Source organism: Acinetobacter chinensis (assembly GCF_002165375.2).
GTDB lineage: Bacteria > Pseudomonadota > Gammaproteobacteria > Pseudomonadales > Moraxellaceae > Acinetobacter > Acinetobacter chinensis.
This window is the reverse complement of the sequence record NZ_CP032134.1, coordinates 230,687-346,029: the sequence shown is the minus strand read 5'-3', so window position 1 is coordinate 346,029 and position 115,343 is coordinate 230,687. Positions and strand designations below refer to the sequence as shown.

105 protein-coding genes, 5 tRNA genes and 1 riboswitch are annotated in these 115,343 nt (G+C 44.5%); of the genes, 36 read left to right on the top strand and 74 right to left on the bottom strand.

Going from position 1 to position 115,343, the window contains the following annotated elements; all coding sequences use genetic code 11:
* The first annotated feature begins 100 nt into the window (after positions 1-100).
* Positions 101-916: an IclR family transcriptional regulator gene (locus CDG60_RS02425; RefSeq protein WP_087512612.1), complete on the top strand. Its 816-nt coding sequence runs from the start codon at positions 101-103 to the stop codon at positions 914-916.
* Between the two features lie 308 nt (positions 917-1,224).
* The gene (locus CDG60_RS02420) at positions 1,225-1,923 is read left to right on the top strand and encodes an NAD(P)H-dependent oxidoreductase (RefSeq protein ID WP_087512611.1); all 699 of its coding nucleotides are present in this window, start codon (positions 1,225-1,227) and stop codon (positions 1,921-1,923) included.
* A gap of 15 nt (positions 1,924-1,938) precedes the next feature.
* Here CDG60_RS02420 and CDG60_RS02415 read toward each other — a convergent pair whose 3' ends face one another.
* A complete protein-coding gene (locus CDG60_RS02415; RefSeq protein ID WP_087512610.1) occupies positions 1,939-2,565 on the bottom strand; it encodes an alpha-ketoglutarate-dependent dioxygenase AlkB family protein in 627 nt (208 codons plus the stop codon).
* A gap of 156 nt (positions 2,566-2,721) precedes the next feature.
* Between CDG60_RS02415 and CDG60_RS02410 the strand changes: the two genes are divergently transcribed.
* Positions 2,722-4,524 carry an ABC transporter ATP-binding protein gene (locus CDG60_RS02410; RefSeq protein WP_087512609.1) on the top strand — a complete coding sequence of 601 codons (1,803 nt, stop codon included), beginning with the start codon at positions 2,722-2,724 and terminating at the stop codon, positions 4,522-4,524.
* A gap of 81 nt (positions 4,525-4,605) precedes the next feature.
* Here the strand turns inward: CDG60_RS02410 and pgsA are convergent, their stop codons facing one another.
* From pgsA to CDG60_RS02390, 4 genes are all read right to left on the bottom strand, one after another.
* A complete protein-coding gene (gene pgsA, locus CDG60_RS02405) occupies positions 4,606-5,193 on the bottom strand; it encodes a CDP-diacylglycerol--glycerol-3-phosphate 3-phosphatidyltransferase (RefSeq protein WP_087512608.1) in 588 nt (195 codons plus the stop codon).
* A gap of 109 nt (positions 5,194-5,302) precedes the next feature.
* Positions 5,303-6,097: a thioesterase family protein gene (locus CDG60_RS02400; protein WP_087512607.1), complete on the bottom strand. Its 795-nt coding sequence runs from the start codon at positions 6,095-6,097 to the stop codon at positions 5,303-5,305.
* Between the two features lie 123 nt (positions 6,098-6,220).
* Complete coding sequence (uvrC, locus tag CDG60_RS02395; RefSeq protein WP_087512606.1) at positions 6,221-8,020, bottom strand: excinuclease ABC subunit UvrC; 1,800 nt, start codon at positions 8,018-8,020, stop codon at positions 6,221-6,223.
* An 82-nt stretch (positions 8,021-8,102) separates the two neighbouring features.
* On the bottom strand, positions 8,103-8,996 hold the full coding sequence (locus CDG60_RS02390; RefSeq protein WP_087512605.1) for a hypothetical protein: 894 nt from the start codon (positions 8,994-8,996) through the stop codon (positions 8,103-8,105).
* A gap of 185 nt (positions 8,997-9,181) precedes the next feature.
* Here CDG60_RS02390 and CDG60_RS02385 point away from each other — a divergent pair, with 185 nt between their 5' ends.
* Positions 9,182-10,234 (top strand): AAA family ATPase, encoded by a 1,053-nt coding sequence (locus CDG60_RS02385; protein WP_087512604.1) that lies wholly within the window; start codon positions 9,182-9,184, stop codon positions 10,232-10,234.
* 19 nt (positions 10,235-10,253) lie between these two features.
* Here CDG60_RS02385 and CDG60_RS02380 read toward each other — a convergent pair whose 3' ends face one another.
* From CDG60_RS02380 to lpxO, 4 genes are all read right to left on the bottom strand, one after another.
* Positions 10,254-10,670, bottom strand: coding sequence for a hypothetical protein (locus tag CDG60_RS02380; RefSeq protein ID WP_160116955.1), 417 nt, complete (start codon positions 10,668-10,670; stop codon positions 10,254-10,256).
* Between the two features lie 193 nt (positions 10,671-10,863).
* Positions 10,864-11,820 (bottom strand): hypothetical protein, encoded by a 957-nt coding sequence (locus tag CDG60_RS02375; protein ID WP_087512602.1) that lies wholly within the window; start codon positions 11,818-11,820, stop codon positions 10,864-10,866.
* 141 nt (positions 11,821-11,961) lie between these two features.
* Complete coding sequence (locus CDG60_RS02370; protein WP_087512601.1) at positions 11,962-12,372, bottom strand: PH domain-containing protein; 411 nt, start codon at positions 12,370-12,372, stop codon at positions 11,962-11,964.
* Between the two features lie 121 nt (positions 12,373-12,493).
* Entirely contained in the window at positions 12,494-13,408 is a 915-nt protein-coding gene (gene lpxO / locus CDG60_RS02365) for a lipid A hydroxylase LpxO (RefSeq protein ID WP_087512600.1), read from the bottom strand.
* 479 nt (positions 13,409-13,887) lie between these two features.
* On the opposite strand from lpxO, the gene fadB reads away from it, so the two are divergent.
* Positions 13,888-16,041 carry a fatty acid oxidation complex subunit alpha FadB gene (gene fadB, locus CDG60_RS02360; RefSeq protein WP_087512599.1) on the top strand — a complete coding sequence of 718 codons (2,154 nt, stop codon included), beginning with the start codon at positions 13,888-13,890 and terminating at the stop codon, positions 16,039-16,041.
* Between the two features lie 12 nt (positions 16,042-16,053).
* Positions 16,054-17,226 (top strand): acetyl-CoA C-acyltransferase FadA, encoded by a 1,173-nt coding sequence (fadA, locus tag CDG60_RS02355; protein WP_087512598.1) that lies wholly within the window; start codon positions 16,054-16,056, stop codon positions 17,224-17,226.
* 343 nt (positions 17,227-17,569) lie between these two features.
* Here fadA and tehB read toward each other — a convergent pair whose 3' ends face one another.
* Positions 17,570-18,439, bottom strand: a complete 870-nt coding sequence (gene tehB, locus CDG60_RS02350; protein WP_087512597.1) for an SAM-dependent methyltransferase TehB — start codon at positions 18,437-18,439, stop codon at positions 17,570-17,572.
* Between the two features lie 380 nt (positions 18,440-18,819).
* Here tehB and CDG60_RS02345 point away from each other — a divergent pair, with 380 nt between their 5' ends.
* Positions 18,820-19,518, top strand: a complete 699-nt coding sequence (locus CDG60_RS02345) for a YidX family protein (RefSeq protein ID WP_087512596.1) — start codon at positions 18,820-18,822, stop codon at positions 19,516-19,518.
* A 24-nt stretch (positions 19,519-19,542) separates the two neighbouring features.
* Here the strand turns inward: CDG60_RS02345 and CDG60_RS02340 are convergent, their stop codons facing one another.
* Both CDG60_RS02340 and CDG60_RS02335 read right to left on the bottom strand, forming a co-directional pair.
* Entirely contained in the window at positions 19,543-19,827 is a 285-nt protein-coding gene (locus CDG60_RS02340; protein WP_087512595.1) for a hypothetical protein, read from the bottom strand.
* 126 nt (positions 19,828-19,953) lie between these two features.
* Positions 19,954-20,703, bottom strand: a complete 750-nt coding sequence (locus tag CDG60_RS02335) for a hypothetical protein (RefSeq protein ID WP_087512594.1) — start codon at positions 20,701-20,703, stop codon at positions 19,954-19,956.
* Between the two features lie 225 nt (positions 20,704-20,928).
* Between CDG60_RS02335 and CDG60_RS02330 the strand changes: the two genes are divergently transcribed.
* The 5 genes from CDG60_RS02330 (at position 20,929) to CDG60_RS02315 (ending at position 25,185) form a co-directional block, all read left to right on the top strand.
* Entirely contained in the window at positions 20,929-21,627 is a 699-nt protein-coding gene (locus CDG60_RS02330; protein WP_087512593.1) for a DsbA family oxidoreductase, read from the top strand.
* A 279-nt stretch (positions 21,628-21,906) separates the two neighbouring features.
* Entirely contained in the window at positions 21,907-22,083 is a 177-nt protein-coding gene (locus tag CDG60_RS18270) for a hypothetical protein (RefSeq protein WP_171405424.1), read from the top strand.
* Between the two features lie 275 nt (positions 22,084-22,358).
* A complete protein-coding gene (locus CDG60_RS02325) occupies positions 22,359-22,538 on the top strand; it encodes a hypothetical protein (RefSeq protein ID WP_087512592.1) in 180 nt (59 codons plus the stop codon).
* 10 nt (positions 22,539-22,548) lie between these two features.
* The gene (locus CDG60_RS02320) at positions 22,549-23,961 is read left to right on the top strand and encodes a hypothetical protein (RefSeq protein WP_087512723.1); all 1,413 of its coding nucleotides are present in this window, start codon (positions 22,549-22,551) and stop codon (positions 23,959-23,961) included.
* A gap of 132 nt (positions 23,962-24,093) precedes the next feature.
* Entirely contained in the window at positions 24,094-25,185 is a 1,092-nt protein-coding gene (locus tag CDG60_RS02315) for a hypothetical protein (protein WP_406565305.1), read from the top strand.
* A 65-nt stretch (positions 25,186-25,250) separates the two neighbouring features.
* Here CDG60_RS02315 and CDG60_RS02310 read toward each other — a convergent pair whose 3' ends face one another.
* The 7 genes from CDG60_RS02310 to CDG60_RS02280 all read right to left on the bottom strand — a co-directional run bounded on the left by CDG60_RS02310 (position 25,251) and on the right by CDG60_RS02280 (position 32,407).
* Positions 25,251-25,676, bottom strand: coding sequence for a hypothetical protein (locus CDG60_RS02310; protein WP_227542911.1), 426 nt, complete (start codon positions 25,674-25,676; stop codon positions 25,251-25,253).
* A 47-nt stretch (positions 25,677-25,723) separates the two neighbouring features.
* Positions 25,724-27,643 (bottom strand): molecular chaperone HtpG, encoded by a 1,920-nt coding sequence (htpG, locus tag CDG60_RS02305; protein ID WP_087512591.1) that lies wholly within the window; start codon positions 27,641-27,643, stop codon positions 25,724-25,726.
* Positions 27,644-27,734: 91 nt separating this feature from the next.
* Positions 27,735-28,079: a lysozyme inhibitor LprI family protein gene (locus tag CDG60_RS02300; RefSeq protein WP_087512590.1), complete on the bottom strand. Its 345-nt coding sequence runs from the start codon at positions 28,077-28,079 to the stop codon at positions 27,735-27,737.
* 150 nt (positions 28,080-28,229) lie between these two features.
* Complete coding sequence (locus tag CDG60_RS02295) at positions 28,230-28,850, bottom strand: OmpW/AlkL family protein (protein WP_087512589.1); 621 nt, start codon at positions 28,848-28,850, stop codon at positions 28,230-28,232.
* A gap of 300 nt (positions 28,851-29,150) precedes the next feature.
* Positions 29,151-29,762, bottom strand: a complete 612-nt coding sequence (locus tag CDG60_RS02290) for an OmpW/AlkL family protein (protein ID WP_087512588.1) — start codon at positions 29,760-29,762, stop codon at positions 29,151-29,153.
* Between the two features lie 240 nt (positions 29,763-30,002).
* Positions 30,003-31,415 carry a Na+/H+ antiporter family protein gene (locus CDG60_RS02285; RefSeq protein ID WP_087512587.1) on the bottom strand — a complete coding sequence of 471 codons (1,413 nt, stop codon included), beginning with the start codon at positions 31,413-31,415 and terminating at the stop codon, positions 30,003-30,005.
* Between the two features lie 119 nt (positions 31,416-31,534).
* Positions 31,535-32,407, bottom strand: coding sequence for an alpha/beta fold hydrolase (locus CDG60_RS02280; protein ID WP_087512720.1), 873 nt, complete (start codon positions 32,405-32,407; stop codon positions 31,535-31,537).
* Between the two features lie 117 nt (positions 32,408-32,524).
* On the opposite strand from CDG60_RS02280, the gene CDG60_RS02275 reads away from it, so the two are divergent.
* Positions 32,525-33,004, top strand: a complete 480-nt coding sequence (locus CDG60_RS02275) for a PaaI family thioesterase (RefSeq protein ID WP_087512586.1) — start codon at positions 32,525-32,527, stop codon at positions 33,002-33,004.
* Positions 33,005-33,058: 54 nt separating this feature from the next.
* Here the strand turns inward: CDG60_RS02275 and CDG60_RS02270 are convergent, their stop codons facing one another.
* From CDG60_RS02270 to CDG60_RS02130, 29 genes are all read right to left on the bottom strand, one after another.
* Positions 33,059-33,421 (bottom strand): DNA transfer protein p32, encoded by a 363-nt coding sequence (locus CDG60_RS02270; protein WP_087512719.1) that lies wholly within the window; start codon positions 33,419-33,421, stop codon positions 33,059-33,061.
* A gap of 410 nt (positions 33,422-33,831) precedes the next feature.
* Entirely contained in the window at positions 33,832-38,034 is a 4,203-nt protein-coding gene (rpoC, locus tag CDG60_RS02265; RefSeq protein ID WP_087512585.1) for a DNA-directed RNA polymerase subunit beta', read from the bottom strand.
* Positions 38,035-38,190: 156 nt separating this feature from the next.
* Positions 38,191-42,279, bottom strand: coding sequence for a DNA-directed RNA polymerase subunit beta (gene rpoB, locus CDG60_RS02260; RefSeq protein WP_087512584.1), 4,089 nt, complete (start codon positions 42,277-42,279; stop codon positions 38,191-38,193).
* A 307-nt stretch (positions 42,280-42,586) separates the two neighbouring features.
* Positions 42,587-42,955 carry a 50S ribosomal protein L7/L12 gene (gene rplL / locus CDG60_RS02255; protein WP_087512583.1) on the bottom strand — a complete coding sequence of 123 codons (369 nt, stop codon included), beginning with the start codon at positions 42,953-42,955 and terminating at the stop codon, positions 42,587-42,589.
* A 51-nt stretch (positions 42,956-43,006) separates the two neighbouring features.
* On the bottom strand, positions 43,007-43,513 hold the full coding sequence (gene rplJ / locus CDG60_RS02250; protein WP_087512582.1) for a 50S ribosomal protein L10: 507 nt from the start codon (positions 43,511-43,513) through the stop codon (positions 43,007-43,009).
* 312 nt (positions 43,514-43,825) lie between these two features.
* The gene (gene rplA, locus CDG60_RS02245; RefSeq protein WP_087512581.1) at positions 43,826-44,521 is read right to left on the bottom strand and encodes a 50S ribosomal protein L1; all 696 of its coding nucleotides are present in this window, start codon (positions 44,519-44,521) and stop codon (positions 43,826-43,828) included.
* Positions 44,522-44,524: 3 nt separating this feature from the next.
* Positions 44,525-44,953, bottom strand: a complete 429-nt coding sequence (rplK, locus tag CDG60_RS02240; protein ID WP_004868049.1) for a 50S ribosomal protein L11 — start codon at positions 44,951-44,953, stop codon at positions 44,525-44,527.
* Positions 44,954-45,071: 118 nt separating this feature from the next.
* A complete protein-coding gene (nusG, locus tag CDG60_RS02235; RefSeq protein ID WP_087512580.1) occupies positions 45,072-45,605 on the bottom strand; it encodes a transcription termination/antitermination protein NusG in 534 nt (177 codons plus the stop codon).
* 7 nt (positions 45,606-45,612) lie between these two features.
* Positions 45,613-46,053 (bottom strand): preprotein translocase subunit SecE, encoded by a 441-nt coding sequence (secE, locus tag CDG60_RS02230; protein WP_087512579.1) that lies wholly within the window; start codon positions 46,051-46,053, stop codon positions 45,613-45,615.
* Between the two features lie 72 nt (positions 46,054-46,125).
* A tRNA-Trp gene (locus CDG60_RS02225) sits at positions 46,126-46,201 on the bottom strand.
* A 52-nt stretch (positions 46,202-46,253) separates the two neighbouring features.
* On the bottom strand, positions 46,254-47,444 hold the full coding sequence (tuf, locus tag CDG60_RS02220; protein ID WP_118998476.1) for an elongation factor Tu: 1,191 nt from the start codon (positions 47,442-47,444) through the stop codon (positions 46,254-46,256).
* Between the two features lie 146 nt (positions 47,445-47,590).
* Positions 47,591-47,665 (bottom strand) — tRNA-Thr (locus CDG60_RS02215).
* Positions 47,666-47,679: 14 nt separating this feature from the next.
* A tRNA-Gly gene (locus tag CDG60_RS02210) sits at positions 47,680-47,755 on the bottom strand.
* 37 nt (positions 47,756-47,792) lie between these two features.
* Positions 47,793-47,876, bottom strand: a tRNA-Tyr gene (locus tag CDG60_RS02205).
* Between the two features lie 53 nt (positions 47,877-47,929).
* Positions 47,930-48,005 (bottom strand) — tRNA-Thr (locus CDG60_RS02200).
* A gap of 98 nt (positions 48,006-48,103) precedes the next feature.
* Positions 48,104-49,597 (bottom strand): anthranilate synthase component I, encoded by a 1,494-nt coding sequence (gene trpE, locus CDG60_RS02195; protein ID WP_087513607.1) that lies wholly within the window; start codon positions 49,595-49,597, stop codon positions 48,104-48,106.
* Positions 49,598-49,737: 140 nt separating this feature from the next.
* Positions 49,738-50,406 carry an HAD-IA family hydrolase gene (locus tag CDG60_RS02190; RefSeq protein WP_087513614.1) on the bottom strand — a complete coding sequence of 223 codons (669 nt, stop codon included), beginning with the start codon at positions 50,404-50,406 and terminating at the stop codon, positions 49,738-49,740.
* A gap of 79 nt (positions 50,407-50,485) precedes the next feature.
* A complete protein-coding gene (locus CDG60_RS02185; protein WP_087513606.1) occupies positions 50,486-51,142 on the bottom strand; it encodes an FHA domain-containing protein in 657 nt (218 codons plus the stop codon).
* Positions 51,143-51,216: 74 nt separating this feature from the next.
* Entirely contained in the window at positions 51,217-53,496 is a 2,280-nt protein-coding gene (gene gspD, locus CDG60_RS02180; RefSeq protein ID WP_087513605.1) for a type II secretion system secretin GspD, read from the bottom strand.
* A 42-nt stretch (positions 53,497-53,538) separates the two neighbouring features.
* Positions 53,539-54,384 (bottom strand): type II secretion system protein N, encoded by an 846-nt coding sequence (locus tag CDG60_RS02175; RefSeq protein ID WP_087513604.1) that lies wholly within the window; start codon positions 54,382-54,384, stop codon positions 53,539-53,541.
* Entirely contained in the window at positions 54,381-55,127 is a 747-nt protein-coding gene (gene gspN, locus CDG60_RS02170; RefSeq protein ID WP_087513603.1) for a type II secretion system protein N, read from the bottom strand. The genes CDG60_RS02175 and gspN overlap by 4 nt, the downstream gene beginning before the upstream one ends.
* Positions 55,128-55,290: 163 nt before the next feature.
* Positions 55,291-55,617, bottom strand: a complete 327-nt coding sequence (locus CDG60_RS02165) for an H-NS histone family protein (protein ID WP_087513602.1) — start codon at positions 55,615-55,617, stop codon at positions 55,291-55,293.
* A gap of 157 nt (positions 55,618-55,774) precedes the next feature.
* Complete coding sequence (locus CDG60_RS02160; RefSeq protein ID WP_087513613.1) at positions 55,775-56,206, bottom strand: acyl-CoA thioesterase; 432 nt, start codon at positions 56,204-56,206, stop codon at positions 55,775-55,777.
* Positions 56,207-56,213: 7 nt separating this feature from the next.
* Positions 56,214-57,407 (bottom strand): hypothetical protein, encoded by a 1,194-nt coding sequence (locus CDG60_RS02155; RefSeq protein WP_087513601.1) that lies wholly within the window; start codon positions 57,405-57,407, stop codon positions 56,214-56,216.
* A 5-nt stretch (positions 57,408-57,412) separates the two neighbouring features.
* The gene (locus CDG60_RS02150; protein WP_087513600.1) at positions 57,413-58,249 is read right to left on the bottom strand and encodes a hypothetical protein; all 837 of its coding nucleotides are present in this window, start codon (positions 58,247-58,249) and stop codon (positions 57,413-57,415) included.
* Positions 58,246-59,034: a uroporphyrinogen-III synthase gene (locus tag CDG60_RS02145; RefSeq protein ID WP_087513599.1), complete on the bottom strand. Its 789-nt coding sequence runs from the start codon at positions 59,032-59,034 to the stop codon at positions 58,246-58,248. Before CDG60_RS02145 ends, CDG60_RS02150 begins: the two co-directional genes overlap by 4 nt.
* Positions 59,035-59,037: 3 nt before the next feature.
* A complete protein-coding gene (gene hemC, locus CDG60_RS02140) occupies positions 59,038-59,955 on the bottom strand; it encodes a hydroxymethylbilane synthase (RefSeq protein WP_087513598.1) in 918 nt (305 codons plus the stop codon).
* 111 nt (positions 59,956-60,066) lie between these two features.
* Entirely contained in the window at positions 60,067-60,807 is a 741-nt protein-coding gene (locus CDG60_RS02135) for a LytR/AlgR family response regulator transcription factor (RefSeq protein ID WP_087513597.1), read from the bottom strand.
* Between the two features lie 48 nt (positions 60,808-60,855).
* Positions 60,856-61,893, bottom strand: coding sequence for a sensor histidine kinase (locus tag CDG60_RS02130; RefSeq protein WP_087513596.1), 1,038 nt, complete (start codon positions 61,891-61,893; stop codon positions 60,856-60,858).
* 107 nt (positions 61,894-62,000) lie between these two features.
* On the opposite strand from CDG60_RS02130, the gene argH reads away from it, so the two are divergent.
* Together argH and CDG60_RS02120 are read left to right on the top strand one after the other, a co-directional pair.
* Entirely contained in the window at positions 62,001-63,431 is a 1,431-nt protein-coding gene (gene argH, locus CDG60_RS02125; RefSeq protein ID WP_171405423.1) for an argininosuccinate lyase, read from the top strand.
* A 41-nt stretch (positions 63,432-63,472) separates the two neighbouring features.
* Positions 63,473-63,742: an oxidative damage protection protein gene (locus CDG60_RS02120; protein ID WP_087513594.1), complete on the top strand. Its 270-nt coding sequence runs from the start codon at positions 63,473-63,475 to the stop codon at positions 63,740-63,742.
* Between the two features lie 504 nt (positions 63,743-64,246).
* Here CDG60_RS02120 and phoU read toward each other — a convergent pair.
* Positions 64,247-64,969 carry a phosphate signaling complex protein PhoU gene (gene phoU / locus CDG60_RS02115; protein WP_087513593.1) on the bottom strand — a complete coding sequence of 241 codons (723 nt, stop codon included), beginning with the start codon at positions 64,967-64,969 and terminating at the stop codon, positions 64,247-64,249.
* Positions 64,970-65,068: 99 nt separating this feature from the next.
* On the bottom strand, positions 65,069-66,406 hold the full coding sequence (gene abuO / locus CDG60_RS02110; RefSeq protein ID WP_455550165.1) for a multidrug efflux outer membrane protein AbuO: 1,338 nt from the start codon (positions 66,404-66,406) through the stop codon (positions 65,069-65,071).
* Between the two features lie 329 nt (positions 66,407-66,735).
* Here abuO and CDG60_RS02105 point away from each other — a divergent pair, with 329 nt between their 5' ends.
* The 6 genes from CDG60_RS02105 to gluQRS all read left to right on the top strand — a co-directional run bounded on the left by CDG60_RS02105 (position 66,736) and on the right by gluQRS (position 73,095).
* Positions 66,736-67,713, top strand: coding sequence for a hypothetical protein (locus CDG60_RS02105; RefSeq protein WP_227542910.1), 978 nt, complete (start codon positions 66,736-66,738; stop codon positions 67,711-67,713).
* A gap of 56 nt (positions 67,714-67,769) precedes the next feature.
* Positions 67,770-67,879: riboswitch (TPP riboswitch) on the top strand.
* 143 nt (positions 67,880-68,022) lie between these two features.
* Positions 68,023-69,918 carry a phosphomethylpyrimidine synthase ThiC gene (gene thiC / locus CDG60_RS02100; RefSeq protein ID WP_087513591.1) on the top strand — a complete coding sequence of 632 codons (1,896 nt, stop codon included), beginning with the start codon at positions 68,023-68,025 and terminating at the stop codon, positions 69,916-69,918.
* A gap of 78 nt (positions 69,919-69,996) precedes the next feature.
* Positions 69,997-70,617, top strand: coding sequence for an NUDIX domain-containing protein (locus tag CDG60_RS02095; protein WP_087513590.1), 621 nt, complete (start codon positions 69,997-69,999; stop codon positions 70,615-70,617).
* 10 nt (positions 70,618-70,627) lie between these two features.
* On the top strand, positions 70,628-71,437 hold the full coding sequence (gene cpdA, locus CDG60_RS02090) for a 3',5'-cyclic-AMP phosphodiesterase (RefSeq protein WP_087513589.1): 810 nt from the start codon (positions 70,628-70,630) through the stop codon (positions 71,435-71,437).
* 209 nt (positions 71,438-71,646) lie between these two features.
* Positions 71,647-72,174 carry an RNA polymerase-binding protein DksA gene (gene dksA, locus CDG60_RS02085; protein ID WP_087513588.1) on the top strand — a complete coding sequence of 176 codons (528 nt, stop codon included), beginning with the start codon at positions 71,647-71,649 and terminating at the stop codon, positions 72,172-72,174.
* A 3-nt stretch (positions 72,175-72,177) separates the two neighbouring features.
* The gene (gene gluQRS / locus CDG60_RS02080) at positions 72,178-73,095 is read left to right on the top strand and encodes a tRNA glutamyl-Q(34) synthetase GluQRS (RefSeq protein WP_087513587.1); all 918 of its coding nucleotides are present in this window, start codon (positions 72,178-72,180) and stop codon (positions 73,093-73,095) included.
* Here the strand turns inward: gluQRS and CDG60_RS02075 are convergent.
* The 6 genes from CDG60_RS02075 to CDG60_RS02050 all read right to left on the bottom strand — a co-directional run bounded on the left by CDG60_RS02075 (position 73,090) and on the right by CDG60_RS02050 (position 79,625).
* Positions 73,090-74,409 (bottom strand): MATE family Na+-driven efflux transporter, encoded by a 1,320-nt coding sequence (locus CDG60_RS02075; RefSeq protein WP_160116953.1) that lies wholly within the window; start codon positions 74,407-74,409, stop codon positions 73,090-73,092. The two genes, gluQRS and CDG60_RS02075, sit on opposite strands and share 6 nt — an antisense overlap.
* 92 nt (positions 74,410-74,501) lie before the next feature.
* The gene (gene ftsW, locus CDG60_RS02070) at positions 74,502-75,698 is read right to left on the bottom strand and encodes a putative lipid II flippase FtsW (protein ID WP_087513585.1); all 1,197 of its coding nucleotides are present in this window, start codon (positions 75,696-75,698) and stop codon (positions 74,502-74,504) included.
* A gap of 24 nt (positions 75,699-75,722) precedes the next feature.
* Complete coding sequence (gene murD, locus CDG60_RS02065) at positions 75,723-77,069, bottom strand: UDP-N-acetylmuramoyl-L-alanine--D-glutamate ligase (RefSeq protein ID WP_087513584.1); 1,347 nt, start codon at positions 77,067-77,069, stop codon at positions 75,723-75,725.
* Between the two features lie 163 nt (positions 77,070-77,232).
* Positions 77,233-77,481 (bottom strand): DUF6587 family protein, encoded by a 249-nt coding sequence (locus tag CDG60_RS02060; protein WP_087513583.1) that lies wholly within the window; start codon positions 77,479-77,481, stop codon positions 77,233-77,235.
* A 15-nt stretch (positions 77,482-77,496) separates the two neighbouring features.
* The gene (gene feoB, locus CDG60_RS02055; RefSeq protein WP_087513582.1) at positions 77,497-79,359 is read right to left on the bottom strand and encodes a ferrous iron transporter B; all 1,863 of its coding nucleotides are present in this window, start codon (positions 79,357-79,359) and stop codon (positions 77,497-77,499) included.
* Positions 79,356-79,625, bottom strand: a complete 270-nt coding sequence (locus CDG60_RS02050) for a FeoA family protein (protein WP_087513581.1) — start codon at positions 79,623-79,625, stop codon at positions 79,356-79,358. Before CDG60_RS02050 ends, feoB begins: the two co-directional genes overlap by 4 nt.
* A 173-nt stretch (positions 79,626-79,798) precedes the next feature.
* On the opposite strand from CDG60_RS02050, the gene xerD reads away from it, so the two are divergent.
* The 4 genes from xerD to thrC all read left to right on the top strand — a co-directional run bounded on the left by xerD (position 79,799) and on the right by thrC (position 84,268).
* The gene (gene xerD, locus CDG60_RS02045) at positions 79,799-80,716 is read left to right on the top strand and encodes a site-specific tyrosine recombinase XerD (protein WP_087513580.1); all 918 of its coding nucleotides are present in this window, start codon (positions 79,799-79,801) and stop codon (positions 80,714-80,716) included.
* Positions 80,717-80,821: 105 nt separating this feature from the next.
* Positions 80,822-81,637 (top strand): DsbC family protein, encoded by an 816-nt coding sequence (locus CDG60_RS02040; RefSeq protein ID WP_087513579.1) that lies wholly within the window; start codon positions 80,822-80,824, stop codon positions 81,635-81,637.
* A gap of 125 nt (positions 81,638-81,762) precedes the next feature.
* Entirely contained in the window at positions 81,763-83,067 is a 1,305-nt protein-coding gene (locus CDG60_RS02035; RefSeq protein ID WP_087513578.1) for a homoserine dehydrogenase, read from the top strand.
* A 61-nt stretch (positions 83,068-83,128) separates the two neighbouring features.
* On the top strand, positions 83,129-84,268 hold the full coding sequence (gene thrC / locus CDG60_RS02030; protein WP_087513577.1) for a threonine synthase: 1,140 nt from the start codon (positions 83,129-83,131) through the stop codon (positions 84,266-84,268).
* A gap of 93 nt (positions 84,269-84,361) precedes the next feature.
* Here the strand turns inward: thrC and pbpG are convergent, their stop codons facing one another.
* Positions 84,362-85,426, bottom strand: coding sequence for a D-alanyl-D-alanine endopeptidase PBP7/8 (gene pbpG, locus CDG60_RS02025; RefSeq protein ID WP_160116952.1), 1,065 nt, complete (start codon positions 85,424-85,426; stop codon positions 84,362-84,364).
* 235 nt (positions 85,427-85,661) lie between these two features.
* Between pbpG and gacA the strand changes: the two genes are divergently transcribed.
* From gacA to CDG60_RS02010, 3 genes are all read left to right on the top strand, one after another.
* Positions 85,662-86,297, top strand: a complete 636-nt coding sequence (gene gacA / locus CDG60_RS02020) for a response regulator transcription factor GacA (protein ID WP_087513575.1) — start codon at positions 85,662-85,664, stop codon at positions 86,295-86,297.
* 24 nt (positions 86,298-86,321) lie between these two features.
* Positions 86,322-87,893: a sensor histidine kinase gene (locus CDG60_RS02015; protein WP_087513574.1), complete on the top strand. Its 1,572-nt coding sequence runs from the start codon at positions 86,322-86,324 to the stop codon at positions 87,891-87,893.
* Positions 87,894-87,968: 75 nt separating this feature from the next.
* Positions 87,969-89,339, top strand: coding sequence for a sigma-54-dependent transcriptional regulator (locus tag CDG60_RS02010; protein ID WP_406565304.1), 1,371 nt, complete (start codon positions 87,969-87,971; stop codon positions 89,337-89,339).
* A 9-nt stretch (positions 89,340-89,348) separates the two neighbouring features.
* Here the strand turns inward: CDG60_RS02010 and CDG60_RS02005 are convergent, their stop codons facing one another.
* The 4 genes from CDG60_RS02005 to lptF form a co-directional block, all read right to left on the bottom strand.
* The gene (locus tag CDG60_RS02005) at positions 89,349-90,518 is read right to left on the bottom strand and encodes a S41 family peptidase (RefSeq protein ID WP_087513572.1); all 1,170 of its coding nucleotides are present in this window, start codon (positions 90,516-90,518) and stop codon (positions 89,349-89,351) included.
* A 21-nt stretch (positions 90,519-90,539) separates the two neighbouring features.
* Positions 90,540-92,087 carry a 2,3-bisphosphoglycerate-independent phosphoglycerate mutase gene (gpmI, locus tag CDG60_RS02000; RefSeq protein ID WP_087513571.1) on the bottom strand — a complete coding sequence of 516 codons (1,548 nt, stop codon included), beginning with the start codon at positions 92,085-92,087 and terminating at the stop codon, positions 90,540-90,542.
* Between the two features lie 114 nt (positions 92,088-92,201).
* The gene (lptG, locus tag CDG60_RS01995; protein ID WP_087513570.1) at positions 92,202-93,272 is read right to left on the bottom strand and encodes an LPS export ABC transporter permease LptG; all 1,071 of its coding nucleotides are present in this window, start codon (positions 93,270-93,272) and stop codon (positions 92,202-92,204) included.
* 2 nt (positions 93,273-93,274) lie between these two features.
* The gene (lptF, locus tag CDG60_RS01990; RefSeq protein ID WP_087513569.1) at positions 93,275-94,375 is read right to left on the bottom strand and encodes an LPS export ABC transporter permease LptF; all 1,101 of its coding nucleotides are present in this window, start codon (positions 94,373-94,375) and stop codon (positions 93,275-93,277) included.
* A gap of 160 nt (positions 94,376-94,535) precedes the next feature.
* On the opposite strand from lptF, the gene CDG60_RS01985 reads away from it, so the two are divergent.
* From CDG60_RS01985 to CDG60_RS01970, 4 genes are all read left to right on the top strand, one after another.
* Positions 94,536-95,984: a leucyl aminopeptidase gene (locus CDG60_RS01985; RefSeq protein WP_087513568.1), complete on the top strand. Its 1,449-nt coding sequence runs from the start codon at positions 94,536-94,538 to the stop codon at positions 95,982-95,984.
* Complete coding sequence (locus CDG60_RS01980; RefSeq protein ID WP_087513567.1) at positions 95,977-96,384, top strand: DNA polymerase III subunit chi; 408 nt, start codon at positions 95,977-95,979, stop codon at positions 96,382-96,384. The genes CDG60_RS01985 and CDG60_RS01980 overlap by 8 nt, the downstream gene beginning before the upstream one ends.
* Before the next feature lie 42 nt (positions 96,385-96,426).
* The gene (gene blhA / locus CDG60_RS01975) at positions 96,427-97,059 is read left to right on the top strand and encodes a cell division protein BlhA (protein WP_087513566.1); all 633 of its coding nucleotides are present in this window, start codon (positions 96,427-96,429) and stop codon (positions 97,057-97,059) included.
* Positions 97,060-97,199: 140 nt separating this feature from the next.
* On the top strand, positions 97,200-97,406 hold the full coding sequence (locus CDG60_RS01970) for a hypothetical protein (RefSeq protein ID WP_087513565.1): 207 nt from the start codon (positions 97,200-97,202) through the stop codon (positions 97,404-97,406).
* Positions 97,407-97,465: 59 nt separating this feature from the next.
* Here the strand turns inward: CDG60_RS01970 and CDG60_RS01965 are convergent, their stop codons facing one another.
* The 7 genes from CDG60_RS01965 to glnK all read right to left on the bottom strand — a co-directional run bounded on the left by CDG60_RS01965 (position 97,466) and on the right by glnK (position 103,721).
* The gene (locus CDG60_RS01965) at positions 97,466-98,011 is read right to left on the bottom strand and encodes a VTT domain-containing protein (RefSeq protein WP_087513564.1); all 546 of its coding nucleotides are present in this window, start codon (positions 98,009-98,011) and stop codon (positions 97,466-97,468) included.
* Between the two features lie 108 nt (positions 98,012-98,119).
* Positions 98,120-98,779, bottom strand: coding sequence for a riboflavin synthase (locus CDG60_RS01960; protein WP_087513611.1), 660 nt, complete (start codon positions 98,777-98,779; stop codon positions 98,120-98,122).
* A 100-nt stretch (positions 98,780-98,879) separates the two neighbouring features.
* A complete protein-coding gene (locus CDG60_RS01955; RefSeq protein ID WP_087513563.1) occupies positions 98,880-100,184 on the bottom strand; it encodes a DNA adenine methylase in 1,305 nt (434 codons plus the stop codon).
* On the bottom strand, positions 100,181-101,269 hold the full coding sequence (gene ribD / locus CDG60_RS01950) for a bifunctional diaminohydroxyphosphoribosylaminopyrimidine deaminase/5-amino-6-(5-phosphoribosylamino)uracil reductase RibD (RefSeq protein ID WP_087513562.1): 1,089 nt from the start codon (positions 101,267-101,269) through the stop codon (positions 100,181-100,183). Before ribD ends, CDG60_RS01955 begins: the two co-directional genes overlap by 4 nt.
* A gap of 60 nt (positions 101,270-101,329) precedes the next feature.
* A complete protein-coding gene (nrdR, locus tag CDG60_RS01945) occupies positions 101,330-101,797 on the bottom strand; it encodes a transcriptional regulator NrdR (RefSeq protein ID WP_087513561.1) in 468 nt (155 codons plus the stop codon).
* Positions 101,798-101,936: 139 nt separating this feature from the next.
* Positions 101,937-103,325 carry an ammonium transporter gene (locus CDG60_RS01940; protein WP_087513560.1) on the bottom strand — a complete coding sequence of 463 codons (1,389 nt, stop codon included), beginning with the start codon at positions 103,323-103,325 and terminating at the stop codon, positions 101,937-101,939.
* 57 nt (positions 103,326-103,382) lie between these two features.
* Complete coding sequence (gene glnK / locus CDG60_RS01935; protein ID WP_004650081.1) at positions 103,383-103,721, bottom strand: P-II family nitrogen regulator; 339 nt, start codon at positions 103,719-103,721, stop codon at positions 103,383-103,385.
* A 277-nt stretch (positions 103,722-103,998) separates the two neighbouring features.
* Here glnK and CDG60_RS01930 point away from each other — a divergent pair, with 277 nt between their 5' ends.
* A complete protein-coding gene (locus CDG60_RS01930; RefSeq protein WP_087513559.1) occupies positions 103,999-104,226 on the top strand; it encodes an accessory factor UbiK family protein in 228 nt (75 codons plus the stop codon).
* Positions 104,227-104,293: 67 nt separating this feature from the next.
* Positions 104,294-105,781, top strand: a complete 1,488-nt coding sequence (locus CDG60_RS01925) for a YifB family Mg chelatase-like AAA ATPase (RefSeq protein WP_087513558.1) — start codon at positions 104,294-104,296, stop codon at positions 105,779-105,781.
* A gap of 70 nt (positions 105,782-105,851) precedes the next feature.
* Here the strand turns inward: CDG60_RS01925 and CDG60_RS01920 are convergent, their stop codons facing one another.
* Both CDG60_RS01920 and CDG60_RS01910 read right to left on the bottom strand, forming a co-directional pair.
* Positions 105,852-106,625 carry a TorF family putative porin gene (locus tag CDG60_RS01920; protein ID WP_087513557.1) on the bottom strand — a complete coding sequence of 258 codons (774 nt, stop codon included), beginning with the start codon at positions 106,623-106,625 and terminating at the stop codon, positions 105,852-105,854.
* 477 nt (positions 106,626-107,102) lie between these two features.
* On the bottom strand, positions 107,103-107,843 hold the full coding sequence (locus CDG60_RS01910; protein ID WP_227542909.1) for a TorF family putative porin: 741 nt from the start codon (positions 107,841-107,843) through the stop codon (positions 107,103-107,105).
* Positions 107,844-108,186: 343 nt separating this feature from the next.
* On the opposite strand from CDG60_RS01910, the gene CDG60_RS01905 reads away from it, so the two are divergent.
* Positions 108,187-109,512: an OprD family outer membrane porin gene (locus CDG60_RS01905; protein WP_087513554.1), complete on the top strand. Its 1,326-nt coding sequence runs from the start codon at positions 108,187-108,189 to the stop codon at positions 109,510-109,512.
* A 96-nt stretch (positions 109,513-109,608) separates the two neighbouring features.
* On the opposite strand, the gene ppa is transcribed toward CDG60_RS01905, so the two are convergent.
* Complete coding sequence (gene ppa / locus CDG60_RS01900) at positions 109,609-110,145, bottom strand: inorganic diphosphatase (RefSeq protein WP_087513553.1); 537 nt, start codon at positions 110,143-110,145, stop codon at positions 109,609-109,611.
* A gap of 118 nt (positions 110,146-110,263) precedes the next feature.
* The gene (locus CDG60_RS01895; RefSeq protein WP_087513610.1) at positions 110,264-110,662 is read right to left on the bottom strand and encodes an MAPEG family protein; all 399 of its coding nucleotides are present in this window, start codon (positions 110,660-110,662) and stop codon (positions 110,264-110,266) included.
* Between the two features lie 102 nt (positions 110,663-110,764).
* Between CDG60_RS01895 and CDG60_RS01890 the strand changes: the two genes are divergently transcribed.
* Positions 110,765-111,151, top strand: coding sequence for a hypothetical protein (locus tag CDG60_RS01890; RefSeq protein ID WP_087513552.1), 387 nt, complete (start codon positions 110,765-110,767; stop codon positions 111,149-111,151).
* 35 nt (positions 111,152-111,186) lie between these two features.
* Here CDG60_RS01890 and CDG60_RS01885 read toward each other — a convergent pair whose 3' ends face one another.
* A complete protein-coding gene (locus CDG60_RS01885) occupies positions 111,187-112,857 on the bottom strand; it encodes an AMP-binding protein (RefSeq protein WP_087513551.1) in 1,671 nt (556 codons plus the stop codon).
* 147 nt (positions 112,858-113,004) lie between these two features.
* Complete coding sequence (gene parC, locus CDG60_RS01880; RefSeq protein ID WP_087513550.1) at positions 113,005-115,224, bottom strand: DNA topoisomerase IV subunit A; 2,220 nt, start codon at positions 115,222-115,224, stop codon at positions 113,005-113,007.
* Positions 115,225-115,343 lie beyond the last annotated feature (119 nt).

Here is a 115,343-nt window from a genome sequence, read left to right as displayed (position 1 = left end):
CAGCGTGATTACAAGAAAAGCTCTGCATGATGTCCCGCATTTTGTTATAAAGTAATTATTCTTTTTTTTATTTTTCTCTTTCAGATCAATCAGGGTTCATATGGCACTTTCGAGTTTTGGAAAAATTCTCACTGTACTGGATTTATTCTCTGTATCCCGTCCGATTATTAATGTGGATACCATCAGTGAGGAACTGGGGTTATCCAAACCGACCAGTTACCGCTATCTGAAAGAACTCGTCTCTGCAGATATTTTACAGCGCCTGAGCGGAACTTCTGGAGACTACACCCTTGGACCCAAGATTGCTGTCATGGACTATATTTCCAGAACGACAGATCCACTGGTTCAGATCAGTATTCCATTTATGCAGGAAATTTCTGAAAAAACAGAGTTATGCTGTTTACTGACCCATCTGAATACTGACTACTGTATTGATATTCATCACGAAGTTTTTAAAGACGTCAGTCTGCTGTCCTATGGACGTGGATGCCCCCGCCCTGTATTTATGGGGTCTTCACCCAAAGTGATTATGGCGCATCTGCCTAAACAGAAAATTCATGACTATTACCAGCGTTTTGCAACTGAACTGAAAAATGTAGGTTTTGCTCAGGATGAAGATGCTTTCGTACAGCACATGAAAAAGATCAAAAAACAGGGATACTACCTTTCCCGCGGGGAACTCGATCCAAATGTTTCCGGTCTGTCTGTCCCTGTAAAATTTTCAAGCAAGGAAGCTCCTCTTGCCCTGACAGTACTTGCCTCCAAAAACCGTTTTGAGTTTATCAATACAGATAAACTGATTGAAATACTCAAAGATAATGCTGCTCAGATTGAAAAACGCTTTATTTCCCTGTCTGAAACACATCAGTTACCGGGACATACCTACAGCATCAGCAAAAGTGATAATGAGCAATAATCTGTTGCAATTTCAACTTGTATAACTCACAAAATTCTCATACTATGATTCTGTTCTTCAGTAGATCCATAGAAGATGATATTGCTTTTGCGAAAACAGTATCCTCAGAGGTAAAAAAGCTCATGTTCAAAATCATGGGCTTTTTTATGCGCTGTCGAAACGCATCAGTTACTCTGATTTACATTTAAGACAGTGCTTTCTCAAACGCTGTACATTGGCAAATACATTCTGTTCATCAATAATCACGGCATAGCGTCCATTATCAATACGCCAGATCAACAAGATCACAGAATAAAAAGGAATCCTGGATGAATATTCTGATTGTACATGCCCACCCCGAGCCACAGTCTTTTACCCACGCCCTGAAAAACACCGCCGTGGAAGAATTACAGCGACTGGGTCACCAGGTTGAAATTTCTGATTTATATGAAATGGGGTTTAACCCTGTCGCATCCAGAGAAGACTTTACAGCACACGGCAACTCTGATTATCTGAACTATGCACTGGAACAGCGCCATGCCTGCAAAAATCATGCATTGACACAGGATATTCAGACCGAGGTTGAAAAGGTTCAGAGAGCGGATCTTGTGATTCTAAATTTTCCTATGTACTGGATGTCTGTCCCTGCCATTTTAAAAGGCTGGATTGACCGTGTTTTTGTTTCCGGGATTTTCTATGGTGGAAAGCGTTTTTACAATCACGGCGGGATGCTTGGTAAAAAAGCCATGCTCTGCTTTACACTGGGTGGACGTGACCATATGTTTGGTGATGGTGCCATTCATGGCTCTATGGATCATATTTTAACTCCTGTACAGCGTGGCACACTGGCTTATGTGGGCTTTGAAGTTCTGCCCCCGTTTATTGCCTATCATGTGCCTTATATTTCAGAGGATGCCCGTAAACAGATGATTATGGACTACCAGCAACACCTGCAGCAGCTGGAACAGTTAGAGCCACTTGTTTTCCCTGAACTGGAACAGTTTGACGAGCGGCTTTATCCACTCTGAACTGGTCTGCCAGGCTTAAATCTGTGAATGAAAACAGCGAAAAGTCAGATTGACCCGTGGTTCAGTCACCCGGGTTGATTTTGCCAGGCAGTGCTTCCAGTAGCGCTGTGTCTGTCCCCGCATCACAATCAGCTGTCCACTTTGCAACTGCATATCCACTTTTTCAGCTTTCCATTTATGCTGAAATCTGAACTTTCGGGTCGCACCCAGGCTGAATGACGCAATCACCACTTCATGGTTGTCAGGTGAAACCAGTGAGGGTTCATCATCACTGTGCCAGCCTACGCCCTGCGTGCCGTTTTCATATAGATTTGCCAGACATGAGTTATAGACATGACCCGTCAGCTTTTCAATATGCTGTTTCAGTCTGTACAGCCCTGGGTTCCATACATGTGCCTGTTTCGCCATGCCTGAATAGTGATACTGATAATGTTCATCGCCATACCATACGACTTTACGCTCTGTCCGATAGTACTGACCATGCAGATATACTTCGTCCTGCTGCCATGCCAGCTGCTGTAAAAAAAAGTTCAGATACTGCTGACTTTGCTGAGCATCCAGAATCAAACCATAGTCCTGCACCTGACCATCACAGGGCAATAAATTTTCCTGAGCTTCGGGAGTGAACAGTTCCAGATTCATGTCGTCACACTCCATTCAAAATTATTCATCTACACAGACATTTTAGTGATTTATACAGCCACTCACCATCTTCACAATTCAAAACATTGTATGCGCTTGTGACACAGGCTGGATGGGCATAGACTGCTGATATCTGAACAATAAAAACAAAGTCTTATGAATCTGTGGCAACTTTTTCAGAAAATCCGTCCCTTTGTCCGCCCCTATCGTGGACTGGTGATTCTGACTCTGACACTGACCCTGATCGGTTCCCTGCTGGCGCAGGTCAACGCACTGACTCTGAAATATGCGGTGGACAGCATCAACAGTCTGTTGCAGCAAGGACAGGGGCTGACACAGGGCTGGCACATCATTATCACCATCACGGTGGTTCTGCTGGCTAAAGAAATACTGAATACCGTGATTAATTTCAGTCAGAGCCTGCTGGGGGGAAAACTGCGCTTAATGGTGTCGCAAAGTCTTGCCCAGAACATGATTGAAAAATTTATCCGGTATCGTCTGAGTTTCTTTGAACAGGAAGACCATCAGTCTGGCAAATTACAGACCCGTATTGATCGGGGTATCAGCCACTTAACCCGCTTAATTCAGATCTTCTTTATTGATATCCTGCCTTTATTCACCAGCGCCATCATTGCTCTGGGACTGATGTATTTCGCCAATGTCTGGGTCGGTCTGATCGCAACCATTATTGTCCCGATCTATTTCTGGATCACGTTTAAAGAATCACAGAAACTGCTGACCAAACGCCGCGCCATCCGTGATGTATTTGAAAAGAAAAATCAGGGCATTCATACCATCATCAACTCCATCACGGTCATTAAATCATTCAACCGTGAAGCAGATGAGTCTGCCCGTCAGCTGGCACTGCAGAAATCGCTGACTCAGAACCAGCTCAGTGCGCAAAAAACCGGTTTTTTCTATGATGGTATTAAAACTTTCCTGGAACAGGCGGGCGTGGTCTTTGTAATTATTCTGACCGCATATTTCGTGCTGGATGGACAGATGAGTATCGGGATGATCATGTATCATGTACTGCTGTTCAACAATGTCTCTGCACCGATCCGTTCCCTGCACCGTATTTATGATGAAGTGAACAATGCCATGATTTACGCTGAAGGCTATTTCAAAATTCTGGAAGCCGATGACGAAATTGAGGTCAGTGGAGCACTGAAACCACCTGTGCATGGGCACTTTGAACTGAAAAATGTCTGTTTCAGCTATCCCAATGGGCATCAGGCGCTGCACAACATCAACATGAGTATTCAGCCCAATAAAATTACCGCCCTGGTGGGTCTGTCCGGTGCAGGAAAATCAACCCTGATCAGTATGCTTGATAAGTTCTATACGCCCTCCTCAGGCAGTATCAGTATGGATGGTGTGGATCTGCAGCAGATTGATACCGCCTATCTGCGTGAACACATTGGACTGGTACTGCAGAAAAATCATATTTTCCAGGGTTCAGTGTTTGAAAATATCCGCTATGGCAAAACAGATGCAAGCATTGAAGATGTCATGACCGCGGCAAAAAAAGCCTCCATTCATGAACAGATCATGAAACTGCCTCAGACTTATGAAGCCGATGCTTTGATGCTTTCAGGCGGTCAACAGCAGCGTATTGCTCTTGCCCGTATGTTCCTGAAAAATCCACCCGTTATTTTCCTGGATGAACCGACTGCCAGCCTGGATGCCATTGCCGCAGAGCAGATCAAGCAGAGCCTGGATGAAATCAAACAGGGGCGGACAGTTATTATTGTGTCGCACAGCCTGTCGCAGATTATTGATGCAGACTATACCTATGTCATGCAGGATGGACATATTGCCGAACATGGTGAGCATCAGCAGCTTTATCATCAGGATGGTGCCTATAAGGAAATTTTTGATGCGATGGCAAAAAGCCTGAACATTGACAAAATTGCACGGACTTTTGGTGAGGAGGCCGAGGAAGAAACGCACAGTTAGATGCTGTTATTCCCTGCTGACTGTAAGTTTCAGCCATAAAACAAGCCTTTCAGATGAAAGGCTTTTAATACTCTTAAACACTCAGGGCTGTTTCAGATACGGCCATGCAGCTTTTAAATAAATAAACATCGACCATAAAGTCAGTATGACGGCGGTATAGAGTAAACCATACGCCAGCATTTCCAGGGGTTTCCAGTTGAGCAGGAAAACCGTAATCGCAATCATCTGAAAAGCGGTTTTGTATTTTCCGACCGTAGACACAGCCACATTGGTTCTGGCGCCCAGTTCTGCCATCCACTCACGCAAAGCTGAAACTGTAATTTCACGTGAAATAATCACAATCGCGGCAAAAGCCATGGAAATTGAAGGCTGCCACTGTACCAGTACAATCAAAGCCGCTGCCACCATCAGTTTATCGGCAACAGGATCTAAAAAACGTCCGAATGCTGAAGTCTGATTCAGTGTTCTGGCAAGATAACCATCAAACCAGTCTGTGACTGCTGCCACAACAAAAATAGCGGTCAGAATAATATGACGGGACATACTGCCATCATGACCGTGAATCCCGATTGCAGGCGGCCAGTACGCCACCAGCAGAAACACAGGAATCAGTACGATCCGCGCCAGAGTCAGGATATTGGGAATATTCAGGATTTGACCTGTTGTCATAGACACCGCCAGCGTTCCTTTAAATGCACGAATTTGAATGCATACTGATTTTTGAAGATTTATCCACCGTTTACAGGCTTCACTTTATACGAAATGACCTACAGTGTCACTAGGCAAACACCGTAACCGTCTGTCTTGAAATCGCAATCAGTCTGTTTTCAGCATCCCAGAGATGGGCATATTCGGTTGCATAACCATCAGATGCAAAGTCTGTAAATACTTTATATTTAAACCAGTCCAGCAACTGATGCTGAACAGGATGAACGCAGGTCACATGCCAGGTCAGTGAACTGGCGGGAGACAATGTTTTAAACATCGGCAGTACACCAGGCGGCCAGATATCCATCAGTGCCAGCAGGTCAGCTTCGGTAAACACCCTGTTTTCATGTTTTTCAGGATTGAAGCGGAACCAGCCACCAAAGTCAGGTTTTTCACTGCCTGTACAGGGAAAACGTCCCTCAGCCCAGCCCACATCGAACTGTTCATAACACTGAGGCATTGCGGCATGTCGGGGTAACATGCTCAGTGTTTCAGGCGCAGCATAATCTGGAGCCGCCCGTTCCTGATGTACCTGTATCGCAGATTCACGCTGTGCTCCAAAACTGGCGATCAGAATACTCTGAACGGCATCATCCTGCCATAACCGTACTTCTATGGTGGTTACTGACTTTCCCTGCCTCAAAATTTCAGCCGTGACACGTGCCTGGCTTTCCTGCACAGGTCCAACAAAAGTCACACTGGTACTGAGTAAACGTTTTCCAGGATCGGCAATGGTGACAACCGCCTTATGCATCATCATGCTGGCAACCAGTCCACCATAAATGGTTCGTCCCTGTAACCATCCTTTGGGTATATCAATCCATTCATTCTGCTCAAGCGCTTTAAAGACCTGACTGAGTGACATGTGGGGCATCCTTCATTTTGACTGTTGCTATCCTTGCCTGTTTTTGCGCTGATGTGAATGATCAATGACTCATGCGTCAGTGAGCATTTATGCAAATGCGTTGCCCCAGAAACCCATCTCGCCTCACTCGTGCAGTACTTTATAAATGGTTCTCGCCATAACATCTCCCAGCCCAGGAACCAGTTTCAGATCATTTTCGGATGCTTTCAGCACCCCCTGAATTCCACCGAAATGCGTCAGCAAATCACGACGGCGTTTAGGACCCAGTCCTGGAATTGCTTCAAGCACAGAACCACCTCGGCGTTTGTCACGCTTTGCACGATGTCGGGTAATGGCAAAACGGTGTGCTTCATCCCGCACCTGCTGAATCAGATGCAGGGCTTTATGATCTTCAGGCAACTGAATTTTTGTGCCATCGGTAAAATGCAGGGTTTCCAGTCCAGGCTTCCGCCCCTCACCTTTCGATACACCGACCATATATGCATCCAGTCCAAGTTCCTGCATGACTTCCATTGCCATATGCAACTGCCCCTTACCCCCATCAATCAGCAACAGATCCGGCAACATGGCTTTTTTATAACGTCGGGTCAGTGCCTGACGCATGGCTGCATAGTCATCACCACCGGTAATATCTTCGATGGCAAACTGTCGGTAATCACGCTTACGCGCTCCCCCTGCATCAAACACTACGCAGGAAGCAATGGTCGCCTCACCCATGGTATGGGAAATATCAAAGCATTCAATCCGGTCTATCGGACGCCCACAGATTTCTTCAAGCTGATGAAAACGCTCATTCAGTTCCAGATGATTGGCAAGTTTTCCTTTTATGGCATGCTGAACATTCATTTCCGCGAGTTCCAGCCATTCAGCACGGGTCTCACGAACACTGTGTTTAATCTGAATTTTCTTTTCAAACTGCTGATGCATCGCCTGCTCAAGCTCTTTACGGTCGGGCAGCTCAGTATTGACGATCAGCTCTGCAGGAACTTCGTCTGCCACCTGAAAATAAAAGTTTGCCATAAAGTCAGACAGCATCTGCCCCAGATCATCACCCTGCATATCTGGAAAATAGCTTTTCCCACCCAGCATTTTACCGTTGCGGACATGCATGATCTGCACACAGGTCACCCCGGCCTGGTAAGCAATCGCCAGAATATCTGCTTCACCTTTGAGTTTATAAATCGCCTGCTGTGACTGCACATCACGCAACAATGCCATACGGTCACGGTAAAACACTGCTTTTTCAAATTCGAGTTTTTCTGCGGCTTCTTCCATTTTCTGAATCAGTTCCTGATTCAGCTCCCGGGTGTCTCCATTTAAAAAGCGGATCGAATTCTGTACATCCTCATTGTAGGCTTCAGGGCTGATCAGCCCTACACAGGGCGCAGTGCAGCGCTTGATCTGGTACTGTAAACAAGGTCGCTTACGCTGTGAAAAATAGCTGTTTTCACACTGCCGGACATTAAACAGTTTCTGTAACACCAGTAGGGTATCACGTGCGTTGTAAGCACTCGGATAAGGGCCGAAAAACTTCCCAACCTGATGCTTGCCTTTCCCCCGCCCCGATGCAATTCGTGGATAAGGTTTGTCTGCGGAAACGAAGATATAGACATAGGATTTATCGTCCCGCAACATAATGTTATACGGCGGACGATGCAGTTTAATCAGGTTCTGCTCAAGCAACAGTGCTTCAGTTTCAGAACGGACCACCAGCGTTTCTATATTATAAATGCGGGCAACCAGCGCCTGGGTTTTCGGATGTTCAATGGTTTTGACGAAATAACTCGATACACGGTTTTTCAGATTTTTAGCTTTGCCCACATACAGCAGTTCCCCCTCTTTTCCCAGCATCTTATAGACTCCGGGAAGTGTGGTCATACTGGCTAAAATTTTTTCAATATTTTCACGTGCGTTTTCGTTCACAGCAGACTTTTTAACTTTGGACTATATCTGGATGATGTCGTCTCAACGCTGTTTTTTCAAGCCTGCTCAAATAAATTTTCACTCACAGCCCTTTAACGTGGCTCCCAATTTTCATCAATGGTCCTGTTACTTTCTGAAAAGCAGTGCTGTTCATGAAATCACAGTACAGGTCCGCCTCGCGCCAGATCTGTTCATTCTCATCGTAATATTTGCTGTGCTCAATCAGTTCATTCTGGTGGTGATATTTCCCCCAGTAGTCCACGCCATCCATCGTTAAACGGACATTAATCCGTGGAACTTTTAAATCAGGCTGATATCTGATCCATGCAACGCCACTCCAGTTTCCAGTGGTCTCCACAGCCGTGTCTTTAAACTGTTCTGAATAATCCAGTGCAGGATAGAACTCGATATAATCCTGATTATTGCTCACCGAGATCTTCTGCCAGCAGACTGATCCAGCATGAAACCGTTCGTTCTCAAGATTCAGACCCAATACTGTCAGTAAAATCTGCCCCGTCGGTGTTTTATCCATTGCATAAAATGGACTCAGTCCATCGTCACTGATTTTTCTGCCGGAAACATCTGTTTTTTTATACTGAGCACTCAGCATCAATGGGTTGCCTGAAACACCATTATTGATGTCATATGTCAGCCGGTCTCCATCAAAAGTGGCTTTTTCCCCCAGCAGATAGTGATTCTCTGACAATACAGGTGGCAACCTTTCAGATACCCCATACTGAGTCAGGTATTGTCCAGTTGCACTGGCTATAGATGGACTTCCTTTCAGATACTGGACAGTCAGTTGCCCCTCAGCATTAATCCCGTATTTTCTAAAAATCAACCCATCTGCATTATTATTGAGTTCAGAAGTATACAACCCATGATCTACAGGCTGTGCCTGTGCAGATTCAGTATCATCTGAACCACCACACCCCGCCAGTGCCAGTGTCCCTATCAGCAAAAAACTTTTTTTCATTTTATATCATCACTTGTTCTATTTTTCATCATTATCAGTCAGTTGCTGACCATATCACAAGCTATAAACACCACAATGTCAGCATTCTTTTAACAATCATCTGATTGTTAAAAGCTATTAATCCACTATTTTAAATTTGCTATGCTGAATCTGATCTGCCCATTTCTTTATCAGGTTCAAACTGCATGACCATTGAAAATGCTGCCATTCATATCGTAAAGCCCGTTTCTGCCAATGTGGATAACAACGCTCAACCGTTCAGACCAGGCAAGTCACGTTTTCATTTTGAACCTGCCGAAGTCATGCAGCATTTAGAACAAAGAATCATTGGGCAAAAACAGGCTTTAAACGAAATAAAAAAAATGCTGCATGTGGTGAAAGCTGATTTTTCATCACCTGACCGACCTCTTTCTGTCACCCTGATGCTGGGTCCTACCGGTGTCGGTAAAACTGAAACCGTCCGTTTGATTGCAGAAGCCATCTATGGGCAGGCAGACGCTTTTTGCCGTATCGACATGAATACACTGGCACAAGAGCATTATGCTGCAGCCATAACCGGTGCTCCTCCTGGTTATGTCGGCTCCAGAGAAGGTCACAGCTTATTTGATGAAACTGCCATTGCCGGTTCACACACCCGCCCTGGTATTGTGCTGTTTGATGAACTGGAAAAAGCATCGACAGAAGTGATCCGTGGCTTAATGAATATTCTGGATACAGGAAAACTGACCCTGACCGCTGGAACCAAAACCATTGATTTCCGTAACTGCATGATCTTTATGACCAGTAATATCGGTGCGCAGGCAGCACAGCAATATCTGGATAAACTGAATCTGTTGCCTAAAAAACTGCAGGATCTCTGCCTGAAACGTGTACCAACTCAGACCATCATTGAAAAAGTCATGTTCAGGAAATTTGATCCTGAATTCTTAAACCGGATTGATCGAACCCTGCATTATCAGGCTGTTCAGGCAGATGCTTTACCCCGTCTTGTCGAAATTGAACTGGAAAAACTCAATCTGCGGCTGAAACCACAGCAGCGTCAGATCACACTGAGCGATACTGCCAAAGCCTGTTTTTATCTAAACCATGATATCCGTTTTGGCGCACGGCATCTGACCCGAAAAATACGGACTGAACTTGAGCCACTGCTGGCTGTTCACTTTCTGAATCATCCCAACCAGAACCATCTGTATATAGACCTGATCAATCAACAGCTGCGTGTCAGAGATCCTGCCTGAAATCAGATTTTCGAGGCAATCAATAATAATAAGTCTGATCCATTTCCACAGCTTTCAGATGATGATTCAGCTCAAGTCGTTGAAGCCGCTGTTGCAAAGTCATATATATTTTCTGTCTGAGCTTCAGGGTCACAGCAAATTCAAATCTGTGCTGCTGACTGTCCATCGGCTCTCCCTGCTCATTCAGCCTGTAAACCGTCAAGCACCTGGAAGGTACATGCCACGTTCCAGGTCTTGAACGTACCTTCATGGTTGGACCAAATACAAACTGGTATTCCGCATAACGATAAACCCTTAGCCTGAAAAAATGTGACCGGACAACCAGTTCATTTTCCTTAAAGGTCAGTCGGTAATGAAATGCCATATAGAAACAACACGCTGTAAGAAAAACCCCAACAGCAGTCATTAAATACTCTGTTGCATCGTGATAGCTCAAATACAGCCACAGCAGGAATATGCCGAAAACGATAAAAAGACGGTATATATTATTGGGATAACAGGCATTCATTTTTTATTCTTCAAGCAGTTTCAGGAAGCAAACAAATCACTAAATATTGAGTTTTCAGACAGATCAATAAAAAAAAAAGGACACCATTCCGTGCCCTTTTTATACTGTTTTACTGAGCGTGTTATCTCAATACATTCAGAGCTTTGGCAGCAGTATTGTTATAGTAGCTACAGCCCTGCTCATTATATTTCAGCATGATGTTATTCAGATAATAATCTGCTGTCTGAACTGGTGTATCTGCAAGTAAGGCTTTGACTTTTTCACTTTCAGTTCTGGCACTGTAATTTTCAAAATCATACATTTCGCCATAGTAGGCTTTGCCTTGGTTATTCACGACCGCAAATGAGTCTTTAAGCAACCCGTACTGATCAAAGAACTGGACATATTTCCACTCATGTCCTGCCCAGGTGCCTCCTGAAATACGATAAGTCCACTGATTTTCAGCACCCCAGTCTGCTGCCACTCCTGGCAGTATATCCACCATGTCCTGATAACTCCCCCTGGTCTCCAGATCTTCCTGTTCAAAACGGATATACCCCTGACTGGATGTAGTTTTATCTGTTCTATAACAGACTGAACCCGCAGGAAACTGCTGAACCGGTTTCAGATAAGCCTGAACAATCTGACTGCTCAAACTGCTGTTTACGTTGAGGAACTTAAAATATTCACGATACCCAGGATACACCACAGAAAAAATATCTTTACCAGAAACATCCACTTTTTTCAGTATTTCCGTTCTCAGAGTACCTGGTGCACTGCTGAAAGTCAGTGTTTCTTCATTCAGTGCACGGGTTACAGCATCCACCCATGTATTATTATAAAGCTTTGAAGGCGTCAGTAAAAAACTGTCTGGACCTAAAGTTGTGCGGTACTGTACCTGCCCTGTACCACCATTAATATATCGGATGGTTTCTGTTTCAAGCGTTTCATCATCAACAATAAAAGTATAATCAGCAGTAACAGAAGCCTGAGGTGTAACCACCTGCGCTGAGGATGAACTGTCACCACCACCACCGCCACAGCCCGTCAGGGTCACTGCGATCACAACTGAAGACAGACAAAGTGTTAAATTTTTCATATTCATGTTCTATTTCGTAGTTAATATTCTAATTAACACGAAGTATATTTTCATGAAAAAACAAACACAATATCAACATAAATAATTGTTTTTATTTAAAATATTAAAAATAAATCTCTAAGTAAAAATCTGATTTATCAATTAATCTTTCAGCATCAATGATTTGCTAAACAGTTCTTTATTTTTCGGAGAAACGAGAACTGTACAACTTTTTCCATTTTTCAGATAAACGACTTCCAGTCTGTCCAGTGACAGTGCCGGAGATGAAACAGAGTTGGTCGTCGCAGTGATACTCTGGATATCTGCTACAGGAATTTTCCAGGTCAGCCACATACAGTGAATCGTCAGTATGCCATCACTGATCACATAACGTGTGTTCAGCACAGGCCACCACACCACAACAGCCGCCAGTACATAGACTGCCGTATGTACGGGATACTGCACCATCGTACCTTTGGCATACATGGTCAGCAGCAGCTGCACCAGCATTCCGGTCAGACAGATAAAAAAACCTAAAACCCACCAGTCAATTCTGGAACGAAATTTATGCATAAAGGACTCCTGCTTAGTGAGCATCTTACACAAAACACTCTTTGCAGTGCAGTTTTAAATCTTTATTTTTCTGATAAAAAACACCCCGAATGGAGTGTTTAATTTCAGTACCTGTACGGCTTTAAAACACATAAGGTCTGATAAAGATCAGGAAGAAAATGCCGAGCATTAAAAACCATTTCAGGAAATAATAAAGCTTACGGTTAGTGGCTTTAAGGGCTTTAGCCTTGACACGCAAGCGGTAAATATAGCCGAATGCTTTATTCAGCCCACCGGTCTGATCCCCTGCTTCATTTGGAGAGCTGGCGGCTGTCATGACTTTTTTACCAAACCAGTGATTGAACCGCTCCATCATTTTTGACTTTAATGGGCGTTCAACGTCTGCAAAGAAAATGATACGGTTCTGATCTGTGGTGTTCTCAGCATAGTGAATATAGGTTTCATCAAACACCACACTCTCACCATCACGCCATGAATATTTCTGACCATCCACATCAATAAAACAGCGGTCATCATTGGGTGTGATCAGCCCTAAGTGATAACGCAATGAACCTGCATAAGGGTCACGGTGACGAACCAGCCGGCTATCGGGTGCAAGTTCAGTAAACATTGCTGCCTTAATCGTCGGCAATGTTTTTAACAGTGCCGTGGTCTGAGGACACAGTTCCGCAGCGGACGGATGCGCTGAGTCATACCATTTCAGATAAAAACGCTTCCAGCCGGTTTTGAAGAATGAGTTAAAGCCCAGGTCATCATATTTACTGGAAGCCTTAATTCCGCCCTGATCATACAGTGCTCTCGCTTCATCCCGAATCATTTCCCAATTGTCATCCAGCACTTTTAAATCTTTAAAATGCTGCGAATCAATATAAGGCTCGTTCGGAACTTTTGAAAACATATACATCAAAAAATTGATGGGCGCCAGAATGGTGGAATGGTCAAAAAACTGACGGTAAAACGAATGACGTACCTTTCCTCGTCGCTGAATATACAGCGCAGAAACAATAAAAACAGCTAAAATGATCCACTTAATCATACATTTACTCGGGAGATTTCAAGCAGTCGGCCTGATTAAAAAACAAATGAATTATCACATGACACAATTGTATCAAATTTTATACAGTTACGGTGCCCATAAGGCTCAGACACAGTGTTACATTTTGCCTCATCAGCCCCTGTTTCAAATGGCAATTGACCATTCTGCCCAAAGTTTTCAGCCTGTCTCTTGAAAAAAAATGGCTTATTTCAATCTCTAAAAAGTGGTTACCTGGTAAAAAATATCATCTGAAACATAAGCTTCATAATCAGAACCCAGGCTGATTTCATAACAACGCCTGTGATTACACGGTTTCAGTGAAGAAAAATTGATGACCCTTGCGTCACGGCTTGATACAACTTGTTATGTTCTTTTTGGATATAGTTATCGTAAGATTAGCGAAGCATAAATGTCCGCTGCAACTGCGTACATGCTTCAAAACATCAACTCATAAGTCCTCCAAAAAAGGAGATCAGGGCATGATCCACGCTGGCAATGCCATTACCGTCCAAATGCTTTCGGACGGAATCGCAGAATTCCGCTTTGACTTACAAGGTGAGTCGGTTAACAAATTCAACCGTGCAACGATTGAAGACTTTCAGGCTGCTATTGCTGCTGTCAAAGCTGACAGTTCCATCAAAGGCTTAATCGTTACCTCTGGTAAATCCACATTCATCGTTGGTGCAGATATCACTGAATTCGGTGATAACTTTAAACAGGGCGAAAGCGCAATTGTAGAATGGGCAATGCCTGTTCATGAAATTTTCAACTCATTTGAAGATTTAGAAGTTCCTAAAGTTGCGGCGATCAATGGTATTGCGCTGGGCGGCGGTTTTGAAATGTGCCTGGTGTGTGACTACCGTGTCATGTCAGAAGCTGCAACAGTTGGTCTGCCAGAAGTTAAACTGGGCATCATCCCAGGCTTCGGTGGTACTGTTCGTTTAAGCCGTGTGATCGGTATCGACAATGCTGTTGAGTGGATTGCCACTTCTGCAAACAAAAAACCTGCTGCTGCACTGAAAGATGGTGCTGTAGATGCAGTTGTTGCTGTGGACAAATTACAGGACGCTGCGATTGACCTTGTTAAACAGGCAATCTCTGGTCGTTTAAACTGGAAAGCAAAACGTCAGGAAAAATTAGAGCCTGTTAAGTTAGACATGCTTGAACAGATGATGGCGTTTAACTCATCTAAGGGTGTGGTACTTGCGAAAGCAAACCCTGCTCAATACCCTGCGCCAAAACTTCTTCTTGATTCACTTCAAGCGGGTGTCAGCCAGGGTCGTGATGCAGCATTAAAAATTGAAGCTGAAGCATTTGCTAAAGCTGCGATTACACCACAAGCAGGTGCATTGATTGGTTTATTCATCAATGATCAGGTTGTGAAAAAAGCATCGAAGAAACATGAAAAAGGTGCGCATCCTGTTAACCAGGCAGCTGTTTTAGGTGCAGGTATCATGGGTGGCGGTATTGCTTACCAAGCGGCAAGCAAAGGCACACCAATAATCATGAAAGATATTGGTAATCCACAACTTGCTTTGGGTATGTCTGAAGCGAATGGCTTGTTGACCAAACAGGTTGAACGCAAACGCATGACTCCTGCGAAAATGGGTGAAACCCTTGCTCGCATCCGTCCGACTTTAAGCTATGACGAATTTAAAGAAGTCGACATCGTGATTGAAGCTGTGACTGAAAATCCAAAAATCAAAGAAGCTGTATTACGTGATACAGAAAGTAAAGTTCGTGAAAACACGATCATTGCTTCAAATACTTCGACGATTTCAATCACACGCCTTGCAAATGCATTAGAGCGTCCTGAAAACTTCGTAGGTATGCACTTCTTTAACCCAGTTCACATGATGCCTTTGGTTGAAGTGATCCGTGGTGAGAAAACTTCTGAAGAAGCGATTGCAACCACTGTTGTTTTAGCTCAGAAAATGGGTAAAACACCGATCGTTGTCAACGACTGCCCAGGTTTCCTTGTAAACCGTGTATTGTTCCCTTACTTCGGTGCATTTGACCTGTTACTTAAAGACGGTGCTGACTTCCAGCAAGTTGATAAAGTAATGGAAAAATTCGGCTGGCCTATGGGTCCTGCATACTTGATCGACGTTGTTGGTATCGACACAGGTGTACACGGCGCAGAAGTGATGGCGGAAGGTTTCCCTGACCGTATGAAGCCTGATTATAAAGGCGCGATCGAAATCATGTATGAAAACAAACGTCTTGGTCAGAAAAATGACGTTGGTTTCTACAAGTATGAACTTGATCGTAAAGGTAAAAAAGCCAAAGTGGTTGATCCAACTGCATACGAGCTTGTTGCATCTATGGCAACGACTGAAAAACACGAGTTTGATGCTCAGGAAATCATTGACCGTATGATGCTGACTTTCTGTAACGAAACTGTTCGTTGCTTAGAAGACAACATCGTATCTACTGCGTCTGAAGCAGATATGGCAATGATCATGGGTGTAGGTTTCCCTCCATTCCGTGGTGGTCCATGCCGTTACATCGACCAGACAGGTGTTGCTGAATACGTTGCGCTTTGTGACAAATATGCACACTTAGGTAAGGCTTATGAAGCGCCACAAATGTTGCGTGACATGGCTGCTAACAACAAAAAATTCTACGGTTAAGGAGCGACGTGAATGGCTACTTTAAATCCGCGTGACGTTGTCATCGTTGATGGCGTACGTTCTGCAATGGGTAAAACCAAAAACGGTATGTTCCGCAATGTACGTGCTGACAGCTTATCTGCTGAATTAGTTCGTGCTTTAGTTGCTCGTAACCAGTTTGATGTCAACGAAGTTGAAGATGTGATCTGGGGCTGTGTGAACCAGACTTTAGAGCAAGGTATGAACATTGCTCGTAACATCGTGTTATTAGCTGATCTTCCAAAGACTGTTGGTGGTCAAACGGTTAACCGTCTTTGTGGTTCTTCTATGCAGTCGATCCACACTGCTGCAGCACAGATTGCAACCAACCAGGGTGATATTTTCATCATCGGTGGTGTAGAGCACATGGGTCACGTTGGTATGATGCACGGCATCGACCTGAACCCTGAAGCATCTAAGCATTATGCAAAAGCGTCTAACATGATGGGCTTAACGGCTGAAATGTTAGGTCGTATGAATGGCATCTCTCGTGATGAACAGGATGCGTTCGGTGTTGAATCTCACCGTCGTGCATGGGCTGCAACTCAGGAAGGTCGTTTCAAAAATGAAATCGTCGGTGTTGAAGGTCATGATGCTAATGGCTTTAAACAGCTTTGCGATATTGATGAAGTAATCCGTGCCGACGCTAACCTTGAAGCATTCAAAGCATTACGCCCTGTATTTGATCCGAAAGGCGGTACAGTAACTGCTGCGACTTCTTCAGCGTTGTCTGATGGTGCATCTGCAATGTTGCTCATGTCTGCTGAACGTGCTCAAGCTTTAGGTCTTAAGCCTCGTGCTGTAATTCGCTCTATGGCTATTGCAGGTTGTGATGCAGCGATCATGGGTTATGGTCCAGTTCCTGCAACTCAAAAAGCGCTTAAACGTGCTGGTTTGAGCATGAATGACATCCAGACTATCGAATTGAACGAAGCGTTTGCTGCTCAAGGTCTTTCTGTTATGAAAGGTTTGAACATCTATGACAAGCAAGACATCATTAACCTGAATGGTGGTGCGATTGCATTAGGTCACCCATTGGGCTGTTCTGGTGCTCGTATCACGACTACTCTGCTGAACGTTATGGAACAGCAAGATACGCAAATCGGTCTTGCGACAATGTGTATCGGTTTGGGTCAAGGTATCGCAACAATTATCGAACGTGTTTAATTCTTAATTAAATACTGAGATCAAAAAATCCTCGCTTTTGCGGGGATTTTTCCTGTTTAGATTTATATTTCAATAAATCATAAATACAGATTAATTTTTAAACTCTGTTTCTCTTTTAAATTTTTAAACTTACCAATCATATAACTATATTAAACTTACAACATTCAAAACTTTATCCACTTAAACATAAACATTAATCAGTATCAAAACACATGCGGGTAAGTCCCTTCTCCCTTTGGGAGAAGGTTAGGATGAGGGAATTTTTATCATCCTCTCCCTAGCCCTCTCCTTAATAAGGAGAGAGGGATTTCCATTGTGAAGTAAGTATATGTTTAAGAAATTATTATGAAATTTTTTGCGCCAACAACGTCGCAAAATGCTGTTTAATCCGATTGCCCTGTGCATCCACTCGATGCAACTCACCTACATTTTCATTGTATTTCACGATCTTCCAGCCCTCATACAGCGCACTTAACTCCCCTGCCTTAAAGCTAAAAGGAAAGTCAGACTGAGCAGGAATATCCGGCGTATCCATCGCACAGACAATCAGGTTAAAACCATTCACATGGGTCGCTTGCTGCATCTGAGCAATCAATGGTTTCACCGTTTGAGCTTCTAAAAACATCATCACCACCGTACAGCAGATAAAGTCATATTTCCCCGAAATACTCTGATCAGCATTCAGATCACGCTGCTGTACATGAATGTTCTGAATACCTTCTGCCTCTATAATCTGCTTCAGTTTCAGTAAACTGTTTGCATTGACATCCCAGGCATCCACTTCAAAACCATGCTGGCTTAAGTACAGGCTGTTACGCCCTTGCCCACACCCCACATCCAGCGCTGTTCCACCCTGTAAATACGGCGTTGCAGCCAAAATTTCTGAGTGCGTCGGTGAAAGCTGATATTTTTTATAAAAATAGTCCTGAGCGGTGCAGTAAAACTGAAGCTGACACTCCATATCGTCACTGGTCGAAACGATTTTGTGCCATGCCTGAGGTTCAATAAACGGGGGTTGCTGTTCCGTGCTGAAGTGATGCTCTGACTGTACATGGCCAGATTCATCCAGCATTGCAAATTTCAGTTCACCTTTAAATATCGTCAGTTTTGCCCAACTGCCGGCTTTGGTATTGTGTGGTTTTTTAAACCCCTCAGGAATACACTGTGCAGTCCATACAGCCAGTTCTTTATAACAGACCAGTTCCTGATTCATCACGCCGCCCCCTTTTACCAATTGCCGTTTATGTTTATCTCACTTCACCATAAGATGTATTTCCATGGTGTGCAACACCCCATAAAAACAATATAAATGATCCAGCTCACTTTTGATTTTGAATGATTATTTATATTCGGCATCAGTTCAGATTTTTTCCATAAGCCACCACAGGTGGTCACTCACACCTCCAAAGGTTGCTCTCCTGCAGACAGATAATGCTTCGTATAGACCAATGTCTGCGTGATTAATTTTTGACTTCATGCTTTTTTTTGCTATGTTGAGTACAGTTTTTCATCTGTTTTTAAAACATACTTTTATTCTTCTGTTTATTTTTTTATTTTCACTGTTCTTCATATCGGTATCACTGGAGTTTCAACATGTATAACAAATTTATGAATAAAACATTTTTCGTTCTGATTTCTTCAGTCCTGTTATCCAGCTGTGCAACATCAACACTTATTAAAAAAGATAACCGCACCTATACAAAAAATGTGCAGGTTATTCTGTCTGAAGACCAGGTGGTCGCTTTCGGTCGTCCATCAACGGTACAGAACAATGTTCCACTCAACAGTCTGGTGATTGCAGGTCAGAAGAACAGTTATGTTATCACTGAAGGTTCAACTCAGTTTGTTACGCTCATTTCAAAACTGGACCCGAAAAATATTCAGATCAACAAAGCGCTTTCTTTCCACTCTGAAAATAATGACGGTCACTTCAGCGGAACTTTACCACTGACCTACGTAAAACTGCAGGAAGATATCAGCAAAAAGGACATGACATTCTTTATTGAGAATGGTGCTGAAGAATGTTCCACATCCAGTGATAAACGCATGAATGCACAGCGCTTCTGTTTCAATATCAAAATGGCAGGTGTTGTTTTTCCACCAGCTGCCAACCTGACCTCACTGAAAGCCCTGAGTAAGCCTTACCACGTCAGTATTCATACACATCAGGAAGAAAGTTATAAAAATAAATCCGGTATGAATCCACTCGAAAAACTGGCACTGCTGCCTTTTGCTGTGGCTATAGATGTCATCAGCCTACCTTTCCAGGCTGCCGAAAAAATCTTTGACTGATATCTTCTGCGTACTGCTCAGTCTCTACTGAACCTGCTGACTGAGCAGTTCCACACTTAACCATTCCATATATTTTTCTTTGTCCATAAAGTCTGGTGCAGTACCTGTATCCAGACTGTAAAACTGATTATTAAATTCAATGACAATCTGTTCGGTGTGGTGCCAGTCTTCAATCATGCGAAAATGCTGATTAAAGAAAAAACGGTTTTTACCCCAGTTACTCAGACTTTCCAGTTTTGGATAGTTTTTATTTTCAATAAACTCTGCATACAGCTGATGAATATCATGAAAGACATGGATTGTTTTCATTTTTGCTCTGCCTGAAACACATAAGATAAAGAGATGTACCTCAACACTGCTCAGGCTACAGTGCTGAGTTTTAATACATGTGACAGTTCACTGAAAATTTGTATCCTGCATGACATACTTTTAAGGTTACAGTTTCTGCTCCACTTCACGGCGGTTCTGCTTTTTAACCTGTTCCAGCTGCGCAGTCAGTGCCAGTACTTCTTTGTATAAAGCATTGAACTGCTGCAATGGCTTATCTTCATAAAACATAAATGTATTCTTTTTCTTTTCCCATTTATTGTTTTTCAGTACAGTAAAAATCGCTTCTGCTTTACTGAGAATCTGCATCTCAATCTCAAACATCACCAGTGCTTCATCCTGTTTCAGGCTTGCTTTCATATTTTCAGCCAGCTGATGCCGGTAGCGTGCGTTTATTCCCAGATGCTTAGCCTGATCTACAGCATTCTGCTCTCTTTGCTGCGTCTGTAGCCTGAACTGTTCCGCCAGAATATGTGCCTGTTTCAGCATATTTTCTGTTTCGGTATAATTCTGTTTTTTGTCTTTTTCCAGCCGGTTAATATTTAAAAACTGATCCCATCCCAGGGCTTTTAATTCACGCAGATATGTATTGCGGGCTTCAGCATTCTGAATCATATGGCTCAGCACAAAATCAGCCATAATTTTATAATCACCCGTCAGGCGCGGATCTGAAATATCGACCTGAATGGGCTTTGACCAGTCTCTTGCCTGGCTGTAAATCAGTTCAGCTTTTTCAAGCAACACCGTCTGATAAATATCCAGTGCCTGCTGTTCATTTTGCTGTTCCCTGTACTGACAGTACATCCCGCCAAACATCAGAAGGGTGGCAAGACCTAAAATAATAAAGATACGTGGCATAGTCTGCTCGTTTTTTCCTTTTCAGATATCATAGCCTGAATTTGCAGAAATGATGATTTTTTAAACAGATCATCTATCGGATACAGGCTGTGTATAAACAAGAAGTTATCCACAATTCTGCTGAAAATGATGAACAAGCTGAGCTGATTGTGTAAAAATGCTTTAAATTTTGAAGTACATCCCCATGTACTGCTTAACTCCAAAGTTTAACAATCGAGATTTTTTATGCGCGTAGATATCTGGTCAGACGTGGTTTGCCCTTTCTGTTACATCGGTAAAAAACGTTTTGAAGCCGCTGCTAAAGAAATGGATATTGAACTGGAAGTTCACTGGCACAGCTTTGAACTTGATCCTGACGCACCTGCGGTACAACAGATTTCCAATACTGAACGCCTGGCACAGAAATACGGTCGCACCACTGCCGAAGTGGAAGAAATGGAACGTAATATCGCAGCAATGGCAAAAGAAGAAGGCATTGAGTTCAACTGGCAGAATGCCAATTCAGGTAATACCTTCAACGCACACCGTATTATTCACCTGGCACAGAGTCAGGGCTTGGGTTCGGAAGCAAAAGAAGCCTTTTTCTACAGCTATATGACGCAAGGTCTGGCGATTGGCGAGCGTGAAACACTTGAGGATGTCGCAGCACGGATTGGTCTGAATCCTGTTGAAGTGGATGATGTTCTGGATGGTAATGAATATGCTGATATTGTCCGCTTTGACGAAGAAGTTGCCCGTGATCAGCTGAAAGTGACCGGTGTACCTTTCTTTGTTTTTGATCAACGTATTGCACTTGCCGGCGCACAGCCCCGTGAAATCTTTATGCAGGTTATGCAGAAAGCACTGGAAAGTGCAGATCAGAATGATGTCCAGTCCGATGACGGTTTACAGTGCAACGATGAGCAATGTGATCTGCCGAAATAAAGCCCGAACATAGCTGTCTAAAAATCCTCCTGAATGGAGGATTTTTTTTGCCCTGCCATCAAGCCTTGATATGAGAGATTTTCAGCGGATACAGCTGTTTTCTATTCCAAAACTCATTGCAACAACCAGAGTAAATACTCTAATTAATTGTTTTATATTGTTATTTTATCTCTGATTGCCGAATCTATCATTCCTGCATGATCATTTTTTAACAATAATTCATTTAACAAATCTTTTATCTCCCAGTCTATCAGGACAAATCTTCAGAAGGAAATCCTTATGAAACTGTTTAAAACTGCTGCTGTTGCAGTCGCTGTTGTATTTTCTGCTAGTGTATCTGCTCAGATCGTTTATGTACCTGACTTTCCTGTTAAAAAAGCAGTGGTAGAAACTCAGACTGTGACTGCTGATCAACCTGCTGCATCTGAATCTGTACAGGATAAAAAAGCAGCATAATTTGCTCAAACCCTTAAAAGCAGGCTATTTTTCAGCCTGCTTTTTTTATTTCAGAAATCCTGTTTTTATAAAATAACGTTTGCAGTTCGCATGATTCAGAACCCATCTTTGTCATTTACTTAAAAAATATTTCAATTTTTTATTGATGCATTCCCACTTTGTGTCAATTTTGCTTATAAAATCTCAAAAACTGACAATTTTTTTCATGTTTTTTTTATTTAAATCCATATAATCAAAAAATCAAAACAATTATTTTTTCATTTGAACGTATTCATATGCAGGAACTTCAGGCACTTATTCAGGGGAAAATTCCACCGCAGGCAATCAACATTGAAAATCTGATTGCCCTGGCTGAACGTTACCCGTCAAAACAGTCGGCAGAATACAAAATGATAGAACTGGCTGTGAATATTGTGCTGGCCAGTTACCTGGAAAAAGCTCAGAAACATGTTTAGGAGTATGTCAGTGGATGCTTTGGAAAAGTCATTGCTGATTAAAGAATTACGTGACCTGACCCATGATCTGGAACGTCAGGCTTTGTCTTTTTATAAAATTGCCCGTTCAAAAAAACGTATTCATGAAATTTTTGAACTGTGTGATGAACCGATATTTAAAAAACAGGTGCTGGGTTATAAAGCACAGATCAATCCTGAAGCCACAACACTTGAGTTTGCCGATCAGACTTTGTACCGTCAGTCATTCCGTGGCTATTTTCAGGAAGACAGCCTCCTGGAAGAAGCGCTGTATGCACACCCCGAATCTGGATGGGCTTTTCTGCATCATGCATCTGAAGGCTGGCAGATCTGGTTGATTCCGGCAGCAGACCGCACTGCTCTGATCAGTGAATGGGGTTCAATTGAAACCGTCTTCAGCTGGATGATGGAACAGTTACATCATTATCACTGCCTGAAAACCGATCAGGAGCTTGAGCTGATTGCCCTGCAGCCTAAAAACCGTTTTCATAAATACAAGCATATATCAACCGAACACATCTCTCATTCTCTCCCTGAAACTGCTGAACCTGATATGACTTTTAATAATTCTCCTGCCGATGCTCAACTGTCTCTGAAACCTCGGGATATTTCAGCATATTTCCGTAAAAAATCAGGACAGTCTTCTGAGGTCGAAGTCGATGAAACTCATCCACTCACCGCTACAGACAGACCTGCACAAAATCTGCCCGTCACACTCCAGCTGGGTGCGCACCAGGCACTAGTGACTGTGCTGAATTTTCCCGAAGCGCTTGAACAGCAACTGTATGGTTTAAAGCTGCCAGAAGTGGCTCAGTTTACTGATCTGTTGATTTTTGCCCCTGATCAGGAAAATGTTCTGCAACGCCCGGTTTATCTGGCTGAACAGATTTCCACGCAGGGTCGTTTTATTAAATACCTCGCTCTTTTTGGTGCAGAGGATGAGATGCAGGCAATTCGCCTCGCCAGAGTATCTGCTGAGCAACAGGGCTATGACCTGGCTTCTGTACGTATGACCAATTGGGCATCACTGGAGAGTCAGTTACTACAGCACGAAGCTTTCTTTGAGGTTTTCACTGAAAAAGCCACGGTGGTATGGAACAAGGACACTTATTTCCCTTACATTCCAGCGCAGTTAATTCACACGCAGAAGTTTATTCAGTTTGAAGAAACAGCAGCAGAAACGGAAACACCAGTCATCCTGCTCAAGGAACGTCAGAAAATCCGTGTCATTCATGGTCAGAAACGTCTTGAACTGTCTCAGATGGAACAGGCTTTCCCTCATCTGTTGCTTGACCGTCAGCAGGGCATCAGCTGGCAACTGATTCAACGGGTCATCAACCGTCTGGAACAACCGATTGAAGCGCTTCAACTCTATGAAGCGATTCAGGTTTATTCAGAAGAATAATTTTAATTTTTGTATTAAACCCTTGCTTTCCTGACCAGAATTTCCAACACTGTTAAGTACCACTTTTATACAAGATCCAGCTCTATGTACAAAAAGGACACTTTATCAGCAACCCGCCTGGGCTTACTGATAATGTTGGGAATGGTCAGTATGACGGTACTTGCGGAGGAAGATCATTCTGCTTCTGAGTACCCTGTTCTGCCACAGACGGTGGAACAGATTTCTGAATTCACCCAGAAATACAACCTGCTGTACCAGATTCCCCGATGGATTGACAGCACGCCCACTTTTTTGCCCGAACAGTCCGACAGCCCGATTGTTCCACCTGTGAGTGTCACTGAAAACAGCACCTGGATTGATCAGAAGCAACTGGGTATCCGCAACTGGGCAGACCGAACTGCAGTACGTATAGATAACTGGTTTGGTGAAACCAATCCAGAAAAGCCTGCAACAGCATCCTTAAGGGTACTGGTGGATAACAGCTGGAATGAATATGACGGCTATGAAATAAAACCCCGTATCCGTGGGCGCATTAAACTGCCAACCCTGGAAAAAAAGCTGAGCCTGGTCTTTGGTGATGACTCACTGGACAATGAACTCAACACCAATGTCGCGATTACCAATGAAAACCCTGTCAACAGCCCCGATAAAAAACTCGATACAAAACGTACCCGTGACAGCAACAGCTCGCTGGCCTTACGATGGTCTCAGTTCTCTGAAAAAATACCTTTTAAAACAGATGCGGATCTTGGGGTCAGATCAGGTGATGATATTTATGTTCGGCTCAAAGCATCCAGAGAATGGCAACTGGACAATGACTTTAAATTTTATGCCGAGCAGATTTACCGTTATGGCATCGACAGTGAAAATTACTTACGGACAAATCTGGAACTGACCCATGCCCGCCCCAATCAGGCTTTTTTTTCCAATCAGCTGAACCTGACCTATGCTGATACTCAGTATGATGATCTGACCTGGGATAATTTTACTTTCCGCCAGCACCAGTTCTTTCAGAACAACCGATTCAACTACGGTATCTATACCGGTGGATTTTATACAGATGAAAATCTGCGTCTGAACAGCTGGGGACCTTTCGTTTCCTGGCGTCAGCCATTTTTAAGAGAATGGTTTTATGTTCAGGGAGATCTGAACTATCTGAATGACCATCGGGCAGACAGAAATCATTTTGTCGGTGCATCCATCCGTCTGGAAACCCTGTTCTGATTTTAAGCATATCTGTGGATAAGTTCTGATTTATCCACTTTATTCACAACTCACCCAGGCCTGTTTTATTCCTGTGCCTCAATGGCATATAGCTGAAATTTAAAGCTGAATGCAGGACCATTTTCAACAGGCATATTGGGGAAATACATCGTCTTATAGGTCATCAATCCTGTCGCTTTGACTTTTTTCCCAACCAGAGCCGGATCTATTTTAATCTCAGGGTGAACTTCCAAGGGCAAACCCATCACCCTTGAAGATGGATCAGAATAATCGGTCAGTTCATATTTGTTTCCATCCTGCCGAAGATAAGCAATCACTGAGCTCAGTGTCTTATCCCTCAGGAACTGCGCATTATGCACAGACAGTTCTTCTGCATAAGCTTTCTTACGCTGATCGGGTGGTGGCAGGTCATAGGCCTGTACAATAGAGGGAAACAGCAGAAACAATACTGTGCCCATCATTAAGTAATATTTCTTCATATTTTTATTCATAAAAAAAGCCTATCTTCAAGATAGGCTTTCACAGAACAGAATATGGTTTATTTCAGCAATAAATTGTTAATGCGTTTTACATATTCAGCAGGATCATCCGGTAATCCCCCTTCTGCAATCACCGCCTGATCAAAGATCACATTGGCAAGATCATCAAACTGCGCAGAAGCTTCCAATTTTTTAACCAGTGGATGTTCAGGGTTGATTTCAAGAATCGGTTTAGACTCTGGCACTGCCTGCCCTGCCTGTTTCAGCATACGCACCAGCTGTGGAGAAAGTTCACCTTCTCCAGTCACGAGACAAGCCGGTGAATCCACCAGGCGTGTGGTGACACGTACTTCTTTGGTTTTGGCTTTGAGTGAATCTGACAGTTTTTCCACTACAGGTTTAAACTGCTCAGCGGCTGCCTCAAGCGCTTTCTTCTCTTCTGCATCCTGTAAGTCACCCAGATCTACAGCACCCTTGGCAACGTTCTGCATAGGTGTGCCATCAAATTCATGCACGAATTCCATCGCCCATTCATCGACACGGTCACCCATCAACAGCACTTCAATGCCTTTTTTCTTAAACAGTTCAAGCTGAGGTGAATTTTTCGCCGCACTCAGACTGTCAGCCGTTACGTAGTAAATTGCTTTCTGCCCTTCCTGCATACGTGCTTTATAGGCTTCAAGAGAAGTGACTACTTCATCCTGAGTAGAGGTAGCAAAGCGTAACAGTTTTAAAATACGTTCACGGTTGGCAAAGTCTTCACCCAGACCTTCCTTAATGACTGAACCGAATTCAGTATAGAATGCCTTGAATTTTTCCTGATCTGCTTCATCTTCCGACTTCGCCAGATTATCCAGCATAGTCAGTACACGACGGGTATTGCCTTCGCGGATGGTTTTCACATCACGGCTTTCCTGCAGAAGCTCACGGCTGACATTCAGTGGTAAGTCCGCACTGTCCACCACGCCCTGTACAAAGCGCAGATAGTTTGGAATCAGGTTATCTGCCTCATCCATAATAAAGACACGTTTGACATACAGCTTAATGCCCGCTTTGGCTTCACGGGTAAAAATATTATTTGCAGCTTTTGCAGGTACATACAACAGCTGAGTATATTCAGTACTGCCTTCAACACGGTTATGTGCCCATGCCAGCGGTGCCTCAAAATCATGAGTCAGGTTCTTATAGAACTCCACATACTGTTCTTCTGTAATTTCAGATTTATTGCGTGTCCACAAAGCACTGGCAGAGTTAATGGCTTCCCATTCCTCTGTTTTAACATACTGACCTGGCTTCTTCTCCTCACCTTCAGCAGCGTCTTCTTCCACCCATTCTTCTTTCTGCATTTCAATCGGCAGGCTGATATGGTCAGAATATTTATTGATGATCTGCTTAACCTTATAGCTTTCCAGATAGTCCAGTGCATCATCACGCAAATGCAGAATAATATCGGTTCCACGTGAAGCCTTAGTGATCTGTTCAACTTCAAAATCACCTGTACCGCCACTGATCCAGCGAACCCCATCTGTCTCAGGCAGACCGGCACGACGCGATTCAACCGTGATTTTTTCAGCAACAATAAAGCCTGAATAAAAACCGACACCAAACTGACCAATCAGCTGGGCATCTGACTTCTGGTCACCCGACAGTTTAGACATGAAATCTTTGGTGCCTGACTTTGCAATCGTCCCCAGATTATCAATCGCTTCCTGAAGGCTTAAACCGATCCCGTTATCTGAGATGGTGATGGTCTTTGTGTCTTTATCCAGACGGACACGGACATGCAGATCTGGATCATTTTCATAATATTCAGGATGATTGATTCCTTCGAAGCGTAATTTGTCACAGGCATCGGAAGCATTGGAAATCAGTTCACGCAGGAAAATTTCAGGGTTGGAATAGAGTGAATGCGTCACCAGATGTAAAAGCTGAGCCACCTCAGCCTGAAAACTATGTTTTTGTGCGCTTTGCTCGCTCATAAATCACTCCTTAAATTCATAACACTTTTTTATCGAATGCTTTAGAAATGGAGTGACTTAAGAATATTTCAATAGGAAAAATAAAAAAAATTCAGAAAGGACCCTGCTGATAGACCCGATTCATATAAAGATCCAGTTTCTGCTGACGCATTTTATACACTTCATCCAGACAGTTTTCAGACTTACCGCACTGATCACGCATGTGCAGCCATCTGATCTGCTCATCCTGAATAACGCCACGCGTTCCCATGGGCACCAGTCTTTTGATAATCTGATACGTGGTTGCCATGCGGACATCTGCATCATTTATCTTTCTGTGTTCACAAATGGCATATTCGGTTTCTGTCTGAGCCTTATCGCAGTTAAAACTTGCTGCGTATGCAGGAATGGCAAGCAGACCCGCAACCAGCACGTACACTGACTTCAACGTATTCATTCACTCAACTCAATCCACCGATCATTCTGCAACTTTACTGTTATTTTTGTGATCTAACAGGGCATATTTGCTCATAATTGGTAACTTTAGTATAGAGCTGAAAATAATCACCTGAAATAAAGGCATCAGACGAAATAAAATCATCAACCATTAAAAACGGTAGCTGTAACCCAGTGTATACACCAGTGGATTCACTTCAAGTGTACCAATATCTTTGCCATCGAGTTTGACATCACTTTCAACCTGAGCATATCGGACATCCAGAAATACTCCCCAGTTCTGCGCATCTGCCGGCTGAAAATTAAATCCAAGCTGTCCTGCTGCACCATAAGTTACATCTGCTTCAAGTTTTGAGTTACTGCCTGTAAGTTTTTCATCCCAGGGAACAGCGACTGTTAAACCCACCCCTACATAGGGTGTGAATCGCGTTGAATTCTTTAAATGATATTTGGCTGTGACCGTAGGAGGTAAATGTTTAAAGGTGGCGGATTCAACACCATTCAGACGTATATCATGCTGAAACGGTGCAACGGCCAGCAAAAGCTCTGCTGAAAAAGGAGAATCTCCAAAAAAATATTCAACCGAAGGTGTCAGGTTAAACTCATGGCTGACATCAGCCTGCGCACCTGCAACCGTGCCATTATTTTCAGTCGGAGCCAGTAAACTGCCACCAACTTTGAGCTGCCAGTTACCAGCCTGTGCAGTAGGGATAACAGCCCAACCCAGGGCTATCAGGAAAATGGAATGCTGCAGTAATGATTTTTTTAACATATATTCTGATCTCTTTTAATTGATTTGACTGAGCATCCTGATATCAAGCCATTCTTTGAATATGCTCAGGACTTCATCTGCCCGTACAGTCAATCTAATCTGACCAGAAAACTTTCAAAAATAATAATTCACCATGTTCTTATCAAAAATTGTTTTTTAATCAATAAATGCTAAACAAAGGTATTTTAAAGCTGTGACACCATGATCGGCATATATCAGCAGTCATCATCTAAAATTTTGCACCCGATATCGGACATAAAAAAACCCGGTACGATGACCGGGTTTCTGATTTTCAGTATTTTAGAATTTGTAGCTATAACCGATTGTATAGATCACAGGATCAATATCCAGTTTGAATTTTTCAACCGCAGTTTCAACTTTAGGGTTTAAGTCTGCATAACGTACGTCAGCAAAAACGCCCCAGTTTTTTGCGTCAGCAGGCTGGAAATTAAAGCCGATCTGAGCTGCATAACCGTAGTCTTCTTTCACTTTAACTTTAGTATCTGCAAGTACACCTGAAGCTTCTTCATCCCAAGGAATAAATGCTGTCGCACCCACACCTACATATGGTGTAAAGCCTGTTGAGTTTTTCAGGTGGTATTTTGCAGTTACTGTTGGCGGTAAATGTTTTAATTTAACACCTGCAATTTCTTCACCCGCAGAACGAACACTTACATCATGGCTGATTGGCGCAGCAAGCAGTACTTCTGCTGAGAAATTGTCATTAAAGAAATATTCCACTGATGGCGTGAATGCAAGCTCACTGTCAGCTTCAACAGTTGCAGCACCACCAAGAATTTTTGTGTCCTGAGTCGGTGCAATTGCAGATCCACCAACTTTCACTTGCCATTGACCTGCCATAGCAGATGCAGAAAGTCCCATTAATGCAATTAAAGCAGCTTGTTTTAACATTTTAAACAACCTTCCAGAATGAATAAGCCATATTAAACATGAGTATTTTTAATATGCAAGACTTATTAATTCATGAAAATTAAACTTATTTTCAAACAATTGATATTTAAAATAATTTATTTTAAGCAGACCAATAAGGTTGGTTTTAATACCAACCTTATTAATCTGATTTAATGGTTATAATTCCAGCTTTTTTAATATGATTTATTATTTAAAGTTTATAATAAAAATAATGCTGATTTAAAGCACCATTGCCGCGATCCAGCCAAAAACAAGCAGCGGAATATTAAAGTGAATGAAGGTCGGAATGACCGTATCCCAGATGTGATCATGCTGTCCATCCACACCCAGACCTGCTGTTGGTCCCAGGGTCGAATCTGATGCCGGTGAACCTGCATCCCCCAATGCCGCAGCAGTACCGATCAGCGCAACTGTCGCAAGTGGAGAGAAGCCGAACTGTACACACAAAGGAACATAGATGACTGCAAGTACAGGTACACTTGAGAAAGATGAACCAATACCAATGGTCACAAAGAGACCAATAAACAGCATCAGGAAAGCAGCCATTGCCTTATTGTCACCGATCAGATGCACCACACCATTGACCAGTCCATTGATATCACCGGTATGGGTCATCACAGAAGCAAAACCTGCTGCCGAAATCATGATGAATCCAACCAGAGCCATCATACGCATCCCCTGCACGAACACATCATCAGCATCCTGCCATTTGAAAATGCCCGATGCTGACAGTACAGAAAAACCAACCAGTCCACCCAGAATCATCGAACCCGAATAAACCTGTGCAACAAGTGTCAGAACAATCGCCAGTACGGCCATAAAAATGGTTTTTTTCGCAATCACAGGTGCCTGATCAGCCTCCTGCTGCAACTCTTTTGCATCTTCTGCAAGACTGGTTTCACCTGCACGAATCGGCTTATCCAGGTCAATTGTCGTCACACGGTTAACTGTACGGTCTTCATAAATACGGGGCTTGCGATATGTTACAAACAAGGCAAACAAGGTACCAATCACCATACCCAGTACAGGTATTGCCATACCCGCAGGCATCATCCACCGTTCAACATGCAGATTGGATGCGGCACCAATTTTGTTGATGTTCCCCATCAGAATCTGTTCAAGAAAAATCGCACCAAAGCCTACTGGCAGGAAAATATAAGTCCCCACCAGTCCCAGTGTCAGTACACAGGCAGCAGCACGACGGTCAAGTTTCAGGTGGTTCATCACCTTCAGTAAAGGCGGTACAAGTACAGGAATAAATGCAATATGCACAGGAATCAGGTTCTGAGAACAGATCGCTGAGATCAGCAGAATTCCAAGCATGAAGAATTTAACTTTACGGGCACGTGCATGAGTGACTTCTGCACCCAGCAGACCAATCAGCTTATGCGCAAGCAGATCAGGCAGACCTGATTTAGACAATGCCAGTGCAAAGGCTCCCAGCACCGCATAGGCAAGAGCAACTTCAGCACCATCTCCCAGTCCAGCATTAAATGCACTGACCGTATCAGATAAACTCAGTCCCGCAACGAGACCACCTATAATTGCTGAAATGACCAGTGTCAAAACAACAGAAACTCGTGCCAGTGACAAAAGAAACATCACGGCAATCGCAATAACTACTGCATTCATGTGAATTTTAAGGGAAGACGAAAAAACCGCATTTTATCAGATTCAGCTAAATGAAACTGTAAATTGCATGCTGAATCCGATACTGTGCTCTCTTCAGACAGCACAGTATCGTAAGTTCATTAACCGTTGTGCTTCATTGCAAAGCTGCTGATATGTTCTGCAATCAGTTCAGGCTGGCTTAAAACAGCCCAGTGGTTGGCATCAACATCGACTCTTGAAAAATCTTCCACCCATTTTGGCATTTCATCAATCAGTTCTGGACTGACAAAGTTATCCCGCTTTAAAACAACTGCCTGTACAGGACAGACGGCATGACGCTGACGTGGCATACTCAGACGTGGCAGAAAATTGGCACGATATAATCCAATACCATATTCACCATCTTTGGAAATGTTCTGGTTCAAAGGCAAACCTTTTGTTTTTTCCAGACGGTTCAACACTTTCCCCCAGCGTTCAGCATTGAATAAATGCCAGACGGTCGGTGCCAGAATCGGAAGCTGAAAAGCTACAATGTACCAGGATTTGAACAGCTGCTTGAAAAACTTACTCTTCTGATGTTTGAACTGATCACGCATCCAGAAGGCTGCATGGTCAAGGCAAGGGCCTGAAATCGTGGTATAGGACAGAATTCTTCCTCGGAATTTAGCTTCAGTGACCGATTCCCAAGACTGAATTGAACCCCAGTCATGTGCCGCCAGATGGAAAGACCGTCCTTCCAGTACGCTGTTCACGACACTCTCAAGATCAAGCGAAAGCTGTTCCAGCCGGTAAGCACGGATACGCTTTGGAACAGAAGATGCTCCAGCTCCACGCACGTCATAGCTGACAATATAAAAATGCTGTATTAAGTTTTCAATAACCGGTTCCCAGACTTCCTGATTATCAGGATAACCATGAACCAGGACAAGTGCAGGCTTACCCGAATCACCCCAGGTTTTTACATTCAAACGCTGTTGATCCGTTGTATTTACCCATTGAGACTGTGCTTGCATGAATTCTTTTCCCATTCTTATTGACTGTTTATTATTCATCCATGGCAGTGTGATCAATGCCATAACAATTTTTCTGCTCTAGTATGGTCTGAACAGAAATAAAAACAATTGACCATTATGAGCATTTTAAAGAAACTGGTGACAATCCCCTTTGTCTCCAAATTCATGATCAATCACTATGCCCCTTACCGTGGTGCAGGTATTGAAATTGATAAAATTGATCTGCCCAATTATCACATCCGCGTCAAAATGGCACTGACCCGTAAAAACCAGAATATTGTCGGCGTTCATTTTGGTGGAAGTCTATACTCAATGATTGATCCTTTTTATATGCTGCTCATGATGCATCACCTGGGGTCCAAATATATTGTCTGGGACAGATCTGCCACTATCCACTTCCTGTCCCCTGGACGTGGTACGGTTTATGCTGATATACAGCTCGACGCTATGGAAATCCGGCATATTAAAAATCTTGCAGAAAATTATGCACCTGTACACCGCAACTACACCGTGAATATCTTTGATGAAGCCGGACTCCGAATTGCTGAGGTTGAGAAAACACTGTATATCCGCAGAAAGAAACCGAAACCTCAATAAAAAATGCGCCCGATCAACAGGCGCATTCAGTATTGCTGAATTTACATATTCAGATTAACGGCGATTGTTTTGCTCAATTGCAGCGCCAGCGCCTCCACCCAGTGCGCCACCAATGGCAGCTCCGGTGTTACCACCAAAGATGCTTTTACCAACCACTGAACCAATACCGGCACCTACGCCACTATAAGTAGCATTACGGTTGGAGCCATTCTGAGTCTTACTGCCGACTGCTGCACCCGCACCTGCACCTGCGGCTGCACCAATACCACCACCGACATGATTCCCTGCGCCACCACCCAGTGCGCCACCCAGAGCAGCTGCACCAATACGCTGATCATTTGCTGACATATTCTGACAACCTGTAAGCATCATTAAAGGTAACAATGCACATCCTGCAACCATAAGCATTTTTTTCATGGCAGATTCTCCCAACATGTTTTCTTAGTTTCAGCATACGCCTTTTATAGAATTCAGAATGCCTGGATTATGTTATTTTTCATTTTCTTTTATACACAATTGCAGCACTTTTCTTCACAATTGCACGTCCGTCCTGTTACAGAGTCACCCGACAACAGATCCATTGAATCATGGCATGCCTTGACTCTTTAAGACCTGACTGTACTGTTGAGTGATTGGTGAAAATAATCAATCGCACCTCTGCCCTATCTGTACAGATAAACCGTCTCAATGCAGCTTTCAGCAGCAGTATTATCCATCCATACCCCACTGTTCCATTTTAATTCTTCTTATATTCATCATTGTGATCTACAAATCCAGATCATAAAAAAAGGCACCCGAAGGTGCCTTTTAATCAGTTCATCAGGACATTACAGACCTTGATTGAACTCTTCATTGAATGCCTGGCTTAATGCCTGATCAACATCAGAGAAGTCATTATGAAGTGCCATTTCAGCAGCTTCCGCTTCCTGACGACGACGTTCAAGGTGGTAAGCAAGACCCGTACCTGCTGGAATCAGACGACCCACAACAACGTTCTCTTTCAGACCACGTAAATCATCTTCTTTACCTGTCACAGCAGCTTCAGTCAACACTCGTGTTGTTTCCTGGAACGATGCAGCAGAGATGAACGAGTCAGTAGAAAGCGATGCTTTGGTAATACCCATCAGCTGACGTTCAAACTTCGCAGGGAACTTGTTCTGTGCAAGCACAGCCTGGTTTTCCTGCATCACACGGATGTAGTCAACCTGCTCACCTTTAATGAAGCTTGTATCACCGCCATCAGTGATATCAACTTTACGTAACATCTGACGTACGATCACTTCGATGTGCTTATCGTTGATTTTTACACCCTGCAGACGGTAAACGTCCTGAACTTCGTTCACGATGTAGTTCGTCAACGCCACTTCACCTTTCAGACGTAAGATGTCATGCGGGTTCTGTGGACCATCAGAAACAGTTTCACCACGGTTTACATGTTCGCCTTCAAACACGTTCATGGTACGCCATTTCGGAATCAGCTCTTCGTAGATCTCTGAACCATCATCTGGAGTAATCACTAAACGGTTCTTACCTTTAGTTTCTTTACCGAAGCTGACGATACCAGAAATTTCAGCAAGAATTGCATGCTCTTTCGGTTTACGTGCTTCAAACAGATCGGCTACACGCGGCAGACCACCGGTAATATCACGGGTACGTGATGATTCCTGTGGAACACGACCGATAACGTCACCGACACCGATTGTTTCACCGTCACGGACAGAAAGAATCGTGTTCTGTGGCAGGAAGTAGAACTGCTCGCCACCATCCGTTGTATCCAGTACAACAGCAGGACGCATGTCTTTACCTGACGCAGGACGTGAAGTCACTGGTAAGATTTCAATCGTGGTCATACCTGTTGCATCATCAGTTTTCGATGTCACAGTTACGCCATCAACAATCTGGCTGAAACGTACTTTACCGGCAACTTCTGTTACCAGTGGATGTGTATGCGGATCCCATGTTGCCACGATGCCGCCTGCTTCCACAGCTTCGCCATCTTTCAACAAAATGGATGCACCGTATGGCAATTTATAGCGTTCACGCTCACGACCGATCTCATCTGCAATACCGATTTCACCTGAACGGGAAACAGATACCAGGTGACCTTTGGCATGTTGAACAGTTTTCACGTTATGGAAACGTACTGTACCTTTGTTACGTACCTGTACGCTGTTTGCAGCAGAAGTTCGGCTTGCAGCACCACCCACGTGGAATGTACGCATGGTTAACTGTGTACCCGGTTCACCAATGGACTGTGCAGCCATAACACCGACTGACTCACCAGGGTTCACCTGATGACCACGTGCAAGGTCACGGCCATAACATTTCGCACAGACACCGAAAGTTGATTCACAGTTTACAACTGAACGTACTTTAACTTCGTCGACACCGTTGTCTTCGAGGAATGCAGCCAGTTTTTCATCAATCAATGTATTACGTGGAAGCAGAACTTCATCAGTGCCAGCACGTTTTACATCTTCAGCAACTACACGACCCAGTACTCGCGTACCCAGGTTCTCGATGACATCACCACCCTGAATGAACGGAGTCATTACAAGACCGCCCAGTGTTCCACAATCAGGCTCAGTAATTACCAGATCCTGTGCAACGTCTACCAGACGACGGGTCAGATAACCGGAGTTTGCAGTTTTCAGTGCTGTATCGGCCAGACCTTTACGCGCACCGTGTGTTGAAATGAAGTACTGAAGTACTGTCAGACCTTCACGGAAATTTGCTTTAATCGGTGTTTCAATGATCGAACCATCCGGTTTCGCCATCAGACCACGCATACCTGCAAGCTGACGGATCTGAGCTGCCGAACCACGGGCACCGGAGTCAGACATCATGTAGATCGAGTTGAATGATTTCTGTTTCTCGTCTTCACCCTGTTTATTTTTAACAGTGGTGTATGACAGGTTATCCATCATCGCTTTCGCTACCTGGTCGTTTGTACGTGCCCAAATATCGACTACTTTGTTATAACGTTCACCAGCCGTTACGAAGCCTTGCTCAAACTGCTGTTCAATTTCACGAACTTCAGTTTCTGCTTTTTCAATAATGACCTGTTTCGTTGGTGGAATCAGCATGTCTTCCATACCGACAGAAACACCTGAACGTGTTGCTTGACGGAAGCCCAGATACATCAGCTGGTCAGCGAAGATAACAGTATCTTTCAGACCCAGTTTACGGTAGCAGGAGTTGATCAGCTTAGAGATGTTCTTTTTCGTCATCTCAAGGTTGATCTGCTGGAAATCCATCCCTTCAGGAACAACTTCCCAAAGCAGACAGCGACCTGGCGTCGTATCAACAACAATCGTCTGCTGTTCACGTTCACCATTTTCATTGATCACCGTCTGGTGTACACGTGCTTTAACGCGAGCGTGTAAATCCACCTGACCAGTTGCAAGCGCACGGTTTACTTCATCAGTATCCGCAAACACCATGCCTTCACCTTTGGCATTGATCGCATCACGGGTGATGTAATACAAACCTAAGACAACGTCCTGAGAAGGAACGATGATCGGCTCACCGTTTGCAGGTGACAGGATGTTGTTGGTTGACATCATTAACGCACGAGCTTCTAACTGAGCTTCAAGTGTTAATGGTACGTGAACCGCCATCTGGTCACCATCGAAGTCGGCGTTGAACGCAGCACAGACGAGTGGGTGAAGACGGATTGCTTTACCTTCAATCAGAATAGGTTCAAATGCCTGAAGACCTAAACGGTGAAGTGTCGGCGCACGGTTCAGCATCACTGGATGCTGACGGATTACAGAGGCAAGAACGTCCCATACTTCTGGCGTTTCGCGTTCAACCATTTTCTTCGCAGCTTTAATGGTTGTTGCCTGACCAGAAGCCTGCAGTTTTGCGAAAATGAATGGCTTGAACAGTTCAAGTGCCATTTTCTTCGGAAGACCACACTGGTGAAGACGTAAAGTAGGACCTACAGTAATTACTGAACGACCTGAGTAGTCAACACGCTTACCAAGTAAGTTCTGACGGAAACGACCCTGTTTACCTTTGATCATGTCAGCCAGAGATTTAAGAGGACGTTTGTTCGAACCTGTAATTGCACGACCACGACGACCGTTATCCAGCAACGCATCTACAGATTCCTGTAACATACGTTTTTCGTTACGTACGATGATATCTGGTGCTGCAAGGTCAAGAAGACGCTTCAAACGGTTATTACGGTTGATCACACGACGGTAAAGGTCGTTCAGATCAGAAGTCGCAAAACGACCACCTTCAAGCGGAACCAACGGACGAAGATCTGGTGGAAGTACTGGAAGTACATTCATCACCATCCATTCTGGCTTGTTGTTTGACTCTTTAAACGCTTCCATCAGTTTCAGACGCTTAGACGCTTTTTTCAGCTTAGTCTCAGACGTTGTATTTGGAATTTCTTCACGTAAACGTGAAATTTCGTTTTCAAGGTCGATGTCTTTCAACAGGTCCTGAACGGCTTCTGCACCCATTTTCGCAGTGAATTCATCACCGTGTTCTTCCAAAGCGTTGAAGTATTCTTCATCGTTTAAAAGCTGGTATTTCTCAAATGGAGTCATACCTGGGTCAGTAACTACATAAGATTCGAAATACAATACACGTTCGATATCACGTAAAGTCATGTCAAGTAACAGACCGATACGGCTCGGAAGTGATTTTAAGAACCAGATATGTGCAACTGGAGAAGCCAGTTCGATGTGACCCATACGCTCACGACGAACTTTCGCAGTTGTTACTTCAACGCCACATTTTTCACAGATGACGCCTTTGTATTTCATACGCTTGTATTTACCGCACAAGCATTCGTAATCTTTTACTGGACCAAAGATTTTGGCACAGAACAGACCGTCACGTTCTGGCTTGAACGTACGGTAGTTAATGGTTTCAGGCTTTTTAACTTCACCATGAGACCATGACTTAATCATTTCTGGTGACGCAAGACCAATACGGATGCGGTCAAACTCAACTGGAGCATGACCGTCTGAATCCGTCTTTTTGCGCATGATATCGAGCAAGTCTTTCAATTTTTTTCTCCGTGTGTTGTGGAGATTTTCACTCTACAACTGGGTCACAAATATTGTTTTTTCACTGAGTTCAGGGAATCTCGAAATCCCCCTAAATCCCCCTTTTTAAAGGGGGACTTCTCCCCTCTTTCTCAAAGAGGGGCTGGGGGAGATTTCTTAGTCACCATTTTTCAGTTCAATGTTGATACCTAAAGAACGGATCTCTTTGGTCAATACGTTGAACGATTCAGGCATGCCCGGATCCATATAATGGTTACCATCTACAATGTTCTTATAGATGCGGGTACGACCTTCAACGTCATCCGACTTCACAGTCAGCATTTCCTGCAGTGTATAAGCTGCACCGTATGCTTCAAGTGCCCAGACTTCCATCTCACCGAAACGCTGACCACCGAACTGAGCTTTACCACCCAGTGGCTGTTGTGTAACAAGTGAATAAGAACCTGTAGAACGCGCATGCATCTTGTCATCAACCAGGTGGTTCAGTTTCAGCATGTACATATAACCGACAGTTACAGGACGGTCGAAACGCTCACCTGTACGTCCATCATACAATACGGTCTGACCAGTACGTGAAATGTCTGCAAGTTCAAGCAGATCTTTGATCTGACTTTCTTCAGCACCATCAAATACTGGAGTCGCTAATGGAACACCTTTACGCAGGTTACCAGACAGAACCAGGATCTCATCATCAGTCAGGCTGTCCAGGTCTTCCTGCTCACCACCAACTTTGTTATAGATCTTGTCCAGGAATTCACGTAATTCAATAACAGTACGCTGCTGCTGCAACATCTTGTCAATTTTTTCGCCCAGACCTTTTGCTGCCATACCCAGGTGAGTTTCGAGAATCTGACCCACGTTCATACGTGATGGTACACCCAGTGGATTCAACACGATATCAACAGGCACACCATGGATATCATGCGGCATATCTTCTACAGGCAGAATGTTGGATACAACACCCTTGTTCCCGTGACGACCCGCCATTTTATCACCAGGCTGAATACGACGTTTAACAGCTAAGTAAACTTTAACAACTTTCAGTACGCCCGTTGTCAGTTCATCACCTGTAGAAAGTTTGCGTTTTTTCTCAGCAAACTTCTCATCAATTTCAATGCTCTTTTCTTTCAGGAATACCTGGATCTGAGTCAGACGCTCTGCAATACCTTCATCTACAGGCTGTACTTCAAGCAGATCAACCAGCTCAAGACCTGACAACAGATCTTCAGTCAGTTTGTCACCACGACGTGTTGTACCACCACCGTTGGATTCCTGACCTTTCAACAAGCGAACAATACGTTCACGAGCAGCTTCTTCGAATATTTTATATTCTTCTTTCAGATCTTTACGGTAAGAATCAAGCTGAGATTTTTCAATTGCCTGAGCACGTTCATCTTTTTCGATGCCATCACGTGTAAACACCTGAACATCAATCACAGTACCTTTCGTACCTGATGGAACGCGTAAAGACGAGTCTTTAACATCAGCTGCTTTTTCACCGAAGATTGCACGAAGCAGTTTTTCTTCCGGTGTTAATTGCGTTTCGCCTTTAGGTGTTACCTTACCAACAAGGATGTCACCCGCAGTTACTTCAGCACCAATGTAAACAATACCTGATTCATCCAGCTTAGACAGCGCAGCTTCACCCACGTTAGGAATATCAGCAGTAATTTCTTCTGCACCTAACTTGGTATCACGTGCTACACATGACAGTTCCTGAATATGAATCGAAGTCAGACGATCTTCCTGAAGCACACGCTCAGAAAGTAAGATCGAATCTTCGTAGTTATAACCGTTCCAGGTCATGAACGCGACGCGCATGTTCTGACCAAGTGCAAGTTCACCACCGTCAGTCGATGGACCATCAGCAAGAACATCACCACGACCTACTTTATCACCCAGGCTTACAAGCACTTTCTGGTTGATACAGGTGTTCTGGTTCGAACGGGTGTATTTAATCAGGTTGTAGATATCCACACCTGCTTCACCAGCGATCATTTCGTCTTCATTAACACGGATAACCACACGGGAAGCATCAACAAACTCGATACGTCCGCCACGTTTCGCAATCACACACACACCAGAGTCGTGCGCTACGTTTGCTTCCATACCAGTACCAACCAATGGTTTGTCAGCAAGCAATGTAGGAACAGCCTGACGCTGCATGTTTGAACCCATCAATGCACGGTTGGCATCATCGTGTTCAAGGAACGGAATCAGTGACGCAGCAACAGATACAACCTGCTGAGCAGATACATCCATATGCGTTACTTTTTCAGGAGGCATACGTACGAAGTCGCCCTGGTGACGTACAGATACGAATTCTTCCTGTAAATTACCTTCTTTATCAACAATCGAATCGGCCTGTGCAATCACAGTACCCACTTCTTCAATCGCAGATAAATATTCAACATCATCCGTTACACGACCATCAACAACTTTACGGTATGGAGTTTCCAGGAAACCGAAGTTATTACATTTCGCATAAACTGAAAGTGAGTTGATCAAACCAATGTTTGGACCTTCAGGAGTCTCAATCGGACATACACGACCGTAGTGAGTCTGATGTACGTCACGTACTTCAAAGCCTGCACGTTCACGTGTCAGACCACCAGGACCGAGCGCTGATACACGACGTTTGTGTGTAATTTCAGACAATGGGTTGTTCTGATCCATGAATTGAGACAACTGGCTTGAACCAAAGAATTCTTTGATTGCAGCTGCAACAGGTTTTGCATTGATCAGATCCTGTGGAGACAGGTTATCTGTTTCAGCCTGTGATAAACGCTCTTTTACCGCACGTTCAACACGTACCAGACCTACACGGAACTGGTTTTCTGTCATTTCACCAACTGAACGTACACGACGGTTACCCAGGTGATCGATATCATCGACTTCGCCTTTACCGTTACGGATTTCAACCAGTGTTTTCAGTACGTCTGTAATGTCTGCGTTAGACAGAATACCTTCAACTTCACGTGATTTCTGATCTGTACCGACTTCGTATGGACGACCCAGACGACGGTTGAACTTCATACGACCCACTGGCGATAAGTCATAACGCTCAGTTGAGAAGAATAAGTTATTGAACAGATTTTCAGCTGCTTCTTTAGTCGGTGGCTCACCTGGACGCATCACTTTGTAGATTTCTACAAGTGCTTCTTCACGACCGGATGTTGTATCTGCACGTAAAGAGTCTGCAATGAACGGACCACGGTCAATGTCATTGGTAAACAGGATATTGAACTGCTTGATTCCGCCTTCTGCAATTTTCACCATGATTTCATGGCTAAGCACAGTATTGGCAGCAATCACATCACCATTATGTAAAGTGATATCTTCAGCAGTAATACGCTCATACAGGTATTCATCAGGTACAGAAAGCTTAGTTAAACCCGCAGCTTCCATCTGACGTACATGACGTGCATTAATACGTTTACCCTGTTCAACGATCGCTTTACCATCATTGTCAACAATATCGAACTGCGCCATTTCACCACGAAGACGTTCAGGCACCAGGTCAATCTGGTAGCTGCCCATATCCAGGTAAACAGGTACTTTCTCGTAGAACATTTCCAGGATCTGTTCGTTGCTGTAACCCAGTGCACGTAAAACAACTGTTGCAAGCAGTTTACGACGACGGTCAATACGAACATATACCAGATCTTTGGCATCAAACTCAAAGTCTAACCATGAACCACGGTAAGGAATGATACGTGCTGAATAAAGCACTTTACCGCTGGAATGCGTTTTGCCTTTGTCATGATCGAAGAACACACCAGGTGAACGGTGTAACTGAGATACGATTACACGCTCAGTACCGTTGATCACAAAAGTACCATTCTCAGTCATGAGTGGCATTTCACCCATGTACACTTCCTGCTCGCGTACGTCTTTAATCGACTTGGTTTCGCGATCTTTAATGATCAGACGAATTTTTACGCGCATTGGTGCTGCATAAGTTGAGCCACGAAGAATACATTCGCGAACGTCAAACTCAGGCTTACCAAGACTATACTCAACAAATTCTAAAGCAGCATTGCCAGAATAACTTTCTATAGGAAAAACTGAACGAAATGCAGCTTGAAGACCGATATCTTCGCGATTTTTTGGTGTTTTGCCGCCTTGTAAGAACGTTCTGTACGAGTCAACTTGAATCGCGAGCAAGTACGGAGCGTCCATGACGCTCGGCAATTTACCAAAATTCTTACGGATCCGTTTCTTTTCGGTATATGAGTATGCCATCTGGAGTCCTCGGAAAGTAAACTGAACCCGCCTGCAGAACGGGTTCAGAAGTAATGACGCAGGCCGATATGGCCACCACTTTTTACAAATGCTGCAATTTTCAGTGGTATAAAACGCTTAACAATATTTTTCAACCACAAAAAACATTGTTAAGCGTTTGATTTAACTTACATAATCAATGTCTGGTGATTTTTTATATCATACAAACAAAAATCGAGCCGATTATTGTAACGCAAAAAGGCTGATGACCCAAGAGCCATCAGCCATTTTGTGGAGCCGATTATAAAAAAATCGACTCCTTAAGCGATTACTTAAGTTTAACTTCAGCACCAGCTTCTTCAAGTTTTTTCTTAAGTTCTTCAGCTTCTTCTTTAGAAACGCCTTCTTTAACAGCTGAAGGAGCGCTTTCAACTAAATCTTTAGCTTCTTTTAAGCCAAGACCAGTAGCTTCACGAACTGCTTTAATTACAGCAACTTTGTTAGCACCGAAGCCAGCAAGTTCAACTGTGAATTCTGATTGCTCTTCAGCAGCAGCAGCAGCAGGACCTGCAGCAGCTACAGCTACAGCAGCAGCAGATACGTTGAATTTTTCTTCGAAAGCAGAGATCAGTTCAACAAGTTCAAGAACAGTTTTTTCAGCAACTGCGTTCAGGATTTCTTCGTTAGTTAAAGCCATGAGAATAACTCCAAATGGGTATAGAATGGTGGATAAAAAGTTTTGTTAAGCTTATGCAGCTTCTGACTCGTTTTTCTCTTTGAGCGCTGTAATAAGGCGACCCAGTTTCGAAATAGGAGCTTGAAGAACGTTGGCAAGCATAGTAAGCGCTTTTTCCTGGTTCGGAAGATTTGCGATAACGCTAATTTCAGCACCTTGATAAAGTTTGCCGTCAAATGCAGCAGCTTTAAGTTCAAATGCTTTGTTAGTTTTAGCGAATTCTTCGAACAGGCGTGCAGCTGCACCCATGTCGTCTTCAGAAGTCGAGAAAGCTAAAATTGTTGGACCAACAAGGTTGTCATTCAGGATAGTGAATTGAGTATCCTGAAGTGCACGTTTAGCCAAAGTATTACGTACAACACGTGTAGCAACACCAAGCTTACGAGCTTCAACACGAAGAGCAGTCAACTGCTCAACAGTTAAACCCTGATAGTCAGCAACAACGGCAGCAAACGCTTTAGAAGCAACTTCAGTTACTTCAGCAACGATCTGTTTTTTGTCTTCGATAAGAAGAGCCATTGAAAACCTCCTAAGGTGATTTATGTGTTCAAAGTGGACACACTCCCAATTCGCGAACTGCAAATACAGCTCACACGCGGAGGAGGAATAAATCACACCACCGCGTCTACTCAGACTGGATTTTTAAGAAGCGAGTCCGAAAACTCCCCTCGCCTGAGGTCTTTGACGCTGATAAATTTACATCTATCAATTCAAAGTTTGCCTGAGTCTGCAAAATACAACGAAGCGTTTCTTGCGCAGATTTTAAAGCAATGCTTTAAAATCTGCTCAGGGCTTTAAAATTCTTTCACTTTAAACAATTATTAAAAATAATTATTTAGAAACGCTTGCAACGTCAACAATCAGACCAGGACCCATAGTAGAGCTCAGAGTGATCTTTTTGATATAAACGCCTTTAGAAGTTGCTGGTTTTAATTTTTTCAAATCAGCAATCAAAGTTTCAACGTTTGAACGAACAGCTTCAGCAGTAAAACCTACCTGACCGATCGCAGCGTGGATGATACCCGCTTTGTCTACACGGTAACGAGCCTGACCAGCTTTTGCATTTTTAACAGCAGTAGCTACGTCTGGAGTTACAGTACCCACTTTAGGGTTTGGCATTAAGCCACGTGGACCAAGGATCGTACCTAATTTACCCACAACACGCATCGCGTCTGGAGCAGCAATGACTACGTCAAAATCAAGATTACCCGCCTGAATGCTCTCAGCAAGATCATCAAAACCTACAACGTCCGCGCCTTCAGCTTTAGCAGCTTCAGCAGCAGCACCCTGAGCAAACACAGCAACACGTACAGTTTTACCAGTACCTGCAGGAAGTGTAGTCGCGCCACGAACAACCTGATCAGATTTACGTGGATCAACACCAAGGTTTACAGCAATATCCAAAGATTCTTTGAATTTAGGAGCTGGAAGGCTCTCTAAAACTGCAACAGCTTCTTCAAGTGTATAAACTTTGTGTGCTTCAACAGCAGCAACAATCGCTTTTTGACGTTTAGTTAATTTAGCCATGTCTTAAAGCTCCACTTCCAAGCCCATAGAACGCGCAGAACCAGCAATGGTACGTACACGTGCGTCTAAATCAGCACCAGTTAAATCTGGTTCTTTAGTAGTCGCAATTTCTTCCAGTTGAGCACGGGTCAACTTACCAACTTTAGTTTTGTTTGGTACAGCAGAACCCTTTTGGATACCAGCAGCTTTCTTAAGAAGAATCGCAGCAGGTGGAGTTTTCATGATGAATGTGAACGACTTGTCGTTGTACACAGTGATCACGACTGGAATTGGAAGACCAGCTTCAACTTTTTGTGTAGCAGCATTGAATTCTTTACAGAATGCCATGATGTTAACACCACGTTGACCCAGTGCAGGACCAATCGGTGGAGATGGATTCGCTTTACCAGCTGGAACTTGCAGCTTGATATAGCCGTCAATCTTCTTAGCCATTTCAAATTACCTCTGGGTACAAACGCCTTTTACAGCTCCCCAAGTTTCTAAGTAACGATACCGTTACAACAACAATGCCCGATCCCCAACAGATCGGGCGCTTTCCAGCCAACACAGATTAAATGGCTTTTTCGACCTGGCGAAATTCCAGTTCAACCTGAGTTGGGCGGTTAAATACATTGATCGTCAGCGTTAAACGTGACTTCTCATACTGAACTTCTTCCACCACACCTTTAAAGTCTGTGAATGGACCGTCAATAACAAGTAATTCTTCACCCGGCTCGAACATCGTCTTAGGACGAGGTGCTTCGCCTTTATTGTGTACACGTGCAAGAATCGCATCTGCTTCTTTTTGCGTAATCGGTGCAGGTTTTTCAGCCGTACCACCAATGAAACCCAATACTTTTGGACATTCTTTAACAATGTGCCAGGTTTCATCATTCATTTCCATTTCCACCAGGACATAACCTGGGAAAAATTTACGCTCAGACTTACGTTTCTTACCATCCTTCATTTCCACTACTTCTTCAGTAGGGACAAGGACTTCACCAAAGCTATCGGCAACAGCGCTACGCTGGATTCGATCATTAAGCGAACGCATCACTTGCTTTTCATAACCTGAATAGGCATGAATAATGTACCAACGTTTCATAGCTCTTTTACCCGATAATAAACTTCATCAACCAACCAAGTACGTAATCAAAACACCACAGAACAATGGATGCAATAACTACAACTGCAAGAACCTGCCACGATGTCGTTACAGTCTCCTGCTTTGTTGGCCATGTGACACGACGCAACTCAATTCGCGCATCTTTCAGCAAACGAACAAAGCCTTTGCCTTGATGGGTGGCGTATAATAAACCTAAAGCCACTACGATACAAGCCAAAATTACCCCAACACGCACCCAAACATCATTTGCAGGCGCCCAATAGGCTGGCAAATGTTGATTCGTCATCATGGCACCAACTAACAGAATCAGTGCAACAATCCATAGAACCACATCAAGTGGTGAGCCAGAATTAACAACTTCAGCAGAATTATTTCTTTGAGGGATTGGCGCGTCGCTTAATGCGTCACGCGATTTATCATTCGACATTTTTGTACTCGTCGTAGAATTCGCGACTTATTATATGACAATTTAGCCAGCATCAAGCATTTTTTTGAAAGCTGGCAGGCCAGGAGGGACTCGAACCCCCAACATTCGGTTTTGGAGACCGACGCTCTACCAATTGAACTACTGACCTGCAGTATAAACTGGAAACCGAAGTTTCCAGCTTAGAAACTTAACTTTTTATATTATGCAGTTACTTTCGCAACAACACCAGCACCAACTGTACGACCACCTTCACGGATCGCAAAACGTAGACCTGGGTCCATTGCGATTGGGTGGATCAGTTCTACTGACATTTCAACGTTGTCACCTGGCATAACCATTTCAACGCCTTCTTTAAGTGCAATCGCACCAGTTACGTCAGTTGTACGGAAGTAGAACTGTGGACGGTAACCGTTAAGGAATGGAGTGTGACGACCACCTTCTTCTTTAGAAAGTACATATACTTCCGCATCGAATTTAGTGTGTGGCTTGATTGTACCTGGTTTAGCAAGTACCTGACCACGCTGAACGTCTTCACGTTTAGTACCACGAAGAAGAACACCACAGTTCTCGCCCGCACGACCTTCGTCAAGAAGTTTACGGAACATTTCAACGCCAGTTACAGTTGTTTTAACTGTATCTTTAATACCAACGATTTCGATTTCTTCGCCGACTTTAACGATACCAGACTCAACACGGCCAGTTACTACTGTACCACGACCTGAGATAGAGAATACGTCTTCGATTGGCATAAGGAATGCTTTATCGATAGCACGCTCTGGCTCTGGGATATAAGTATCAAGCGCTTCAACAAGAGCAAGAACAGCTGGAACGCCGTACTGGTTGTCTTCACCGTTAAGTGCAGAAAGAGCTGAACCACGGATAACTGGAGTGTCATCGCCTGGGAAGTCATAAGTAGAAAGAAGTTCACGAACTTCCATTTCTACTAATTCAAGTAATTCTTCGTCATCAACAAGGTCACACTTGTTAAGGAATACAAGAATATAAGGTACACCAACCTGACGTGAAAGCAGGATGTGTTCACGAGTCTGTGGCATAGGACCATCAGTCGCAGCACATACAAGAATAGCACCATCCATCTGAGCAGCACCAGTGATCATGTTTTTAACATAATCGGCGTGACCTGGACAGTCAACGTGCGCATAGTGACGGATTGGAGAATCGTATTCTACGTGTGAAGTATTAATTGTAATACCACGTGCTTTTTCTTCAGGTGCAGAGTCAATTGCAGCGTAGTCTTTCGCTTCGCCACCAAAAGTTTTAGCACATACAGTTGCAATAGCAGCTGTTAAAGTTGTTTTACCATGGTCAACGTGACCGATTGTGCCCACGTTAACGTGTGGCTTATTACGTTCAAACTTAGCCTTAGCCATAATAATCATCCTCGTATACGTCGAACACGGTCTTAAACAACTCTGTATCGACATCACATCCAGAAAAACCGGATACCTGATACTTGAAAAGCAGACTAATAAGCCTGCTTTCTGAAATTTTGTGAACTGGTCACTAAACTGTAATCTGGAGCTCTTATCGAGATTTGAACTCGAGACCTCTCCCTTACCAAGGGAGTGCTCTACCACTGAGCTATAAGAGCAAAATCATCTTCGATGGAGCGGGAGACGAGGGTCGAACTCGCGACATGTAGCTTGGAAGGCTACCGCTCTACCAACTGAGCTACTCCCGCTTAATGTTGGTAATTACCACTTATCGAAGTGAAGTAATGGTGGTGAGAGAAGGATTCGAACCTTCGAAACTTTCGTGGCAGAGTTACAGTCTGCTCCCTTTGACCGCTCGGGAATCTCACCATTTACACTTACTTTCAGTGTTGCTCCTTTAACGATCGCTTAAAACTTTAAGATGGTGCCGGCACACGGATTCGAACTGTGGACCTACTGATTACAAGTCAGTTGCTCTACCAACTGAGCTATGCCGGCGTTTCTTAGTGTTTCGTACGTTTCGTATCGGAACGGTGTGCAGTTTAGCAAAACTCAGAATCCTTGCAAGTGTTTTTTTAAAAAAAACTGTCAAAAACTCATAAAATCAAACCATTTGATGATAATTCAACCGCTTTGATCACTGCGCGAGCTTTTATCTGGGTTTCATTCCACTCAGATTCTGGATTTGAGTCTGCAACAAGCCCTGCCCCTGCCTGTACATAGACCTTATTTTCACGAATCACACAGGTTCTGATCGCAATCGACATGTCCATTTCACCATGCCAGCCTAAATAACCAACAGCCCCACCAAAGATTCCACGTTTTACAGGCTCAACTTCATCAATAATTTCCATTGCACGGATTTTTGGTGCGCCAGAAAGTGTTCCTGCCGGGAATGTTGCTTTAAAAACATCCAAAGCATCAACATCATCACGCACTTCACCCTGTACATTGGACACAATATGCATGACATGCGAATAACGCTCGATCACCATTTGATCAGTGACTTGCACTTTACCGATTTTAGAGATGCGCCCCACATCATTTCGACCTAAGTCAATCAGCATTAAATGCTCTGCAATTTCTTTTTCATCAGAAAGCAGATCTTTTTCGAGCGCTAAATCTTCCTCTTTGGTTTTACCACGTGGGCGAGTACCCGCAAGTGGACGCACAGTCGCAATACCATTTTCAAGACGGGAAAGAATTTCAGGTGATGACCCCACAAGATGAAAGGGCTTCTGATCAGAGATCGTCTGCCCCTGCACAAGGAATAAATAAGGCGAAGGATTGAGATGACGCAAGGCACGATAAACCTGCAAAGGCTCACCATCAAAGTCCGACACCATACGATGCCCAGGAACCACCTGCATCACATCCCCTGCACGGATGTATTCTTTGACGGTTTCAATCGAAGCCAGATAGTTTTCTTTGCCTGTTAAGGACTCAAAATGTGGTGCTGTATGTTTCTTTGCCACCAGGCTGATCGGTGTCGCAAGTAAAGCCTCTATCTGATCCAGCTGCTGCTGGGCTTTTACATAAGCATCTGAATCCTGAATATCCGCATGCACGATCAAAAATAACGTATCTTTTAAATTATCAAAAACAATGACGGTTTTAGACAGCATCATCCATAAGTCAGGCAATCCAACCGGATCAGCTTCAGGTACATTTTTTAGACGTGGTTCGATATAACGTACAGAATCATAGCCAAAATACCCAACCAGGCCACCTGTAAAGCTTGGTAGTGCAGGAAGATCATCTTGAGTCGGTACTTTAAACTGCGCCAGAAAATCACGGATGAATTGAAATGGATCGCTACAATCCTGTGTTTCAATCTGACCGATTGGTGACTGAATGGTGAGTTGCCCTGCATTACAGGAGAACACAGTAGATTCACCTAGCCCAATGATCGAATAACGTGCCCAGTTTTCCCCACCTTCGACCGATTCAAATAAATAAGCCTGTTGATGTTCTTTCAAACGTGCAAATACAGATAATGGGGTATCTGTATCTGCCAGACGCTGACGATAGACTGGAATTAAGTTATAACCAGCAGATTTTAATTGTTCAAATTGCGCTAAAGTTGTCATGAGGAATTCTCTCTATTTTCGATATTACTAAGCTGGAATGCGATATTTCTAACTTAGTGACGCCATCGAAAAGCACTTTTGCTGTTCATTCCTCTTCCTTTCTTTACAACTTGTTTAAAAGCCCAATTCAACATTATTTTTTAAGCCAGAAGCTCGGTTAAATTATCAACCACTTGCTGAGGCTGGCAAAGATGAATATCTTCACCATGATTATAACCATAGCTGACCACAATACAATCAACCTCTGCACGGCGAGCAGCCTCAACATCATTACTTGAATCACCGACCATCAGGGTTTTTTCTTTGCTGCTCTGATAATGCTCCACACAGTAGTTCAGCTGAACTGGATCAGGTTTCCGCTTTTCAAAACGGTCACCACCAATCACATCCACGAAGTAATGATCCATATTTAAATCCATAAGGATTTGTCTTGCAGGTTGCTCTGGCTTATTGGTCACACAGATCAGCTTTTTATTGTTTTGAACACCCCAGTCCAGAAACTCCAGAATACCTGCAAATGGCAGTGTATCCACACAGGGTTCAGCATTGTAAATTTCCAGGAATGTATCCAGCAGCTGTTGATGCAATGCAGGATCGACCTCGCCTTTTAAATATTTTAATGTGCTTTCACAGAAAAGTGATGTGCCCTTACCAATCCAGACACGAACCTGTTGCTCAGTCACCAAAGGCAAATCCAGACGTGCCAGGCTCAGATTCATGGCTCGGTACAGATCAAAAGCTGAATCGACCAGCGTTCCATCCAGATCAAATAAAATCAGTTCCCGTTGATCAAGTTTTGCAATATCCATTGATTTCATCCGCAGCAGTAAAAACCAAAAATAAAAAAGGGCATGCGATTGCATGCCCCGAGTGTATCGCATTCGGCACTTATTTGAAGAACAGCCAGGCAATAATTGCAAGAATAATCAAAGCCACGATCGTCATCAGTCCAACAGATGCATTTTTCTGTTGTTCTTTTTCCTGCTCAACCCTGGATTCAACCTGTTCCACTTCCACCTGAGCAGGCTGCTCTGAAACAGCATGAATATCCACACCTTCTGGAATAGGGGCAGGTTTAGGCACTGAAATATTCTGTGGCATGCCATCACGGCTCAACTGAACACCAGCATCACGCTCTTTCAGATCAGGCATTCCCTGATCATTCATTTGCTGTGCTGCCGACTTTGGTGCTTCCGCTTCTTCTTCCACACCTGACAATGGCAATTCAGGCTCTACGGGATCAATCAGATCTTCTACGGCATGAAGCACAGAAAATTTAATACTGGCAAACTGTAAGGTATCACCATCCTTCAGACTGACTTCCTGATCAATCCGTAGATCATTGACATAAGTCCCGTTAGAAGAATTCAGATCCTGCACCCAGAGTTCCTGATCCTTTAACAGTAATGCTGCATGTTTACGGGAAACCTCTCCAGATTGCAGCATAAGGTCTGCTTCCTGATGACGACCGACCAGCATATCCTGTTCAATACTGATTTCCTGCCCCGCAGCATCACCAGTGAGTGCCTGTATTTTCCAAGTCATGAATAATTTCTCAGTTTCAGTTTTTCATCATAATAACATGTCATTTAAAGCATGCTCAGCATTCACTGCTTACATTAAGAACCCGAACGCAAAGTTGTGGTTGTCACTGTATTACGGGTTTTCTGTACATCCTGCTTAGGCTCGACAACCTGACGCTGAACTGCAGGCTCTATTGCCACAGGTGTGGTTACAGCTCCCTGAGCTGACGATTGTGCGCCCCCTGAAGGTACTTTACTGTAATCCTGTACTGCCGGAGCCGATGGTGTGACCGGTATGCGCTGCTGATAAACATCTTCTAAATTTTCAGGCAGTTTGGCAAAGCTTCCATCTCTGTCCATAGCCAGCTGCAGACTGTAAAGCTGACTGTATCTCTGCTGAGAAATCTTACGGACATCCGCGCTGTCACCTACAATCGTCGGATGAATAAAGACCAGCAGATTGCGCTTTTCATTTGACTTTGAATCTGAACGGAACAGACGACCAATCCCAGGAATTGCTCCCAGACCAGGAACTGCCTGACGGCTGTACATCGAGTTATCTGAAATCAGACCGCCCAGTACAATGGTCTGCCCATGTTCTGCCAGGATGGAAGTTTTAATCGCACGTTTACTGGTGACAAGATCCTGTGCATCCCCTTTATCCTGTACCGCTGAAACTTCCTGTTCAACCTCAAGACGAACCGAACCACCTTCACCAATATGCGGTACAACTTTTAAAGTCACACCGACATCCTTACGCTCCACGGAGGTATAAGGATTGACTGTTCCGCCAGAACCCGTGCTGACCGAACCTGTAATGAACGGTACGTTCTGACCGACCACAATGTATGCCTCTTCATTGTCCATGGTCACAATGGATGGTGTGGACAGCAGATTGGATTTGGTATTTTTCTTCAATGCCTGAATCAGTGCGCCATACAGTCTGCGCGAACCATCCTTGCCTTCTTTATAATCCCCCAGAATCAGTGATGATCCACTCATACCTGCAGCCGCTTTACCCAGTCCTGCTGTTCCACCAGTCAGATAACCACCCGCCAGCCCCGCAAGGCTTGAACCGACATTATCAAAACTGATCAGCCCTACACCACTGCTTAAATCACCCAGCGCCCACTGCACACCGAGCTGATCAGCATCATTACCTTCAACTTCTATAATTGCAGCTTCAATCAGCACCTGCTGACGACGGGTATCCAGCTGCTGGACAGCCGATTCAATTTCACGCATCAGCTGAGGATCAGCCTTGACCACCAGTGCATTCTGAGAACTGTCCGCAATAATACTGATTCCGTTCCCACTGAAACTGCTGATGCTGTTCTGACTGGAACTGGAGGAATTACCGCCCAGACTGATTCCAGGTGTGTTAATACCCGTAGAGCCAGTATTTTGGCTATTAGAACTGTTACTGTTATTGCCATTTATCAGGCTGTTGACTGAGTTGTTGTTCGTGGACGATGAACTGTCATTTTTAGAAGAAGAAACTGCCTGCCCTGTCACCAGCCCCTGTAAAATTTCAGCCAGATTTTTTGCACTGGCATATTTCAGACGGAATACTTTCAGACCACCAAGACGGTCTGCTGCTGGCACATCCAGCATTTCAATGGTCTGACGGATCCGTTTGCGTGATGCAGGATCACCCTTGATCAGAATACGGTTGGTTCTGCTGTCAGCAATAATACGGACTCTTGAGCCTTTGGGATCTTTTGAAGCACCGGTCGAACTCATGGAATCCAGCAGCGCAATGATTTCTTCAGCCTGACTGGACTGTAAAGTCACAGACTCAATATCATTCTGTCCCGTTCCATCCAGGTTACGGATAATGGTTTCCAGCTGATAAATATTACTCGCCCGGTCAGACACAATCAGTGCATTGGTTCCTGCCACTGCAGACATATGTGCAAACTGAGGCATCAGAGGGCGCAGAGCGGGAATCAGATCATTGGGATTGGTGTTTTCAAGCCAGATGACGCGAGTCACTATCTGATCGCCTGTTGCACGGTTGCGTGCATCGTAAGGAATCCCTGAGCTTTTGACATTACTGTCCGGCACCAGCCTGATGGTGTTGCCTGAAGGAATCGCCACCACACCATTTACATTCAGAACCCCAAGAAACAGGTCATAGACTTCACTTTTATTCAACGGTTTATTGGAAATGACGGTTACATTGCCACGCACCCGTGGATCAACGGCAAAGTTTTTACCCGTAATATCTGCCACTTCATTAATAAATGCAGTTAAGTCCGCATCACGCAGATTAATTTTCCAGGTCTGTGCATACGTTGCAGTGCTCAGCATTGCAACCAGCGGTGCGCCTGCCAGTAATGCCCAAAGTGGACGCTCATGATTCAATAAAGCCATAACCTGTTGTGTTTCCTAACCCATTAGGTGATTACGCATCACTTAAAAATCCTGTTGTATGGTCATCACCTGATCACCACGTTTTACTTCGAGTTTTACCTGTCCTTCACGGCGTGCCTGTTCAAGCAACTGCGCATCCGACTGTCCCTGCCCCACGGTCTGTCCATTCAGAGACATAATTTTATCACCCGGTTGCAGACCCAGTTTGGAACGCAGTGCAGCCGGTGTTCTTGACGTCACTTCATAACCACTGCCACCTGATGCATTGACCCCCATATCACGCAGATACTGTTCCCTGTCTTCCTGCATTTTCTGTACTGCCTGACCTACAGCATTCTGCTCACTGGTCTGTGAGGGTGGCTGATAAGACTGAGCCGGTGCAGAAGCTGCAGGCGCTACAGAAGGCTGAACAATGGGCTGATTCAGACCATTTTCAATCCCCTTGAAACGAAGCTCCTTGGTTGCACCACTGCTGTTTCTCAAAACCACATGATCCCAGTACACTTCCGCCAGCTGATAAGAGGTCGTATCAATGCTTTCACCCACCCGGTATCTTTCAGCGGTTTCATTAAGCTTAATCACTGCCGAGGAAAACTGACTCGGATAACCGACCACAACACCCTGCAGCAATAAATTCAGATTGTCATCTGCCGCTGTACGACCCGCTTCCTGAAACAGAGAAAATGAAGAAATACTGGGAATCTGAGGCTGCTGAGATCCCAGCTCAACACGTTCAATCTGCATCACCTGCGGAGGTGCAATCAGCAACCAGAACAGGGAAGCCAGTTTCCAGCACAATAACAGCACCAGAACCACCAGCACGGCTGGCGCAACCCGATCAGCCTGCTTCAGGTTCAACTGTTGCAGCTTTTCCATAAAACCGGTCATTGAATACCTCCCCGAAGTAATGGCTGACGGGTACTGATCACATAAGTATCCAGCCCTGCCTTACCATTATAAGAAGCAATATTCATTAAAAACCGCTGGGTCAGCTGTACATCCGTCATCATTTCCTGATCCAGTGTGAGGTTGACCATTTTCTGGTCCCGCTGATCCCGTATATCAAAAATCAGTTTATTGTTATCTTCTGTCAACGCACCTTTTAAGGATGGAACATTCATCTGTTCCTGACGCTGAGCATAGGTATAAATCAGTTCCCCACCGCCCCAGAGCAGTTGCCCTTCGGCCTGCGAAAAACCCTGACCTTTTTTAAAATTAAAGCTGACATCCTTTAACTGAACCGGATTTGTCGGCCATTGCCAGTCCGCCAGTGTTTTTAAAGTTTCTGCGGCAATCTGCCCCGTCATGGACTTGATGATCAGTTTTTTTCCAGCACCATAAGCGACAGTGCCCTGAAGCTGTGTATTGCCACTATGTACTTCAACATCAGCACCTGCCCGCAGTAAAATCAGATCCAGGGGACGGGTTTTCCAGGCAAGCGTGCCTTTCAGCTGCCCTCTCTGCCAGTCTGCCTGCCCCTGCCAGATATTGCCACTGACATTCTGTAAAGTCTGATTGTTTTTGTAAAATCTGGAAATCAGCCATGCTGCCGGTATCTGCAGCAACACAAAAATTAAAAATGCGATGATGGCAAAAATCCACCATTTTAAAAATCGGGGTTTACTTATCATCCCACCATAACCAGTAATCTATTATTTTCCTGAACAGACTTTCATTGTCGTTTGTCATCATTATGCATACTTTTTTTACAACGCCAATGCAGGATAGAAAAAAACCAGGCATAAAAGCCTGGTTTCAGCAATCTAAGTCATCAAAATGACAGTTCCATGAAACTTAGATCAGAAAATCTTCAAGTTTTGCACCTTTTTCAAGTTCAGCAACCAACCAGCGTGGCTGTTTACCGCGACCCGTCCAGGTTTCAGATGGATTGCTTTTACTTCTGTAGCGTGGCTCTACCGATTTGCGTGTGCCTTTTTTACGTTTGCTTGAACCGTACTCAAGAATCTGTTCGATACTTAGACCAACTTTATCTGCAATATCAAGAATCTGATTATAAGCATCTTCTACAGCCTGATCTTTTTTGGATGCAATTAATGCCTCTGCTTCAACCTGTAAACGCTTTAACTCTTCAACTGATAAATTACTGATGTCTGGCATCATAATCACTCCAAATAAAATATTTATAGTTTATTTAATTAAACATCCACATAATATTTTTATTCACAATATTATTCAATATGTATTTTAACTTAATAACAATACCGAAACATAAAATCAAATCCTATATCATTATAGGGAATTATAATCAGTTCCTGCTTCAGTTAATAATATGTCCCGCCCGACTTTCCATCTCTGTCACATTGTGACGTATATTTTCAGGTATGGCTGTCTTTCTGCCATTTTCACGATCAACACAGACCACGACAGCATCCCCTGTCGCAACAACTGCCTGCTGAGCTTCACTCCACAGCACATAGACCATACGGACAGCACTGTTACGCATTTCTTCAATACGGGTACCGATCTTTAAGGTATCTGGATAAAATACCGGTTGTAAATATCTGCACTGACTTGAAGCAACAACCGTATTTACATTTTCCTGAAAAATATTCAACTCATCGAAATAAGCAATACGCGCACTTTCAATATAGCGATAATACATCACATTATTGACATGACCAAAAGCATCCATATCGCCCCATGCGACCTTCTGCTCATATACCACGGGATATTCTGACAGTTCTGACATAAGCATCCTAAATTTTAATTTCCATAAAACCTGCGTTATTTTCAAAAATTGAATTTAACTGTTTAATTAACTGGTCATTATCTTTAAAACCAGACTTAATCCTTAAATAATTCATTAATACATGGTCGGGATATAATACCAGTAACTGTTCTGCTTCTTCCGTCCGACCTGTCGCATTGAGCACATGCCATTTTGCAAAACTCAGTACAGGTAATGACGGATATTTTTCTTCCCAGTACATAATCTTCTGTTCTACCTGAATATAATCAGGATTTTGCTTTAACAGCTGTTGCTGGAACCATAAATAAAACACATCCTGATCAAACTGCTGATCCAGCAGATGCAGTGCAAGTGCTTCATGCTGCTCACTCATTTCAGGCAACCTGGAAAGAACCTTTAACCACAGTGTTTTAATTTCAGAATTGCGCAGATATACCTGATCACCCAGTGCTTCATAACGCTGCTTTAAATCCTGAAGATTTTCCACAGTCGCCTGATCAAAATGCTGTAACAGCTGTTCAAGCCATGCCTGCTTATGAGCTGCATCCAGATGCCCATAACGGGTCGATCTCAGATATCCCCAGGGAAAACAGAAAGCAAATTTACCCCAAAGCTCATTCAGTTTAATTTCGTAAGCATTTCTGACATTTTTCAGCCAGGGCGAAAGCTCATGCTGAGTGAGAAATTCAAGATGAGTCAGTGCTTTTTCTTCATCGTTCTGCGCCAGATAAATTTCAATACGCTGAATTTCTGCAAGTTCAAAGGCTGAAGCACTGACTGTATTTAAGGCTTCAAGTGCCTGAGGAAACTGCTGCTGCATCCAGTAGAGACGTGAATCAATCACCCCTTTCAGCAGACCCGACTGCGCAAATACATTCTGAACAAAATCCTGCTGATCATTTGATGCCTCAAGCAACCAGATCACACCCAGCTGCTCGTAGGGATGCAGGTTTTTAAAATCAAATACCGTTTCAATTTTTCGCTTTTCCCGACTGAGATAGCGTTTAACCCCAAGCCAGATAAGCTGAATACAGAAACTGAACAGCGCTAGAAAAACAAACAGAACCCAGACATTGGTCTGCACCTGCGTTTCACGCCAGTGAATATACACATAGCCTGCCCCATAGCCATAGCTGAATACACTTAATAAAGCGACGATCAGGAGAATGACAAAAACGTGAGCAAATATAATCTGTTTCATAATATTTACCCCAGCAGCGCCCTGGTGCTTAAATCAGGAACAGCAATCACTGTCTCAGTTCGGATACTGTTCAGCTGCTTTTCAAGCAATCGAGCCTGTTGATCAGGCAACTGCTTCAGCAGTGTCCCAACAGCATTCAGCTCAAACTGGTACTCCGTATACTGCCCGTTTGCGAGGAGCTGCCTTGCAAGCAATAAACGCAACTGAGCTTCCTTGAGCACAATCTGTCTGTTCAGCAACAGGGCTGATGGTGCTTCTGCTGATTCGACGGTCAGCCACTTCTGCCAGAAATGACCTGAGTCCTGCGCTGCAGGTTCCGGTTGCTGTTTTGCAGCAGCAACCAGCTGCGCATCTATCTGCTGTAACAGTTTAGCTGTCCGCTCATTCTGCTCTGACCGTGCTTTGATAAACTGGAGAATAATCTCTCTGTCTTTCTGCAAGGACTGCTTCAGGCTCAATCTAAGCGCAGGTGCTATCAGATACTGATCCAGAGCACTGTCAAGTGCAGTTAACCGATCCAGTGCCATCGGGTACTTCTGTTGCTGAAGGGCAAACGCTACAAAATCCAGCTGCTGTTTAATCAACACAGCAGGATTAATGGCTGTTTCAGGAAGCTCAGCATCTGCTGTATTTTTTTGTGGGATTTCTTCATGTCCCTTTTGCTCATCGGGCTGACGCTGCAGTGCCGCCAGCTGATCATTCAATACTGCGTTGCTTTTTTCTGCCTGATGCAGCTCTGACTGCAGTTCAGTCTGTTGAGATGAAATCTGCATAACACTGTAACTCAGCCAGGACATCCAGCCCAGACCGACCAACAGTAAGAATATGAGCAACTTTTTCATTTATTTCCCTGCACAGAGGCAATCTGCCGAAGTATTGTGCCTGATTTTAAATCAGTTAATTGTGACAGTTTTATTTTTTGTTGATGTTCCTGCTGATAACGGAACAACAGTCCGTACAGACGCTCACCCAGGACAAAACAGTGACATTTCTGCAGCAGATTCTCCTGCCCCTGAAGCAGTTCAAGCCAGTTCAGCCAGCTGGCTTCACTGCTGATCAGCACATAAGGTTCAGTTGAAACTGACAGCAGCTGAATCAGAGCTTCACGCTTATACAGTGTTTCTTCAGGGCATCTGCGTGTATAAAGCAGAAAGTTCAGGATTTTCATGCCTGCCTCATGCAGACTTTCCATCATGAACTGACGTCCACCTTCACCCCGCCAGAAAGCAATCACACTGCCTGCCTGAAGTTGTTGCAGCACATCCAGTTTCAGCATTCCTTCTGAGGTTTCAACTTCAGGTGCTGTACTTTCAATTCCATACTCAAGCAAAGTCTGAGCTGTCTTTTCCCCAACAGCAATCCACTGAATATGCTGTAACTGCTCAGGGCTTCTGCCTGTAGATTTCAGCCTCTGCATTCCAAAATGTACTGCCGACGGACTGACTGCAACTATAACCTGAGCACGCTCTATCTGTTCATAGAGGTCTTTCAGAGTCTCTGACCATTCTGTCTGAATCAGTTCCAACAAAGGAAGCTCAAACACCTGAACACCTTCACGGTATAATGCCCGATTCAGGGGATCAGCCCGATCGGCAGGTCTTGTATTGATAAACAGTGCTGAATTCATAAATTAATGCAGGGCTTTCAGCAGCTCACCAGCCCCTAAAGCCAGTAACTGTTTTGCAAGTGCAATGCCTGTTTCTTCCGCCTGTTCAGGCTGACCGGACTGTTCAGCTTTCAGCAGTGTTAATCCATCAAGACTGCCTACACGACCTTCCATATGAACCTCACCCTGGCGCAGTGTTGCAAAACCTGCAATCGGAACCTGACAACCACCCTCAAGATAAGCATTGAACGCACGTTCAGCACGGACACAGACATTGGTTTCATCGTGCATGAGAGGTAAAATCAGATTCAGTACATCTGTATCACCCTCACGGCATTCAAGCCCCAGTGCGCCCTGCCCAACAGCCGGCAGACTCAGTTCAGGATCAAGGGTATGGCGGATACGCTCAGACAGCTCAAGACGTTTCAGTCCTGCACTTGCCAGGATAATGGCATCGTACTGACCATCATCGAGCTTGGACAGACGTGTTCCAACATTACCGCGTAAATCAATAATGTTCAGGTCTGGACGGCTTTTTAAAATCTGACATTTGCGACGCAGACTGGACGTACCGACACGGGCACCCTGCGGTAAGTCTGCAAAACTTGCATAGGTATTGGAAACAAAGGCATCCAGCGGATCTTCACGCTCACAGATGACCGCCAGGCTCAGCCCTTCAGGCAACTGCATCGGAACATCCTTCATGGAGTGGACTGCAAGATCAGCACGACCATCCATCAGTGCAGCTTCAAGTTCTTTTACAAAAAGCCCTTTTCCACCAATTTTTGCCAGCGGCGTATCCAGAATTTTATCGCCCTGAGTCACAAAAGTGACGAGTTCAACTGTTAAATCCGCATACATATTTTCAAGGCGTGCACGGATGTGTTCCGCCTGCCATAGAGCAAGTGGACTTTGACGGGTTGCGATCTTCAGGGTTTTCATAGTATCTGCTGATAAGAATAATTTATGACTTATTCTAAACTTAACCTGATCGCGATAAAAAGCAAGCCTATTTATTTTTTGTTGTTGAAACTCACACAGATATTCTCTGTATCAAAGTTTCTGAATCCTCTCCCTGAGACCAGGCAAATGCCTGCGGCTGACTGCAAGACGCTCATCCAGCTCCCGACAGCGAACCTGATACTGCCCTGAGCTGACCACTTCCAGCCCATCCAGGAAGTGAATGGAAACCAGCGCATTCCGATGAATGCGGATAAACTGATCCCCAAACTCCGTTTCAAGGTCTTTTAATGTTTCATCAATCAGTACACTGCCATTTTTATGGCGGACTGTGACATATTTTTGATCTGCCAGAAAATAATAAATATTTTCGACAGGCACCAGCTCTACACCACGATATGTTTTCGCAGCAATCTGGTGACGTTTTACATTGAGTTCATCCATAATTTCTTTTTGTTTTAAATTGCTCATCTGTGCCTGAGTCAGTTTGGTTAAATGGTCTAAAACCTTTTGCAGTTCCTGTTGCATTACCGGTTTCAGCAGATATCCGTCTGCATGCGATCTGAACGCTTCAAGCGCATGATCATCATAAGCGGTACAAAACACAATGGCTGGCATTGGGTCAAGCTGGCGCAGTTCATGTGCACAACTCAATCCATCCATTCCTGGCATTTGAATATCCAGTAAAACGACATCCGGCAGATACTGTTCGGCAAGCTCCAGCGCCTGTAAACCATGTGTAGCAGTCGCCACAACATTGTGTCCAAGCTGAATGACCAGACGTGATAATCGCTCAATTGCGAGGATTTCATCATCACAGATCAGGATGTCCATATCTCCTCCTTTTCAGTCTGTCAGTTATTTTTATAGGCTGACTGTCATTTATTTATAACGGTATTGAACAACCGTGGTAAACATACCATCCCCAGCATAGGTCTGAAATACAACACTCTGACCATAATATGCTTCAAGCCGTTGTTTCACATTTTTAACAGCAAGACCATGTCCCTGTCGTGGATTTATTTTATCGTGAATATACGGGTTAGTAATGACGATATTGACTTGATTTTGCAATATTTCGATCAATATGCTTATCGTACTCTTCGTCAGGATTTTTTCAACTCCATGAAAAATACTATTTTCAAGTAAGGGCTGTAAAGTCAATAAAGGTATCTGCACTCTGGAAAATGCAGTTTCATTCACCAGTTTCCATTCCACATGCAGTCGGTCTCCCAGCCGGATCTGCTCAATATCAAGATAACGCTGACACAGATCCACTTCATCGCGGACACTGACCAGCTTAAGCTCCTGCAGGCTTGCCCTGAACAGACGTGACAGATTTAACAGCATCTGCTCTGCTTTATCAGGATCAATCGCAATCAGACTGATGACATTATTCAGACTGTTGAACAGAAAATGCGGGTGTATTCTTGCCTGCATTGCCTGAATACGCGCATTCAGTTCACTGTTCTGCTGCTGCATCCATTGTTCACGGATAAAAAGATAGCGAAAACAGAATGCTCCAAGCAACATACCATAACTTAAATGTAAAACCACACCATGCAGCAGAATACCTGCACTCAATCCATTCAGGGTGAAGAACTGCCCAAAGTAAATCAGTACATTCATACTGAGGGTGGTCACAAAAATAATGCCCTGAAGTAACAGAAAACCGATCAGCAGTGTTTTACTCAGACTGTACTGACTGATTTTTTTCTCAAGCAGTCCAATAAAAGCGGTAAATGAAAGCAGTATCCAGTTGATATACAGCATATGCAGAATCAGCCGTACAGGGTCAAGCGCCTGCCATGACTGAGCTTCTGCCAGTGCCAGCAGCATACTTAAAATATTGCCTGCAATGAACAGCTCCAGATAATGCTGAGACTGACCTACACGGGTGAAAAAATATGAATGGCGCAGATTATTCTCCTACTGAACAGAAGATTGATGAACTTGAACTTCGGCAACAGCAGACGAATTTGTTATACTCTTTTTCAAATTACTGCTTTTAATTTTATTGAGCCGACATGACCACATCTTCTAATTCCTCAAATCCGTCACAAGCCCAGACTTCTGGCATGTGGGGCGGTCGTTTCTCTGAAGCAACTGATGCCTTTGTTGCTGAATTTACAGCATCTGTTCAATTTGACCAACGCTTTTATAAACAGGATATTGCAGGCTCTATTGCACACGCAACCATGCTGGCTAAAGTTGGTGTTCTGACTGAACAGGAACGTGACGACATTATCAATGGTCTGAACACGATTAAAGCTGAAATTGAAGCAGGCAACTTCGAGTGGCGCATCGACTTAGAAGATGTACACATGAATATCGAATCACGCCTCACTCAGCGTATCGGCATTACAGGTAAAAAATTACACACAGGCCGTAGCCGTAATGACCAAGTGGCAACAGACATCCGTTTATATGTACGTGATGAAATTGATGCCATCTTACAGTTATTAGAAAAATTAGAAAAAGGCATCCTGGGTCTTGCTGCTAAAAATACCAACACCATCATGCCAGGTTTCACCCATTTACAAACTGCACAGCCTGTGACTTTTGGTCACCATTTAATGGCTTGGTTTGAAATGCTGGTGCGTGACTCTGAACGTCTGATCGACTGTCGTAAACGTGTCAACCGCTTACCACTGGGTTCTGCTGCACTGGCTGGGACAACTTACCCAATCGAACGTGCGTATACAGCTGAACTTTTAGGTTTTGAAGCAGTATGTGAAAACTCGTTAGATGCTGTTTCTGACCGTGACTTTGGTATTGAATTCAATGCCGCTGCATCTTTGATCATGATGCATTTGTCACGTATGTCAGAAGAAATGATTCTATGGACTTCTGCACAGTTTAAATTTGTGAATATTCCTGATCGTTTTTGTACAGGTTCTTCGATCATGCCACAAAAGAAAAACCCAGATGTTCCTGAGTTGATCCGTGGTAAAACAGGTCGTGTCTATGGTGACTTAATGAGTCTATTAACGCTCATGAAAGGTCAGCCACTGGCATACAACAAAGACAACCAGGAAGACAAAGAACCTTTATTTGATGCAATTGACACTGTTCGTGGTTCACTGATGGCATTTGCAGATATGATTCCTGCATTGGTTCCAAATATTGAAATCATGCGCGAAGCTGCGCTTCGTGGATTCTCAACTGCAACAGATTTAGCTGATTACCTCGTTAAAAATGGCGTTGCGTTCCGTGATGCACACGAAATCGTGGGTAAAGCGGTTGCATTGGGTGTTGCTGAAGGCAAAGATCTGTCAGAACTTACACTTGAGCAATTACAACAGTTCTCTGATCTGATCCAGGCAGATGTATTTGAAAAAGCACTCACTTTAGAAGCTTCAGTGAATGCACGTAACCACATTGGTGGTACTGCACCTGCACAGGTTGAAGCTGCAATTGAACGTGCTTATACACGCTTAGAGAAACTTTACGCTTAATTTTTTTAGGTTTAATTTTAGACTAAATTTGGAGTATTGATATGACTCGACAAGTCCTTTGCCGTAAATATCAAAAAGAGCTGGACGGTTTAGACTTTGCACCATTCCCTGGTGCAAAGGGTCAGGAATTATTTGACACGGTTTCTAAACAAGCCTGGCAGGAATGGTTAAAACACCAGACTACGCTGATCAATGAAAAGCGTTTAAACGTGTTTGAACCCGATGCGAAAAAGTTTCTTGAAGAACAGCGTGAAAAATTCTTCAACAATGATGAATCATTGGAAAAAGCTGAAGGGCTGAAGCCTGAGTGAGGATCAGTGGAGCACTGCTCCGCCACGCCGCAAGACCCGAAGCTATGCTTCGGGTGGAATCCTTGTCAACACTGTTTTTCCACACCTCAAGACAAACATCGAAGATATACACAGGCTTTAATCGAAAAAGAATCCCCATACACATGGGGATTCTTTTTTATTATCTGCACAAAGCACTTTTGCCCTGAAAATGAGATCATTTGCCTGATCATCAGCCAGAATTTTCTTTTATTACAATTAATTGATTAAATATTATTCAATATGTAAAGATGCGATACATTAGTACATAAAAGGCAACATTAGCTCACAATAAGCATCATGAAACTTCAGAGTTGTCTCTCTATACTGATTTTAACGGTAATGTTCTACATTGCTGATAAAAGAGATAAATACCCCGATTTAAATCCTGGATTTCCCCCAAAATTCAGGATTTTTTTTGTCTTTAGAAAAGCAAAAAAAAGACATCATATTTATGATGTCTTTCAAAGTAGGGTTCAGTTCGTGTCAGCGTTCCTGAACCTTTTCCTCAATTTCTTCCATACTGGTATGACGCACATCTAGTCCTTTCACCATATAAATAACCTGCTCTGCAATATTACGTGCGTGATCACCAATCCGTTCAAGTGAACGCAACACCCACATCACATTAATAACACGGGAAATATGACGCGGATCTTCGATCATATAGGTCATCAGTGTCCGTGTCGCAGACTGATATTCACGGTCAATATCTGCATCTGCAAGCAATACATGTAAAGCCTGATCGACGTCAAGACGGGCAAAAGCATCCAGCGCATCATGAATCATGACACGTACCTGATTGCCGATATGACGGGTTTCCATGTAACCGCGAGGAGATTCTCCCTCTTCACACAAAGCCTGAGCAATACGGGCAATTTTGGCAGCTTCATCGCCAATACGTTCCAAGTCGGTATTGGCTTTACTCATGGCAATCACCATACGTAAATCAATCGCGGCAGGATGACGGCGTGCAAGAATCAGCGTCAGCGCTTCATCAATTTCAAGCTCATAACGGTTAACAGTATTGTCCTGAAACTGGACATCCATTGCCATATTGGCATCGGTATCCAGTAATGCATGAATCGCATTGGCAACCTGCTGTTCCACCAGACCGCCCATGGTCATGAACTTCGTGTTCACAGCCTGAAGATCTTCATTAAACTGAGAAGAAATATGGTGGCTCAGCACTGGATTATTAAAACTCAAGGCACATACTCCTCAGCAAAAAAGACAGAATTTTCCAGGCAATATTAAATCACAGTTATTGTGAAGCTTTTATGACAATACAACAGTTCAACGACTGACTTATATTGTCTTTTCGACAAGCCAGGCATTCATTTCCTGTAAATCCTGTTCAGTCAGCTGCCCCACTGCGGCTTTAAGTTTCAGAACATTCAACAGATAATCGAAACGTGCATTTAAAAAATCCTGCCGTGCAGAAAATGCATTTCTCTGTGCCAGCAGTACATCCACCATGGTTTTCAGCCCTTCCCGATACTGAGCCCTGGACGCCTGAGCGACCGTTTCAGATGAATCCTGCGCAGCTTTTCTTGCCATCAGCCTGGACTGATCTGTTTCGACCTGTAAATAGGCTTTTTTCACATCTGTACTGGCTTTGCGGATGGCAGCATCCAGCTGTGCTTCATGTTTTTTTAAATCCACATCGGCTTTACGGATGGATTTCTGGGTTTTACCACCAGAAAAGACATTCCAGCTCACCTCTACACCCACCTGATCAAACTGTCCATTCTGAGAGATGATATTTTCAGGAGTCTGTTTTGCATAACCGTAAGTTGCTACTGCTTCGACCTGCGGATAAAGCGCTGCCTGCTCAACCCGCTTGCCATCTTCAGCATAGGTTCGCTGTAAACGTGCCTGCTGAATATTCAGATTATGACTGAGTGCCATCTGGTTCCATTCATCCAGTCGCTCAGGTACCGGTTTCTGAAACTGAAAATCATCTCTGAGCACTGCCAGACTTTCCTGATATGGACCGGTCAACTGAGCTAACTGCTCCTGTGCCAGCATCAGCTGAACATGAGTGGCAATACGGTTTGCACGCGCACTCTGATACTGTGCATTTGCTTCACTGACATCACTTTTTGCAACCAGTCCTTCTCTTAACCGGGCATTCATCATATTCAGCTGCTCCTGCAACGCCTTTTCTTCCTGTACATTGGAAGCCGTCAGAGCCTGTTGTCTCAGCACATCAAAATATGCCTGCGCAACACTTAAAATATGTTCCTGCTGTTGAAGTTTCAGATTCACTTCACTCAGACTCAGTGAGGTTTTCACCTGTTTCAGTCCTTCCCAGGCATCCCAGCGGAATAATGGCTGTCTCGCGGTCAGTGCGATCTGGCGTGTCGTGGAAGCGGAAGAAACCAGTGCATCTGCCGGAATCCCCTCAATCGGGTCTGTGTTCTGATCCTGATTTTTTCGGGTGATATTTCCCGATAAGGTTACTGTAGGCAGCAGGTTCCCTTTTGCAATACCAAGATTCAGCTGATCTGCTTCATACTGCAACAGATTGGCCTGCCAGGATGGATCAGTATTTTTTGCCCGCTGATACGCTTCAACCAGATCCAGTGCATAGCTGAATGAAGACAGTGAAAATATGCTGACACCAAGTAAAATCTTTTTCATTTTTATTGAGCGTTCCATCCCGCCATGACCATGTTCAATCATCTCTCATTATTTTGATCATTTACCCAGTTCTGCTGAAGAATGATCTCTGTTTTCCATTACTTCACTCTATGACTGTTTTTATCATACTGTCTTCATATCGACCTGAAAATACATATTATGGAAAAGCACTCAGGCTGTAACGAAAGCCGTTCACAACACTATACAATTCTATAATCATATTCAGCGGCGGAATACGCGAAAATAGCCGCTGTTTTCTGTATGAACTGTTTAGCAACTGAATGACTGTCCACTTTTCTTTTCTGCCCCTTTCTTTTTTTCTGGCCACGATGCTTGTCCTGACAGGCTGTGACAAGTCAGAACATCGACCTGTCCAGGAGCAGAAACAAAGCCACCAGGAAATTTCAGATGCGGTGGATTTGACCCAGCTGTGTAAAAACATTCACAAGGAAATGAACGATATCAATGCCCAACGTACCACGCTTGCGCTGGAACAGATCAACCAGGATCTGAAAGTCTGCCTGCCTCTGGTGCAGCCTGATGAACAGCTCGCTCTGTTAAAACTGTCCACTCAGATGTACCGTAATTTTTTAACTGTCGAACGGACACCTCAGCAGGCAAAGGCTTTTCATCAGTATGCTTTTGATATGGCACAACATCCAACCATTCAACAGAGTCATTTTGAACAGTTTACGCTACGGGATCAGTATCTGCTGAAACATCAGGGACAGGCTTATATTGAACTGTTTGATGCAGGTGCGGACAGTCTGATTTACCGTCGCAGCCCGCAGTACCTCGCCATTATTTTTGCACCCTATATGCCTGAAGCAGAAAAAGTCTTTATTGAACACCTGGCACAGCAGAACATACAGCAGACCTTGCGTGATGGTGCATTGGTCATTTCAGCTCAGGAAGTTGCTGAACGGGCACTTTTTTGGGAGGGCTATGTCAGGGATTATCCTAAAAGCCGTTATATTCAGGATGCCCGATACTTACAGAAAATTTATGCCATTTTCCTGTTTAAAGGCACACCAAAGACTTCAGTATCTGAAAATTATCGTGATAAAAGCTCAGTTACTCCTGATAACCTGGCGGAAATTGAAGCACTGACACAATTAAAAAACTCAGCACTGGCTGATCAGGCAAGAAAATTCATCCAGTTCGTTCAGATGTCTGATACCGACCGCAGACAACTTCCTGCCGCTGCCAACCCCTCAGTCCAGCTGACTCAGTATCTGCAACTCAATACTGAAGTCCTGAAAGACAACCGTGACTGTTTCAGTGATGCGGTCTGTCTTTCAGCATAAATACAGCTGAACTTTCTGGCTGATGTTTTTAGCTGGATTGCATGTTACTATTCAGCCATCGCTTGACGGAGCGCGAGTATTTCCTCGCTGAGATCATCTAATGAAGATGAGTACCGTTGAACCTGATCAGGTTAAAACCTGCGTAGGAATCAAGCCAGTCTGAAAACCACAGCTCCAGATTTATCTGTTTCAGTAGAAATACCATTTATTCATCCAGTCAATTTACGAATAAATGCCATGAAGCAGACTGAATTGCCACCGTTTTTGGTCGTGCTTGATTCGTTGATGCCATTCATAAGGATCATTGCAATGAACCAGTTAACGAATCTGTCCCCAGTCGATGCCCTTGCTCAACATGAGCAGGAAGCCCGTGATCTGACCCGTATTTTACCCGCATCTAAAAAAGTCTATATCCAGGGTTCACGCCCAGATATTCAAGTACCGATGCGTGAAATTGAACTGACAGATACCCCTACAGGCTTAGGTGGTGAGAAAAATCCTCCGATCATGGTTTATGACACATCGGGCGTTTATACCGATCCAAATGTAGAAATTGACCTGAATAAAGGCTTGCCGAATGTCCGTGAGACATGGATTGCGGAACGTGAAGATACTGAACGCTTAGACACACTCACTTCTGCTTTTGGTCAAGAACGCTTAAAAGATATTCGTACTGCTGAAATCCGTTTTGCCCATATCCAAAAACCACGTCGTGCCAAAACAAGAAAAAACGTATCGCAAATGCATTATGCCAAACAAGGCATTATTACCCCTGAGATGGAATACATTGCGATTCGTGAAAATCAGCGTCAGCGTGAAGGCGTGGATATGCGTCAACATGCAGGTCAAAATTTTGGCGCACGTAATTTGATGGAAATCACGCCTGAATTTGTACGTAAAGAAGTCGCTGAAGGTCGTGCCATTATCCCTGCCAATATTAACCATCCTGAATGCGAACCGATGATTATTGGGCGCAACTTCCTGGTGAAGATCAATGCCAATATCGGCAACTCAGCACTCGGCTCTTCGATTGATGAAGAAGTGTCGAAAATGACATGGGCAACCCGCTGGGGTGCAGACACCATCATGGATTTGTCGACAGGTAAAAATATTCATGAAACCCGTGAATGGATTATTCGTAACTCGCCTGTGCCAATTGGTACAGTTCCGATTTACCAGGCTTTAGAAAAAGTTGATGGTGTGGCAGAAGATTTAACATGGGAAATTTTCAAAGACACGCTGATCGAACAAGCTGAACAAGGCGTGGATTACTTCACCATTCATGCAGGCGTGTTATTACGTTATGTTCCGATGACTGCGAATCGTTTGACAGGGATCGTGTCGCGTGGTGGTTCAATCATGGCGCAGTGGTGTCTGGCGCATCATGAAGAAAACTTTCTTTATACGCATTTCGATGAAATCTGTGAAATCATGAAAGCTTATGATGTGTCTTTCAGTCTGGGGGATGGTTTACGTCCAGGCTGTATTCAGGATGCCAATGATGAAGCGCAATTCTCTGAATTACGTACTTTAGGTGAACTGACGCATCGTGCATGGAAACATGATGTACAGGTGATGATTGAGGGGCCTGGACATGTGCCGATGCATATGGTCAAAGAAAATATGGACTTGCAGCTGGAAGTCTGCCAGGAAGCACCTTTCTATACGCTTGGCCCTCTCACCACGGATATCGCTCCAGGTTATGACCACATCACTTCTGCGATTGGTGCTGCGATGATCGGTTGGTACGGCACGGCAATGTTGTGCTATGTAACGCCAAAAGAACATCTGGGCTTACCGAATAAGAAAGACGTCAAAGACGGCATTATCACCTATAAAATTGCGGCGCATGCCGCTGACCTTGCTAAAGGTCATCCAGGTGCGCAGGTACGTGACAATGCACTGTCCAAAGCACGTTTTGAATTCCGCTGGGAAGACCAGTTCAACCTGAGCCTGGACCCAGATACGGCACGTTCAATGCATGATGAAACCATGCCGAAAGAAGCACACAAATCAGCGCATTTCTGTTCAATGTGCGGTCCAAAATTCTGTTCCATGAAAATTACGCAGAATGTGCGTGAATATGCACAAAATCAACAGGATGAAAAAAGCTATACAGATGATGAATCTGTTATTGAGGAAGGTCTCAGATCCATGAAAACTGCATGGCAGGAAAATGGTCAAATTTTGTACCGCAAAGTATGATTGCTTAAAAAATATATTTGTGTTCAGTAAAATCTCGGTTAGGATGAAACAGATGTATTTTCATCCTGACTGTGCTTTATGAATATTATTAAACAAGCCACATATGACAGCCATGACGTTCATATTCACTCCCGTGACTATGTTTTTCAGGGTTTTATTCAGGTTGAAAAAGTGTGTCTGACTCATCGTCTGTTCAATCAGACCGAGTATACGCCTGTCACTCAACGTGAGCTGATCCGTCGCCCTGAAGCTGCCGGAGTCTTGCTGTACAGCAGTGCACAGCAGAAAGTCGCCCTGATTGAACAGTTCCGTATCGGGGCAATGGATGATGCTGACTCTCCCTGGCAACTCGAGGTGATTGCAGGCGTTCTGGATGGTGATGAATCACCTGAGAGCTGCATTCAAAGAGAAAGCCTGGAGGAATCCGGCTGCAGTATCGGGCAACCGACCCACTTATTTACATTTTACCCTTCTGCCGGTGCATGCGCAGAAATCTTTCATCTGTACAGCGCAGACGTTCATCTACCCTGCGAGGGAGGTGTCTTCGGCATGCCAGACGAAGGTGAAAATATAAAACTGCACATTATAAATTACAGGGATGTGCCTGATTTACTGACCAGTGGTCGCCTTAAAAATGCACCTGTCATTATGGCATTGCAATGGCTGCAACAACGTATAAATACTACAGGGAGTGTCTAAGGGGGCAGACATGACTTCATCAGCATTAACACCGCGCCAGCAAAGCTGGACCATTATCCAGATTACTGACACCCATCTCATGGATCAGGAAGACCTCGATTTTGTCAGTATAAATCCAGAGCAGACCTTTAAAGCGGTCATTCAGGATATTATGGAAAAGTATCCTGAAGCTGACGCCATTATTCATACAGGCGATCTGGCTCAGGTTCCTGTGGTTTCCACATATGAACGTTATATCAACTTCATGGAAACGCTGAATGTCCCGTTTTATCAGATTCCTGGAAATCATGATAATTCTGAATGTTTTCCATTTTATGACCATAAGGATGAAATTCACACCATTCAGCTTGGACAGTGGTCAATCTGCCTCATGAACAGTGCTGTAAAAGGTAAGGTCGATGGATGGGTCGAACAGGCTCAGCTGGAACAGTTAAATCAGATTCTGCAGGACAATCAGGATCAGTCCATTGTCCTTGCCTGTCATCATCATCCCTTTGAAATGAAATCAAGATGGATTGATAACCATAAACTGAAAAATACCGAACAGTTGACCGATATTCTGGGGCAGCACAACAATATCAAGGCTGTCCTGTTTGGGCATGTCCATCAGGATTCCCTGCATGAGTGGAACGGCATACCCTTTCTTTCCACACCATCGACCTGTGTCCAGTTTAAACCGCTCAGTGAAAAATTTGCCCTGGATGAACAGGCTCCTGGCTATCGTGTGATGCATCTGCATGAAAATGGTCGCTTTGAAACACAGGTACACCGGATCAGTGGTCTGATACAAAAAATAAATGGTGAAATTTCGGGTTACTGACTTTTCATTTTGTTTTTTTTACATTAAGTTATGCCATCGAAAAGGAAAGTGAGATGTCAAATCCCGACATCTAAGACTATCAAAAAATTCAAAAAGTCTATATGATACGACCCCCGAAGAGGAATAATCCTCCAAGGTTGGATAAAAACACTTGCATATCACCATATTTTTTGCGTATAGATATACGCATATGATGAGGAATGCCCTGTATGGCGAATGACAACCAAAATCAAGTCCTGGATGAACAGTCTGATGTTATGGACGATAAGGCTGTAAAGCGTGTGCGTAAAACAAAACCTAAGTCTGCTGACAGTGCTTCAACTGCAAGCTTATTTGGTATTGCACCTTATCAGCCTAAGAAAAATGAAGAATACATGTCTGAGGGGCAACTCGAACACTTCCGTCAGATTCTGCTCGCATGGAAAGCAGAACTCATGTCTGAAGTTGACCGCACTCTGAACACAATGCAGGACGAAAGTTCATCTCTGCCGGACGTCAATGACCGTGCGACGCAGGAAGAAGAATTTGCAATTGAATTACGTACCCGTGACCGTGAACGCAAACTGATCCGAAAAATTGAACAGTCTATCGAAGCGATCAAAAATGATGACTACGGTTTCTGTGAAACCTGTGGTATCGAAATCGGTTTACGTCGTCTGGAAGCCCGTCCAACTGCGACTTTATGTATTGACTGTAAAACACTTGCAGAAATCAAAGAGAAGCAGAATAACGGTTGATCCATGTTATTGAATAATCCAGTCCTGTCCCCTTCTTCTGATAAGGAGGAGATACGGGTGGCTTATCGGGGTCGGTTCGCGCCATCGCCAACCGGCCCTTTGCATTTTGGTTCACTCATTACGGCTGTCGCCAGTTATTGTGAAGCAAAAGCCCATCAGGGTGAATGGATTGTCCGTATTGAAGATACGGATATTCCCCGCATCTATCCTGGCAGCGAAGCACATATCCTGAAATGCCTGGATGCCTTTGGTTTTGAATCTGACAAAGAAATTATTTTTCAGAAAGACCGCCTTGATATTTATGAATCCATTATTGAACAACTGCATCAGCAAAGGTTGGTGTATGCATGTCAATGCACCCGAAAAATACTCGGCTCCAATCATATTTATACAGAAACCTGCCGTCACTTAAATCTGCCTCTGGCGCATCAGGCGATACGGGTGAAGGTCGATGACTGTGAAATCTGTTTTGATGACGCCCTACAGGGACGGCACTGTTCCAATCTGAAATATGATCTGGGTGACTTTGTTCTGAAACGTCGGGACGGCATTATCAACTACCAGCTGGCTGTTGTCGTGGATGATTATCTGCAAGGCATGACACATGTCGTCCGTGGCGCAGACCTGCTGGACAACACTGAACGTCAGATCTGGCTCGGGAAACTGCTTGGCTATCCTGAACTGTCCTATATGCACCTTCCCCTGGCGATGAATGATCAGGGGCAGAAACTTTCTAAACAGAACATGGCTCAGGCACTTGATCCATCTCAGGCTTGTGTTCTGTTGTCAGATGCCATTACTGCACTCGGGCAACCTGCTGTAGAACTGGATCTGCCTGACAGAATGCTGATACAGGCAGTAGCTCAATGGGACAGAAAAAGCATTCCTCATGGCACTGAAATTCAGGCCGTCTTTTTATAAGCTGGCGCACTTCAACTCTCTCAGCTGATTCTGCTTTCGTACCCTCATATACTGAAAATACGTCAGCAAACTGTCAAACATCAGGCTTAATCCAAAAATCAGCAATATATTATCCAGTGTCACGCTAAACATATTCATGATATGCAAAATATACACCGTGCCATAAAAGAACAAATTAATGATGAGCGTTTGATATAAAATTAAATGGATACGACCAGTTCCATAGAAATACTGATCGAAGACACTGTTCCATGCAAACAGCATATAAAAACCAAGCATCCAGACCACCATACTGACAATTTTTTCAGCATGCGAAATCCCCATTACTGAATGGATAAAATATTCCCAGAACGGCATTGTGAAAAACCAGCAAATGATCACACCACTGACAAGAACCAGATAAGCGCTGATTTTAGAGGGACTCAACTCTGCATGCGTTGCCGCATCCTGCCTGACGAGTTGCGCGATTGCGAAAACAGGTAATAATAACCAGCCCCAGATAAACTGATTCATTAACCAGAAATCACCTGAACTTTCTGCAAGGTTGATCATTTTCAGAATCATGACGATAAAAATGATATTTCTTATGCCTGATTCAAGACCTGACATCAGCATCAGCTCACGCCACTTTTTTATCCAGGCAGCACCATTAAACTGGAGATCTGAGAAACCAATACCACGACGGTAGATGAAATAAACAGTCAGGCTGCACATAAATATATTCACAGCGATATTACTCAAAGCAACACCCAAAACCCCAAGCTGCAATGAAAATGATAGACTGCTGACTAAAAAACTGTCCAGAAGAATGATTAAAACTGTCTGAAGAAAAAGCAGTAAATACAGAAGTTTCTGCCTGTTTTCTAAAACCAGCAGGAGCTGATAGTAACTGAAGACTGAGGAAAAAAAGATTGCGACAGCTTCTAGTCGAATGTACTGAACTGTCAAAGCAGTCAATGATGATGCCTGCTGCATAAAGCCGACAGCACTGGGCGTAAACACCAGCATCACCAGAGTAATGATCAGATAAACTGCAACAAATACGGTCAGTGTTATTGCTATTCTCTGCTTCAGCCGCTCAGTTTCTTTAATAACTGATCCAAGAATAAATGCCAGCGGCAGCAGCAAAGTTTCATTTACCGTTTCATAAAATACGGATATCCAGGTCAGCTGAGAGGCTATATTAAATGTTGTCCCATCCTCCATTTGCCCCATCCAGTAAATTCTCGTTGTGCTGTACAACAGTGGAATGGCACTCCCCAGCAAAAGAAAAAATAATAATCGGTATTTAATTTCAGTGAATGATTTCAGCACACAGCTCCCCAGCCTGGGACTAAATTTCCCTCAAAAAAAATCTGCTGAATTCCGTTGAATTCAGCAGACCTGCAGATACTTTAATTTATAGATTAAAAACTGGATTCTTCCCTGGATGGGTTGGATTGCTGAGTAGTTGAATCAATCTTCAGAATCAGACTGATCATGACTGCACAGACAATCAAAGAGGAACCACCATAACTGATAAACGGCAATGTCAGACCTTTGGTTGGCAGCATACCCATGTTCATCCCGGCATTGACCAGTATCTGTAAAAGGAAAATGATACTGATTCCATAAGCCAGATAACCTGCCCGTAAATACTGATTTTTCAGGGCACGGTGTCCAACTTTAATACAGCACACCAGCATGCTGAACGACAGCACCAGTACCGTCACAATACCGAAGAAACCGAATTCCTCTCCCAGCACTGCAAGCATAAAGTCAGTATGTGCCTCTGGCAGATAGGACATTTTCTGAATACTGTGACCCAGACCTACGCCCATCCATTCACCACGACCAAAGGCCATCAGTGCATTGGACAGCTGATAACCCGCTCCAAGGGGATCATTCCATGGGTTTGAAAATGACATCAGTCGCTCAAAACGGTACGGTTCAAACACCACCAGGAAAACAAATGCCGCAATAATTGCTCCCAGTGCGATACCGAACTGAATAATCGGAGCACCTGCCAGGAAGAACACACCCAGCATGGACAATACAATAACGACCGTGGCCCCCAGATCAGGCTCAGCAATAATCAGTCCCACCGTCAGGATCATGATCACCGCCAGACGGACCAGTCCCTTAATATTGTTCCTGACTTCCTCGGCACGGCGCACAACATAGTCCGCGGTAAAGATTGCCATCATGACTTTCGCCACTTCGGTTGCCTGCAGCGTAAATCCTGCAATTCTGATCCATCGGGTTGAACCGTTGACTTCCGTCCCGACCACCAGCACGGCAGCCAGCAAGCCAATCGTGACCAGCCATAAGGGAAATGTATTGTTAAACCAGATATTTAACGGTATCCGATAAGCCAGAAATGCAGCAACGGCAGCAACAACAATGGAAATACCATGACGCCCGACATAGTGAAATGCATTTTCATGCATCCGCTCGGCATAAGGCATGGAAGCCGATGCCACCATGATGGAACCAATACACAATAATGCAAGCACACAGAAGATCAGCACATTTCTGACACTGAATTCGGCAGGTACTTTCGGCAGCCATCGGTCATATATCTGATTTATTTTATTGATCGTCGTCTGAGCCAGATCAGCCATACAACATATTCCTTATCATTCTTCTTAGCCAAGTGCATTCACACAGTCTACAAACTGGTGACCACGCTCACTGTAACCCTTAAACATATCAAAACTGGCACATGCAGGTGACAACAGTACCACATCGCCGGACTGCGTATTTTTCTGCGCCAGCTCTACAGCTTCCTGCAGACTTGCTGCGTGACGTAATTCAACCGTCCCTGCAATGGCCTGTTCAATCACAGGACTGTCTTCACCAATCAGGATCGCAACTTTGGCATACTGCCCCAGTGAATCACGCAGTGCAGTAAAATCCTGTCCCTTACCCTGCCCACCTAAAATAATCGCAACTTTCCCCTGCTGAACTTCAATGGCGGCACCAAGACCATCCAGTGCTGCGAGCGTTGCTCCAATATTGGTGCCTTTAGAGTCATTATAATAACGGACACCATGCAGTTCTTTGACAAATTCACAGCGATGCTCAAGACCCTTAAATGTCTTCAGGGTTTCCAGCATTTTTTCCAGTGGTAAGCCGATTGCCTCACCCAGTGCCAAACATGCTAAAGCATTGGCAACGTTGTGTGTACCCTGAATATACATCTCAGAACTTTTCAGCAAACGTTCACGACCACGGGCAAGCCAGATCGTGCCATTGTCTTCACGCAGGATTCCGTACTGATTCAGATCAGGAGCATTCAATCCAAAACTCTGCATTGGTGTGATATCAGGAACCAGTGGACGGGTCAGTGAATCATCGCGGTTATGCACCACTTTTTTGACACCCTGGAAAATACGGTGTTTGGCTGCATGATAGCCTGCCATATCACCATGACGATCCAGATGATCTTCACTCATATTCAGAACCACGGCAACTTCTGCATTTAAATTTGAAGTGGTTTCCAGCTGAAAACTTGAAAGCTCCAGAATATACAGATCAGGATCATCTTTGGTCAGATCAAGTGCAGGACGTCCAAGATTACCGCCCACTGCGACTTTAATTCCCGCATCCTGTGCCATTAAGCCCATTAAAGTAGTCACCGTACTTTTCGCATTGGAACCAGTAATTGCCATCACTGGCTTGTCCGTTGCACGGCGCAGAATCTGAATTTCACTCACGACAGGAATACCCTGAGCAATTGCAGCCTGGATTTCCGGCAGTTTCGGGTCAAGCCCTGGACTGATAATGATTTCTTCAGCCTGTAACAGCAGTTCCTGATCAAACTGTCCAAAACGGGTCTGAACCTCGGCTGGAATCTGATCATGTCCAGGTGGCGTCGGTCTGGAGTCTGTCACCGCAACCTGGTAGCCTTTACCATGCAGAAAATTAACTGCTGCAACACCTGAAATTCCAAGTCCTGCGACGACTTTTAGACCACCACGCTGTATTAACATGCTTACCCCATATCCAAAGGTTTTTTAAACTGACAAAATGTTAGCACTTTGCCGTTTTGAAAGCTTTTTCTGTTTTGACTGATTCAGCCTTTTTTTGTGTCATCGCGTAAAAAAACCGTCATAAATGACGGTTCTTTTCATAACGTTACTGTTCAGCCGGAACTTACTTCCATTTTACAGCCTGAACTTCTGTTTTTTTTGCAGGTGCATCATCTGTACTGCACCCGCAACCGCCACCACAACCCATCACCATTGCAGGTTGCAACCAGTCCGCCAGGCGTACCCAGCCTTTTCTTCGGCAGAACTGAGACAGTTTCATAAATACTGTATATGCCGACTTTGGAAAGACTTTCTTAAATACAAAGATCGCACTCCATATCACCAATGCGGTAACAATCAATAATTCAACCATCTCAAGCTCCCTCGCTTAAAGACCGAAATAGTTCGTTGCAATCTGATAGGTCAGGAATGACATCAGATATGCCAGACCAAACAGATATGCCGTCATACCCGCTACTGTTTTCCATGAACCTGTTTCACGTTTTACAGTCGCCAGTGTTGCCAGGCAGTGTGGTGCATAAATAAACCAGACCAGCAGAGACAGACCGGTCGCCAGTGACCAGCTGAGATCCCCCTGACTGATCAACTGAGATAAGCCCTGAGTGACTGCATCTTCATCCGTTGCAGACAGTGCATAGACCACACCCAGTGATGCCACCAGCACCTCACGCGCTGCCATTGCAGGAATAAGCGCAATACAGATCTGCCAATTAAACCCAAGCGGGGCAAAAATCGGCTGCATCAGATGCCCCAGCATCCCCGCAAAGGAATAATCAATTGCGGGTAATGTTCCACCTTCTGGTGGCTGTGGGAATGTACACAGGAACCACAGCAGAATTGAAAGTGCGAAAATGATACCACCAACACGTTTCAGGAAGATTCTGGCACGATCCAGCAGACCAATCCACACACTCTGAATATCAGGAATACGGTAACTTGGTAACTCCATCAACAAAGCATACTGTGATTTGTCCTTCTGGAAAAATTTCAGTACAAATGCCACCAGCAGCGCACTCACAATGCCTGACATATACAGAGCAAACAACACCAGCCCCTGCAGATTGAACAGTCCCCATACCGTCTGCGATGGAATGAATGCACTGATCAGCAGCGCATAGACAGGCAGACGGGCAGAACAGGTCATCAGCGGTGCCACAAAAATGGTTACCAGACGGTCACGCGGGTCACTGATACTGCGGGTCGCCATCACGCCTGGTACTGCACAGGCAAAGCTGGACAGTAAAGGAATAAAGGCACGACCACTTAAACCTGCCTTGAACATCAGTTTATCCAGCAGGAAAGCTGCCCGTGGCAGATAACCCGATTCCTCAAGCACCAGAATAAAGAAGAACAGGATCAGAATCTGTGGTAGGAACACCACAACACCGCCCGCCCCTGCAATGATTCCATCCACAACCAGACTGTTCAGCAAAGGCTGGGCAATAAACTGACCGACCGTTTCACCCAACCATGCAAATGCATCTTCGATCAGGGTCATGACCGGTTCAGCCCAGGCAAACACCGCCTGGAATACAATGAACATCATTACAGCCAGGCTGATCAGTCCCAGCACCGGATGTAAAAAAATCTTATCCAGGAAGTCAGTACGCTTGTCTTCTTCATCCACATAAGCCACAACATCTTTTAAAAGCTGTGCAACTTTTTCATGAATGGCGCCATTCAGGCTGACATCGCTCAGTGAAGAATCCGGTTTACGGAATTTCTCCTGATCCAGTGCACCCAGTAGGCTTTCGATACCTGAATTACGTACAGCAACGGTTTCTACAACAGGAATACCCAGACGCTGCGCCAGTTTTTCAGTATTGATCTGCATACCGCGACGACGGGCTTCATCCACCATGTTCAGTACAAGCAGAACTGGTTTACCCTGCGCAATCACTTCCAGCACCAATCCCAGGTGCAGTTTCAGGTTGGTCGCATCAACCACACACAGAAAAGCATCCTGTTCCTGTTCATCTGCAATTTTCCCCAGTACTACATCACGGGTAATCGCTTCATCTGGACTGGTGGCATTCAGACTGTAAGTCCCTGGCAAATCCAGAACACGTACAGCTTTGCCTGAAGGCAGTGTAAATGCTCCGACCTTACGCTCTACCGTAACACCCGCATAGTTGGCAACTTTCTGGCGTGTTCCGGTCAAGTGGTTAAATAATGATGTTTTACCGCAGTTCGGATTTCCTACCAAAGCGATTCTTAACGCTGCGCTCATGCAGGAACTCCTTCAGCATGTGGGTTAATTTCAATTTTCTCTGCTTCTGCCTTACGTAAAGCAAAACGGGTAAAACCCACCTGAATTAAAATCGGATCGCCACCAAAAATACCTTTGGTAATGACCTGTACTTTTGTACCTGGGACAAAACCCAGCGTTTCAAGGCGGCTCGCAACCATATCTGGCTGATCTGACTGTTCGTCCCCGATTCGATTGACCCGAGTAATAACAGCAGCATGCTTCACTTTCAATTCTGACAAACGCACTGCAACTGACCCTGAAATAATTCGTCTATTAACGATCCATTATACATACAAATGAGAATAGTTACCAAATAAGCCTCATAATAATTCTCATTCAGCCACACTGAAATCGACAATCCAGCTGTTCTGCTTTACAGTGATAAAAAAGCACAAGAAATAATGGAAATTTCACTTTTATGCTGAATAAAAAGCCACGTGTTCCAGCTCCGGTCAACATTCCTGAACCGCTCAGTTTTTTACAGGGATTCCGGGACTGGCTGGTTGCTCAGACGGTCAGCCCGCATACCCGAAATGCCTATCTGTCAGACCTGATTCATTGCAGTCAGTACGCCACTGTCAGCCTGCCTGACTGGAGCAGTGAACATATTTCGGATGTTCTGCTTGAACTGACCCGTCAGGGGAAAAGCCCAAGATCCATTGCACGGACACTTTCAGCACTGCGTTCTTTTTATAAATTTCTCAGAGAGCAGAAGCTTCGCTCCGATAACCCTGTTGCAATACATAAAACACCAAAACTTGGACGTGCTTTACCCAAAGATCTGTCAGAGCAGGATGTGGAAGCCCTGATTCAGGCACCAGACACAGAGACAGCACTGGGACTGCGTGACCGTGCCATGTTTGAAGTGCTGTATGCCTGTGGCTTACGTGTCACTGAACTGATCAACCTTCGACTTGAACTGATTAACCTGAAACAGGGTTATCTGCGTATCACAGGTAAAGGTAATAAAGAACGCCTGGTTCCCCTGGGCGCTGTTGCCTGTGAATGGATTGAAAATTATCTGAACACCGCCAGACCTGTGCTGTATAAATCATCGACTGACTATCTTTTTCTGACCCAGCACGGCGGCATCATGAGCCGTCAGAACTTCTGGTACGCAATTAAACGTTATGCTTTACAGGCAGGCATCCAGGCAGATTTATCACCGCATACCCTGCGTCATGCTTTTGCAACACATTTACTGAATCATGGAGCAGATCTCAGAGTTGTACAGATGCTGCTGGGACACAGTGACCTGTCCACCACACAGATTTATACTCATGTTGCACAGATCCGTATGCAGCAACTGCATGCTGAACACCATCCACGGGCATGATTCCTCGACTTAGGGATATAAAACCATGAAGTGTTAGGGGCAGAAACTTTTTTTTGATATGCTAGTGCACCTGTTTGATATAAAGCAAAAGAAAAAGGGTCCTTTATGGCATTTACCCGCTCAAAGATTTTTATGGCATGCGTACTGGCTTCTGGTCTGACACTGACTGCATGCTCAAACGCAAATAATGAAGACAAAAAACAGAATACTTTAACCGCAAGTGCGCCTGCGACTGGGGAAGCATCCACACTGACGGAACGTAATGCAGGTCAGCGTCTGATCAGCACATTACAGCAGAATTTCAAAACCGCTGGCGTGAACGCTAAAGTACTCGATGTCAAAGCGACTGAAGTTCCCAGCCTGTACTGGGTGACACTGGAAGGCATGTCTCCGGTTTATGCCACTGCCGACGGTAAATTTATCATTCAGGGTGATGTTATCCGCCTTGGAGATAAAGAACTGCACAATGTCAGTGAAAGTCTTCAGGCTGAAATCAACAAAAAACTGTTTGCTCAGCTGAAAACTGAAGATCTGCTGACTTATAAAGCCAAAGGCAAAGCAAAACACGTCGTATATATCTTTACCGATGCTAGCTGTCCGTACTGCCACAAACTGCATGAACATATGGGTGAAATTACCGCCAAAGGTATTGAAGTCCGTTATATTGCATGGCCACGTGGTGAACAGTTCATGCCTGCCATGGAAAGTGTATGGTGCAGTGCAGACCGTCAGGCTGCTTTCGACCAGGCTATAGCAGGTGTACAGCTGCCACCGGCAACATGTAAAAACCCGGTTCGTGAACAGTATCAGCTTGGTCTGAATATTGGTGTAAACGGCACACCTGCTATCTATACGGCAGATGGTCTTTACTTAGGTGGTTACCTGACACCTGAAGAACTGGACAAACGTTTAAATAAATAATTTTTATAAGTTAACTTACTGTTTTTTATAGGTGAAGAGATTCTGATTTCTTCCCTGGAGTCAGAGCTTTTTTTTAGCTATGATCTCAGATTCACTTATAATTGCTGAAATAAATGGAGTGTGACGTGAAACCAGTTCGTCTGGCAATCCTCGGTCTTGGTACCGTAGGTGGTGGTGCCCTTAAACTACTACAAGAAAATGCTGCTGAAATCAGACGTCGAACCGGTCGTGAAATTGAAATTACCCATGTGGGTACACGTCGTCCACGCCCCGATTTAAATCTGCCTGACAGCGTTAAACAAAGTGCAGACCTGATGGAAATTGTCCGTCAGCCTGACGTCGATGTGGTTGTTGAAGTGATGGGTGGCATTCACCCAGCTTATGAAGTCATTATGGAAGCCATCAAACATGGCAAACAGGTTGTGACTGCCAACAAAGCCCTGCTCGCTGAACATGGTAACGAACTGTTCAAGGCAGCCGATGACCATCATGTACAGATTGCTTATGAAGCGGCGGTTGCCGGTGGTATTCCTATCATCAAAGTCATCCGTGAAGGTCTGGCTGCCAATAAAATTGAATGGCTTGCGGGCATCATCAACGGTACCGGCAACTTCATTCTGACCGAAATGAGTGAAAAAGGCCGTGCTTTTGCAGATGTACTGAAAGAAGCTCAGGAACTTGGTTATGCAGAAGCTGATCCGACTTTCGATGTGGAAGGGATTGATGCTGCGCACAAACTGACCATTCTGGCGTCATGTGCATTCGGTATTCCACTACAGTTCGACAAGGTTTATACCGAAGGTATCACCAAAGTCACCGCTCAGGATGTAAAATATGCTGAGGAACTGGGTTACAACATCAAACACCTGGGCATTGCACGTCGTACTGCAAGCGGTATCGAACTGCGTGTACACCCAACACTGATTCCTGCTGAAGAACTGATTGCCAATGTCAACGGCGTAAAAAATGCGGTGCTGGTTCAGGCAAACGCTGTTGGTCCTACGCTTTATTATGGCGCAGGTGCGGGCGCAGGTCCGACTGCTTCTGCTGTGGTTGCGGATGTCGTGGATATTGTCCGTGACATTATCTACACAGAAGATGGTTCAGGAACAATTCCTCAGCTGGCATTTGAAGCATTGTCTGATCTGCCAATTCTAAGCAGTGATGAGATGACGACGGGTTATTACATCCGTATCAATGCCGAAGACCAGACAGGCGTACTCGCTGATGTCACGACTATTTTAAGCCGTGCAGGTATCAGTATTGATGCCATCATGCAGCAGCCGCGTCTGAAAGATCTGATTCCGATTGTGATTCTGACCGATCCAGTCCAGGAATCAAAAATGAATGAAGCTTTAGCTCAAATTCAGGCTTTACCTGTGATTCATGGCGAAATCGTACGAATTCGTTTAGAATTGCTTGATAATTAATCGGGTTGAGGTGGATTTTCTGTCCACCTCACCAGGCTCTACACACAATTGGAACATCATCATGTCTAATGACAATCGTTATACTGGTTTAGTTGACCGTTATCGTGACCGTTTACCAGTGTCTGCAACTACTCGCGCGATCTCCCTGGGCGAAGGAAATACCCCACTGATCAAGCTTGAGAACATTCCACGCATTATTGGTAAAGATGTTGAAATCTATGTGAAGTACGAAGGCTTAAACCCGACTGGTTCATTTAAAGACCGTGGTATGACCATGGCTGTAACCAAAGCTGTTGAAGCGGGTTCTAAAGCAATCATCTGCGCATCGACAGGAAACACTTCTGCTGCTGCTGCTGCATACGCTGCACGTGCAGGTATCAAAGCATTCGTTCTGATTCCTGAAGGCAAAATTGCCATGGGTAAAATGGCTCAGGCACTGATGTACGGTGCGATCACCATGCAGATCCGTGGTAACTTCGATGACGGTATGCGTCTGGTAAAAGAAGTTGCAGATCAGGCTCCTGTGACGATTGTGAACTCAATCAACCCTTACCGCCTGCAGGGTCAGAAAACGATTGCCTACGAAATTGTGGAAGCTTTAGGTCGTGCACCTGACTATCACTGCCTGCCTGTAGGTAATGCCGGTAACATCACTGCACACTGGATGGGTTATACCGAAGCTGTTGCCAATCAACCGAAAGATCAGTTTGAACAGGTCGTTTACGACGCTGAAACTGATAAATTCACAGGACCAAACCCTGAAGGCCGCCCTGTTATGGTTGGTTATCAGGCTGCTGGCGCAGCACCGTTCCTGCGTGGCGCTCCAGTTGAAAACCCTGAAACTGTTGCAACTGCAATCCGTATCGGTAATCCACAGAGCTGGAACCATGCTAAAGCAGTGGTACGTGATTCTGAAGGCTGGTTCGATGAACTTCAGGATGCTGAAATCCTTGATGCACAGCGCATGCTTTCCATGTACGAAGGTGTCTTTGTAGAACCTGCTTCTGCTGCATCTATCGGTGGTGCAATCCGTGATATTAAAGCAGGCAAAATCAAAGAAGGTTCTGTGATTGTCTGTACCGTAACAGGTAATGGTCTGAAAGACCCTGATACTGCAATTAAACAGTGCCAGGATGCGGTTATGCTGACTATTGATGCAACAATGAATGACGTGAAAACATCCATTCTGTCAAACATGTAAAATATCATCATAAAAAAAGCCCTGCATAAGCAGGGCTTTTTTTATCTGGTTTATAACGCTGAGTAAATCATGAACCAGAACCATCAATAAATATTAAATACGTTTTGGTAACTGACTGACCCAGTTCATCAGGTTTGTCGCATCATTGGTACGAGCCTGTGAAGAACTTGCACCAAGCAGAACCACAACTGCCGGACGGTTATTAACCGTTGTATGCATTACCACACAGCGTCCTGCTTCATTGATATATCCAGTTTTGGAGATATTGATGTTCCAGCCACCGTTACGTACCAGTGCATTGGTATTGTTCGATTTTAAAACGCGATAACCCAGGTTGAAGTCATAATGTGCTGTTGTAGAGAACTGACGGATCAGACCGTACTGTGAAGAAGCACTGACCAGAATTCCCAGGTCACGTGCCGAAGCAATATTACGTACATCGAGTCCAGTCGACTCAACATAATGAGTTGAATTCATACCCAGCTGACGCGCTTTGGCATTCATTGCAGCAACAAATGCAGAACGTCCACCTGGATAGGTACGTGCAAGTGCAGCAGCAGCCGGATTTTCAGATTTCATCAGTGCCACCAACAGCATTTCAGCACGGTTCATGGTATCTCCGGCTTTTAATGTTGAACTGGAGTTCTTACCACCCGCACCGGCGAAATCAATCTGCTGCAAAGTAATTTCTTCAGACATGTTCAGTCTTGCATCTGCAGTCACGACCGCTGTCATCAGTTTGGTAATGGACGCAATTGGCAATGCCGTATTGGTATTTTTACTGTACAGCACCTCACCGGTCTGCGCATCCATGACCAGTGCTGCACGGGCATTTACCGAAGGCTGACTGGAATAGCTTGAGGTATCAGCAATATAAGCTGCCTTTGGCGCTGAAGTACTGACAGCACCGCCATTGCGTACAGAAGTTGTCACTTTGGTCGAACCCTGAGGTGAAAATTCCTCAGAGCTGTTCAGACTTGCTACAGAAGCATCACCATTCAGTAACTGACTCGCCTCTTCTGACGACCAGCTGAGTGTTGCCTGCCCCGAATTAGTCTGCCCAGGATTGACCACCAGTTCTGCCATACCAGCCGTGCTGATACTCAGAAGAACGGACATCCCCAGTACATGCGTTAAAAATTTTCTGGACTTTTTCACAATAATTTACTCAACTCAGCGAGGCAGTTTACATTTGCGTAATACCTCTAATATGCCTTACATTTAGTGAATACAGAAAGGTGAGCTGACTCGCATCACCCCGACTGTATAACTATTCCGTTTAATATCAATAATAGCATTGCTAATTTTGTCGTTTCATTGCAAGCTTATTTTGCGATATGTAACAAAAAAGATGATTTTTTAGCGAGCAGAAGAACGAAGGAGGGAGCATAAGGTGATCACAGTATTAGTGGTGGATGATCATGAACTGGTCCGCACAGGCATCTGCCGGATGCTGGAAGACCATAGTGAAATTCAGGTGATTGGTCAGGCCGAATCTGGAGAACAAGCCATTAATTTAGTCCGCCAGCACCATCCGAATGTTGTCCTGCTTGATGTCAACATGCCAGGTATTGGTGGTGTGGAAACCACACGCCGCCTGCTTCAGACTGCTCCTGACACTAAGGTGCTGGCTGTCAGTGGACTTGCCGAAGAACCTTATCCTTCGTTGCTGCTGAAAGCAGGTGCAAAAGGTTATATCACCAAAGGTGCACCCGTAACCGAAATGGTACGTGCCATCAATAAAGTGATGCAGGGTGGTAAATACTTCAGCGCAGATATTGCTGAACAGCTTGCCAGCTCTTATTTATCAGATACCCAACAGTCTCCGTTTGATGCACTTTCAGAACGTGAAATGCAGGTTGCGATGATGGTGGTCAACTGTATCAGTGCGCAGGAAATTGCCGATAAACTGTTTGTGAGCGTAAAAACGGTCAATACTTACCGTTACCGTATTTTTGAAAAACTGAACCTGGACAGTGATGTTAAGCTGACCCACCTGGCCATCCGATACGGCTTAATCAAACCCTGAATTGTCTTTTACTGAAACGTCCACATGATCCAGAACTCACTCACTTCAGAAATGAATCAATATCATCTGGGCATGTGGTACGCTGCATACCGTATGATTATTTCATGCTGTATGTTACTGATTTTTATTATCACCTCTGTACAGCTGGCATCAGACTATCAGCATCCACAGCTTTACTTATATACATTGATCGGTTATTTCCTGATGGGTTGCCTGCAACTGATCGGGATGAAAAATATTCCTGTTCATATTACCCAGCAACTGACCTGGATTTTTGTGGTCGATGTTGCAGTCCTCAGTCTGCTGACCTTTGCTGCCAATGGCCCCAATCTGCATCTGAGCCTGCTCTTTGTCATCACTATTTTTGCAGCTTCTTTATTACTGAATTCAAGAAAAGCGCTGGTGATTACACTGATTGCCGTGATCAGTGTCATTTATCAGCATTTTATCAGCAGCCTGTTTGCCCTCAGCTCATTAAACAATATTGGAAACAGCGTACTGCTCGCCATTATGTTTTTTGTTGTGTACGGCTGTGGGCTGGTAGCCGTCCGTCGCTTCCAGATTCTGGAAACACTGAATTTTCACCAGTCCATCGAACTGGACCGCTTACAGAATATTAACCGCTACATCCTGGAACAGGTGGAGATGGGTTATCTGGTACTGGATGAAAACTGCCATGTGGTGCTGAGTAATCCTGCTGCCTGCACCCTGCTGGGTATCTCTCCGCTGTATGCCTTTAATATTTATCCACTGTATAAATTACAGCCCGACCTGTTTGATATTCTGAAGTTTGATCAGTTACAGAATGGTGAAAAATTCCAGTTTGAATCACAGTTCAGCAGTTATCTGGTGCATATTGAAGTACAGAAACTGATTGTGCCTCACCAGACGCTGACACTGCTGGTGCTTCAGGATGCACGGCGTATCAATCAACAGGTTCAGCAGCTGAAACTGGCTGCACTGGGACAGCTGTCTGCCAGTATTGCCCATGAAATCCGAAACCCTCTTGCTGCTATTGCACAGGCCAATGTCCTGTTTGCCGGCAGTGACGCAGAGCAGCAGCAAAGTCTGAGCCAGATGATCAGCCGGCAGACTCAACGGATTGATAAAATTATCAGTGATACACTCAGTATGGTGCGCAACAGGGAAACCCATCCGACTGAAATTCAGCTTCCGACCTTTATTCCTCAGTTTATTAAAGAAGATCTTTCAGACATCTCCCAGAAAATCCGCTGTCATCTGCAAAGCAGCGACCTGACTGTCTGCTTTGATGAATCACAGCTCAGACAGGTACTGATCAACCTGATCCGCAATGCAATCCGGCATAATGCTCCCGATCAGAACTGTATTGAACTGGTCATACAGGCTGAGGGCAAAAACATTCAGATTGACGTCCGTGACTATGGTTCTGGCGTTGCCTTGCAGGATATTGCCTACCTGTTTCAACCATTTTTCAGTACCGAAATTACCGGAACTGGTTTAGGATTGTATCTATCACACAGCTTCTGCGAAGCCAATCAGGCTAAGCTGAGCTATGTAGAACAAAAACAAGGGGCTTGTTTCAGGATTGAATGCCCACGCGTTTATTTAAATTAATTTTATCGGGGTGTTACAGTGGATTTAAAACCACTCGTTTTGTTGGTGGATGACGAAGTAGATTTATGCGTGCTCATGGAAATGACCCTTGCACGCATGGGGATTAAAACACACATCGCACACCGCCTTTCAGAGGCGAGACAACTGCTTTCAGAACATCAGTATGATGCATGTCTGACAGACCTGAATCTGCCTGATGGCAATGGTCTGGAGCTCGTCAATCTGATCTCGCAGCATTTCCCACAGCTTCCAGTGGCAGTGTTGACTGCTTATGGAAATATGGAAATTGCGATCGCAGCACTGAAAGCCGGTGCCTTTGATTTTGTCAGTAAACCTGTCAATCAGAAGCACCTGGAACAGTTACTTGAAAAAGCACTGAACAAGCCTGTTGAAAAAAGCAGTGTCCCTGAATCTGATCAGCTCGAACACCGTATGCTGATTGGTCAGTCACTGCCGATTCAGCATCTGCGTACAACACTGAAAAAAATTGCCCGCTCCCAGGCACCTGTGTTTATTACGGGTGAATCCGGTACGGGTAAAGAAGTTGTTGCCAATCTGATCCATCGGCTCAGTAACCGCTGTGAAGGCCCTTTTATTGCGATCAACTGCGGTGCGATTCCTGGCGACCTGATGGAAAGCGAACTGTTTGGCCACAAGAAAGGCAGTTTTACCGGTGCAACCCAGGATAAACAAGGCTTAATCCAGTCTGCACATGGCGGCAGCCTGTTCCTCGATGAAATTGCTGAACTGCCTTTAAGCATGCAGGTCAAACTGTTACGCGCTGTTCAGGAAAAGCGGATACGGCCTATTGGCAGTGAAGCAGAAATTGATGTCGATTTCCGGGTGATCAGTGCCAGTCACCAGGATCTGGAAGAACTGGTTCAGCAGGGCAGATTCCGTCAGGATTTATTTTTCCGTATTCACGTCATGGATCTGGTACTGCCTGCACTGCGCGAACGTGGAAGCGATATTTTACTGCTGGCGCAGCACTTCATTCATAAAATCTGTAAAGAATGGGATATTGAAACCAAGCCTCTGACAGAAAGAGCCCGCCAGTTCCTGCTGGAACAGTACTATCCGGGCAACGTCCGTGAACTTCGCAATATTATTGAACGTGCCATCACGCTCAGTGATGACAGCCAGATTGATCTTCAGCATTTACAGAGTGCGCCTTTACGTCAGTTCTCGGTAAAACCACTGCAAAGCAGCAGTGAAACTGAAGAAACAGCACCTCAGACAGTCAGTGAGCCTGTCGTTTCTTCCACACGGAAGTTACCCGAGGAAGGTCTGGAACTTCACCTGGAAAAGGTTGAAAAAGAAATTCTGATGAATGCTTTGAATCTGACCCACTGGAACAGAACACTGGCAGCAAAAAAACTGGGAATGTCTTTCCGTTCTTTGCGCTACCGCCTGAAAAAATTTGGACTGGACAGCGACGAAGACTGATTTCTCAGTTTATTTACGGTTTACGAGCATCTCTGCAACATGATTAAGGTAAATATCTTCCTTGACATCCTGTTGCAGAGGATAGAGCTGATCAGGATAAATCCCTGTTCCTTCAATCATACGCCCACTCGGGGTGTAATAATGCGAAACCGTCATCTGTAAAGCAGCACCATTACTCAGTGGGAACAGCTTCTGTACCACTCCTTTGCCATAGCTTTTCTCACCAATCACCCAGGCACGTTTATGCTCTTTTAGAGCCGCAGTAAATACTTCTGCGGCAGATGCCGAACGGTTATTAATCAGAATACCGACTTTTAAATTCTGAAACTCAAATCCAGGTAATGCCTGAAACTGCTGATCACCTTCTGCGCGGCTTTTTGTAGAAACAATAATGCCCTGATTCAGAAATAAATCGGCTGTTTCCACTGCGGAAGACAACAGTCCACCCGGATTATTGCGCAGATCAAGCAATACGGCCTTTAACTTTGAACCACTGTGGGCTTCTATCAGGTTTTTAATTTCATTGGCAGTCTCCTGCTTGAAGACTTTAACCCGCAGCACAAGAACCTGATTATGCAGAAGTTGCGACTGGATATCTGTTTCCAGTTTTTTATTGCGGACCAGGCTGATAGGTATGCTGTTCTGAGCCAGCTGAATACTTAAGGTTGAGCCAATAGAACCTGTCAGCAGGTTATTGACCTGATCATGGTTGAGTTTTCTTAACTCATGGTCATCGACCTTGAAAACACTGACACCATTACGCAGTCCCTGTCTTGAAGAATCGGCATCTTTCTTCAGCCCCTGGATCACCCACTGGTGCAGGGAACTGTCATACGCCAGTTCAAAATCGACAGAGGCAATATCGCCTTCGGTATACTGGAGCAGCTGTTTATAATCTTCTGGGGACAGATATCTGGAATAGCGGTCCAGACCACCAACCAGACCTTTAATCGCCTGCTGAAACAGGGCATCGTCACTTTTTTCATTGACGTAATTTTCTTTGACAATGCCGTAAATCTGTACAAACTGCTGAATAGGCTCAACAGGGACTTCATCATAAGTCCGTGTCTCGCCCTCATCAAAATCTGAGCCTGCTGCTGATGGAGCAGCAAAAGCGGAATGGTTCAGAAACATCAATAATGCTGTTAAAAGAACAACTGATTTTCCGTACTGAACCATTCATTCACCTTTTTAATTGATTTAGTTTTTTAAAGTAATCAGATTACGACCTTTCATTTCTTCAGGTACAGGAATCTGCATCAGGCTGAGCAGTGTAGGTGCGACATCTGCCAGTACACCACCGTCAGCAATTGTTGCAGAGGTTGGACCAACATAGATAAACGGCACCAGTTCAGTCGTATGCTGAGTGTGTACCTGACCGCTGACATAATCCTGCATCTGCTCCACATTACCATGATCGGCTGTGATCAGCATATGTCCTTTTTTTGCCATCACTGCTTCATACAGGCGACCGAGACTGCTGTCCACTGTTTCAACAGCTTTCACTGCAGCATCAAAGACACCGGTATGCCCAACCATATCACCGTTGGCATAGTTCACCACCAGCAGATCAAACTCACCGGAATTGATGGCATTTACAAGGTTATCGGTAACTTCAGGCGCACTCATTTCCGGTTGCAGGTCGTAAGTCGCGACATTCGGAGATGGAATCAGGATACGTTTTTCACCAGGATATTCATCTTCACGACCACCACTGAAGAAGAATGTCACATGGGCATATTTTTCAGTTTCAGCAATACGTAACTGAGTTTTCCCCAGACCTGACAGATATTCACCGATTGAGTTTTTCAACCCTTCAGGCATATAAGCTACAGGCGCATCAATGGTTGCCTGATAACGGGTCAGCATCACAAATTTAGATAGCGCAGGTACAACTTTACGCTCAAAACCTGCAAAGTCTTTTTCTACAAAAGCTCTGGTGATTTCACGGGCACGGTCAGCGCGGAAGTTCATAAAGACAATGCTGTCACCGTCCGAAACTCTGGCAATGTCACCGATACGGGTTGCTTTCACAAATTCATCATTTTCACTGGCAGCATAAGCCTGTTCCAGACCTTCCACCGCAGTTGCTGCTGTACGGACAGCTTCACCTTCAGTCAGCAGACGATAAGCCTGCTCAACACGATCCCAGCGGTTATCACGGTCCATCGCAAAATAACGACCGATCATGGTAGCAATGCGCCCCTGACCCGGATACTGTGCAAAGAGTGCATCCAGTTTCTCAAGTGACGGCTGTGCGCTGCGTGGCGGTGTATCACGACCATCCAGGAACGCATGTAAATACACTGTTGAACCACGCTTCAATGCAAGCTCACACATCGCGACAATGTGGTCTTCATGCGAATGTACGCCACCCTGTGATAACAAACCCATGATATGCACTGCTCCACCTGCTGCTTTGGCTTTTTCCACAGCATCAACCAGAACTTCATGCTCAAAAAAATCGCCGGTACGGATGTCTTTGGTAATACGGGTAAAATCCTGATACAGCACACGACCTGCGCCCAGGTTCATGTGACCTACTTCAGAGTTCCCCATCTGCCCATCTGGCAGACCCACATCTTCACCCGAACCCGAAATCAGACTATGCGGATGCTTTTCCTGCATCATGGTCAGATTAGGCGTTTTTGCCGCTAAAAACGCATTATCCTCGACCGCTTCACGATGACCCACACCATCCATAATCACCAGAACGTGAGGGATTTTGCCAGCAGTTGCATCCGTCATTATTTTCACTCTTTACTGTTTACAAATTAGTCTTATATCTTACCGAATTTTCGGTCAAGACTCCATGTTCTGCTGATGGTTAAAGCCTTTCAGCAGGATAGATTTCGCCTGTTACTATCTGGCCCGATGCAGCAAATAACCACCACCAATGAACATCAGTACAATCGGTATAAACACAAACCACGCAGGCGACGGTGCATACACCAGACTTGCATACCCCAGGAAATCCTGAAGATAGAAAAAAGTCAGTCCGATAAACAGTGCGATCACCAGTCTGAATCCCATGGATTGCTGACGTAATGGTCCAAAAATAAATGAACAGGCAATCACCACCAGTGCAATCAGTGCAAAAGGACCGCCTACTTTTTTCCAAAAGGCTAACTGATAGGTTTTCGGCACCTGACTGTATTCATGCATATACTGCATAAAACTGACCAGCTGACTTGGCGACAGATCTTCTGGATCAAGGGTCACCATATGTACGTATTTCGGTTGCAGTGCGAGTGACAGTGGCATTTTTTCCATATGCTGAGCCACGGCATTGCCTTCTTTCAGAATATCCATCTGGCGGGTTTTCTGTAATTCCCAGCTGCCATCCTTAACAAAAGCACCTTGCTCAGCATTCAGCGTCCCTCTTAATCTGTAGTTATTATCAAAATCAATCACCTGGATATTATTCAGCTGCCCCTGGGCATTGGCATAATCAATATAGATAAAACGCTGACCTTCACGGGTCCAGTAACCACGGACTTCACCCAGTTCTGCAGTTGTGCGGTGTTTTTTTACACTTTTGGCAAGTTCACTGGTATGAGGAATCACCCATTCACTTAAAGCAAATGACAGCACCACCAGGATCAGTGCAGAACGGATGACCCAGCCCACAATACGCCACAGACTGACACCGGCAGAACGCATCACAATCAGCTCACTGTTGGATGCCATCGTCCCCAGCCCCAGCACTGCACCAATCAGTGCCGCAATAGGTAAAATCTCATACAGATAACCCGGTGCGCCCCACAGAACAAACTTCAGTGCCTCCCAGGCACCATAACCCTCTTTTAAAGAACCCAACTCACCCAGATAGGTAAATAAAATCTGTAATCCAGACAGAATCGCGGTAGCACCCAGCATCGCCAGTGCCGTGGTTGAGGTCACATGACGTGCAATAATTCGACGTGCAAGCATAGTTAAGACCCCACTCGTTTTAATGTTTTCTTAATTTTAGGTGCCAGTTTCTGCTTTCTGGAAAAGAGCGCAGCAACAATGCCATAAAACAGCAGAACTGCCGGATATGCCCAGATCCCGATTTCATCCTTACTGATCCTGATCTTAATCGCCATCAGCGCAACAATCAGGCTGGCAAAAATCAGCAGTGCAGGAATCAGTTTCAGATAACGCCCCTGACGTGGACTGACTTCAGATAAAGCAACCGCAAGCAGTAATGCAACAAGCATGGAAAACGGTACAAATATCCGCCACCCCAGTTCAGCTGCAACGACAGGATCATCACTGGTTTTAAACAGTGTACTAATCGGTAGAGCTTCCACTTCACCACTTTCAAATTTTGCTTTTTCGTCATTTTCCAGACGCAGTCTCCAGGTCTGAAATTCCATCTGGGTATATTTCAGCGTGTCTGGATCAATTTCATAGCGTCGCCCTTCCCGCAAATCCACCACACTGGCGGTATCACCAGTCATTTCAATACGGGTCGCTTCCCTGGCAAGAATCAGCTCATCAGGCTTGCCTTCATCCACAGCACGTCTGTAAAAGAAAATATCCTTCAGGTTTTTCTGGTCTTCAGACAGGCTGCCTGCATAAATGGTCAGTGGACCTGAAGAAATAAATTCTTTGGGTCTGACCAGATCAAAACCGGTACGAACCGCCTGATCTGTGATCAGCTTTTCATACTGACGCAGTCCCCAGGGTGAAATCCAGACCATCAGACAGGTCTGAACCGCCATGAAAACAACTGTCATGGGAACCAATAAACGCCCCAGTCGGTTACGGCTAATCCCACTGCTGTTCAGCACCGCCATTTCATGGTCAACATACAGCCGTCCGAACACCAGCATCAGACCAATAAAGAAACCTAATGGAAGAATCAGGGTCAGAAATTCCGGCAGTCGGTATCCGATAATATCCAGCAGAATTCCAGGATCAATACGCCCCATTGCAGCCCGTCCAAACTGCTTGATCAGCTGTCCACCCATCATGATCAGGATCAGTAAACCGATGACAACTAAGGAAGTCGATACAACCTGCCTGACCAGATAACGCCGAATAATCAAATTAATTCTTCCAGAAATAAGGGGAATAAAACTGGCATTAGTTTACCCGAATGTTGAAAATATAAAACCTATCGCTGCAATGCACATTGAAACCCTATTCATAGAAATGTTTCAATGGTTTAATGGTTTGCAAATTTTTAAAAGGCGCGGATAAAAACAGATGAAATTTACTATTAATACGTCATTCCAGGAGAATGCATCCACTCCGTATTTACTGATTCCTGTAGATGCTGATCAGGTTCAGGGTGTTTCTTCCTCATATAAAATCAATGATTTAAATTCTCTGATTGAAGCGACTCAGTTTAAAGCTGGCTTAAACGAAATTTTACCATTAATCGGAAAAATTAACGGCGCAGCAAATGCAGCACTTGTGGGTCTGGATAAAGTTACAGAACTTCAACCAGCAAGACTGGCGAAAATTGCACAGACCATCATCAAAGCAACACAAAAAAAATATGCTCAGATCAGTATTGACCTGAATGCACTGCCTGCTGAACATCACTATCTGTTTGTACTGAGTCTGACTCAGGCAGCTTATGCATTTGATGAATACAAATCCAAAAAAAATGAATTTGCACTGCAGCAGATCAATCTGATTGCAACAGCCACTCCTTTGACCGCTGAGCAACTGACCCTGATTCAGGCGATTCAGTCTGGACAGAACCAGGCACGTGACCTGGGCAACCGTCCTGGTAACATCTGCTTCCCTGAATACCTGGCAGACCAGGCTGTGCAGCTTGCAGAAGAATATCCAGATCTGATCACCGTCACTGTACTGGATGAGCAGCAGATGGCAGACCTGGGCATGAATGCCTTCCTTGCTGTCAGCAAGGGTTCTGACCGCCCTGGTCGTATCATCACACTGGAATATAAAGCAAATGCTGAACAGCCACCTGTTGTACTGGTCGGTAAAGGCGTGACTTTTGATACGGGCGGTATTTCACTGAAACCGGGCGCTGGCATGGATGAAATGAAATTTGATATGTGCGGTGCAGCTTCCATACTGGGCACCATGCGCGCACTTTGCGAAGCAAATCTGCCGATTCATGTGGTGGGTGCGATTGCCGCTGCTGAAAACATGCCATCAGGTCATGCAACGCGTCCAGGTGACATTGTCAGCACCATGAGCGGACAGACGGTGGAAATTTTAAATACTGATGCTGAAGGCCGTCTGGTTCTGTGTGACACACTGACTTACATCAAACGCTTCAACCCTGCCCTGGTGATTGATATTGCGACATTGACCGGTGCATGTGTGGTGGCTCTGGGTTCTGTCGTGTCAGGACTGTTTACACCGGATGATGAACTTGCAGCTGAACTGACTCAGGCTGGACAGAAGTCTTTTGACCGCGTATGGCGCATGCCGGTTCTGGAAGACTACCAGGAACAGCTGGACTCACCTTTTGCAGACATTGCCAATATTGGTGGACCAAAAGCCGGTGCTGTTACAGCCGCCTGTTTCCTGCAGCGCTTTACCCGTGAATACCGCTGGGCACACCTTGATATTGCAGGGACTGCCTGGAATTCCGGCAGCAACAAAGGTGCAACTGGTCGTCCCGTTCCACTGTTAATGCAGTTCCTGTCTGACCGTGTTCAGTCCAATGGCTAAAGTCAGCTTTTATCTGTTTGAAAAAAGCAATGAACGGCAAGTGGAAAGCACTTGCCGTTTATGTCGGAAAATTCTGCGGAAATCTCAGCGGATCTGGTTACACTGCCCCACACAGGAACTCCAGCAGCAGTTGGATGATCTGCTGTGGAGTTTTGATACTGAAAGTTTTATTCCGCACGGGATTGATCAGCCACATGCCAGGGTCTGTATTTCTGCATCATTGCCTGAAGAAACCGACTGGATTGTGTTTAATTTTAACAATCAGGCACTTGAACAGTACGCCCGTTTTAGTCACATTATCGAGATTATTGAAAATAATGAACCGGCTAAACAGGCAGGTCGTGAAAAGTTCAAACAATACAGACGTTCTGGTATAGAGCCGAAAACCTTTAAACTTTAAATATCAGATCAGAATACAACAGACTGAATAAGGAGAAATGCGGTGGCATTAAATGTCGGTCAGGATTTTAAACAGCGCTGGCTCGATGCGCCTGAAGCTGTACGTCAGGCATTTATTGATGACCTTCACCGCATCTGTGATGTTCTGCATCCAGAATCTGATATACAGAAATGGGTCGCATACGATCAACAGCAACAGCACCGTTCTGAGCAGAAAATAGAGCAGGCATACGCTGAACGCAAAGCTCAGCTGATTGAAGAAGCCCGCATACGCCGTCAGCAGGAACTGGAACGTTCACTTCAGGAAAAGCGTGATGAGCAAGCGGCTTATGCCAGACAGCTCCAGCAGGATGAGCAGCGCCAGTTCAATGAACAGGCACAGACACTGGCACTGATCAGACGCTCACTCGATAATGAAATTCAGACCTATACAGCACGCTATCACAAGAACCCAGCCAATGGCACGGTCAGTTTTGATAAAACCCGCCTGGCAATATCAGACCATGAAATCCTCTCTGAACTGGAAAGCGTTAAACTACGGCTTGAACTGGAAGCAGAAAGCCTGATTGAACAGGCTGTTACTGTCTTCCGTGCCCGACTGCACAGTGCTGCTCAGGAAGAAATTGCTTTTATTCTGAAAAACTCCAGTCTCTCAGAAGATAAAAAGCAAAGCTGATCTCTTTTTTTTATAAAGCAGAATGAATCCGTGTCATCAAAATGAAATACAAATGTCACATGATGTTCATGCCCATACTTTGAGTCTGTAAAAAACAGGACGGGTATCAGGGCTTTCTCTGACTGAATAAGGAAGAAATCATGGATATTCTGAACAGACTTTCAACACAGATTTCCGCATTAGCAACAGGTGAACAATGGATTGTCAGCGCTCAGGATCTGATGATCAGTCGTACTGACTTTCAATCACTTTCTGTTTATCTCTCACGTGAATCTCAGAGTGGCAGCTTTTCTGTTTCATCAACTGAGCAACGCGCCAACCCAACACTGACCGTCATCAAACACTGATATCCTCCCGATATTAAAAAAGCCCACTGTAATCAGTGGGCTTTTTTAACTGCTCCAGGTTAAAGCAGCTCAATCAGGCTACCAAGCACATTTCCAAGCCCATAACCGACGGTCAGTAAACCACCGATCCAGACCACAGCACCCATCAGGTTATAAAACATAAATGTTGCAACATGCATGTGGGCAGCACCTGCGGCAAACGGTGCAAATGAACGGACAAAAGGAACAAACCGGGCAACCATAATGGTTTTTCCGCCATGCTTAGTGAAGTAGTGATTGGTCTTCACCATGTATTCTGGCTTAAAAAAACGGTTATAGCGGTTGAAAAACTTCAACCCCAGTATCTGCCCCGTATAATAATTGACAATATAACCAAGTACCGCAGCCGACAGCAGCAGAATACCCATATAGTGCAGATGGACCACGTCTGTCGTTGAACACATCGCACCAATGGCGAGTAACAGACTGTCGCCCGGTAAAAAAAACATAAATACCGAGCCTGTTTCAGCAAAAATGATCAGAAACAGAATTGCATAAATCCAGATACCGTACTGATCCAGTAAAACAGGTAACCACTGATCCATATGCAGCATAAAATCAAGCATAATCAAAAATCCGATTGAAGCATTTCATCTGCATAAAATTAAAAACAGCCCCATAAAAACAAAAAACAGCCTGATTTTCAATCAGACTGTTCATTATTTTAATAATTTTTACTTCAGGAAGCCATTTTCAGCCAAGAAATCCATACTGATTTTTGAAGCTTGTGTCACTTCAGCGGCTTTATCTCCCATCAACAGACGTTCGATATAGCGTGCCAGCACATCCACTTCCAGGTTGACTTTTGTTCCTGCTTTCCAGCTGCCGATATTGGTTCGTTCAGCGGTGTGCGGTATCAGATTCAGACTGATCACACTGCCACGCAGATGGTTGATCGTCAGGCTGATGCCATCCACAGTCACCGAACCTTTCTCTGCCAGGTAACGTGCAATCTCAGCAGGTGCAGTCACTTCAAAATACAGTGAACGTGCATCTGAACGTACAACGGTAATTTCACCAACAGCATCAACATGGCCACTGACAATGTGTCCACCGAAACGTGTAGTCGGCAACATTGCCTTTTCCACATTAACCGCCTGTCCAGCTTTCCAGCTGCCCAGTGTGGAACGGTTCAGACTTTCCCTGGAGACATCTGCCGCATACCAGTTGCTGCCCCAGTCAATGACGGTCAGACAGATGCCGTTGGTCGCTATTGAGTCGCCCAGGTGTACATCGGACATATCCAGATCGGTCTGTATACGCAGGCGGATATCACCACCGACATTCTGCAGGCTTTCCACTTTACCCAGACTTTCAACAATACCTGTAAACATAAACTGCCCTCTGCCCTCTGCCCTTTCCATTTCACAGAAAGGAAATTTCTGAATTTATCCGTTTCACTCTGATCAAGCCATACGCTCAGTACAGCCGGTTTTACCAGAGTGCCAGCTGTGTGCTGACGCCACTGGTGTCCACACCACCCAATTCAGCAAAATGATAAAGCTGACCCAGCAACTGTCTTAATGGCGGTCCAGATTTCGCATGCGTATCTGTAATCACAATAAACTCAAGCACTCGTGCCCGTTCAGACTGACGCTGCTTACTGACTCTGTATCGTGGCACATCCTGAGTCAGCAGAGTCACACGACCACGCTCGAGGTTTGCTTTCAGCAGATCAGCTGCTTCAATATTACCATCAGTGGAATAACTGGTCAGAATAAAACGTGCATTAATGGTTGAAAGCAGTTTTTCATACGCTTCCTGTGCAAATCTGGACGAATTATAAGGGCTCGGACGCTCTTTTCGCCATGCGCGGTCAATACCACTTTTAAAACCTTTGGTATCCGGTGTTGGCAGATCGACCTGATCCCACAGTGTCAGAGAGTTCAGCACATGATAATTACTGCTGTATGCATGCTGATTATAAGGTGGATCAAGATAAGCCACATCCACTTCAAAACCACTCATCTGACTGGCCAGATGCTGTGCATCCACACACCACATTTCAGCCATTGGATTTTTCTGCTGGTTTTCACCCACTTCACAGAAACGGCTTGGGGTCAGCCACAGCAGTGATTCAATCCGTTCAAGTGCAGTCTGTGTTTTCCCCCCCCACCCGTGATGGAAACTTTTAAATACACCACTGGTGTTACTGACAAAACTTGCCGAATAAAGTAATGGCGCAAGTAATGCACTCATTTCAACGTCATCAATCGCACCCTGCGCCTGCCAGGTGGCGATCTGCTGACGGATCGCATCGATACGCATCCCGTTACGGCGTTTGAAAAACAGACGGTCTTTTGCAGGGTCATAGATTTCATCATTCCGTGGACACAGGTTATGTGTCACCCACCCTTTTACTTCAGGCAGACGGTTCAGATAATCAATGGCTTTCTGATAGCCACCCAGTTCATTGAACGCAGGTGCTTCTGTACCTGCCAGAATAGCATGGTTCAATGCATGGCTATAGGGTTCCCAGTCATTAGCAATTACACGATAGCCATTCTGACGGGCAAGCCGTGACACCACACCACTGCCCGCAAAGAAATCGGCAAAGATCGGGGCACGTTTCTTCCCTGTATGCAGGGTGCCTGTGATTTCAAGTGCTTCAAGAATCAGGTGCAGTAAACGACGCTTGTTGCCCAGATAAGGAACCAGCTGATGGAAAAGATATTCATCTGTCGTACGAGCGGCATGACGACGTTTGTGATAAACCGAAGAGGTTGACTCTGAATTCATACTGACTCTTGAAAAGGTATTAGTTTTAAGCGCACGTCATCACCCAGCTGTGTGACCTGTACCAGCTTAAACCTGAGCTGCTCTGCCATGCGGCTGAAATCCGCATTGAACATTGCACGTGCTGACTGACCTAAAAAGGTCGGTGCGACATAGCTGATCATTTCATCAACCTGTTTCTGCTGCAGAAAAGCCGTGGATAATGTTGCACCTGCTTCCACCAGCACATCATAGATCTGATACTCACGAACCAGCAGCGACAGCAGACTTTCAAGTGACTGAATTTCCAGCTGGATGACACCCGCATCTTCCAGGTCCTGACGATAAGGACCCATCACCATCAATGTTTCAGGATGTTCCATCAGTTTTGCATTGAATGGCAAACGTCCTTTACGATCCAGTACAATCCGCACAGGCTGCACAATCGAAGATATATCTTCCACGGCATCCAGCGCACGTACATTTAACTGACAGTCATCAGCAAGAACGGTTTCAATGCCTGTGATCACAGCGCCAGAAATTGCCCGCCAGTGCTGAACATCACTGCGCGCCTGCGCTCCAGTGATCCACTTTGACTCTCCTGAAGCCATCGCTGTTCGACCATCCAGGCTTGAAGCAACTTTGAGCCGGACATACGGTCGTCCTGTCGCCATCGCTTTTAAAAAACCTTTGTTCTGCTCCGCTGCCTGTTCTTCACAGACACCTGTTAGAACCTCTATACCCGCGTCACGCAAAATCTGTACGCCTTTACCTGCCACCAGTGGATTTGGATCTGAACAGGCAATCACAACTTTTGCCAGGCCAGCATTGACCAGTGCTTTTGCGCAAGGTGGCGTGCGCCCAAAATGCGCACATGGCTCCAGTGTGACATAAGCCGTTGCACCACGTGCCAGTTCTCCGGCTTCACGCAGCGCAAAAACTTCAGCATGTGAACCACCGACCGGTGCAGTTGCACCACGCCCGACAATCACATGATCACGGACAATCACACAGCCCACAGCAGGATTAGGACGGGTTCGATAAATCGCTTTGCCTGCCTCAGCCACAGCCTGAAGCATCCACAACTGATCCTGACTCAGCTCAGACATAATAATCCTGATCAAAAATATAAGAAGATGGGAGCTGTTTCTTTAAAATCACGCTGACAATTAATCCTGTACACCACGGTGGTGCTGCATCTGTTCAATCTGCCTGCGGAAGGCTTCAACATCCTGAAAATCCTGATAAACCGATGCAAAACGTACATAAGCAACATGATCCAGGGCAAACAGTGACTGCATGACAATCTCACCAATGGTACGTGAACGGACATCACGCTCTCCAAGACGGCGGATCTGTAACTGAATATCGCTCAGCACCGTTTCAATCTGCTCCTGAGTCACAGGTCTTTTCTGCAAGGCATGCATCAGTGAACGGCGTAACTTTGCCTCATCAAACGGTTCATTTTTACCATCTGACTTGGTCACACGGGGCATGACCACTTCATAGCTTTCAAAGGTGGTAAATCGTTCACCACAGCTCGTACATTCACGGCGTCGACGGATCTGGCAGCCTTCAGCCGCCAGACGGGAGTCAATCACTTTACTGTCTGCTGCGTTGCAAAATGGACAATGCATAGCGGTTTAATTGAACAAATTGTACTGAACTCAGAGTGTAGCAAAAATAATGTATTTTGTAGAGACTTTCGCTGGATATGGAAAAAAAACAGCCCCGAAGGACTGTTTTACACAATATATTGATAATACTTTTCAGCTTTTATTCTACACGTTCACCATGCTGACTTAAGTCCAGACCCATACGCTCATCATCAGGTGTCACACGGATACCAATAATCAGATCAATCACTTTCAGAATAATAAATGTCAGGACTGCTGAGTAGGCAATCGTTGCAAGAACACCTTCAACCTGTACCCATAACTGATGTGCAACACTGACCGGTGCTTTATCGCCCATAATAAATTCGCTGGCAAAGAACGCTGTCAGGATTGCCCCAACAATACCGCCTACGCCATGCAGACCAAATGCATCCAGTGAATCGTCGGCTTTGAGTATGCGTTTCAGTGCAGAAATACCCCAGAAACAGACCACACCACCAATCAGACCCATTGCCAGTGCACCACCGACAGTGACAAAACCGGCTGCTGGCGTAATCACCACCAGACCTGCAACAGCACCAGAAGCTGCGCCCAGCACAGAAGCTTTACCACGAATCACTTTTTCAGTGATCAACCATGAAATTGCAGCAGCGGAAGCAGCGACCTGAGTCACAATCATGGCATAGGCAGCAGAACCATTTGCACCCAGTGCAGAACCACCGTTAAATCCAAACCAGCCAACCCAGACCAGACTTGCACCCAGTACAGTCAGTGTCAGGTTATGAGGTGCCATGGATTCACGTCCAAGTCCAATACGTTTGCCCAGCATATAAGCTGCGACCAGACCTGCCACACCCGAGTTGATGTGAACCACGGTACCACCAGCAAAGTCCAGTGCGCCATCGCTGCCTAACCAGCCTCCACCCCATACCCAGTGCGTGATCGGGGCATAGACAACTACAACCCAGACTGCAATAAAGGCAACAAAGGCACTGAACTTCATACGTTCGGCAATTGAACCACTGATAATCGCAACCGTGATAATGGCAAACGTCATCTGGAATACAACAAAGAGAATTTCAGGAATAGTGCCTGTCAGTGCGTCAGTCGTAATACCAGACAGCATGACTTTGTCCAGGCTGCCGATAAAGGCATTTCCCTGACCGAAGGCAAGAGAATAGCCAATCACGATCCAGGCAATACTTACCACTGCTGCGGCAACAAAACTGTGTGACATGGTACTGAGAACGTTTTTCTTACGAACCATACCACCATAGAACAATGCCAGACCCGGGATGGTCATCAGCAGTACAAGTGCTGTGGAAATCAGAATCCAGGCTGTATCACCTGTATCAAGAGTGGGTGCTTCTTCTGCGGGTGCCTGTTCAGCAGCAGCCGGAACAGCAACTGGCTGTACGTCAGTTACAGTTGTTTCAACGACCACTGCATCAGCAGTAGAAGCCGGTGTCGTAACCGCTTCTTCAGCCCATGCAACAGAACCACCTAATAATGCGCCGGACAGACTCAGCGCGAAAAGCATTTTTTTCATTCGTATCCCCCAACCTGTTTTTCTGAGTTATTAGATACTCAGCAAACTTCGTGCCAGTTAAACGGCATCTGCACCTGTTTCACCAGTACGGATACGGATGACCTGCTCCAGATTAGTGACAAAGATTTTGCCATCACCAATTTTGCCTGTGCTTGCAACACGGGTAATTGATTCGATAACTGAATCCACCATTTCATCGCTGATCGCGATTTCAATTTTTACTTTAGGAAGAAAATCAACAACATATTCAGCGCCACGATAAAGTTCTGTATGACCTTTCTGACGACCAAATCCTTTGACTTCTGTTACGGTGATCCCTTGAACACCAATCTCAGACAATGCTTCACGAACATCATCCAGTTTAAAGGGTTTTACAATTGCAGTTACGAGCTTCATGTGTGTTTTCCTTCGGCTTCTTTCACCAGTAAGGTTTTATGTTCAAATTTCATGCCAGAAATATCTGAGGTCGGGGGAAAACAGATTTCCTGTACATGAGTTTTCTTTATAACCTATTTTATCCGTTTTAAAGCAGATTAATCATTAATATTAGACATTTTTACTGGATTCCTTAACACTGTTATAAACACGAAACCATATTTAAACTGAAACACTGTCCGAGCGGCTCTGAGCGGTGATACACTGCGCAAACTTATTTCAATTCAAGGCTTAAAAAATGATTGAAACCTTATTACAGGCGATTCTTGAACAGGTGGATCAGCCAAAGAAAGATCTGGAACATAATGTACGTGCTTTACTGAATGAAGCCGTCAGCAAAATGGATCTGGTATCCCGTGAAGAAATCGAACGTCAGCGCACTGCTCTGAATGTAGCGACCCAACGACTTCAGGAACTGGCTCAACTGGTTGAAACGCTCGAAAGTAAAATTCAGAACAATAAATAAGCACCAGAAAGGTGCATAAAAAGACGCATAATGATTAAAAAATGCGCACAAAAATGGAACAATAATAATGTCATTCGCAAAAATTCATACCCGGGGATTGCTGGGGCTGCATGCCCCGCTTATTGAAGTTGAAGTTCATCTCAGTCAGGGTCTGCCCTCTCTGACCATTGTAGGGCTGGCTGAGGCAGCGGTCAGAGAAAGTAAAGACCGTGTGCGCTCTGCCATCATCAACAGTGGTTTTCAGTTTCCGGCAAAACGCCTGACCATCAACCTGGCACCGGCGGATTTGCCCAAAGATGGTTCCAGACTTGATCTGCCCATCGCACTGGGCATTCTGATTGCTTCAGGGCAACTGCCTGAAAATGTAACAGATGGTTTTGAGTTCATTGGAGAACTGGCACTGGATGGTCATTTACGTCCTGTCTCGGGTACTTTAACCATTGCCATGGCATGCCTTCAGGCAGAACATCATTTAATGCTTTCTTCTGAAAATGCACCAGAAGCTGCCCAGTTGCCTGCCTTGCAGGTCTATGCGGCTGCACATTTACGTCAGGTCTGTGAGCATTTCCTTGAAATGCACAAAATCAGCGCCACAGCATCTCCAGAGATAAGGGCAGAGCCTTCCTGTAAATTTGATATGGCTGATATTAAAGGTCAGTTGCGTCCCCGACGGGCACTGGAAATTGCAGCAGCAGGCGGACATTCCATTTTATTTAAAGGACCTCCCGGTACAGGGAAAACATTACTCGCGTCCAGACTCTCAGGCATCCTGCCTCCACTGACAGCACAGGAAAATCTGGAAGTGGCAAGTATCTACTCCATTGCCAGTACGCCACACACTTTCGGGCAACGTCCATTCAGAGCACCACACCATACAGCATCTGCCATTGCACTGGTTGGAGGCGGATCACATCCAAAACCTGGAGAAATTACCCTTGCACATTTAGGTGTGTTATTTCTGGATGAATTACCTGAATTTGACCGCAAAGTGCTGGAAGTACTGCGTCAACCACTGGAATCCAGGGAAATTGTTATTTCAAGAGCATCCCGCCAGATCACCTTTCCTGCAAACTTTCAGCTGATTGCAGCCATGAACCCCTGCCCATGTGGTTATGCCTTTAATCAGGATGTGCGCTGTCAGTGCTCGGCTGAATCCATCAAACGCTATCAGAACCGAATTTCAGGTCCTTTACTTGACCGCATAGATCTGCATATTGATGTACCTCCCTTAAAAGCCCACGAACTCCAGGACAATAAACCGGTCGAAAACTCAGAAACCGTGCGCAACCGAATTACTCAGGCTTATGAACTGCAGATGCAAAGACAAGGTTTTCTGAATCAGAACCTGTCACCACAGCTACTGGAAAAACATGCTCAACTGGATGAGTCTTCAGCCAGAATGTTGGAAATGGCACAACAGAGACTGAATTTATCGGCACGAGCATATCATCGGATTTTACGGGTCGCCCGCACCATTTCAGATCTTGCAGGTTCAGAACAGATACAGAGTTCACACCTTTCTGAAGCACTGTCCTACAGAGGTCAGCAATCCTGATCAGGCAGGCTTAAAGCATAAAAAAGGGCGACAATACTGTCGCCCTTTCCTGTTTAGATATTCAGTCTGATCAGAATGCTTTGGTCAGTGTAAATACTGCACCGGTTTCAACTGCACGTTTCTGAGCATGAGTTAGACCTGCTGTCTCAGTATTTGTACCAATTGCAGCCAGTTCTGCGCTTAAACCTGAAACAGATTTAAAGCCATAGGTCACGCCTGCTTTCCAGTCCACATAGTTGTCATCACCATTGAAGCTGTATTTGTCTTCGTCCACCGTGGTATATCCCACACCAAACACACCACCAAAACCTGTAGCACCAAAAGGTACGCTATAACCGAGATTGACATTCCAGCTGTCCGCTTTGACCCCTGCATAGTCGTTGGTATAGTTGATGTTGGTCAGAATACTGTCTCCTTCAGCAACCGCATTTTTGAAAGTCAGCTTACCGTACAGTTCTGCCCAGTTCAGATCGCTTGAACCTGGATAGTTGTAATACCAGACACCCACATCAAGAACAGGTTTACTCCCGATCGCCTCTAAAGTAGTGCTGTAACCAATATAAGGATCTAGTTCCAGCGATGGAGAGTCCGAACCAAAGCTGACATTGGAACCCCATGCACCTGCATACAGTCCTGAGGTATGTGCCAGTGTGAAACCTGCCTGAACAGCAGGATCGGACTGTGTCTGAGTAATACCGCGGAAACGGTAGTCAGAAGTTGCAGCAGCTGAACCGCTGAAACTCAGTCCCATCTGAGACAGTGCTGTATCTTCCGCTGCCATGGCAGTGCCAGCAGTCATACAGCTAAGAACAGCAACAGAAAATGCCTGAGTGGATAATTTCATCTTGATAACTCCCCCATCGTTTGATGTGTATTTGTTTTGCTGAAATTTAATGATTCCGATATCTGTTCAGCAATTGCTGTGCCAGCTTATGACTGCATCCGAATAAAAAATTTAAATAACCATCAAAACAACAACTTATATTCAAAATTATCTTTTCCCTGCACAGATAAAACCAAAGCTGTTCAGAGCACCGCCTGGACCAGCCTGTCTGAATATAGAGATACAACAGGAACATCAACCGGCAAACTGTCATATAACAGCGCATAGCAGTGTGCTTGAATGCTGCATAAAAATGCCATTTACAACCCGGGGTCTGGCATAAATTAAATGTAATATCTGTAAGCAGAGATAAGAAAAACCGGATGAAACTGCGGGGGCAGTTACGCTCCATAATTCGGCATTTTTTGTTTTGTGATTAAATTTTACGCATTAAAAAAGTGCATTTTTAAAATGCACTTTTTAAGTCTTTAAAATCATTCAGAAACTGAAATTCAATCCTGCGACCATATGATTATCAAAATCGTCACCCAGTCGGTCCTGACCACCCACCACATAATCCAGGCTGGCAGTCAGCCCTGTATCGGAAAAGGCCTTACTCACTCCCACCCGTGCTTCATTGAAAACAACGTCTTTTTCAGTCTGTATAAAGCTGTCATCGTGAGCATCATTGTAAATATATGCACCCACTGAGGTGTTCAGCGTCATGTCATATTTTAAAGGATGATGATAAACCGCACTCAAATACACATCTCCGGCATTGGCATAAGTGGCATTGTTCAACTGAACCGTTGCACCGACACTCAGGTCTTTATATGCCACATAACCCATCACATCATAGCCTGTGATTTTACGGCGTTCACCCTCTTCAGACACCAGTCTGCCGCTGTCCTGATAATAATAAGCTGTTGTCTGCACATGATATTTCCAGTCTTTGGCAAAATCATGGTCATAAGCCACATAAAGATCGTGTTCAAACCCACGGTTCTTTGCATCGTCAGCAGGATCATAACCCAATGTTGACCCCCAGTAACCCAGTGTCACTCCGCTTTTATGCGCATATTCGACACCACCCTGAACAGCCATATCATCATTTTCCACACCGCCACGGTATACGTATTGGGATACAACACCCACGTTACCAGAAAAGCTGTTGCCTGTATCAGGCTCATCAGCCCAGACACTATACGCAGGAACAGAAAAAGTAGCTGCTAAAAACAATTGGGAAATTCGAGAGAACATAGCTTCAGGGTCAGACTCAGAAAGAAGCCGAATTGTACTGAATAATAAAACTTATGGTAAAAACTATTCATCAAAATATGATTGATTTTTCTAATACATTTCATCTTTTTAAATAAAAAATTAAAGCTCAGAAAGCTTATGTATTCTCATTATTATCTAAATTAATGAAAAATAAGTACAAACCGCACGTCATATTATTGAAATAATCTTCCAAAAATACTGTACCTTTTTATGAGATAACTTATACAATTTATCCATTTCCTGACCTGACCGTTCAGTAAAAACAAATATTGCAAATTATCCCTTTTTTTGAGGCAGTCCCATGCTGAAAGCAAGCAAACTTACATTGGCAGTTTTAATTAATGCCGCATTAATCTCCACTGTATACGCCAGCGAACAGAGTGAAGCCAAAGGCTTTGTAGAAGATGCTGAAGGATCCGTACTGTTCCGTACAGGTTTTGTTGACCGCGATAAGAAACATGGCAAAGCAGACACCCGTTCCACCGCTCAGTCTGCTATTTTCGATTTAGACTCTGGTTATACTCAGGGTGTTGTCGGTTTTGGTGTAGGTGTTGTTGGCGATGGATCATTTAAAATCGGTGACAACAATCATGCTGGCAACAACATGATTCCACTGCACAACAATGGTCAGAAAGATGCAAAAGGCCGTGTTGATGCCTACGATCACTGGGCACGTGGTGGTGCAAATGTAAAAGCCCGTATTTCGAACACTGACGTTCGCTATGGTACTCAGATTTTAGATCTGCCGGTTCTTGCCAGCAATACAAGCCGTATGGTTCCTGAATATTTTGAAGGTGTACTTGCAACCAGCCGTGAAATTTACGGTCTTGAACTGACTGCCGGTAAATTTACTAAAAACCAGATGTCTGATCAGATTTCAACAGATAAAAACCGTCTGGACAGCGCGATTGTATGGGGTGGAAAATATAAGTTTGATGAGCAGTTAAATGCATCCTACTTTGGTCTCGATTCCAAAAACAAACTTGAACGTCACTATGTAAATGTGAACTTCAAGCAGCCGCTTGCCAATGACAGCTCACTGACACTCGATTTCAGTGGTTATCACACTAAATTTGACAAAAATGCGGTCACGTATTCTGCAACAGGTGAAGTTGCTCCTGACTATGGAACAACGAGTATTGCAGGTTTTGAAAAAACCAATAATATCTGGGCGGTATCAGGTAGCTATAATACTGGCGCACATAATCTGATGTTAGCTTACCAGCAGAACACAGGAAATGTTGGCTATGACTATGGTCAGAATGCGGATGGTTTCCAGAGTGTTTACCTGCCAAACTCTTACCTTTCAGACTTTATTGGTAACCATGAAAAATCTGTACAGGCACAGTACAGCCTGGACCTGGGTAAATTAGGTGTTCCTGGTCTGAACTGGACCACTGCATATGTCTATGGCTGGGATATCAATGTTGCCGGCACAGCCGATGAAGGCAAAGAGCAGGAATTCTTCAACCAGGTCAAATATACAGTTCAGTCCGGTTTTGCCAAAGATGCCAGCTTACGTTTACGTAACTCCATCTATCGTGCAAACGATGCATATGAAAATACATACATCGGTGACACCAATGAATGGCGTATTTTCCTTGATATCCCTGTGAAATTCTTCTGATTTCCATAGTATCAGGCATAAAAAAACCTGCACAGTGTGCAGGTTTTTTTATGGAAAACATTCTGTTTCAGATCATTTTCCAGTTCCGCGAGGGAATTATTTATTTGCAGCTTTATAAGCTTCGATTGAATCAAGAACTTCCTGTTTTGCAACTTCAGAACCTTCCCAACCGCTTAATTTAACCCATTTTCCAGCTTCAAGATCTTTATAGTGAGCAAAGAAATGTTCAACCTGTTTAATCAGTAATTCAGGCAGATCTGTATATTCTTTAACATCTTTATAAAGCGGTGTTAATTTGTCATGTGGTACTGCAATCAGTTTTGCATCCACACCACCGTCATCTTCCATGTTCAGTTTACCCACTGGACGGCAACGGATTACCGAACCTGGTTCTACGGGATGTGGAGTTACAACCAGTACATCAAGTGGGTCACCATCAAGAGACAGTGTATTTGGAACATAGCCGTAGTTCGCTGGGTAGAACATCGCAGTACCCATGAAACGGTCTACAAATAACGCATCAGAATCTTTATCAATTTCATATTTGATTGGCGCTGCATTTGCAGGAATTTCAATAATTACATAGATGTCGTTAGGTGCATCTTTACCCGCAGGGATATTGCTGTAGCTCATAGGATACTCTTTAACAAATTAAATCTGATTTAAACCGGCACAATTATAGCGGTTTTCTGGTTATGTCGCCGGAATTATACATCCTGGACATTAAAAAAGTATTTTCACCGGTCTGAACTTAGGTCAGTTTGATCACCATGATCAGCAGACAGATCGGACATAACAAAGACAGCATCCAGATCACAGAGCGCAGGGTTGCAAGATTTGCCAGATAACAGATGCCATACAGCACACGCAACACAATGTAGGCAATACCGAAGGTCATTACCACAATCTGTGGAACCACCATATATTCAGCCATCAGCACAGAGGCAATAAATAAAGGCAGGCTTTCAAAACTGTTCTGCTGGACTGCATTTGCACGTGCGGACAGACCCGTTGTTTTACTCAGAAAATCCCGCGGGTTCTGATTATCTGCCGGTTTAAATCCACCCGCCATTTTTGCAATGACTGTAAATACATAAGGCAACAGACAGGCAATGATGATTAGCCATATGATTCCGCTGATACTTTGCATCCATTCTGTCTCTTCAACAATTTCTGCACTATCATAGCATGGCATTTCATTAATAAATTTTGTTAAATATAGTGTTTTTATAACCAGAGGAAGAGATTCATCATGCTTAGTCCTGATCAGAAGGAAATGTTTGATGTGCTGGAACAGCAGCACAAAAGTCAGCGTCAGGTGGATCGTATTCTGAAGTTTGTACTGCCTGTTATGGCTTTTTTACTGACCGTGATCTGCGCCAACCTGAATGTATGGTCTACTGTTTTCACTTTTTTTGTCCTGTGGATTGCTTTTATTGCCACAGGCATCAAAAACATGGCAGTTGGGCAATGGGTTGTTTTTATTCTGGTTTATTGTCTGATTGATAATTTTCTGAGTTATGGCTCTTTTAATATTTCAGGCTTCAGCCGCCAGTTCGGCACCATGTTTATCTTTCTGGGCATTGTTGCTATCGGACGACCTTATATTGACCGCTGGTTTCTGAAAAGTAAGTCATAAAAAAAGCGCCTTATGGCGCTTTTTTTATATCTGATTTATTTACGTAAGTCCTTACGCAGGATTTTACCTACATTGGATTTTGGTAATTCATCAATAAATTCAACATAACGTGGACGTTTATAGCCAGTCAGGTTTTCTTTAGCATATTCAAGTACTTCTTCAGTTGTTAAAGAAGGATCCTTCTTCACAACAAACAGCTTAGGCACCTCACCTGATTTTTCATCAGGTACACCAATGGCTGCAACCTCAAGCACTTTTGGATGTTTCGCAATCACTTCTTCAATTTCGGCTGGATATACGTTGAAACCTGAGACCAGAATCATATCTTTTTTACGGTCTACAATTTTCACGAAACCACGGTCATTCATGACACCAATGTCGCCTGTACGGAAATAGCCATTGAACATGACTTTTTCTGTTTCATCAGGACGGTTCCAGTAACCTTTCATGACCTGAGGACCACGGATCGAAATTTCACCCTGCTCACCCAGTGCAACTTCATTACCGGCATCATCCAGAATCGCAACTTCAGTCAGTGGCAATGGGATCCCGATTGTACCGCTGAACTCTTCTGAAGCAGGCGGGTTTGCCGTTGCAACAGGTGAAGTTTCAGAAAGACCGTAACCTTCAATAATGTTGGTTCCCGTTACTTTCTTCCATGCTTCAGCAGTCGATGGCAATACCGCCATACCACCACCCATCGCCATTTTCAGCTTGCTGTGATCCAACTGTTTAAATTCTTCATTGTTCACAAGTGCATTAAACAGTGTATTGACCGCTGGGAAGAACGATGGCTGATATTTACGTAATTCTTTAATCACCGCAGGTAGATCACGCGGGTTAGGAATCAGAATGTTTGCCTGACCTTTGTACATGCCGTACATGGCACAGACCATGAATGCAAAGATATGATAAAGCGGCAGTGCACAGAAAATACGGTCATCTTTTTCGCCATCAGCTTTACCGAATTTGCTCTGGAAGATACCGTCACACTGCAGCAGGTTCGCAACAAGGTTACGATGTGTCAGCTCAGCACCTTTGGAAACACCTGTTGTACCACCTGTGTACTGTAGAACAGCCGTATCGCTTAAAGTCAGACTTGGACGCTTATAATTGTTTGCACTGACTTTGGACATTGCAGCATTGAACTTCACATGTCCTGGAATACTCCACGCTGGAATCTGCTTACGTACAGAGCGCAGAACAAAGTTCACCAGTGTACCTTTTAAAGTACCCAGCATATCACCCACAGAAGCGACAACAACATGCTTCACAGGTGTTTTACCAATAATTGCCTGATATACCGTTGCAAAGTTTTCAACAATAACCAGTGCTTCTGCACCTGAGTCATTCAACTGATGTTCAAGTTCACGTGAAGTATACAGTGGGTTCACATTAACCAGTACCAGTCCTGCACGGAACACCCCCAGTGCAACCACAGGATACTGCAATACGTTTGGCATCATCACCGCAACACGCGATCCTTTTGCCAGCCCCAGGCTTTGAAGATATGTCGCAAATTTACGGCTTGCTTCTTCCAGTTCACTGAATGTCAGTACTTTATCCATAAAGATAAAGGCATCACGTGAACCAAATTTCTGGAAATTACGCTCAAATATATCTACAAGTGATGTATTTTCTGCCGGTAATTCAACAGTCTCCGGAATCCCTGTCTTATGGTATTCAGCAAACCAGATCTTTTCCATAACGCCTATCTCTCCAATCAATAATCCTTAGTTTTCAACTGTTTTTTTCAATGCAGCGCGTCATTTTTTGCTTGTATATGCGCTGCATCTCATCCATTTTCACGAATATGATCATATATAACGTATTTTGCTCAAAAAACGCTACTATTATCTTTGAATCAACAGTTTATTTGCTTTTTGATATCCCCGTGGTAGGAGCTGACCTTTAGTTGCTCTTTTACCGATATATTTCTGGAGATCATCCCCTTTGAGTTTAAGCTGTTGCTGTCCAGCAACAATCTGTACCACATCATTCAGGTTCAACGTTATCATGTCGATCACCTGGTCATCACTTTCCAGTTGTATCAACTTATTACCTTTGCCTTTATTCAGCACGGGTAAGTCTTCAAGATCAATCAGCAGCAGCCTGCCCGTTCCATTCAGGACTGCCAGATGCGTACTGTCTTTGACGACCTGTAAGTTCAGTGCCTGAGCATTATCAGGGACGGTCAGGAATGCTTTACCTGCTTTTGCATTGGTATCCAGCTGTTTTGCCTGAGTTTTAAAACCATAGCCTGCTGAACTTGCCGCAATGATTTCCTGTTCATCTTCCTCCACAAGAATCTGCATAAAGCCGACTCCGCTTGCCGGAGAAAGCTTTGAACTTAAAGGTTCACCCAGACCACGGGCAGAAGGCAGACTGTTGATGGCAAGTGCATAGCTGCGTCCACTTTCATCCAGGATATAAACTTTCTGATTGGTCTTGCCCTGTGCTGAACTTAAGTACTGATCGCCCGCACGGAAATTCAGACCGGCAGCATCCACATCATGTCCTTTGGCAGCACGGATCCAACCAGCTTCTGAAAGCACAACGGTCACCGCTTCGGCAGGCATTAAATCCTGTTCACTGATGGCTGTCGCTTCTGCACGCTGTACAATCGGAGAACGGCGGTCATCGCCAAAGTTTTTTGCCACCTCTTTTAATTCATCAATAATCAGGGATTTTAAAGATTCAGGGTTGGCTAACTGTTCACGGATAATGGCAGCTTTCGCTTCCAGTTCTTCCTGTTCACGGCGCATTTCCATTTCTTCAAGTTTTGCCAGGTGACGCAACTTGAGTTCCAGAATGGCTTCTGCCTGAATTTCATCAATATGAAAACGTGACATAAGTTCTGGTTTAGGCTGATCTTCTTCACGGATAATTCGGATCACCTCATCAATGTTCAGATAAGCAATGATTAAACCGCCAAGAATGTGTAAACGCTTTTCAATTTTATTCAGATGATACTGTAGACGACGGGTGACCGTATTTTTACGGATTTCAATCCATTCCAGTAAAATTTTACGGATGGATTTAACCTGCGGACGACCATCAGCACCGATCATGTTCATGTTGACACGATAGCTTGATTCGAGATCAGTCGTTGCAAACAGATGGCTCATGACCGCTTCTGCATCAATCCGGCTTGAACGCAGCACAATCACCAGTCGGGTCGGATTCTGATGATCCGACTCATCACGCAGGTCTGTCACCAGTGGCAGTTTTTTTGCCTGCATCTGGTCTGCAATCTGAGTGATAATTTTTGAACCGGATACTTGATAAGGCAGTTCAGTAATCACAATTTCATTTTTTTCAATTGTGTAAATCGCACGGGTACGATAACTGCCACGCCCCGTGGTCTGTATTTTCAGTAATTCTTCTGGTGACGTAATAATTTCAGCCCGGGTCGGTAAATCCGGTGCCGGAATGTATTCTGCAACTTTTTCATCACTCAGATCAGGTTTACGGATTAAGGCAATCGTACCCTTCACCACTTCACGCAAATTGTGCGGTGGAATATCCGTTGCCATACCAACTGCGATACCCGTTGTACCGTTTAACAGAATATTGGGTACCCGCGCAGGCAAACTGACCGGTTCTTTCATGGTTCCGTCAAAGTTATCCTGCCAGTCGCAAGTGCCTTGACCCAGTTCTGAAAGCAGTAAATCACTGTATTGTGAAAGTTTAGCTTCGGTATAACGCATTGCAGCGAATGATTTAGGATCATCCGGTGAACCCCAGTTACCCTGACCTTCAATAAATGGATAGCGATAGCTGAATGGCTGTGCCATCAATACCATCGCTTCATAACAGGCTAAGTCACCATGCGGATGGTACTTACCCAGTACATCACCGACAGTACGTGCTGATTTTTTCGGCTTTCCACTTGGCTTTAAGCCCAGTTCACTCATGGCGTAGACGATACGTCGCTGAACAGGTTTTAAACCATCACTGATATGCGGTAATGCACGATCCATAATCACGTACATGGCATAGTTCAAGTAAGCCTGTTCGGTAAATTCGGCTACGGAACGGTTTTCCGTTGCTTGATGCGCAAGGCTTGTCATAACAACCTGTTATCCTGAATCAATTCGTTCTAAGTAATATTATTTCTACGTTCTTATGCTAAGTCGCCAGCTTCACCTATACAAGTATAAGCACACAACACAACGACAATTTGCGTCTT

Bases quoted from the DNA above. Each gene is read 5' to 3' on its own strand.
- CDG60_RS02425 (WP_087512612.1), top strand. From the start codon at position 101: ATGGCACTTTCGAGTTTTGGAAAAATTCTCACTGTACTGGATTTATTC.
- CDG60_RS02420 (WP_087512611.1), top strand. From the start codon at position 1,225: ATGAATATTCTGATTGTACATGCCCACCCCGAGCCACAGTCTTTTACC.
- CDG60_RS02415 (WP_087512610.1), bottom strand. From the start codon at position 2,565: ATGAATCTGGAACTGTTCACTCCCGAAGCTCAGGAAAATTTATTGCCC.
- CDG60_RS02410 (WP_087512609.1), top strand. From the start codon at position 2,722: ATGAATCTGTGGCAACTTTTTCAGAAAATCCGTCCCTTTGTCCGCCCC.
- pgsA (WP_087512608.1), bottom strand. From the start codon at position 5,193: ATGACAACAGGTCAAATCCTGAATATTCCCAATATCCTGACTCTGGCG.
- CDG60_RS02400 (WP_087512607.1), bottom strand. From the start codon at position 6,097: ATGTCACTCAGTCAGGTCTTTAAAGCGCTTGAGCAGAATGAATGGATT.
- CDG60_RS02390 (WP_087512605.1), bottom strand. From the start codon at position 8,996: ATGAAAAAAAGTTTTTTGCTGATAGGGACACTGGCACTGGCGGGGTGT.
- CDG60_RS02385 (WP_087512604.1), top strand. From the start codon at position 9,182: ATGACCATTGAAAATGCTGCCATTCATATCGTAAAGCCCGTTTCTGCC.
- CDG60_RS02375 (WP_087512602.1), bottom strand. From the start codon at position 11,820: ATGAAAAATTTAACACTTTGTCTGTCTTCAGTTGTGATCGCAGTGACC.
- CDG60_RS02370 (WP_087512601.1), bottom strand. From the start codon at position 12,372: ATGCATAAATTTCGTTCCAGAATTGACTGGTGGGTTTTAGGTTTTTTT.
- lpxO (WP_087512600.1), bottom strand. From the start codon at position 13,408: ATGATTAAGTGGATCATTTTAGCTGTTTTTATTGTTTCTGCGCTGTAT.
- fadB (WP_087512599.1), top strand. From the start codon at position 13,888: ATGATCCACGCTGGCAATGCCATTACCGTCCAAATGCTTTCGGACGGA.
- fadA (WP_087512598.1), top strand. From the start codon at position 16,054: ATGGCTACTTTAAATCCGCGTGACGTTGTCATCGTTGATGGCGTACGT.
- tehB (WP_087512597.1), bottom strand. From the start codon at position 18,439: ATGAATCAGGAACTGGTCTGTTATAAAGAACTGGCTGTATGGACTGCA.
- CDG60_RS02345 (WP_087512596.1), top strand. From the start codon at position 18,820: ATGTATAACAAATTTATGAATAAAACATTTTTCGTTCTGATTTCTTCA.
- CDG60_RS02340 (WP_087512595.1), bottom strand. From the start codon at position 19,827: ATGAAAACAATCCATGTCTTTCATGATATTCATCAGCTGTATGCAGAG.
- CDG60_RS02335 (WP_087512594.1), bottom strand. From the start codon at position 20,703: ATGCCACGTATCTTTATTATTTTAGGTCTTGCCACCCTTCTGATGTTT.
- CDG60_RS02330 (WP_087512593.1), top strand. From the start codon at position 20,929: ATGCGCGTAGATATCTGGTCAGACGTGGTTTGCCCTTTCTGTTACATC.
- CDG60_RS18270 (WP_171405424.1), top strand. From the start codon at position 21,907: ATGAAACTGTTTAAAACTGCTGCTGTTGCAGTCGCTGTTGTATTTTCT.
- CDG60_RS02325 (WP_087512592.1), top strand. From the start codon at position 22,359: ATGCAGGAACTTCAGGCACTTATTCAGGGGAAAATTCCACCGCAGGCA.
- CDG60_RS02315 (WP_406565305.1), top strand. From the start codon at position 24,094: ATGTTGGGAATGGTCAGTATGACGGTACTTGCGGAGGAAGATCATTCT.
- CDG60_RS02310 (WP_227542911.1), bottom strand. From the start codon at position 25,676: ATGAATAAAAATATGAAGAAATATTACTTAATGATGGGCACAGTATTG.
- htpG (WP_087512591.1), bottom strand. From the start codon at position 27,643: ATGAGCGAGCAAAGCGCACAAAAACATAGTTTTCAGGCTGAGGTGGCT.
- CDG60_RS02300 (WP_087512590.1), bottom strand. From the start codon at position 28,079: ATGAATACGTTGAAGTCAGTGTACGTGCTGGTTGCGGGTCTGCTTGCC.
- CDG60_RS02295 (WP_087512589.1), bottom strand. From the start codon at position 28,850: ATGTTAAAAAAATCATTACTGCAGCATTCCATTTTCCTGATAGCCCTG.
- CDG60_RS02290 (WP_087512588.1), bottom strand. From the start codon at position 29,762: ATGTTAAAACAAGCTGCTTTAATTGCATTAATGGGACTTTCTGCATCT.
- CDG60_RS02285 (WP_087512587.1), bottom strand. From the start codon at position 31,415: ATGAATGCAGTAGTTATTGCGATTGCCGTGATGTTTCTTTTGTCACTG.
- CDG60_RS02280 (WP_087512720.1), bottom strand. From the start codon at position 32,407: ATGCAAGCACAGTCTCAATGGGTAAATACAACGGATCAACAGCGTTTG.
- CDG60_RS02275 (WP_087512586.1), top strand. From the start codon at position 32,525: ATGAGCATTTTAAAGAAACTGGTGACAATCCCCTTTGTCTCCAAATTC.
- CDG60_RS02270 (WP_087512719.1), bottom strand. From the start codon at position 33,421: ATGAAAAAAATGCTTATGGTTGCAGGATGTGCATTGTTACCTTTAATG.
- rpoB (WP_087512584.1), bottom strand. From the start codon at position 42,279: ATGGCATACTCATATACCGAAAAGAAACGGATCCGTAAGAATTTTGGT.
- rplL (WP_087512583.1), bottom strand. From the start codon at position 42,955: ATGGCTTTAACTAACGAAGAAATCCTGAACGCAGTTGCTGAAAAAACT.
- rplJ (WP_087512582.1), bottom strand. From the start codon at position 43,513: ATGGCTCTTCTTATCGAAGACAAAAAACAGATCGTTGCTGAAGTAACT.
- rplA (WP_087512581.1), bottom strand. From the start codon at position 44,521: ATGGCTAAATTAACTAAACGTCAAAAAGCGATTGTTGCTGCTGTTGAA.
- rplK (WP_004868049.1), bottom strand. From the start codon at position 44,953: ATGGCTAAGAAGATTGACGGCTATATCAAGCTGCAAGTTCCAGCTGGT.
- nusG (WP_087512580.1), bottom strand. From the start codon at position 45,605: ATGAAACGTTGGTACATTATTCATGCCTATTCAGGTTATGAAAAGCAA.
- secE (WP_087512579.1), bottom strand. From the start codon at position 46,053: ATGTCGAATGATAAATCGCGTGACGCATTAAGCGACGCGCCAATCCCT.
- tuf (WP_118998476.1), bottom strand. From the start codon at position 47,444: ATGGCTAAGGCTAAGTTTGAACGTAATAAGCCACACGTTAACGTGGGC.
- trpE (WP_087513607.1), bottom strand. From the start codon at position 49,597: ATGACAACTTTAGCGCAATTTGAACAATTAAAATCTGCTGGTTATAAC.
- CDG60_RS02190 (WP_087513614.1), bottom strand. From the start codon at position 50,406: ATGGATATTGCAAAACTTGATCAACGGGAACTGATTTTATTTGATCTG.
- CDG60_RS02185 (WP_087513606.1), bottom strand. From the start codon at position 51,142: ATGACTTGGAAAATACAGGCACTCACTGGTGATGCTGCGGGGCAGGAA.
- gspD (WP_087513605.1), bottom strand. From the start codon at position 53,496: ATGGCTTTATTGAATCATGAGCGTCCACTTTGGGCATTACTGGCAGGC.
- CDG60_RS02175 (WP_087513604.1), bottom strand. From the start codon at position 54,384: ATGACCGGTTTTATGGAAAAGCTGCAACAGTTGAACCTGAAGCAGGCT.
- gspN (WP_087513603.1), bottom strand. From the start codon at position 55,127: ATGATAAGTAAACCCCGATTTTTAAAATGGTGGATTTTTGCCATCATC.
- CDG60_RS02165 (WP_087513602.1), bottom strand. From the start codon at position 55,617: ATGATGCCAGACATCAGTAATTTATCAGTTGAAGAGTTAAAGCGTTTA.
- CDG60_RS02160 (WP_087513613.1), bottom strand. From the start codon at position 56,206: ATGTCAGAACTGTCAGAATATCCCGTGGTATATGAGCAGAAGGTCGCA.
- CDG60_RS02155 (WP_087513601.1), bottom strand. From the start codon at position 57,407: ATGAAACAGATTATATTTGCTCACGTTTTTGTCATTCTCCTGATCGTC.
- CDG60_RS02150 (WP_087513600.1), bottom strand. From the start codon at position 58,249: ATGAAAAAGTTGCTCATATTCTTACTGTTGGTCGGTCTGGGCTGGATG.
- CDG60_RS02145 (WP_087513599.1), bottom strand. From the start codon at position 59,034: ATGAATTCAGCACTGTTTATCAATACAAGACCTGCCGATCGGGCTGAT.
- hemC (WP_087513598.1), bottom strand. From the start codon at position 59,955: ATGAAAACCCTGAAGATCGCAACCCGTCAAAGTCCACTTGCTCTATGG.
- CDG60_RS02135 (WP_087513597.1), bottom strand. From the start codon at position 60,807: ATGGACATCCTGATCTGTGATGATGAAATCCTCGCAATTGAGCGATTA.
- argH (WP_171405423.1), top strand. From the start codon at position 62,001: ATGACCACATCTTCTAATTCCTCAAATCCGTCACAAGCCCAGACTTCT.
- CDG60_RS02120 (WP_087513594.1), top strand. From the start codon at position 63,473: ATGACTCGACAAGTCCTTTGCCGTAAATATCAAAAAGAGCTGGACGGT.
- abuO (WP_455550165.1), bottom strand. From the start codon at position 66,406: ATGAAAAAGATTTTACTTGGTGTCAGCATATTTTCACTGTCTTCATTC.
- CDG60_RS02105 (WP_227542910.1), top strand. From the start codon at position 66,736: ATGCTTGTCCTGACAGGCTGTGACAAGTCAGAACATCGACCTGTCCAG.
- thiC (WP_087513591.1), top strand. From the start codon at position 68,023: ATGAACCAGTTAACGAATCTGTCCCCAGTCGATGCCCTTGCTCAACAT.
- CDG60_RS02095 (WP_087513590.1), top strand. From the start codon at position 69,997: ATGAATATTATTAAACAAGCCACATATGACAGCCATGACGTTCATATT.
- cpdA (WP_087513589.1), top strand. From the start codon at position 70,628: ATGACTTCATCAGCATTAACACCGCGCCAGCAAAGCTGGACCATTATC.
- dksA (WP_087513588.1), top strand. From the start codon at position 71,647: ATGGCGAATGACAACCAAAATCAAGTCCTGGATGAACAGTCTGATGTT.
- gluQRS (WP_087513587.1), top strand. From the start codon at position 72,178: ATGTTATTGAATAATCCAGTCCTGTCCCCTTCTTCTGATAAGGAGGAG.
- ftsW (WP_087513585.1), bottom strand. From the start codon at position 75,698: ATGGCTGATCTGGCTCAGACGACGATCAATAAAATAAATCAGATATAT.
- murD (WP_087513584.1), bottom strand. From the start codon at position 77,069: ATGTTAATACAGCGTGGTGGTCTAAAAGTCGTCGCAGGACTTGGAATT.
- CDG60_RS02060 (WP_087513583.1), bottom strand. From the start codon at position 77,481: ATGGTTGAATTATTGATTGTTACCGCATTGGTGATATGGAGTGCGATC.
- feoB (WP_087513582.1), bottom strand. From the start codon at position 79,359: ATGAGCGCAGCGTTAAGAATCGCTTTGGTAGGAAATCCGAACTGCGGT.
- xerD (WP_087513580.1), top strand. From the start codon at position 79,799: ATGCTGAATAAAAAGCCACGTGTTCCAGCTCCGGTCAACATTCCTGAA.
- CDG60_RS02040 (WP_087513579.1), top strand. From the start codon at position 80,822: ATGGCATTTACCCGCTCAAAGATTTTTATGGCATGCGTACTGGCTTCT.
- thrC (WP_087513577.1), top strand. From the start codon at position 83,129: ATGTCTAATGACAATCGTTATACTGGTTTAGTTGACCGTTATCGTGAC.
- CDG60_RS02015 (WP_087513574.1), top strand. From the start codon at position 86,322: ATGATCCAGAACTCACTCACTTCAGAAATGAATCAATATCATCTGGGC.
- CDG60_RS02010 (WP_406565304.1), top strand. From the start codon at position 87,969: ATGGAAATGACCCTTGCACGCATGGGGATTAAAACACACATCGCACAC.
- CDG60_RS02005 (WP_087513572.1), bottom strand. From the start codon at position 90,518: ATGGTTCAGTACGGAAAATCAGTTGTTCTTTTAACAGCATTATTGATG.
- gpmI (WP_087513571.1), bottom strand. From the start codon at position 92,087: ATGACGGATGCAACTGCTGGCAAAATCCCTCACGTTCTGGTGATTATG.
- lptG (WP_087513570.1), bottom strand. From the start codon at position 93,272: ATGCTTGCACGTCGAATTATTGCACGTCATGTGACCTCAACCACGGCA.
- CDG60_RS01985 (WP_087513568.1), top strand. From the start codon at position 94,536: ATGAAATTTACTATTAATACGTCATTCCAGGAGAATGCATCCACTCCG.
- CDG60_RS01980 (WP_087513567.1), top strand. From the start codon at position 95,977: ATGGCTAAAGTCAGCTTTTATCTGTTTGAAAAAAGCAATGAACGGCAA.
- CDG60_RS01970 (WP_087513565.1), top strand. From the start codon at position 97,200: ATGGATATTCTGAACAGACTTTCAACACAGATTTCCGCATTAGCAACA.
- CDG60_RS01965 (WP_087513564.1), bottom strand. From the start codon at position 98,011: ATGCTTGATTTTATGCTGCATATGGATCAGTGGTTACCTGTTTTACTG.
- CDG60_RS01960 (WP_087513611.1), bottom strand. From the start codon at position 98,779: ATGTTTACAGGTATTGTTGAAAGTCTGGGTAAAGTGGAAAGCCTGCAG.
- CDG60_RS01955 (WP_087513563.1), bottom strand. From the start codon at position 100,184: ATGAATTCAGAGTCAACCTCTTCGGTTTATCACAAACGTCGTCATGCC.
- ribD (WP_087513562.1), bottom strand. From the start codon at position 101,269: ATGTCTGAGCTGAGTCAGGATCAGTTGTGGATGCTTCAGGCTGTGGCT.
- nrdR (WP_087513561.1), bottom strand. From the start codon at position 101,797: ATGCATTGTCCATTTTGCAACGCAGCAGACAGTAAAGTGATTGACTCC.
- CDG60_RS01940 (WP_087513560.1), bottom strand. From the start codon at position 103,325: ATGAAAAAAATGCTTTTCGCGCTGAGTCTGTCCGGCGCATTATTAGGT.
- glnK (WP_004650081.1), bottom strand. From the start codon at position 103,721: ATGAAGCTCGTAACTGCAATTGTAAAACCCTTTAAACTGGATGATGTT.
- CDG60_RS01930 (WP_087513559.1), top strand. From the start codon at position 103,999: ATGATTGAAACCTTATTACAGGCGATTCTTGAACAGGTGGATCAGCCA.
- CDG60_RS01925 (WP_087513558.1), top strand. From the start codon at position 104,294: ATGTCATTCGCAAAAATTCATACCCGGGGATTGCTGGGGCTGCATGCC.
- CDG60_RS01920 (WP_087513557.1), bottom strand. From the start codon at position 106,625: ATGAAATTATCCACTCAGGCATTTTCTGTTGCTGTTCTTAGCTGTATG.
- CDG60_RS01905 (WP_087513554.1), top strand. From the start codon at position 108,187: ATGCTGAAAGCAAGCAAACTTACATTGGCAGTTTTAATTAATGCCGCA.
- ppa (WP_087513553.1), bottom strand. From the start codon at position 110,145: ATGAGCTACAGCAATATCCCTGCGGGTAAAGATGCACCTAACGACATC.
- CDG60_RS01895 (WP_087513610.1), bottom strand. From the start codon at position 110,662: ATGCAAAGTATCAGCGGAATCATATGGCTAATCATCATTGCCTGTCTG.
- CDG60_RS01890 (WP_087513552.1), top strand. From the start codon at position 110,765: ATGCTTAGTCCTGATCAGAAGGAAATGTTTGATGTGCTGGAACAGCAG.
- CDG60_RS01885 (WP_087513551.1), bottom strand. From the start codon at position 112,857: ATGGAAAAGATCTGGTTTGCTGAATACCATAAGACAGGGATTCCGGAG.
- parC (WP_087513550.1), bottom strand. From the start codon at position 115,224: ATGACAAGCCTTGCGCATCAAGCAACGGAAAACCGTTCCGTAGCCGAA.